Here is a 115,343-nt window from a genome sequence, read left to right as displayed (position 1 = left end):
TGGTATCGGCGGCGGCGTTTTCCACGGCTACTTCGATTTTTACCGGGTTCACCAGCAGATCGCCGGTCAGTTTGCGGATGTCGGCGGAAAAAGTCGCCGAAAACAACAGGTTCTGCCGTTTTTTCGGCAGCAGCGCCAGAATTTTCCGGATGTCTTTGATAAAGCCCATGTCCAGCATGCGGTCGGCTTCGTCCAGTACCAACATCTCCACCTTATCCAGCTTTACGGCGTTTTGACTGACCAGGTCCAATAAACGTCCCGGTGTGGCCGTGAGAATATCCACGCCGCCGCGTAAACGCATCATCTGCGGATTGATTTTTACGCCGCCGAAAACCACTTCGGATTTTAAACGCGGCTGTTGATGCGCACCGTATTTGGCGACGGATTCCGCGACTTGTGCGGCCAGCTCGCGAGTGGGAGTCAGGATCAGTGCGCGCACCGGGCGATTGCGCCCCTGGCTGGTCTGCGCCAAACGGTGCAAAATCGGTAAGGTAAAACCGGCGGTTTTGCCGGTGCCGGTTTGGGCGGCGGCTAATAAATCGCGTCCGGTCAACACTGCCGGGATGGCTTTATGTTGGATCGGCGTTGGCGTGGTGTAGCCGGAATCGGCAATAGCTTTTAATAAAGCCTCGGATAAACCGAGATTGGAAAATGGCATTAAGGGTCTCGATGGGAAAAAATGCGGGAGTAGCACACTACCGAAAATGCGATTGGTGCGGCTATCCGGGAGCTTGGGGAATTACATAGTGACTATGAACGTTCGAGACATAGTCTATCACGCCGGCGCGCCGGGACGTCAGAAATACTCGAATAAAGCGGATTGTCTGCGGATTGGTTAATGTCTTAGCCTAGCGCTAACTCATGTTCGTCCAGCAATAACTGCCCGCGGTCCAAGTTGCAGCCGGGTTTGGTTTTATGGAATGCGTCGTTTTTGCCCGACAAAAATTGTTGCATTTCGACCGGAAGTACTAATTCAAGGTGCAGTTCTTCATCGTCGATAGCGGTGGCCGCAAAGCCGGAAACGGCCTGTTGTTTAATCCAGGTTAGCATAACGATACCTTCGGTTAACTCTAAAATGTGTAGCCAGTTTAGAGTGCGTAGATGACAGAAACATGACAAAGCCGTGCGCGTTTCGTTTGCCGAATCCTATAGCCGGCCATTGAAAAACAACGCATTTAACCCTATGTTACGGTTTGCATCAGGAGCACCCGGCTCTCGTGCCAACCGCATATGGAGCCTCCACTCAAGCAATCTATTTCAGGTGAGTCATTATGCAGATCGAACCTAAACGCAATCTATCAGATCCTTTTATTAAACGAGTCGTCGCGCTTGGTGCGGTAGTCGGCGCTTTGATGTTGCTTTGGAAGGCCTTGCCATGGCTTGAGTCTTGGAATTCGCCGAGTGCGCCGCAGATAAGAACAGTCACCGCGCGCGGCGATTTGGCAGCCGACGAAAAGAACACCATCGAATTGTTCGAAAAATCCCGAGATTCCGTGGTCTATATCAGCACGGCTGCCCTGGTTCGCGATGCCTGGACCCGCAACGTGTTTTCGGTGCCCAAGGGGACCGGTTCCGGCTTCATCTGGGACGAAGCCGGGCATGTGGTTACCAACTTTCATGTGATCGCGGGTGCGAATGCCGCGACCGTTAAGCTTGCCGACGGCCGCGACTACAAAGCCGCACTGGTGGGGGCGAGTCGAGAACATGATATTGCGGTTCTGAAAATAGGCGTGGGTTTCAAGCGGCCACCGCCGGTGCCGGTCGGTACCAGTCACGATTTGAAGGTCGGGCAAAAGGTTTATGCCATCGGCAACCCGTTTGGCTTGGACTGGACCTTGACGAACGGCATCGTTTCCGCGCTTGACCGTTCGTTGGCCGGCGAGGACGGGCCTTCCGTCGAACATTTGATTCAGACTGACGCGGCAATCAATCCCGGCAACTCCGGCGGCCCGTTGCTGGATTCGGCCGGGCGTTTGATCGGTATCAATACCGCTATCTACAGTCCCAGCGGCGCGTCGGCCGGGATTGGCTTCGCGGTGCCGGTGGATACGGTAATGAGAGTGGTGCCGGAGTTAATCAAAAACGGCAAATATATCCGCCCGGCCCTGGGTATCGAAATAGACCAACAGGTCAACGAACGCTTAACCGAGCTGACCGGTACTGCTGGCGTTGCGGTATTGCGGGTGCAGCCGGGTTCCGCGGCGGAAAAGGCTGGCTTGGTTGGGGTGAGCATATCCGAGGAGGGAATTACGGCGGGCGATATTATCGTGGCGCTGAATGGAAAAGAAGTGGATTCCTTGCAGCAGTTGTTTGCGCGTTTGGACGACCAGGAAGTCGGCGATGTGGTGAAGTTAAAAGTGGTAAGAGACGGCCGGCAGCGGGAAGTGGAGATTAGTTTGCAGCCGGGAAATTGAGCCGAGAAATTGGGCGTAATGGCAGTGTGCGCTGGTCGGAATCAAACTCACGGGACGCGCTAACGGTTTTTTCTTGGTTAAGGGCTTTGATGCGGAACGCCTGTGTTTAACGGTTCGAGCGAAGACGACAACCGGCGTCCCGACAGCCCTTAGCGCCCATCAGGCCGCCAAGGCGCAGGCGGTGACTGGCAAACCGAGCGTACAGACTATCGAATAGCGGCGCAAGCCAGGGCCAGCGCATGGGTGCGACCAGCCATTCCAAACCTACGGCACTATAAGCGGCGCAGAACACTTCCACGCCCTTGATCAGTCGGCCATCGGCATACACGCCGTGAATCTCCGCCATCAACTCGTCCAACGATTTGCCGTATAAAGCAGGGTCGAATTCAGCCTGATGAATGTCTTGCAGAACCAGTTTGCCCTGTTTATTTCGCGAAGCCAGCCACGCCACTTCGCGTCGGCAAATCGGGCAATGGCCGTCGTAAAATAAAATAAACTCGTGTGCCAGGCTCATTTGCCGCTGTCTGCGATGGAAATTAATTTGTCCGCCGCCGTGTTTTGGCAGACCTTCAGCAAAGTGTGCATTGCCTTGCCAGTCGTTATCTGAAGGCGGTGAATTGTTATATGACGCCATGGCAACCCTCGACTGCATATAAGGTAAAAAAAGTTCCCTCGCAACTGTGGCTTTATCGAAACCGTTAGCTATGCACAGTGCAAGGGAACCTGGGCTAAACATCACCCATTCGAGGGTGGAACGTTTATAAAGGACCAACTTAGCTGCACCCGGAATTTACCAGTAGATCCGGCATAAGCAAGGCGGCGTGCATTAGGCGGAGTCCATGAGGAATTGTTGGGCTGCAGGTTTAAACTGCCCCGGCCGCCATGCTGCCTAAAAAAGGCTGGTCCGCATCAATGCAGAATGCCGGCACCTTGCAAGGCTTGCCGCGTCAGCTCCTGGCGTAGCGGCAGATTAGCATTGTTGCCGATATCCAGATTCGTCGCGAAAAACCAAACATCTTCTTCCGTTTCGACATAACCTACATACCAGCCGATTTGCTGAGTCGATCCGGCCCAGCCGGTTTTAGCCCGCAGCGTGTAAGTGGGGGTGTTTTCCACCAGCATGATTTCCCTTAGCGTGTCATAGTTCGCCGAACTAAAGGGTAGCGTGCGCCTATAGACTTTTTTCAAGAATGCTATTTGCTCTTGCGCACTAATCGTCAACGCCCCGTCCAGCCAAAAGGTGGTCAGAGCAAACGGTTCTGTTAACTCGCCGTAGCCGGCATCGCGAATATATTGGCGGTATTTGTCCGCGCCAACCCGCCGTGCCAATTCCTGGTAGCACCAGACGCAGGACACTTTAAAGGCACTGGCCAAGGTCTGATCGTGGTTCCAATCGGCATAGCCCTCGTGGATCTTGCCATCCCATACGATCAGATCGTCTTTTCCCAGTATCGCCCGCTCTTGCAGCGAGATAAGCGTATTGAATATCTTGAATGTCGAGGCGCTGGAAAAGCGTTGGGCGGCGCGGCTATCGTTATGCGTAAAAGTCCGTCCGGTGCGCAAGGATTCGATCACCATGGTGCCGGTCACGCCCGCCCGCGCAAACAATAGTGCAATCGACTGGTCCTCCGCCGTAACTTGGCGCGAGAACAATAGGCAAGCAAGGCATAACAAGAGCTTCATACGATGAGCTTCCGCAGAGTGAATTGAATAAGATAAGACGCTGAACGGGCGCCATCTCAAACCGCTACTGTAACGCAAGCCATAAAAAAAGCATCAACCGAACGGTTCGGTTGATGCTTTATTCGCGAAGGCGAGATGCCAAGCAAGCTTGTCGGATGTGCTACCGGACGCGGCGTTCCAGCGCCTCGGACTAATCAGACAAGCGCACGGATTATTCGCGAACCCGAATCAAATCGTGGCAGCTTTTGCAAGACGCGCCGACTTTGCCGAATTGGGCTTTAATCTCGGCTACATCGCCGTTGGCCGCCACTTTTTGCAATTCGTTGGCTTCCTTGATGAATGTCGCTTCGATTTCTTTTACTTCATCCTGTTTCTCGAAAAATTCGGGTTTCAGGCGGGTCGCTTTCCAGCCGGTGCCTTTGTCGGTGCCTGGGCCGTAAAGGCTGAGCAGACCGGAGTTGGCGGTGGCAGCAACGGCATTGGCGGCTGCGATTACCTGGTCCTTATTAAAGGTTTCCGGATGGTCGGCTGCCTGTGCTTTGATTTTCGCGGTATTCCAGCCCAGGAACGAATAGGCGGATTGGCGGAAGCGGATCTGGTCTTCCACTTCGCCGGCCACGGCCGCCGATGTGACAGCGCCCAGCGCCAGTGCGATTATCAGTTTCAATTTCATGGGGTTAACTCCTTGTGGTGTTGTAGAAAAAGTAACGTTTAGGATTTAGGATTGGCCGAAGCCGATTGGAAGCTGGCTAACGGCGCCAGATAATTCGCAAAACCGCCGCTCCATACCCCCCAGACCACCGATACCGCGATCAATAGCGTAATCGCGAAACGGATCGGACCGACCGGTTTGATCGGGGAGGGCGCCAAGGATCTGGGCAATTGTTTTTTGCCGGTCAGCATTGCCCCGACCAGATTGGTTTTTTTCAGGCGTTGGTAAAGAACAATGGCGGTGACATGCACCGCTACCAAGCCCAGCAGGATATTCACCGCAAAAATATGCCAGCCGCTCAATTTGTCGCTGAGCTCTTTATCGATGGCATGAAACAATGGGCCTTCGAAGGCAATATCGTCGTTGGCGAATAAACCGGTGACGGCCAGAAAGCTCAATACCGCCAGTAAGGCGATAATCGCTATCGCGCCGGCCGGATTATGGCCAACGCCTTGCCATTCGCCTTTGACGTATTCCGCTAGCCGGGAAAAGGTCGGAAAGAAATTGGCAAAACGGGCGTGGGTGGTACCGATAAAGCCCCAGATCAATCTGAATACCAATAGGCCCAGAATCAAACTGCCGAAGCGGGCATGCCAGTCGGTCAGATTGCCGCCCAGTTTGCCGGTGGCGTAAGCGCCGACCACGGCTACTACCAGCAACCAGTGAAACAGTCGTAATGGCCAATCCCAAATATGCACTTCCACTTTCATTGAAATCCTCCCGGCGGTTTAGCTGTCGCGCAGATAAGCGTTGAAGAAACTGATGGTTCTGTCCCAGGCCAGTTTGGCGGTGGCGGCGTCGTAGCGCGGAGTGGTGTCGTTGTTAAAACCGTGCTGTACGCCTGGGTAGGTGTGGGCTTCGTAATTGACGCCGGCTTTTTGCAATGCGGCTTCATAAGCCGGCCAGCCGGCATTGATGCGGTCGTCGACCCCGGCGTAATGGATCAGCAATGGTGCTTTGATTTTTGCGGCCTGATCGGCGGCGGGTTGTGCGCCGTAGAACGGCACGCCAGTCGCCAGATCGGGCAGACGGGTCGCCAGGAAGTTGACGATGCCGCCGCCGTAGCAAAAGCCTACCGCGCCGAGCTTGCCGTTACTCTGCGGCAATTTTTTAATGGCTTGGGCTGCCGCCAGGAAATCGGCCTGGGTTTTCTCTTTGTCCAGTTTTTGGAACAATTCACGGGCTTTGTCTTCATCGCCCGGATAACCGCCCAAGGTAAACAGGGCATCCGGTGCGAAGGCGATGAAATTATCCAAGGCCAGACGACGGGCAATATCCTGAATATGTGGATTCAAACCCCGGTTTTCGTGGATCACCAGCACCACGGGCAGTTTGCCGGCCGCTTTGGCCGGTTGCACCAAGTAACCGCGAATCTTGCCGTTACCGTGGGGCGAGGGGTATTCGACGTAAGTAGCCTTGATGCGCGGATCGTTGTCGGCGATTTGCTGCGCTTCGGCGAAGCGCGGGTTCAACGCTTCCAGCAAGGCTTCCGCGGTTAGACCGAATAAGGCGTATTTGGGTACCGACGATAAAAAATCCCGACGGGAAATATCGCCGTGTACATATTTATCAAAAGCTTGTAAGGCTTCCGGATGAAAGTCTTGAGCGGTTTTGCGCGCCATCTTGGCTGTCTCCTGAAAAAGTGTATGTGTAAACGCAAACAAAACCCGGACGCGAAATCTCCGCATCCTTGGTTTTGCCGCATTGTGTTATTCCGGTTGAGCTTGTACCGCAGTGCATGGCGCCACGGTGGTCTAGCCGGGCAACGCTGTTACCCGGCTAGACCAAGGTTTATTGCGGTACTGTCAGAACCGACAACTTGGTCACGCCGGCTCGTTCGATGGATGACATCACCTTGGCGACGATGCCGTATTGCACCGCGTCGTCCGCGTTCAAATTCAGCGCGAACTCCGGATTGGCTGCCAGGCGGTTTTTCAACTCGCCTTCGATAATTTCCAACGGAAACTCTTGTTTATCGATATAGATTTTGCCCTGGGCATCGACACTCAAGTAAGAGGCCGCTTTGTCGTCCGGCGGCGCGGTTTCCGCGGTTTTCGGCAGATTGACGTGTACGGCCTGGGTTAACAAGGGGGCGGTGACGATAAACACCACCAGCAGCACCAACATCACGTCCACTAGGGGCGTAACGTTGATTTCGCCCATTACGTCATCGCCGCCGTCGTCTTTAGTATTGAATGCCATTATGCATGCGCCTCTTTCGCGATTAATTCTTCATGGGTGTCTTTGATGCTGGATTTTTTGCCGCCGCTGACATCGGTCAAACGTGCGGAAGCTGCCGCCGCTGCCGGTTTGCTGCCTGCACGTTCGATGATGAACGAGCTTTTCAGGGCCAAGTGCACGAAATCGATGGCAAAGTCGTCCAGGAATGCCCAAACCACTTTATTGCGGCGGATGAAAAAGTTGTAACCCACTACCGCCGGTACCGCGACTGCAATACCCACTGCCGTAGCAATCAACGCTTCACCAATAGGACCGGCGACCACTTCCAAACTGGCCGAACCGGTTTTGCTGATATTGGTCAAGGCACCCATGATGCCCCACACGGTACCGAACAGACCGACGAATGGGGAAATACTGCCGATGGTCGCCAACACCGCCAAACCGCTTTCAAGCGAGCCGCGTTCTTTTTGCATTTGTTGACGCAAACGTCTGTCCAGCAATTCCTGTCTGTCCCAGGTGTGCTCCAAGTCGTGAGTAGAGGCGCCGCCGTCGGTTTCGATTAATGTCGAAAAACCGATGCCGGCTACCCTGGCGGCCGGGCCGTCCTGATTCTCCAGATGAGCCGCCGCCTGGATATTGGGCGCGCTCCAAAACTCCTTGTTGTAGCGGCGGTTGTGATACGAAATGCGAATGTGTTGCACGCCTTTAATCAGGATTAAGCCCCAGGTCACGACCGAAGCGGCGATTAAGGTGTTCAGAGTGCCATCGACGATGACGTTGGTTGCGATATCAGACATTTTTGATCCTCAAAAAATAATTACAATTTAAAAGTGAATGGAACCGTGGTGTAGCGGGCAATCGGCGTATCGCCGCGTTTGGCCGGTACGAAGGACCACTTAAGAACGGCTTTGACGGCAGCATCGTCCAGGACTTTCTGGCCGCTGGATTTGCTGACGGTAACGCTATCGGTGGTGCCGTCGGGCAGAACGTGTACCTTCATCACCACTTTGCCTTCCCAGCCGCGTTCCTGAGCCATCTCCGGATATTCGGGCAGCGGGTTGTGCAGGTAAGCTGCATCGGCGACCGGTTCGGTGATTTTTTCTTCAACGACCGGTGCAGGGGGCGCGGGTGGAGCCGGTGGCGCGTTTTCGACCACGGGTCCGGCGACCGGCGCCGGCGCTTCCTCCACGACTTTTGGCACGGGCTGGATTTTGGGCGGCTTTAACGGCACGACCTTGGGTTTGGGCGGTTGCGGTTTAACTTGTGGCGGTGGCGGCGGAACCGGCTTCGGTTGCGGCCGAGTTAGCGTGATTTGGATTTTGGTCTCCGGTTTGATCGGTTCGGCGATTTCCTGATTAAAAGCCGCCCCGCTAAAATGATCGATCACCGTGTTGTGGATAAAGATCGTCAATACCCCAATCAATAGATAATCGACCAGTTTGTGATCGCGTGTTTCGCTGACGTATTTAAAATCTCCCAACGCGACCGCTAGACGCGACGGTGTGGCGGCCTCGGGCAGAATGCCGGCGGACGGTTTCAGCGAAACGACGTCAGCCGGCTCCCAGTCCGCGGGAGCGCCCGCCGGTGCAAATTTATTAAAAGTGGCTAAAGGACTGCTCATTACGATGTTCCCCATTTCATAAGTAAAAACGCCGTATTCCTTGCTGTTCCGCGCCAAGTAGGCGGGCGTTTATTGCTGTAAATCGGCTTTGGTTAATGCTGCTGCGTTCTAGCGTTGCACGAGCCGTGCCAGATTTGCCGCAGGCTTGACAATGGCGGATGCGCGGGGCCGGTTAATTCTCTAAGGCCTTTATTCGTAAATGGTTTTTCGGGGTGAAGTCCGGTCTATGGCTTAGCGGACAGCTATGAATTTCAGCAGGCGAATAACAGTGCATTGCTTGCTGAGCACCAGTTTCCGGAAGCTTTTGTTTCCTTGGTGTTTGCAGGGCAGCAGCCGGGGCTGATCAGGTTGAACGGCAATAAGCGCTGCAAGGCGAAGTTGACATAGGGCGCTGCTGGTAACGGTAAAGTTGATCGTAGTGCGATTTAGCCCTTAATCGCGATGGTTTCAGTACTTGGGCGCGCATGTTTATCGATTTGGACGGGTTCAAAGCAGTCAACCACCATTTGAGGCACAAGCCCTCAAACAATTTTTGCAGGGCAAGGTACATCAAGTCGATTTACGCAATGACGTGTTTTTGGATGCCTTTGCCGACGCTGGAGAAACCGAGGCGATGGTGCTTTACAAGCAACTGTCGGCAGACAAATGATTGATCGATGACCGGCGAGGCCGCAAAGTGGCAAAGATCAACCAAATCGACGTCATCGGCTCGCTGGGCATCTTGCTTGCCGCCAAAGCCAAAGGCTTAGTCCCGGACGTTGCACCATTGTTCGGACAAATCGAGCAATCGGATGTTTACCTCAGCCCTGATTTAAGCGCCACCGTTCTAAAATTGGCTGGTGAAAAATGATCCGTAGCGGGTTGAGGAACAGGTTCTTAACTTACGAGCGCAATAAGATGCGCATCCATGGGTTGTGCCGAGCCAGCGAAGAGGAGCAACAGTCGCGAACGATGCCCCAACGGCAGCATCCTATTGGTCACCGGGATTTAGCGCACGTTATCGCGTTTGGCACATAGTGATAATGACCGCCGCGCGCGGTCAAGCCCAGGGTTCCAACGCGGCGCGTGGGAACGAGATAAACTCCTTATTTGGTCATTATGGATAGTTTTTAGCTGGTTTACAGCCATTGAAACAAATTCACGATCAACCCGTCATGGCCGAACTTGCTCTGTCAGAATTGAAGGAGTAAAACCGACCCTGAGCAGACGTATAAGCACTTATCTTGAAAGTCTGGTTGCAATATCATAGCGGACTTTAATTTAAGTCTTGGCTAATTGAATCTATTCTTTAAGTGGTTTCCAATTTAGTCTCGAATATCGGTAAAAAATATGTCTAGTACACGGAAAATCATTCGCGCATTTCTGGCGTCGCCAGGCGATCTCCAGGACGAGCGGAAAGCTATTCGAGAAGTGGTGAACTAATTTAACGAGTCGTGGGCGGATGTACTTGGTTATCAGGTTGAGTTAATAGGGTGGGAAGAAACAGTCGCGGCGTTCGGTCGGCCGCAACACCTTATAAATCAGGATCTTGATCGATGTGATTTATTTATTGGAATGATCTGGAAACGATGGGGAACCCCGCCAGACCGCAATGGAACATACTCCTCTGGATTCGAAGAAGAATTCGAACGGTCAATGTTAAGACGCGAAAAGACTGGTAGTCCAGATATTTCCCTTTTCTTTAAGCAGGTTTCAGAAGATTTATTGAGGGATCCAGGCGATGATCTGAAGAAGGTCCTAGCTTTTAAAAAGAAGATCATTGCCGACAAGAAGAATCTATTTCAGAATTTTTCGACGACAGGGGATATAGAAACGCTAAGCAGGAAATCCGTTACCGCGTATGTAAACCGCGTCCGGGCCGAAGATGAATCATCCGAGCCTGACGAGTTGCGGGCAAAACGTGCTCAATTGAGTTCTGGGGAGACTATTAAGGAAGATAATAAGTATGAATTGTCTCCACTGTTCGCTGAAGGTTTTGGATTTCTTGAGAGCCTAGTGGAAAGAATTGGGAAGCCGGATTCTCTCGATTCGCTTAGTGCAACCGATGTTGCTCGGTTTAGATTGCTAGCAAACTCAATATCAAAGTCGGGCAACGATGAGATGAATCTGGGAGTCCATGATCTTAATATCCTCTTCACGGCACATACGGAAGGAATGAAACTGAGTAGAAGAGAAACAAGTTATTTAGCTCGTTTAGGATTTCAGCATCTTTCCAACGAGAATGTCCCTTTGTGGTGTTGGTATTCGGCAATTGCAGGTTCACGATTAAATCCTGCTGTAGTTTCATCGTTCGTAGGCGTTAACGAGAACGAGAAGGCTGGAGCGATTTCCGTATTAACCTTACTGGCTCATGATCTTCCTGCAGATGATGACAAGATTAATCGAGACTTGATTATCGCCAATTGGTTCTCAGATGACTCGCCAGCCAGAGTGAGGACAGCGGCTCTAGGTTATCTCGCCAAACGCGGCACTGCTGGGGATTTGGAGATCGCTAGAAAAGAGTACGCTCGAAGCGACTACAGCACATCTCGCAGCGCGCTTGAGTGTATGGTCGCAATTCTGCTTCGAACGGGCCAGACTAGAGCAGCCCAAGAGTTAGTTTTGGAAACCCAATTCCAGATGCTAAACGCCAAATTGTTGCGATCCGTATTGGTTGGTTTTGAGGGACTAGAAACTCGTGCTCTGCTTCTTGGACTTGAGCATAGTAATCATCAAGTTGATCTTGCCCGGATTTGACGGACACTCAACTAAGCGACTTTTTTAGCTTCAAAATTTTCCGGGCTGATATAGCCTAATTTGGAGTGAAGCCTTTTTCGATTGTAATACACTTCGATATATTCAAACACTTGGTACTTGGCGGCTGATCGGGTTAAAAACCGTTCGCCATGAATCGCCTCGACTTTAAAACTGTGGTTCCAGCTTTCCATGGCGGCGTTGTCATAGCAATCGCCTTTCTTGCTCATGCTGCAAATCAATTGGTGTTTGGTGAAAAGCTTCTGGTAGGCGGCAGAGCAATACTGGCTGCCTCGATCCGAATGGACAATGACGCCTTTAGGCATTCGGTGACGCCATAACGCCATGATCAGGGCATCACAAACCAACGTTGCCGTCATCCGTTCGGAAATGGCCCAACCGATCACTCGACGTGAATAAAGCTCAAGTACCACCGCTAAATACAGCCAACCTTCTTCCGTCCAAATATAGGTGATATCCGATACCCATTTTTGATCGGGGCCGTCTGCCGTGAAGTTTTGTTCCAACCGATTCGGGGCGACCGGTAACGAGTGGTTGCTGTTCGTTGTGGCTTTGTATTTCTTAGCCGCCTTCGCTCTCCAGCCATGGCTTCGCATGATCCTGGCTACCCGGTGTCGGCCTGCTGATTTTCCTTCGTCTTGTAGTCGCTGTGTAATTCTGGGTGAACCAGGACGGCCTTTCTCATCCTCAAAAATACGTTTAATCTCATTGGCTAGCCATTTATTCGCTTCGCCTCTATCGGAAAGTGGCCTGCACTTCCAGTCGTAGTAGCCACTCCGTGAGACCGTTAACAGGCGGCACATGAGTCCCACAGGGAATTGATCTTCATTAGCTTTGATCATGGCGTACTTCACTTGGGCTGTTTGGCAAAGTACGCTGCCGCCTTTTTTAAAAAGGCGACTTCCTCTTCCAGGCGGGTGTTTTCTCGTTTAAGCCGCGCCATTTCGGCCTGCTGTAGCTTTTGATCTTCGAAGGGCTGTCCTGTTTGGCGACGCTTGGCTCGCCAGTTGTACAGCATCGATTCGGCGAGCCCTAAATCTTTGGCCGCCTTTGGGATGCCATCCTTGTCGGCACGCTCCAGGGCTTGTTCTTTAAACTGCGCGGTATATTTGTTGCGGACAACGGGGATCTTTGATTCGTTTTGGGCTTTCATGATTTTCCTCGGGGTTAGAGATTACTCTCTTAGCCGAGTGTCCGATAGATCAGGGCAAGATCAATATTAAAGAGACTCTCTGAGGCGGAACTGGAGAAAAAGGTCGAAGCGAGCTCAATATACGATGATGCAGCTTACTTTGCACTAATGGAAAGTTATTTTAGGAATAGAGTGGAAGAGCTTCGCCGCAATGTAGACGATAAGTTTAGTGGGTATTTCGAAGAACGAATTCGGCGAATGGAGCTTAAATTTGGTGGTAACTCTGCTGGTCAGGATATTATCAAGAAGACGCGAGATCTAGAGAATTTCTTGCGCAAAGAACTTACCAGAAAAGGGTTAAATTTGCTTTGTGCTGCCCTAAAGCCCGAGGATTTGTCGAGGATAAGAACTAACCTCCTAGGCGGCTACGCAGGGGCATCTAAGCTGGACGCAAAATATTTGGGAAAACATGGAGAGTGGATGGATATCACTGTGCTTGCCAACGCCAATGGACCAAGGATCGGTTCCACACTGCTAACGATTTCGCATGATGAGGAGTTTCAGGTCGAAGTCGCTAGGGCCATAATCTCAATCGGTAAGAAGCACTCCGTATCAGATCTTCTTTCTCTTGATATGCCAGCTGCCATCTTGAAGAAGACAATCGAACTCTGCTCAGAATCACGTTTTGAAAAATTATCCCGAGATGCTTTGTTAGCCCTCTTTAACCATGATTCAGATGAAGTACGGAAAGCCGCCGCTGTCCTGGCTGTCCGTGCGCTTCCCTCTAAGCGAATCAAGTCAATTCTTCGCGATTACGTCGGCAGCGAAAAATATCGTTACTACAACGTCATCCACTGGCTGGATCTCGGGGCTTCAATGAGCCGTGAAGTTGCAAGATCAGTTGCATGTGCGCAGCAAATAGACTAAATCAACGCTCCTTGTAAAGTATGGGAATGCATATCCACAAATTTACCGTTATCTAATCTTCCGGTTAAAAAGTAGAGTGACAATATTTTAAGCAAAAGACGACATTCAAGAGGTTTAGGCTAACAGACCGCTTTTGGCCGAAACCGAGAATTCACCGTTCTCGATAAGTTAGTCTCGATAACTGCCATTTAAAGGTCGATGGCTTTGGAAAAATCAAGCTCAGCTCTTGGCCGGTCGCCATCTATTCCAGTCATTTTCCGCATAGACCGAGCTTTTTTCTTGGCCGTTGCGCAAAATAACGCCAGCGTTTTAAGTCGGCGCTCGAATAATGAGGCTCTGAGGCGGAATGATTTAGAAAATAGCCCGAAGGATCGAGTTCGGAGCATCAACATTCAAGAGAAATTTCTTGATCGTTGCAGCTCGGAACTCGAGCGTTGGACAAAATAACTCCAATGTTCCTGTTTGGAACTGAAACGTTGGAGAAAATTTCTCGGTGATTCGAGCTCTAAGCTTGAACGGTCAAGAAAATTTCTTGGCCGTTGCAGCTTGAAGCTCGAGCATTGGACAAAATAACTCCGATGCTCCCGGTTGCAGCTGAAAACATAGGAGAAAATTTCTCGGGCATTCGAGCTCTAAGCTTGATCGGTCAAGAAAATTTCTTGATCGTTGCAGCTCGGAGCTCAAACATTGGACAAAATAACGCCAATGTTCCGGGTTGGAACTTAACCTGCGTAAGACGGAAGCCAATAGGCGTTCCGTCAGATGTGAAACGGCCACTTGATATCATCCGGATGTGTTTGGCCGGCTGGTGTTTTGGGATATTTTTTGGCGGATCACCCTGCGGGCATCCGCCCTACGCGGGCTCCAATGTTCCGGGTTGGCACTTAAAACTTGGAGAAAACTTCTCGGTCAACCAAGGGCCGTAGATGATGAACGCGTGAAGCGCATCGTTCGTGACAACAAAGAGGCCCGGTATCCCTGATAAATCGGCTTGGCTTGGCAACAGGATGGATCGATGCCGGAACCGTTTAAGGGCATATTTAAGATTTACGCCGAAAAATGCGCCGCCAAAAAATACCCTCAAAAACAATGCCGGCAATCATAAACGCCACCAGACCCGATATGCTGCCGACGATGTAAGAAGCGAAGGCGGCAATTATGCTCAATAGTGTGATGAGGTATTTCATCGGGTCGGCTCCTGGATCTTCAGTGTTAAATTTGAAATCTTTTAGTCGATAGTTAACTGCATCATTCCGCCAGCGGCAAAATCAAATAATCCGTCCATTTCCGCTCGCCGTCGGCTTCGTCTTCCGTCGGCACCAAGGTTTCGTTCCAGCCGCCCCCCAGAGCTTTGACCAGCAACACCGAGGCAGACAAACGCTGCCCCAGCAATTGCACTGCCGTCTGTTGATTGGACAGCGCGGTAGTCTGCGCGGTCATCACGTTGATATAGCTGACGGTGCCCGCCTGATACTGATTGTTGGTCAGAGCCAGCGCCTGTTTCGCAGCGGAGACGGCTTTGTCTTGCACTTGGGTTTCCGCATCCAGGATGCGCAGTGCGGCCAGATTGTCTTCCACCTCTTGAAACCCGGTGAGAACGGTTTGCCGGTAGCCGGCCACGCTGGCGTCGTAGGCGTCTATTGCTTGTTTGTATTGGGCATTCTTGGCGCCGCCGTCGAACAAAGTCAAGGCCAAGCCGGCAGGCCCTAAAGACCAGTAGCGGCGGGCCATCGTGAATAAGCTGTCGGCGGTCGGCGACTGAAAGCCGTTGGTGGAGGCCAGGTTCAACGTAGGGTAGTAAGCGGCTTTAGCGACGCCAATCTGTGCATTCGCGGCGGCAATTTTACGTTCGGCGGCGGCAATATCCGGACGGCGCTCCAGCAGTTCCGACGGTAAGCTGACCGGAATCCCTGGGGGTTGCGTATCCAATGGCGACGGTGCCAACGCCAGTTCCGCCGGCGTTTTGCCTATCAGTACGGCGATGGCATGTTCCAGCTTGGCGCGCTGCACGCCCAGATCGATAGACTGGGCGCGGACGGTTTCCAGTTGGGTTTCCGCTTGCACGACGTCAGCCTTGGCCACCACACCCACCGCATAGCGGTTTTTGGTGATCTCCAGGGTTTTGGCGAAAGCCGTCACCGTTTCGTCCAATAAGGCTTTCTGGGCGTCCAGGGTTTTCAACTGAAAATAATTGTCCGCCAGTGCCGATTGGCTGGACAGTATCAAGGCATGTAAGGTCGCGGCGCTGGCCTGGGCGTTGCTGGTATTGGTTTCCACCTGACGGCGCACACTGCCCCATAAATCGGGTTCCCAGGCCACGCCGACCGCCTGGCCGAACAGGTTGCGCACCCCGCCCACCGCGACGTTCTGACCGGTGGCGGCGCGGAAGCGGTTGAAGGTACCGGTCAGCGTCGCCACCGGCAGCAAGGACGATTGTACCGATTGCACCAGATGCTGCGCTTGCCGGTATTGGGCTTCGGCCTGGATGATGGACTGGTTGGCGGCGGCCACCTGTTCTTCCAGTTCGTTCAACTTGGGATCGTTAAAAATCTCCCACCATTTGCCGGGCAAACCGGTATCGCGCGGCTGGGCCTGTTTCCAGCCTTTCACTTCTTTAAATTCCTCGGACACATTGGCTTGCGGACGGACATAATCCGGGCCTACCGTGCAGGCAGCCAAGGGCAAGGTTAGTAGGGAAGCAATCAACGGTGGGCTTATTCTTAAACGCATGACAATCGGGGCTTAGAGGGATTGTGGCGCCGGACTGGCGGCGCGGTTGGAAAAACGGGCGTGCAACCACAGCCGGAAACGGTCGAGGTACAAATAAACGACCGGCGTGGTGTATAAGGTTAATAACTGGCTGAAAACCAGGCCGCCGACGATGGAAATCCCCAGCGGTTGGCGCAGTTCCGCGCCGTAACCGCTGCCCAAAGCAAGCGGCAAGGCGCCGAACAGCGCGGCCAGCGTAGTCATCAGAATCGGGCGGAAGCGCAACATGCAGGCCTGGAAAATGGCCTCGCGCGAATTCAAACCGCGCTCGCGCTCGGCCAGCAATGCAAAATCTATCATCATGATGGCATTTTTCTTGACGATGCCGATCAGCAAAATCACGCCGATCAGGGCGATGATACTGAACTCCTTATCGCAAGCCATCAAGGCCAGCAAGGCGCCGACACCGGCCGAGGGCAGGGTGGACAGAATCGTCAGCGGATGCACCAGGCTTTCGTAAAGCACGCCCAGCACAATATAGATCGTGATTAGTGCCGCTAAAACCAGCCAGGGTTGGCTGCGCAAGGCTTCCTGAAACGCCTTGCCGGAACCTTGAAAGCTGCCGGTAATGGCGGCCGGCAAGCCGATGTCGCGCAAGGCTTGGCTAATAGCAACATCGGCCGTGGACATAGACACGCCGGGCTTTAAATTAAACGACAATTCGGTGACCGCAAACTGGCCTTGATGATGCACCGACAATGGCGCATTACTCGGCGCGAAGCCGGCCAGCGCCGACAGCGGCACTTGCTTGGGCTGTGCCGGCAGACCGTCAGCGCCGGCCCGGCCGGGGGCGCTGATATACAGTTGTTTCAGACTATCCGGCGATTGCCAGTACTGCGGCGCCAGTTCCATCACCACCCGGTATTGATTCAACGGGTTGTAAATCACCGATACCTGGCGCTGACCGAAGGCGCTGTTCAAGCTGTTGTCGATCAAGGCTTGGCTGACGCCGTAACGCGCGGCCAGATCGCGGTTGACGGTCAGGCCGATTTGTTCGCCCTTGTCTTGTTGGCTGGTGCTGACGTCGCTCAATTCCGGCAGCCGGGCCAAAGCGGCCTGGACCTTCGGGGTCCATTCCCGCAACAAATCCAAATCGTCGGCCTGCAAGGTGTAATCCAGTAAACCGAAGGACATGCGTCCGCCTATTCGCAGTTCCTGGGCCGGAAACATGTGCAAATTGGCGCCGGGAATCCGGCCCGCCGCCTTGCGCAAGCGTTCCATCACCACTTCGACGCCGTCGCGCTGTTCGTGCGGAACCAAAGTGACGAAAATCCGCGCGCTGTTACTGCTTTGCGAACTGCCGGCAAAGCCGGCGACATTGGCGACCGCCGGGTCTTTTTGCAAAATGTCCGAGATTTGCGCGAATTGCTTTTGCAGGGTTTGGAACGAGGTGTTTTGATCGGTCTGAATCTCGCCGAGCAAGCGGCCGCCGTCTTGGGTCGGGAAAAAGCCTTTATCGATAGCGCCGTACAAATAAATGTTTAAAGCGATGGTCGCCAGCAACAAAGTCAGCATGATGCGGCCATGGCGTAAGGCCCAGCTCAGGCTGACCCGGTAGATGTCCTGTATCCAATCGAAAGCCGCGCCGATGCCGTGATAGACGGCGCCATGTTCTTTGGATTCCTTACCCAGCCAGCGCGCGCACAGCATCGGGGTGGTGGTCAACGAGATCACCAGCGACACCAGCACCGCCGCCGACAACGTCACCGCGAATTCCCGAAACAGCCGGCCCGGTACGCCGCCCATCAATAAAATCGGCAGGAACACCGCTACTAGCGACACGCTCATCGCCAATACGGTGAAGCCCACTTCCTTGGCGGCCATTAGCGCCGCGCGGAATGGCGCCACGCCTTCCTCGATATGCCGGTTGGTGTTTTCCACCACCACAATTGCATCGTCCACCACAAAGCCGGTGGCGATGGTCAAGGCCATCAAGGTTAGGTTGTTGATACTAAAGCCGCACAGATAAATCACGGCGCAAGATCCCAGCAAGGAAGCCGGCACGGCGACGATGGGCACTGCCGCCGAACGCGGATTGCGCAGGAACACCAACACCACCAGAATCACCAGCAACACCGCGACGAACAAGCCGTGCTCGACTTCGCGGATCGATGCCCGGATCGACAAGGATCTATCCACCACCACCGAGAGCTCGATATTGCTGGGCAAAGCCGCCCGTAAAGCCGGCATCACCGCCAGCACTTGATCGACGGTCTGAATGACGTTGGCTAAGGGTTGTTTGCGGATGATCAACAGTACCGACGGCTTGCCGTTGTTGGAACCGGTATTGCGCAAATCCTCCACGGAATCGACCGCTTCGCCCAGATCGGCAATCGTTACCGGCGCGCCGTTGCGATACGCAACAATCAACGGCAGATATTCCTCGGCTTTGCGGGCCTGGTCGTTGGCTTGAATCTGCCAACGGGTGTTGGCGCTTTCCAATATGCCTTTGGGCCGGGTGACGTTGGTTTGGGCGATGGTGTTGCGCACGTCTTCCAGGCCAATGCCGTATTTGCTCAGGGCGTTGGGATTCAGTTCCACGCGCACCGCCGGCAATGCCGCGCCGCCAATTTGTACCTGGCCGATGCCGGGGATTTGCGAGATTTTTTGCAGCAAAATCGTCGAGGCGGAATCGTACATCTGGCCGCGCGTAAAACTGTCCGAGGTCAGCGCCAGAATCAGAATCGGCGAGTCCGAAGGGTTGTCGCGCCGGTAGCTGGGCCGATTGGGCATATTACTGGGCAACATGCTGGCGGCGGCGTTGATCGCAGCCTGCACGTCGCGGCAGGCACCGTCTATGTCCCGGTTTAAATCGAATTGCAGCGTAATCTGCGTTGAGCCTTGTGAGCTATTGGAGGTCATCTCCGTGACGCCGGCGATACGGCCCAATGCCCGTTCCAGCGGCGTCGCCACGGTGGCGGCCATCGTCTCGGCGCTGGCGCCGGGTACTTGCGCCTGCACCGACACGGTGGGGAAGTCCACTTGCGGCAGCGAAGAGATGGGTAGATTTAAAAACGCCAGTACGCCGCACAAGGCAATAGCGATGGTCAATAAAGTGGTGGCGACCGGGCGGCGGATGAATAATTCGGAAAGGTTCATGGCTGGCTCGGGTCCTGTTCCACCGGTTCGATTTGATTCAGCTCCAGGCCGGCGTTAACCCGGCGCGCCAATCTGTCCATGGCCAGATAAATCACCGGCGTGGTGTAAAGCGTCAATAATTGGCTAAGCAGCAAGCCGCCGACCATCGTAATACCCAGCGGATGGCGCAGCTCGGAGCCGACGCCGTTGCCCAGCATCAACGGCAGCGCACCCAATAGCGCGGCCAAGGTGGTCATCAAAATCGGCCGGAAGCGCAACAGGCAAGCCTGAAAAATAGCTTGCTCGGGCGGCAGATGTTGCTTGCGTTCGGCTTCCAGCGCAAAGTCGATCATCATGATCGCGTTCTTCTTGACGATGCCGATCAACAAAATAATGCCGATGATGCCGATGATGCCCAGGTCGCCGCCGGAGACTTGCAGTGCCAACAAGGCGCCGACGCCGGCCGAGGGCAGGGTGGACAGGATCGTGATCGGATGGATATAGCTTTCGTACAGCACACCCAGCACGATATAGACCGTGACGATGGCGGCCAGAATCAGCCACAGCGTATTGCCCAGCGAGGCCTTAAAGGCTTGCGCGGCGCCCTGGTATTCGCTGCGGATGGCTAGCGGCAATTCGATCTCGCTTTTGGCGGCATCGACAGCGGCGACCGCGTCGCCCAGCGCATAACCGGGTGCCAGATTGAAGGACACAGTCGTCACCGGGAATTGATCCAGATGGCTGATCGCCAATGTGGTCGGCCGCTCCGAGAGTTCGGCGATGGCCGATAAGGGTACTTGGGTGCCGTTGGTGGAGGGTATGCGCAATTCGTTCAAGGCTTGCGGACCGGTCTGCTCGGCCGGATCGACTTCCAATACCACCCGGTACTGATTGGCCTGAGTAAAGATGGTCGATACCAGACGCTGGCCGTAGGCGCTATATAAGGCGTTATCAATTGCCGCCGTGCTGACGCCCAGGCGGCTGGCGGTAGCGCGGTCGATCTTGACGAACACCTGGCGGCCCTGATCCTGCACGTCGCTGACTACATCGGCAAATTCCGGCCGGCCTTCCAAGGCGTTTACCAGCTTGCCGGTCCAGCGGTTCAAATCGTCGATGTCGGCGCCTTCCAGGGTAAATTGGTATTGGGTGCGGCTGACCCGGTTTTCCATCGTTAAATCCTGCACCGGTTGCAGGTATAACACGCTGCCGGGCGATTCCGCCAAACGGGTTTTCAAGCGGGCGATAATCGCGTTAGCCGGCGGCCTTTGCTCGTGCGGTTTTAAATTGATCAAAAACCGGCCGCTATTGGGTGTGGCGTTGATGCCATCGACACCGATAAACGACGACAGGCTTTCCACGGCCGGATCTTCCAGTATCAGCTTAGCCAGCTTTTGCTGTTGCTCGGCCATGGCGGCAAACGACACATTTTGCGGCGCTTCGGAAAAGCCCTGGATGATGCCTGTGTCCTGGCTGGGGAAAAAGCCTTTCGGTATCCAGATATACATCGCCGCGGTCAACGCCACGGTGACGAAAAATACCAGCAAGGTCGCGGCTTGCCGTTGCATCACCCAACTCAGGCTGCGGCTGTAGGCCTTGATTAAGCGGCCGAACCAATCGTTGCCGATTTCGTCTTCTTTATGCCCGACACCGGGCCGTAGCAGCTTTGCGCACATCATCGGCGTCAGGGTCAATGACACCACCGCAGAAATCAAGATAGCCACCGCCAGCGTAATCGCAAATTCCCGAAACAGCCGGCCCACCACATCCGACATGAACAACAGTGGAATCAATACCGCGACCAGCGAAAAAGTCAGCGAAATAATGGTAAAGCCAATCTGCGCCGAACCTTTCAATGCGGCTTGCAACGGCGCTTCGCCGCGTTCGATATAGCGGGAAATGTTTTCGATGACGACGATGGCATCGTCCACCACGAAGCCGGTGGCGATGGTCAACGCCATCAGGGTTAAATTGTTGATGCTGAAATCGGCCAGATACATCGCCGCAAACGTGCCCACTAAAGACAGGGGCACCGCAACCCCTGGAATAATGGTGGCCGGGATATTGCGCAGGAACAGGAAGATCACCATCACCACCAGCGCCACGGCCAGCAGCAGCTCGAATTGCACATCGTGCACCGAGGCGCGGATCGTCACGGTGCGGTCGGTCAGCGGCGTGACTTCTATGCCGGGCGGCAGCGAGGCTTGCAATTTGGGCAGCAATTCCTGAATCCGATCCACCACCTCGATCACATTGGCGCCTGGTTGGCGCTGGATGTTGACGACGACCGCCGCCTTGTCGTTAGCCCAGGCGGCTAGGCGCACGTTTTCGGCGCCGTCTACGACTTCGGCAACGTCCGCCAGTTTGACCGGCGCGGCGTTTTTGTAAGCCACCACCAGTTCGCGGTATTCGGCCGGCGAACGCAATTGATCGTTGCTGTCTATTGTCGCGGCGCGGGTGGGGCCGTTGATTGAGCCTTTGGGTTGATTGACGTTGGCCGCGGCAATCGCGCTGCGCACGTCTTCCAGGCTGATGCCGTAGGCAGCCAGCGCTTTGTGGTTGGCTTGAATGCGCACCGCCGGCCGTTGGCCGCCGCTGATGCTGACCATGCCGACGCCGGGCAATTGGGCGATTTTTTGCGCCAATCGGGTATCGACCAAATCTTCTACCTTAAATAAAGGCAGCGATTTGGCGCTGACCGCCAGCGTCATGATCGGTGTATCGGCCGGGTTGACCTTGCTGTAAATCGGCGCTTGCGGCAAATCGTCGGGCAAAAAGTTGGCGGCGGCGTTGATCGCTGCTTGCACGGTTTGCTCGGCAACGTCCAGGTCCAAATGCAAGTTAAACTGCAAGGTAATCACCGACGCACCGCCGGAGCTGGTGGAGCTCATTTGCGTCAAGCCGGGCATTTGCCCGAACTGCCGTTCCAGCGGCGCGGTGACGATGGAGGTCATCACTTCCGGGCTGGCGCCGGGATACAGGGTGGTGACCTGGATGGTCGGATAATCGACCTGCGGCAGGGCCGAGACCGGTAGCAGCCGATAAGCCAGGATGCCTACCAATAACAAAGCCACCATCAACAAGGAGGTGGCTACCGGCCGCAGGATGAATAGACGCGAAGGATTGAAGCCGGCCTTGCCCGGATCGCTAAGACTCATGATTTATCCGCGCCGCCGGCGTTTGCCGGATTCGTCTCCCGGCTTGGGTTGCAATTCCGGTTTGGCGGCGACTGCTTGCCCGTCTTTCTCGGCCACATCCACCACCGCGCCGTCCTTGACCCGGTCTATGCCGGTGAGGATGAGTTGTTCGCCGGGTGCCAGATTATTTTCGATAGCCACTTTTTCGCCTTCGCTGGGACCGGGTTCGACGCGGCGCAAATGGGCAATATTTTCGGCATCGACCACGTACACAAACGCGCCCTGGGTATCGTGCTGCAAGGCGGCGCTGGGTATCTGGGTGACGCCGTGCAAGGTATCCAGGTGCATACGCACATTAACGAATTGATTGGCGAACAGGGTTTGCTCCAGATTGTCGAATTGCGCTTTCAGTTTGATGGTGCCGGTGGTCGGGTCGATTTGATTGTCCAGCGCGGTAAGCTTACCTTCGGCCAGTTTCAACTTGCCGCCTCTGTCGTAGGCTTCCACTGTAATATTTTGGCCGTTGCGATAGCGTTTAACCACTTCCGGCAATTGGTCTTCCGCCAAGGTGAACACCACGCTGATCGGCTGCAACTGGGTGATTACTACCAGACCGTTGGCGTCGTTGGCGTGCACGATGTTGCCCTGGTCGATCTGCCGCAGGCCGGCCCGGCCGGAAATCGGTGCGGTCAACTTGGCGTAGCCGAGTTGCAGCTTGGCGCTATCGACCATGGCTTGATCCATTTCCACGTTGCCTTGATATTGCTTGACTTGCGACGCCTGGGTAACGGTTTGCTGGGCGGCGATGGAATCCTGAGCCAGCAGGGTTTCATAGCGGGCATGATCCAGTTCGGCGTTTTTCAACAAGGCTTGATCCCTGGTTAACTGGCCTTGGGCCTGTTGCAATTGCACCTGGAACGGCCGTGGGTCGATTTCGGCCAGCAAATCGCCGGCCTTGACCATCTGTCCCTCGCTGAACGCCACTTTTACCAATTCGCCGTCTACCCGGGGTTTGACGGTGACGGTGCGCAACGCGGTGACGGTGCCGAGCGCATTCAGATAAACCGGAAAATCGCCGCTGCCGGCAGACTGAATGGCGACGACGGCGGGGGCGTCTTGTTGCTCGAAAAAACGCCGGCCCTTGCCGCCGCCGCGTTCGGCCTTAGTATCCGGCGCGGCTTCGCTATGGTGAAAATAGAGTCCGGCGCCGGCCAGACTCACGGCGAGGATGGCGCCGGTCCATAGCCAGGGCCGGCGCTTGCTCGACGAGGATAAATCGGAGTTTTGTTGATTCATGCTTGGATGCGTTTAGGTAAAGTTTGCGAACGGATGGCGCGGATGCCGGCCAGCGAAAAGTCCACCACATGCTCGGCAAAAGCACCGACGTCACTCAGATCGCTGGCAAGGGCGCGCTGCGGCCGGGCATGTTGCATCTGTTTCAGACGCAGCAATTGAAAACATTGGCCCATGATACTGGCGTGACAATATTGCAATTGTTGTTCGCTGGCGTCCTGGCCCAGGCACTCGCGTAGCAAGCCGAACATTTGCTGACGTTGCGGGTTGATTTCCTTTTCCAGAATGTCGGCCAGCAAGCGTGTCGGCTGCGCCATTTCCTTGTGAATGATGGCAAACGAATACGAGTTGTCATCCGCCACCCGGCGGATCATCGATTTGATGCGTCCGGCCAGACGTTGCTCGGCGGACGCTTGCCGCGATACGCCGCCGTCGGGAGGGTGCTGGCCAAGCTCATGATTGAACGCGTGCCGCCAAGCTTCCAGATACAGGGTTTGCTTGTCGCCGAAATGATAGTTTACCGCGGCGATATTGGCCTGGGCCTGCTCGCAAATCTCGGCGATGGTCGCGTCTTGATAGCCTTTCTCGGCAAAAATACGGCTGGCGGCGGTCAACAGCCGGGCGCGAGTTTTCTCCGACTTGGTTTTAAGGTCAGGCATGCGTTTGGCTTGAATGGTGTGATTTGGAAATTGAAATTGACGATTCAAATACGCATTTGACTCAGCAATCGACATGCCAGATTTTATAGTATTGTTTTTCAAGAGGATTGGATACGAGCGGTGCATTATATTGCTTGTAATTCAGCAGCGGGTGGTTTCGGAGTGTTGCGTTCTGGACAGTGATTGTTTCGTTTGGTTTCCAGCTTAACCATTTTTTACACTGATTCTACCCCGCCGCAATACGCCGGTGCTTGGGTTATGAGCGCAATAACTCGCAATCGACAATTAGCAGCGATACGTCGTCCCGGGCTTTGTCGGCATCGACAAAGTCGATAAACGCTTTATAGATGTCGGCCGATTTATCCCGGTTTTTGACCTGATTTTTAAACAGTTCCAGCACGCGTCTTTGTCCAAAAATTTCGCCGTCGGCATTTTGCGCATCGGTCAAACCATCGGAGTATGAAAACAGGCGTTGGGGATATTGAGCATCCCATTGCCATTCCCGCGTGTTTGCATTGAAATCGTCCGGCGGCACGACGCCTAAAGCCGGATGCTCGCCGCCGACCTGCGTCGCATTGGCGGATTCAGCAGTAAATAATGCGATGGGCGGCATGCCGCCGTTCCAGATTTCGATGCTTCGATGATTCGGGTTTATGCGCAAGATGGTGGCGGAAACGAAGCGGCCGCGCGGCATTCTTTCGAACAGCATCCGGTTTAGATTGGCGGCGATAGCTCCTACCATGTGGCCGGAACGCGCCAAAGCGTAAAACAGATCTCCCAGCGGCAATAGCGGCAAGGCGGCGACCAGCCCGTGGCCCATCGAGTCGGCGTGCAACACGTAAGTGTGCCCGTAACAGGAGGCATGAAGTAATAAATCGCCGGAGAAATAGCGTTTGCCGGGCAAGTTTTCGCCGCGCCAGATAGTCAGGCCGGATTTGTCGGTTTTCTCGGCTTTCCAAAGGCGCTGCAACAGATCGCTGGCCAGCTTTTGTTCGAAATCGTAGGCGGCCTCGGCTTGCTTGCGCTGGGTAATGTCGCGGATTATGCCGGTGAATATATGCTCGCCGTCGACTTCCATTTCGCTGATGGTCAATTCAACCGGAAATATCGAACCGTCCTTGCGCTTGCCAGCGGCCTCCCGGCCGATGCCGATCACTTTTTTCACGCCTGTTCTCAGATAATTATTGATATGCGCATCGTGCTGCTCGGCATGGGGGGCGGGCATCAACATCCCGATGTTCTTGCCCATTACCTCGATAGGCATATAGCCGAACAGCGTCACCGCCGCCGGGTTAAATGCCTGAATCAAGCCTTTTGCATTAATCAGCACCGCGCCATCGACAATGGTCTCGAACAATGCGCGAAACCGGTTGTCTTTGCTCAGCAAATCGGCGGCTTTACGCTCGGAAATATCCCGGATGATTTTCGCCGCGCCGATAATATTACCTTGCGGACACCTTATCGGCGAGACGCTGATAGAGGCCGGAAACTCGTCTGCATTCTTCCGCAGCCGAGTCGTCTCGTAGTGTTGAATTTGATCGCCCTGCAGAATTCTGGCAAGAATCATCTTTTCCTCGCTAAGCCGGTGTTTGGGGATTAGCTTGGTAATCGGCTGGCCCAGGATTTCTTGTTCGGTATAGCTGAACATCCGCTCGGCCGCCGGGTTCCAACTGGCGACCATGCCGTTCAAATCCTTGCCGATAATGGCATCGTCGGAGGATTCGATCACCGCTCGATACCAGTTTTCAATGTTTTGCCGCGCGGCATTGGCTTGGCCGCTATTTGGCGCGCCGTTTTCCATGAATACGACCTCTAGTTTCCAATTCTTGAGACTATGTTCCGAGGAACATGCGGATTTTAAAAAGAAGCTTCTGATGAGCTAAGGTGTAAGGTTAGACGGTATTGCCATAAACGTCCCTCATTACGAATGCCATTTTTACGATGCGCATTTTTCCACGCCGGTCTGAGTTATTTGTCATGGAACCGTGGCCGCTCGAATTTTCGAATTTTTAAGGTAATACTCCACAGACAACTATCGAGCGGCGCCTGCGGACTGCCACCGGTCCGTTGTGACGAGCAACATTTCTAAAGCAAGCTTTTAAAACTTAAATTAAGATGCCGCGACCATTTAACCGGGGATAAATATGAATAAAACCGAGGCTGTATTGAGTAAGGGCCAGCCGCTGTTCGAAGACAATGCCTATATATTGCTGTGGACGAAATTTTTGGGGCTGAGCCTGCTGGCTTTGACCTCTTATTATGTTTACGTCAAACAAAAGCAGCGATTGATTAAACTCAATAGCAAAGAAAAAACCTATCTGATGAGCATCAGCTACTACCTGACTCACGACTATGGGCTTAGCCCGCGGGCGGTATTGGACGGTACCAGCCTGTTTAGGGATTTCTCGGCGGTTATCGCCGATAGGGGCGGCGAATCCTGGAAAAACTTTTTCGCGGAAAGTGCCAAGGATAAAGCGAGAACTTATGCCTTGCGCGGATCGCGCAAGGATAAAAAAGCCAAAGTTTGAAGCCGGCGAAGTCCGATTAACGTCGCGTAATCGGACTTCGAGGCTATGATCCAAGATACTGCTTGGCGTATTTGTCCTTGGTCGTCGCCAGCGCTTAAAGCCATTCGGAACCGGCATAAGCCATGCCGATCACAAAACTATTGTGGCGTTGCGAGTTTTGATGGTAAAGATGTCGAAACTATCTACCGAGTTTGAGGCCGGCTTAACGCCAACTTCTTAGCCCGTATTCTGGCAAAATCCTATAGACAGTGCTTGTCGCACTGAATACGACGGTTCGCGAAAGCCTGTAACCCCGGCCTTGCGTAATAGAGACAGCTTTTACATTCTAACCAGCCTGGAGGGCTCTGCTATGTGGAACGAAAACTCGCCTTGGCCGAGCGATATGCTTGGTTATTACAAGAAAATCAAACTGAAGGCGGCGGGAACTCCGGTGACGATTTCGGTGAACCGCTACCGCAACAATGATCCCTCATCGCATCCTTCGGCCGAACAGGCCGGCACGCAGGATGCGATAAAGCTTAAGGATGCGCTGCTGAGCCTGAACATGAGCAATGTGTTGAGCCGTGCCGGCGGCGCTAACAATTACGTCAACGTGTTTACCGGCAAGGGCTCGCCCGAAGCCATTGGCGCTGTGCTGTCGACTCTGGCCGACTACGAAGAAAAATTCGTGAAAAAGTTCGGCGGCTTGAGTTACGAGAATAACTATGCCCTAAAGCTGACGGCAGACCTGCTTGGAGACTCTTCCCTAAGTTGGCAGGACACCTTGCAGGCAATCTGCGACGAGTTCATCGGCCTCGATTGCAACGGCTTCGTCGGCAATTGGCTGCTGAAATGCGATTCCAGCCTTAAGCTGAACGAACAAAGCGGGCCGGGCACGGTAAGGGGAAAAGGGAAAGTTAAGCGGATGCACCTTAAAGACATTGAAGAATGGGATGTCGCGATCTGGCCGGGTAATATCCACATCGCCGCCATCGAGCGGCCGGGTTCGTCCGATTCGAAATTCTGGATGTGCCAGTCCGCGGGCGACGGACCGTCGAATCAGGAATATGTATTGACGGAATCGGCGCCCGGCATTTTCACCAAAACCGGCGGTGCTAATCCCAAGTCCGAAGTCGGCGGCAATGTCGAGATCTATTCGCTGTGGTAATACATTCATCAAAGTAAATCGGCGTTTAGCAGGCGGATGAAAAAACCGGACATATTTTCTTATCCTCGGCTGCGGTGATATTTTGTTGAAATCGATCTTGAAAATCGAGTTTCAACGGTTTTATTTCTGCTTCAAAGCCATTATCCGTCTGAAGCCGTCCCGGACGGTGTTCGGGTGCACGTCATCCTGGGTGGGCGAACTCCGCGCCGGTTTTGGCATGAACACCGGTAAGTTGAGCAACCGCGTTAGGTTGTACTCTAATACGCCTTAAACGACTGGCTTAAGAAACGCGCACTCAACAACACCTCCGGTGGTGCGCATTAATCGTACTTTGTGCCGGCAGCGAATGGTAGCTTTTGACGTGGCGAATTGTTGCAATTAGCCGGTCCAAGGTCTTCAAAATCTGGCTGGGTTTTGATCGGAATACACACCTCCCAAAAAAACGGCATTGATATGTTCCCGGTTTCGTGCTGTCGGGAATGACTGTATTTGTGTCATCTCCGTGATCATTATTCTTAATAAAATAGGGAAAACCTATTATTCCATAGAAAATCGATATTTTTCTAATCCCATAAATAGGTGTTTTATATGCACACCCCTTATAGAGCCATTTGATTAGCCTATGAAATTAGCAAAATTAATTGGGGTGGATCCTGAGTCGACCGGTTTGGAGTCATTGAATAGCGCAATATCGAAAAGTATGCGCCGACAGTTGTCGAAAACCTGACCGGTAAAACACGTTTCGTAGCATCTTTAACCCATTCAACTAACTATGTTTTGATTTTGTAATTAACCATTCTCGTACTTCACGAACCAGTCTTTACAACGATAAAACAAACTCTGTCAATTCGGCAGATTACCTGGAGGTACCCTATGAATAAGCCTAAAAAAAACTGGCTGCTCGCGTCGACTGTTGCTGCAATTATTGCGGCGCCCACTGTAACTAGGGCTAACAGCGAACTAGAAATGCTCCAAAAAAACCCTGGCAACTGGGCATCTTGGGGTGGCGATTACTCCGGCACACGCTATAGCAAACTTTCTCAAATCAATACTTCAAACGTTAAAGACCTGCAACCAGCTTGGTCTTTTTCCACCGGCGTTTTGCGTGGTCATGAAGGCGGCCCTTTAGTTATTAACGGCGTGGTGTATATTCATACGCCGTTCCCAAACACCGTTTACGCCATCGATCAAAAAACAAAGGCCATTATATGGGAGTTCACCCCAAGCCAAGACGCCGACGCTACCGTTCCGGTTATGTGCTGCGATACCGTCAACCGTGGTTTGGCTTATGGCGACGGCAAAATTTTCCTGCAACAAGCCGATACTGTTCTGACTGCATTGGATGCCAAAACCGGTAAAAGAGTATGGAGCGTGCAAAACGGCGATCCAAGATTAGGCATGACCAGCACCAATGCACCTTTAGTGGTTAAAGACAAAGTTATAACCGGTATCGGCGGTGGTGAATTTGGGGTGCGCGGTTTTCTGGCTGCTTACAATATCCGCACCGGCCAATTGGAGTGGAAAGGATACAGTATGGGTCCGGACAAAGACACCTTGTTGAAACCCGGTAAATCCACCACCTGGCAAGATGGTAAAGTCACTCCCGTTGGCCCTGATTCAGGCACCAGCACCTGGAAAGGCGACCAATGGAAAATCGGCGGCGGCACCACCTGGGGCTGGTACTCTTATGATCCAAAATTGAACCTGGTCTATTACGGTTCAGGCAACCCATCTACTTGGAACCCGTTACAGCGTCCGGGCGACAACAAATGGTCCATGTCATTGTGGGCTCGCAACGCCGACACCGGTGAAGTTAAATGGGTTTACCAAGTAACTCCCCACGATGAGTGGGACTACGACAGCATCAACGAATCCGTTCTGGTTGACCAAGAAATTAACGGAAAAATGCGTAAAACCATGGTTCACTTCGACCGCAACGGTTTCGGCTATACGCTGGACCGTGAAAGCGGTGAATTACTGGTTGCCGAAAAATTCGACAAAGCCGTGAACTGGGCTTCCCACGTGGACATGAAATCCGGCCGTCCTATTGTTGTTCCTGAGTTCAGCCCTGAATTCCATGGTGAGGACGTTACCACTGTCGGTATTTGCCCCGCAGTATTAGGCGTGAAAAATCAACAACCTGTTTCTTATTCGCCAGAAACCGGTCTGTTCTACATCTCAGGCAACCACATTTGCATGAACTATGAACCATTTGAAGTTTCTTACACCGCAGGTCAACCCTATGTTGGCTCCACCGTGAGTATGATGCCTCCTGGCGTCGACGTTCTGACCGGTAAAAAGGACGATTCCACAAACTTGGGCCAATTTACCGCTTTTGACGCCAAAACCGGCAAAATCGCTTGGTCTAACAAAGAGCAATTCTCTGTTTGGTCAGGTTCGGTTGCTACCGCCGGCGGCGTCGTATTCTACGGCACACTGGAAGGTTACCTGAAAGCGGTTGATGCCAAAACCGGTAAAGAATTGTACAAATTCAAAACCCCGTCAGGCATCATCGGTAACGTTAATACCTGGGAATATGAAGGTAAACAGTATGTTGGCGTTCTGTCGGGTATAGGCGGCTGGGCCGGTATCGGTATCGCAGCCGGTCTGGATGACGGTACATCCGCTACCAATTCGGAAGGTCTGGGTGCGGTTGGCGCATACAGAAGCCTAAGCTCCTACACCAAATTGGGCGGGGCTTTTACTGTGTTTGCTCTGCCTAATTAAGGCTTTGCCGGCACCCCGCGATAGTAGCCGGATATTTGAGCAGACCGAAAACATGATGAGTTTTCCTGACGCCCATTCTCCGAAAGATGCCATCCTTTACGCCGTTTACGTTTAGTTTCGTCACGGCGTATTTTACCGGGGTCTTGAAGATATTTTGGAAGAGCGCGGCGTCGAGATCGACCGCTCCACACTCAATCGTTAGGTCATTCGGTAGTCATCAATGAATGCCGAGGCCGCAATGAAAAAGAAACAGCCAACGCCGGGATCCTGACGGATGGATGCACCTAAAGGTCAATGGCTATATCTTTACCGTGCCATTGATAAATTTGGCGATACGATTGATTTCATGCTGTCAGAACACCGGGATGACGAGACGGCCTCCTGGTTTTTCAAGCAAGCCTTCGACAACAATGGCTTGTCGAATCGTGTAGTCATCGACCAGGGCGGTTCCAGCGAAGCGGGGCTAAATAAATGAGTATTTTGTTGCTTCTGGAGGGCCGGGGCTATCTTATCGAAACTCCGCAGATCAAATATTTGATCTGCGGATCGAACAGGGACTTCGGCTCATCAAGATGTTTGCTCAGTCCGATGCTCTGATTCCAAGCATTTTATTCGGCTGAAGCAACCTTGGCGGGCATCGAAAGGGTGTACATGGTCCGTAAAGCACGCCTGCCACAAGCAAGAATTCCGGCTTACATGCAATTTATGGCGTTAGCCGGATGACTGTGCCCGGCAGAAGGCCTGCTTTTGGGGTCTTGAAAATTTGCGACAGACACCCACACCTCCCGGTATGAATGCGTATCGATTTTGGACATGGCCTTTAGTCGGTTAGCAAAAGGCCATTGTTAGCACTTCGGCTGTCGGTATGCACACCCAAACACACCTGCCAAGCGAATCAAAAAAATCCCAGCGGATTAATGTTGTAACTCACTAGCATGTTTTTGGTTTGCTGATAGTGATCCAGCATCATTTTGTGGTTTTCACGGCCGACACCGGATTTTTTATAGCCGCCGAACGCCGCATGGGCTGGATAGTGGTGATAACAATTTACCCAGACGCGTCCGGCTTGTATGCCTCGGCCCATGCGATATGCGCGGTTGTTATCGCGGGTCCAGACGCCTGCGCCCAAGCCAAAATCCGTATCGTTGGCAATCGCCAGGGCTTCGGCTTCATCTTTAAAGGTGGTGACCGAAATCACGGGACCGAAAATTTCTTCTTGAAAAATGCGCATGGAGTTATTGCCCTTCAATATGGTCGGCTCAATATAAAACCCTTCGGCGTATCCGCCGCCAACCTCAGCAATTTCACCGCCGATCAAGATTTCCGCGCCCTCTGCCCGGCCTATTTGCACATAGCTTAAGATTTTATCTAATTGCTGTTTAGAGGCTTGCGCGCCCACCATGGTCTCCGTGTCGAGCGGGTTGCCACGTTTGATTTGTTTGGTCCGCTCAATGATTTTGGCGATGAATTTTTCGTAGATGGATTCCTGTATCAACAGCCGCGAGGGGCAACTGCAGACTTCGCCCTGATTGAAAAACGCCAAAATGGCCCCTTCTATACATTTGCTGATATACGCATCTTCTTGATCCAAAATATCCTCAAAAAAGATGTTAGGCGACTTGCCGCCCAATTCCACGGTGGAAGGAATGATGTTTTCCGCCGCGCATTTTAAAATATGCGAACCCACCGGTGTTGAACCGGTGAAGGCGATCTTGGCGATGCGGGTGCTGGTGGCTAACGCCTCGCCGGCTTCTCTGCCATAACCGTTGACGATGTTGATCACGCCTGCCGGCAATAAATCGCCGATAATTTCCATCAGCACCAGAATGGATGCCGGCGTTTGTTCGGCGGGTTTCATCACTACGCAGTTACCGGTTGCTAAGGCCGGGGCTAATTTCCAGCAAGCCATTAACAGCGGGAAATTCCAGGGAATAATTTGCCCAACCACGCCGAGCGGTTCATGGAAGTGATAAGCCACCGTGTGTTCGTCAATCTCGCCTATAGTCCCTTCCTGGGCGCGGATACAGCCGGCAAAATAGCGAAAATGATCAACAGCCAACGGTACGTCCGCCGCCAAGGTCTCCCGAACCGCTTTGCCATTGTCCCAGGCTTCGGCAATAGCCAATTTTTCCAGATGGGTTTCGATACGGTCGGCGATTTTTAATAAGATATTAGAACGCGTCATCACTGAGGTCTTACCCCAGGCATCTTTGGCCGCATGAGCGGCATCCAGCGCCAACTCTACGTCTTCGGCGCTTGAGCGGGGAATTTCACAAAATACCTTGCCGTTGACCGGGCTTACATTTTCAAAATATTGACCTTTAACCGGCGCCAGCCATTGTCCACCGATGTAATTACCATAACGCGTTTTAAAGTTAACGTGACTACCTGTTTGATTGGGTTCGATATACAGCATGTTGTTTTCCTATTTTATTGTTATCCTAATTCTAGGTGGTGTAACCCACTTCGTTTGAATTGCTCGGGTCGATAACTACACGATTCGGCAAGCCAATGTTGTCGATTGCTTGTTTGAAAAACCGGCTGGCCGTCTCGTCATCCCGATATTCTGACAGCATGAAATCAATCGTATCGCCAAACTTATCAATGGCACGGTAAAGATATAGCCCTGGAATAGAGGTCTCATCCAGCCGTCAGGATCCCGCCGTTGGCCGTTTCTTTGGTCTTCATGGAAACTGATCATGCTTTCGGTTTGCTCAAATTCCGGGTGTTGTCGCGGGAGGTAGGCAAAGTCTGCGACAAAACTAAAAAACTCCGGCTCATCCTCATCGATTTACCGGAGTGTGAGTTATGTTAGTCTTAACAAGGTCGGCAACCGTAACAAAATCCGTTGTTACTGATTCCGGAAAGAGCATAGGCCAAAGAGGCAGCCTATCTATAACTTCTGCGATCCAACGCTGAAATCAAAATGAGTAGGGAGCCTTTAAGGTTCGGCGTGGCGTTTTTCAAAAGTTTCCAAATTGGTCGGATTAGGATTCAGTGCAATTGATTTTGTCGATTTCATAGGTTTCTCAAATATTTCTATTAGGGAGTGTGCATATAAAATACCTATTTATAGTGATAGTAAAATATCGATTTTCTATGAAATAATAGGTTTTTCCTATCTAATTAAGATGGCTGTCATCGACATGCAACAAATGCGGGAATTTCCGGTGGCGTGAAATCGGAAGCATATCGATGCCGTATTTTGGATTTCTGTCGGTTGCGGCTGGGCAATGTCGGAAAAGCTAGCCGTACCTTGCAATCACCCCCAAATCAGCAATCAGCGCAATTCTCAACCGGAATTAAATGCAATTGACGGTCGTTGCAAACGGCATTTTTACAACTGAACCGCAATCGTTGCCTTACGTTGTCATATACCGTCCCGGCGCACTTGGCGCAAACTTCATCTGGCGATTGATGGAAGCCATCAAGTTTTGGCATGTGAACTCGCTACGCCGGAAGTGGACGGGTTTATCGGAATCACCACCGTTTCGTACCCGGATAGTGGATAGGTTTCAAAACGGAAGCAGTAGGCTATTATTCGCGCGGCATCCGCAGCCAAATGCTGCCGAATATGACGAGAGAGCAGATGATCACCTTGCACCAGTTTCCCCGAGCCTGGAATATTCCCAACCCCAGCCAGTTTTGCGCCAAGCTGGAAACCTATCTGCGCATGGCCGGCATCGAATATCGGATTGTTGAAACCTTGCCGATTTCCGCGCCCTTCGGCAAGTTGCCTTTCATAGAACACAATGGTCAAAAGCTTGCCGATAGCCGGGTAATTATTCGCTATCTGCAACAGCATTACGGCGATAGCCTGGATGGGTATTTGTCGGCCGAGCAAAACGCCCAGGCTCTGGCTTGGCAACGTTTGTTGGAAGAACATTTGTATTGGGTGTGCATGTATAGCCGCTGGCAATACGGAGCGGAGAATTGGCGAATCAATAAGCAGGCGATTTTTCAAGGTCTGCCGCAACCCTTGGCGGATATGGTGGCCGGCATCTATCGGCTGCGGATTCGCGGGCAAATGCGCGGTCACGGCATTGGCAGGCTACCTGCCGCGGACATTTTCGAATTGGGCCGGCGCGATGTGGCGGCGCTGTCCGCCGCGCTTCGCGGTCAGGCTTTTTTCTTGGGCGAGCGGCCCAGCAGCGTCGATGCGTCGGCCTACGGTGTCTTGATCAATTTATTGGCCTGTCCGGTTAGCTCGCCGGTCAAGGATTATGCGTTAACCCAATCCGAGCTGGTCGAATACTGCCGGCGCATCCAACTGCGCTACTTTCCCGAACTGGGTGAACCGACGTTTGGCGCTTAATGGTCCAGAGCAGCGCAGGCGGTGCGGATTTCAGCACGTAGCCAGCAATTGGCGGGATCCTGGTCTTGTAGCGGATGCCAGACCATGACCGTGTCGTAATGCGGTAAATCCAGCGGCAAGGGCACCAATTGCAAGGGTAGGGTTTGAGCGAATTGCTCGGCGGTACGCTTGGGAAAGGCCATGACCATATCCGTTTGCGCCACGATCAGCGATGCTGACAGAAAATGCGAAACAGTCAGTGCCACGCGCCGCTCGCGGCCGTGTTCCGCCAACCAGCTGTCAACTTGCCCGGTACTGGCGCCGGTTCTGGACACCAGAATATGCGGTAGGTCTATATAGTCTTCCAGCGTCAAAGCCGCATTCACCCGCGGGTGGCCGATGCGCGCCACGCAGACCATGTAATCGTCGAATAAGCTTTCGCAGTGTAAATGCTTGGGTGGATTCAACATCACTTCAAAACCCAGTATCAGATCTATCTCGCCTTGCTCCAGCGCGTTAAGCGGAAAACGGCTACTGGTACGTTTGAAATGAATGTCCACGCCCGGCGCCTGTTGGGCAATACGCGGCGCCAATATCGGCAGGAGCAGAGCTTCCACGTAATCCGTCGCCGCAATGCTAAAAGAGCGCCGACAAGTGGCGGGATCGAACGGCGCCGGCGCCCGAATCAAGCCTTCCACATCTTTGAGTACCGCCGCTACCGGCGCCACCAACGACAGCGCGCGTAGCGTCGGCGTCATACCCGCCGGGGTTTTCACCAGCAACGGATCTTCCAATTGATGCCGCAAGCGTTGCAGCACGTGACTCATTGCCGATTGGCTAATGAACATTTTTTCCGCCGCCCTCGACACGTTGCGTTCCTTCATCAGCAGATCGAAGGCGATCAATAGATTCAAATCAAACGTTCTTAAGTCGGCCATAGCTGGGATTCCGGAATGTAAACGCGGGCTATGTTACCGAAATGCCGGGGGCGTTTGGCATCAATTATTTTCATAGGCGCATGAATACAAAGCATTTTACCGTTTCCCGTCTCGGGCATAAATTTATCGCCGACGCAGCCGCCGACGCTTAGTTTCCCCCCAAGGAATTTGCAGCTCAGCGCGGTGGCGCGTCACCTCACTCTCAATCATGCATCAAGCCTCAGTTTTTGGCGGAGACCTGATTGAGTAAAACAAGGTGATTAATAGGATCACCAAAACATACTCATATACCAGGAGAATCATCATGCCTTTGTGGAAAGTCTATCATCCCAGCGGAGCCTTCAGCGCGGAAGACAAACAGGAACTGGCCGAACAAATCACTAACGTTTATGCGGGCGTACCCATCCCAAGATTTTACGCCGTCGTCATTTTCGAAGAAGTGGCTAAAGGTAATTGTTTTGTCGGTGGCGTACGTAATGACAAGTTTGTTCGTTTCAAAATCGACCAAATCGCCCGGACATTGCCGGGCCCCGTCATACGCGAATGGTGGATGCGAACGCTTGACGAAGTCATTGCGCCTTTTGTGAAAGAGCGCGGATTCGATTGGGAAATTTCAATTGACGAAACCCCATTTGATCTTTGGTCGCTACAAGGCGAATTGCCCCCACCCTTCGAATCGATAGCCGAAAAACGTTGGGTTGCGGAAAACAAGGCTAGTCCTTACACCTACCAAGAAAAACTACCCGCAGGTCACTTTTTACTGACTCCAGGCGTAACGGGTTAGTTAATAAGAGTGCCCCGTTCATGGTGAACCGGGCACCTTTTCCACAATCGTCGATATTCGTTAGTGATCGCGCTATCGGTGGGGCTTTATGCATCTTAGCAAGGCGGTATCGACTAAAAAGAGATAGAAATATGGCTTATCAATCCATCAATCCTTCATCCGGCGAATTACTAGCTTCTTATCCTGAACTATCCGATTCGGATCTTGAGCTTGCCATTGCGAAAGCCGATCATGCCTATCGGAAGGAGTGGCGCAATTGTTCGGTCGATGAACGCGCTAAGATTATGACGAAAGCAGCATCTATTCTGCTGGAAAGGAAAGAAGAGTACGCTCAATACTTGACGTTAGAAATGGGTAAGCTCATTGGCGAAGCGTACGCAGAAGTAGACATTACCGCAGGGATACTCCAGTACTACGCCAAAAATGCGAAAGAGTATCTTGCACCGAAAACCTTGCCTGAAGCGCCGACCGCCCATGTATCGATTGAACCGCTAGGCGCGATTCTGGGCATAGAACCCTGGAATTTCCCTTATTATCAAGTTGCGCGCGTTGCTGGCCCGCAATTGATGGCCGGCAACGTATTATTGCTGAAACATGCGGAAAACGTCCCGCGGTCGGCACTGGCCTTAGCCAGGCTATTCGAAGACGCCGGCGCACCGGCCGGTGTGTACACTAATTTATTCGCGACTATAGAACAAATCGGCCGCGTTATCGACGATCCGCGGGTGCGCGGCGTCACGATCACCGGCAGCGAAACCGCCGGCGCCGCAGTTGCAGGACGTGCCGGCCGGGCGCTGAAAAAAGTCGTGGCGGAAATGGGTGGGAGTGACCCGCTGTTGGTACTGGAAGATGCACCGCTCGAATCCACTCTGGATAGCGCTTTGTTCGGCCGCATGTTCAACTGCGGCCAATGTTGCGTCGGCTCGAAACGCCTTATCGTGGTGGGCCGGGCACGCGGTCAGGCGTTTTTGGAGGGTTTTGTCGAACGCATGTCGTCTTTGCGCGCCGGCGATCCGCTGAATCCGGCAACGACCCTGGCGCCGCTATCCTCGGAAAAAGCGTTGAAGCGGCTGCTCGAGCAGATTGCTCAAGCCCAAGCAGGCGGTGGCAAAATCGTATCAGGAGGTCAAAGAATCGATAGGCCCGGCTACTTTCTGGAGCCTACTGTCATCACCGAAATAGACGCAAATAATCCGATCTATCAACAAGAATTGTTTGGCCCGGTCGCCGCTTTATATGTGGTCGACAGCGAGGCGCAAGCGATTGCCTTGGCCAACGCCACATCGTACGGCCTTGGCGCTTCTATTTTTACCGCCGACGTCGAGCGCGGCCGCGCGCTTGCGGCGCAAATTGAAAGCGGTATGGTTTTTATCAATCAGCCGGCCTGGACCGCCCCGGAACTGCCGTTTGGCGGTATTAAAAACTCAGGCTTTGGCCGCGAGTTATCGGAGCGTGGTTTTTACGAATTTGTAAACGAAAAATTAATTAATATTGCACCGCCCGGCGCGGCGCCCTGGGGCCCGGTCGCTCTCGGCTAGGGAAAAAGCGGCGGCGCTTGGTTTAGCAGTATTTTACGCAGCTTTGCGACCGGCGAACCTCTGCCGGTCAGGGTAAGCGGCCAAATATTTGAACCGACGATTTAAATCGATTTTTCCGGCTTGGCCGCTTGCTGTTTCAATACGGACAGCGCAAATTCATAAGCTTCGGGAAAATCGATTAAGGCCGCGGTATTGTTTTTTTGGATTTGCTCATACAAACCAAACTGGGTTTTATATTTCAAATTGCCGATAGCCATCGGGCCTATGCTCAAAAAACGGGTGCCGGATACTTCAGCGACAACGCCAAGGTCGTTAAGCCCGATACCGGCCACTCCGCTAGGTGGCACCGCATTGGTATCGGCGGCAAGGATCAGGTTGGCGGCATGCTCCAAGGAATTCTCCAAAATGCGCACCCCGGCTCTTACTGCACTAATAATGATTTCGGCTTCCCGGACCACTACGTCTTTTTCGTCGTTAGTCTGTGCGGACACCCATTCGACTTGAGCGTTGTAGCGTTCGCAAAAGCGTTGCGCCGATCTTTCGTCGTCGTCGGCAACCAGTTGGCACAGTTTTACCTTCGCCCCCTGTTGCGTCGCCAAGATAGCCGTGCAAAGACCGACCGGCCCGGTGCCGAATATGGCCACTTTCTTTCCCGACAAGCCTTGGCCGGTCTTGTCGTTAAGAACCTGCTCGATTAAGGCGACAATACTTGCGGACGTGGTGTAAGCACCATTCGGATCGGCGAATACGCCGACTTTGAAAGGCCCCACCATCGCGTTTTTGGCGTTCTGAAACATGTCGGTCGCCATATGCACATCGCGTCCGCCGATGAAAATGCCGGTGTCGTTAAAGCGATTGGGCGGGCGGCAAAAAATGGCATCTTGAACCATAGCCGAGACTTGCTTAGGTTCGACTTTGGTAAACGGCACCACCATATCGAAGCCGGCATCGGCGGCAATGGTGACATCGAATGGACTGATGTTTTCGCTTGGTGTTAAAAAATACAGGATTCTTTTGGTCATGGTCGATTAGTCCGGGTTAATTTTAAAGGCCGTTTTAATATAGTAGAAAGCGGACTATTTACTGCGTGCTCTTAAAAAACTTGTTATGCGCGTCAAGTAAGCCGCCAACCAAATTAGGGCTGCCGGCGGTTCTGTGAGCGTCATCCGCTGCCTTGGCTCGGCGTCTCGGTAATTGACGCGATTGCTTATGTGCCGGGGATTGCGGCTTGGATTGCGATTAGTCCATCATATCGGCACAATAGCGCTTAAACAATTTACTAACGGCATAGAAAACGGAGGCCGGATGAGAATTTATTTGATAGCTTTAATAATTGTATCCTGCGCAAATTCTGTATTAGCTCAGGATAAGATCGATCGTATGCGTGCCCAGACCATGGAATCGTTTACGCCGGATACGGTTAAGTGGGCTGCCGAACCGATACTTCCCAAGGGTGCTCAAAGCGTGGTTTTGGTGGGGGACCCGAATAAGGCGGGAGTGTTTATCGCTTGGCTGAAATTTCCACCCAATTATCCAATTCCACCACACATACATCCTTTCACAGAGGTTATTACCGTCCTGCGCGGCAAGCTGGGAAATGGCATCGGGGAGACCTTTGACACCAAGAAGGGGGAGATACTTAAAACAGGTTCCAGCTTTGCGTTACCCGCCGGCCACACGCATTATGTCTGGACCACCGACGAGGAAACAATCGTCGAGCTCATTGCTACCGGACCATGGGGTATTACTTATACCAATCCCGCCGATGATCCACGCAGGCAGAAATAGCGCTTGAGTAATTGGCGAGATAATGGATACCGCCGAGTGCGATTATCGGCTGTTTTGTGCAAAAACCCCAACATCGCGCATTCCTATCCGCCGCTCTCGATAGCTTATTAAAGATCATATCCGCTATCGCCTCCCAACATAGCCTTCCGAATCATCGGAATCGGCGGCGCGCCATAGGACAGAAAGCTATCGTGGAAGGATTTCCAGGCCGCCCTGCCGCCACGGCTGGCGCTCCAGTCGTCCCGCAGTTTGCGGATCATTAGTTTACCCAAGGTGTAATTCAGATAGCCCGGATCGAAGGTGCCGCGCGCGGCTTGTTGCTTGGCGGTACCCTGGTCGCGAAACGCCTGTTCCCGGAACATTTTTTCCGACGCTTCCACGGTCATGCCTTGGGTGTGCAAACCAATTGCCGACAGGAAACGCACGTCGCGGAGCAGGGCATTCAACAATTGGCCGATATGGGTTTGCGCGTCGCCCGCGTTCAAACCGGCATCCCACATCAGCTCCTCGGCATAATGCGCCCAGCCTTCGGAGAACGCGTAACTGCTGAACAATTGCCCCAGTTTTGACGCAGTGCGGTCGGCGTGCAAATGCTGCAGGAAATGCCCAGGCCACACTTCATGAGCGGAGATAAATAGCAGATTGGCCTTGCTGGGCACATAGGCGGCCTGCTCGGCCGCGCTCCAGGCCGGATCGGGCGGTGCCACATAATAGATGGACGGCAGTGCATGTTCGTAAGGACCGGGGATGTCGATGTAAGCGGAATTCCAGCGTTTGAACGGCGGCGTTTCGGCTACCGCCGCTTCCTCCTGGCCTGGAATCGACAGCAGGTTTTTTTCGGTTAAAAACGCCTTCAACAGCACCAGTTGCCGACCCGCTTCGGCGACCGCGCCATCTGCGGGTTTTTGCGCTTCCACTTTGGCGACGCAGTCTGGCAGCGACGCTTCCGGGGCATACTGGTTACATGCTTCTTTCAGCGCGGCCAGATTGCGCTCCAGATCGGCGCGGCCCATTTTCTCGAGAGTCTCCAGCGGCACATCGACGCCTTCGCTGACCTTAAGCATGGTTTGGAAACCGGCGGCGCCCAGCGCAAAATCGTCGTTGGCGCTGCCGCGCTGCTGTTCCAACCAGTCGGCTAGCTCGCGCATCGCTTTGGCTGCGGCCGGCGCTACTGTATTGAGTTGCTGTTGCAGTTGCGGATTGTCTACCGCGGCAAACGTCGCCTTGGCATCGGTTTCGTAAAAGGTCGCTAGACCGGTGAATATAGTCTTGCCGACGTCGATAAAGCTGCGCGGCAAAGGCGGTTTTAAATTGGCGCGGATTTGCGCGGTGGCCTTGGGGATGCTCGCGGCGTAGTTTATGAAGGCTTGCAGGCGCTGTGCGAGCGGTGCATAAGGGCGCGTCAGATAAAAATTGGGATCCAGGGCCTGCGAATAAAACAGTGGATTTTTCGCGGGCGACTTGGCCGATTGCAGCCAGAATAATTCTTCGTCGATTACCGCCAACAGTTGCTTTTGCTCGAAGCGTTCCGATTCTTTCAGCGATGTATCGCGATAGCGGGCGGCTAATTCGCGCTGCGATTTTAGCCATTGGCTTTGCCGGGCTAAACCGGCCGCACTCCAATCCGGTAGCTTGCCGTCGAATTCATGCCGGCCGGCGTTGGCGGCGAAGCTGGGATGGAGTTCAAAGTAATGTTCGACGAACTGGCCGACGAATCCATCCCAGTTTGGTACCGCCTTGGTGGCGGCAAGTGCTTGCTCGAAACACAGCAACAGTATGACGATTGAGAGGATGGCCCTTGAGCCGTGGAAATCTGTGGTGCGTAGCATGGTAGCCCCTTTTTCCGCATGATGACGCTTCATCATATAGCAAGGTAATGGTCAGTCAATCAGTAGGATTAGCTTGGTCTCCGATGCGCGCAAAAACCATTCGGGCGAGCCTCTGAGCCGTGCGTTGGTAAATCCCAATCCTTCAGAGGTGCTGGCGAAGCGTTCAGCGGCGTTCACGGGTGCTAGTACCTTATCGCTGAACCGTATATGGATGCCCCAGCGGCAATGCGGGGCACGGTGAAACGGTGTGGCGGTGTCTCCAATTGTTTGGCCGCTGCGTGCATGCTGCTTGGGAATATCACCGGGCGTTTTTTGGGCGCGGATAAATCGGGATCGAGGCATAAGCATTGCGCTACTGCCTCGATCCTTATGCCTTATCGAGAAGCCTTGGTAATGCCGATTGCGTTCCGCAAATCAGCCAATGTCACCACACCCGGACCATGTAATGCTGCGATTTGTCCAACATCCAGTTTCAGCTTCTGAATGTTTTCGTATAAGTTCAGCGAATAAGGATTGACTGTCTTTGGCGCCGGCGCATTGGCTGCCAGCGGCGTGTAAGCATCGGCTTCGACCAGGATTTTTTCTTTTGGCAAATACACCGCGACAAAGGCGTCGTTGTGGCTGTTACCGCTCAAGGCATGAATCTCGATGTTGCGTTTACCGTCGGATAACACCTGTTTGCCGGCAAAGCTGGTGAAGCTGGCGGCTTTTTTGGATTTCTCCAACCGATCGGGATTGATGCTATGTGGATTGGCCCAGATTTTTTCGTAATACGCCTGATTCGGTTGATGGGTGACGATGGTGGCGCCGGCATCGACAAAGGTGCGCAAGCCGCCGCTATGGTCGAAGTGGGCGTGAGTATTGATTAAATATTTGATCGGTTTGTTGGGAATGATTTCCTGCAATTTGGCGATCAAGGCCTGCGAGCGCTCTTCGTTCAATGGCGCTTCGACCAGTACGATATGGTTCACTTGCTCGATAGCCACGCTATGGTGGGTGCCGCCGGTCAGGTAATAAACGCCGTCCGCCAGTTTGTTGGCAGCAACCGTCACCGCTGCCGGTTTTAGCGCTTCGGCGGGCGCGGCAATCTCCACGGCCGGATTGGCTTTTACCGCCGTGACATTCAAATCCAGCACCGGAAAACCGCCTTGCGTGCGCACGATATGTCCGGGAAACTGACCGCCATCGAAGGCTTTGTAATCGCTATAGCGGGTTTCGACCAAGGTGTCGCCTAGTACCGGATTGTCTATCCAGGTTTTTACCGATTCCAGCTGATGTTTGGCATTGATGGTGCCGACATAGCGGTACTTGCTACCGACATTAAACGATACTTCGCTGCCGTTGGCGATGTCCTTGGTTTCGGCATGATTGGCCAATGCTGCCTTGAAAAAGCCGTGCGGGGTGGCCCAGATTTCGGCGGCGCGTTCTTCCACTGCGGCCGGTTGCGCGGTCGCCGCCGCATTACCGGTAGTGGCCACATTCCAGGCGTTATTGCCGCTGATGTATTGATCGACTTTTTGTTCGACCGGTGCCGGGCGGTTGCGGCCGGGTTCCACCACTTGCAAACGGGCGATTTGCACCCTGGCGCTGGCGGTGTCGTAATTAATGTCGGCGGTATAGGCTTTGACGTCAAACGGCGGCCAGGGTAGATCGGGATTGGGCGCTTGGCCGAACTGGTACCAGCGGCCGATGCCGGTGAATTCCAGGGATTTGATATTGGCCGCACCGGCGGCGTCGCTGGCCTGCTGCAAGCCGTTCTGATGCAGGGAACTGCAGCCCGCGCCGGTCAACGCTATGGCTAAAGCAAGCGTGTTGGGTATCGATCTACGCATGAAACCTCCTGGGGTTATGTAGAGGGTTAATATAAAAAGTATGTAATGAGTTCTGTGTTCAGCAAGACACATACCAGACCGGTTAAGGGCGGCTGAAATAGCTGGAAGTACCGTCGCTGCTGGCCTGCCGGAGATTCTGGCTTACTGCCGTTCGAGTTGAGGTAAGGGGTATGCTGGATACTCAGCAATGGCTGTTGCTGGGATGCCTCCCAATAGCCACTTGTTGCGGATCATGCGCAATCAATCGGTGGCGCTTATTTCGGTGCGGTATCGAAGCGTTAAAAAGCCTTCCTTGGCCTTGGATGCCCAAATCCGTGTGGGCATGGTTGGTGACTAAATCGGAAACGCTTAGACGTTGTTGGTTGCAAACGGATGTTTGGCGTCTTTTTTCGCGGCGATTACTTCTTGAGCCGTTGGGAAACCCGCTACCGCGCGCGCAATCGCCTCCTTAGTGGCTTTGTAGTTGTATTCTTCGATTTTGGCGTCGTCTTCCGCCAGCCAGTGGATGAATACGCCTACGGAAATAAACAAATCGTCGGCTTCGTCGGCGGGGATGATGCCTTCTTCCACCGATTCCGCTACCGCAATGGCTACCGCGCGTTGCGCCGGTCCAAAAATTTGCACGGCTTGTTTTGAGCCTTTGATGGTAACTTTATTGAATAAAATCGTTGCGGGTTTAACCAGCAAATTAGGCGCTACCACCGCCAATAAGGTGGAAAAGCCGTCTTTGTTATTAGTTAACGCATTCGCAAAAGCGGTTTCCGCCGCTGAGCCGCGCGGTCCAATGATTAAATCGATATGCGCGATTTCATTGCCTTCGCCGACTAAAGATTCGCCAACCCGCAAATTGGTAATTTTTGCCATTTTATATAGTCCCTTTTCTACAAAATAATAATGAATGTTTGTGTTAAAACGTTAGATAACGAATATCTGTAACCGGTCATTCCGACTCTTATCCAAAATGACCGATTAGGTATGTTCCGATTATGCTGTATCGCGTTGCCGGATTTTAAATATTACCTGCCTTGAAGTGGCCTACGGCTTCTTCGGCGTGTTTGGTAGCGACTTCGGCATGGTTTTGTTTGCCGTGCGCGATGGTTTCTTCCAGAGATTTTTTGCCGGCTACAATGTGCGCTTTAGCCTCGCCGGAGGCTGCGCTTTCGGCTTTGTCGACGTGGGCCAGGGCTTTTTCCGCGTGTTCCACCAATTGATCTGCATGGCCGGCCTTGCCGTGCGTAACCGCATGTTCGGCGTGTTTTAGAGATTCCGCCGCATGTTCCTCGGCAAAGGCGCCGCTGCTTGCAAGTAATAAGGCGCTGGCAATGATCGCTACAGTATGTTTCATAATATTCCCCCGGGAAAAAATTGATTTGCTTAAAAAAGTCCTAATTTAAAACCGAATACTGTAAACCCTGCATTAATTAGGTTTTATAGTATTTAAAATCCTGCATAAACTAAGGTTTTAGCCGGTTTTAACAATACATGGATATTCCGTAATATCGCCTGTATCGCTTTATTAAGCAGTCAATTTATATGCCAGATTTCAACTCCTTGTTTGAAAAGAAAAATATAAATTCAATGGCGATTTTTCTGTTGCTTAGTCAGCAGGAGTTGTTGGTTTGCTGTTGATTTATCAGCTGCATTGGCAATATTGCTTGTTAATTTGGATTACGGTTAGCGATTTACTTTTTTTTGCGTTGTGGCTTGGTGGGTAAATGGCTTGATATTCAGTTGTTTACAATAGATTGAAACATAAAATGGATGCCGGACTTGTTCGGTGCGGATATTGCTTAACGATGATTTGCTGCGAGCAATTACAACCACTAATACATAGATTCTCATGAGCCAATACATAATCAATATCAACGGAACGCAAAAGACCGTGGATGTTAATCCCGACACGCCCTTGTTGTGGGTGCTGCGCGATCATCTCAATCTGGTTGGTACCAAATTCGGCTGCGGGATAGGGCAGTGCGGTGCCTGTACCGTGCATATCGACGGCCAGCCTACCCGGGCTTGTCTGACGCCGATTGCCAAGGTCGGCTCCAGTCAGGTCACCACTATAGAAGGCCTGCATCCCAGCGGCGAACATCCCTTGCAAAAAGTCTGGCAGGAACTGGATGTGCCGCAATGCGGGTATTGCCAGGCCGGGCAGATCATGACTGCCGCCGCGCTGCTGAAAAAAAATCCCCGCCCGACAGACGCCGAGATCGATGCCGAGCTGGCCGGCAATCTGTGCCGTTGCGGGACTTATTTAAGGATACGCGCGGGCATACACCGCGCCGCTGAACTTGCTATCAAGGAGCCGATATGAACGAATACCTGTTGGAAAATGCCAGCCGCCGCGATTTTTTGCGCAAGTCCACGCTGGCCGGCGGCGGCTTGGTGCTGGGTTTTTATCTGAATGTGGCCGATAGTGCGGCAAAGCGGATTGCCAAGCCCGCCACCATTGCGGAAAGCAGCGTCTTTAAACCCAATGCTTTTATCCACATCGCGCAGACCGGCAAGGTGACCTTGATCAGCAAGCAGCCGGAGATAGGCCAGGGCATCAAAACTTCGCTGCCGATGGTGATCGCCGAAGAGTTGGAGGTGAATTGGCTGGATGTGCAAATCGTGCAGGGCGATCTGGACCCGATTTACGGTAGCCAAAGTGCCGGCGGTTCGCGCTCAACGCCGACCAACTACCAGGAGTTTCATAAGCTCGGTGCCACGGCCAGAACCATGCTGATCCTGGCGGCTGCCGAACTCCTGCGGGTACCCTCCGCAGAACTGCTTGCCAAGGATAGCGCGGTGCATCATCCGGCCAGCGGTAAACAGCTTAGCTATGGGCAACTGGTGGAAAAGGCGGTGTCGATCCCTGTGCCCGCGCCGGAATCGGTGAAGCTGAAAGATCCCAAGGACTACAAATTGCTGGGTACGCGGATCGGCGGCGTGGACAACCCCAGTGTCGTCACCGGCAAGCCACTGTTTGGTATCGATGTGCAACTACCGGGCATGTTATATGCGACTTATCAAAAATGTCCGGCTTTTGGCGGCAGGGTGGTCAGTGCGAATCTGGATAAAATCAAAACGCTGCCCGGCGTAAAACACGCGTTTATCGTCGAGGGCGGCACCAGCTTAAAAGGCTTGTTGCCTGGCGTGGCGATAGTCGCCGATTCCACTTGGGCGGCGTTCACCGCCCGCAAGCAACTGGAAGTGGTGTGGGACGAAGGCCCGGCGGCGGCGCAAAGCTGGGCCGGCTTTACAGCCAAAGCCAAGGAATTATCCGAGCAAGCCGGCAGCGAAGTGCTGCGTAATGACGGGGATGCTAAGAAAGCGCTGGACGATGCGGACAAAACTGTCGAGGCGGCCTACAGCTATCCCTTCATTTCCCATGCCAGCATCGAGCCGCAAAATTGCACGGCCTGGTTCAAAGACGGCGGCATCGAGATTTGGGCGCCGACCCAAAACCCGGAAGCCGGGCAGAAGATCGTTACGGACACTTTAGGGATTCCTAAAGAGAAAATCACGCTGCATATCACCCGCAGCGGCGGCGGTTTTGGCCGGCGTCTGATTCCGGATTACATCATCGAATCGGCGGCGATTGCCAAGCACATTGGTGTGCCGGTCAAGCTGACCTGGACCCGCGCAGACGATTTGCAACACGATCAATTTCGCGCCGGCGGCTTTCACTTTTTAAAAGGTGGTCTGGACGATAAAGGCAAGCTGATTGCCTGGCATAACCATTTCGTCACTTTTGCGCATAAACTGGTGAAGGACGGCAAGGAAACCCTGGAACTGGGCAGCGGCGCCAATCTGTCCGGCGACGAATTTCCTGGCCGTTGGGTAGAAAACTGCCTGCTGGAACAAACCCCGCTCGAGTGCAATATCCCCATGGGGCCTTGGCGAGCGCCGCGCAGCAACGTGTTGGCCTGGGTGTTTCATAGCTTCATCGACGAACTGGCGCATGCCGTCGGTCGCGATCCGTTGGCGTTTCGATTAGAAATTTTGGGCGACAAAGGCTTTATTCCCGGCACCGGCCAGCAAGGCATTCCTTACGATGTGAATCGGATGAAGCATGTGTTGCAGCACGTGGCGGAAAAAGCCGACTGGGGCAAGAAAGCTTTCCCGCGCGGCCAAGGGCAGGGCATCGCTTTTCATTTCAGCCATCTGGGTTACATTGCTCAGGTCGCGGAAGTCACTGTATCCAAGGACGGTAAGCTCAAGGTTGATAGAGTGGTCGTTGCCACCGACATCGGCGCGCAAATCGTCAATCTCAGCGGCGCGGAAAATCAGGTGCAGGGCTCGGTGATCGATGGTCTGGGCGCCTTGATGTTTCAGGAATTGAACATCGAAAAAGGCCGCATCGTGCAGAGCAATTTTGGCGATTATCCGATGATCCGCATCGCCGATGCGCCCACCCGGGTGGAGGTGCATTTTCTGAAAACCGACTATCCGGTCACCGGTCTAGGTGAGCCGGCGTTGCCGCCATTGGCGCCGGCGGTATGCAATGCGATATTCGCCGCCACTGGTGTGCGGGTAAGGCAATTGCCGCTATTGCGCACCGATTTGAGCTGGAGTTGATATGGCTAGTACAATCGCCGGCATACCCGCAAGCGAGTAAACCATGGCCAATAACCTCAATCATCTGCTCGGCGCCTATCGGCAACTGCAACGCGATAAGCAAGACAGCGTGCTGGCGACCATTATCGAAACTTTTGGCTCCACTTACCAAAAGGCTGGCGCGCGGATGTTGATTACCCAAACCGGCGAGTTGGTCGGTTTGCTGGGCGGTGGCTGCTTTGAAAGGGATCTGGTAGAGCAGGCCGCTTCGGTGTTCGCAACCGGCCATGCCAAAACGCTGTTTTACGATATGCGTTCCGGGGAAGACGCGATATGGGGCTTGGGCTTGGGTTGTAATGGCGCGGTTAGGGTGTTGCTACAGTTGTTATCAGCCGAGCAGGATTTCAGTCCGTTGAATTTGCTGGTCGAGGCCGCCGAAACCCAGTCTCATGGGGTATTGGTGACGGTGTTCGATTCCACGAACGCGGATTTCCCTGCCGGGCGCAGTCAGCTTTTGCAGGCCGCCCTTGTCGACGAGCAGCCGATCTTGCCCAGCGCGCCGTTTCCGTTTGCCACGGCGGCACTGCAAACCGCCTTGCAACAAAAACCACGCATCGAAACCCATCTGCTCGACGGCCAGGACATCAAAGCCTTTTACGACCCAGTGCAACCGCCTTGGCAGTTGCTGATATTCGGCGCCGGCGCCGACGCGATACCGCTGGTCAATTGCGCCAAATCCCTGGGGTGGCGCGTCACCTTGGTCGATCACCGGCCCGCGCATATCAAGCCCGAGCGTTTTCCATTGGCTGATCAATTATTGCATTTGACCCCGGAACAGGTCGCGGCGCAACTGGATTTGAATCGCTTCAACGCCATCATGATGATGACCCACAACGTCGAATACGACCAACGCTACCTGCAAGCCATCGTGCATTGCCGCGTGCCGTTTGTCGGCTTGCTGGGGCCGGCCCATCGCAAACAGCGGCTGTTGCAAAGCCTGGGTGACGATGCCGAGTTGATCAGCGAGCGAGTGTTCGGCCCGGTGGGGCTGGACATCGGCGCGCAAACCCCGGAAGAAATTGCGTTGTCTATCGTGGCCGGTATCAACGCCCAGCTCAACGGCCGTAGCGGCTTGCAATTAGGCAATGACGTGGTCTCCTTACAGCATGCATGCAGCCATTGATAATGTCTATGCTGTCATCCTGGCGGCCGGTGCGTCCAGCCGGATGGGTAGCCCTAAACAACTGCTAATTTGGCAAGACCGCCCGTTGTTGGCGCATGCAATTGGCAGTGCGCGGTCTGTTTTGGCGGAGCGAATCGTGGTGGTGTTGGGTGCTAATGCCGAGGCGATAAAAGCCGCTATCGATCTGGACGGCATAAGTATGGCGCTGAATCCGGACTGGGCGGACGGCATGGCCGGTTCGATTCGGGCAGGTATTGAAGTATTGCCGGCCACGGCCAGCGCTGTGTTATTGATGCTGTGCGATCAACCCCTGATTAACGCCGCGCATCTGCAAAACTTGGTGCAGGCTTGGCGACACGCGCCGGAGCGCATCGTGGTGAGTCAATACGCAGAGTCGTTCGGCGTGCCGGCCGTGTTTCCGGCCGCGTTTTTTGCGCAGCTAGCCGGTTTACCAGGCGATCGCGGAGCAAAGCCCTTGTTGATGCAGTTTGAAGAAATGCTGGTAAAAGTGTCGTTACAGGAAGCGGAACTGGATATCGATACGCAAGGCGATTACCAGCGCTTGCATACCCACAAAACAGATGCAGCCGATGATCGCGGAACCGCTTGACGATTACTTGCCAAGAATTCGCAGGATATTTGTCGAGTTGGATATTCCAGAAGGTCTGCCGACAGCCAGAGGCTTGGAATTATGCCGAGAGCCCGCCGAATTGGTCGTCGCGGAAACCACTCAGCAGGGTAGAGAATTTCGTCTCACGGCGGAAGCCGCAGCCGCTTGGCAAGTACTTAAACTGGCCGCCGCCGAGGACGGTATTGTGTTGCTGATGGTTTCGGCCTTTCGCAGCGTGGATTATCAAGCAGATATTATTCGGCGTAAGCTCAGTAAAGGTCAAAGTATCGACGGGATTCTGCGGGTCTTAGCGCCGCCCGGCTACAGCGAACACCGTAGCGGTCGTGCTATCGATATTGGCAGCTACGAATGCCCGGAGCTGGGCGAACAGTTCGAAACTACCCGCGCATTTCGTTGGCTAGCAAGCAACGCGCAACGGTTTCAATTCCCGCATGATCCGGCGCGTTTTAAAGCGGCCGACGGCAAGACCTTGTTTTTGCAAGTGGTCCGCTACACGGCGCGAACCAAAGCACTGCTTGTTAGTGGTAAAAATCTGCCGCACGCTATCGACAAGCTTCTGATCCTGAAGGCTTTTGTCATGGTCTGCCGGACTATTGCACCCATCATAGTAAGCACTTGTACTTACCTGCATCACTCGACACAGTACGGTCACTGGATACGTCTTCTGTTGCGCCCGAATATCCACAGGGCACAAGTAAATCCGTACTTTACTTGTGCCCTGTGGATATTCGGCTTCTTTCGCAAAGAAGACGGCGGCCTTTTTTAATATCTCGCGCTCCATCCGCAGTTGTTCGTTTTCCTTGCGCAGTCGGATCAATTCGTCATGATCCCCCAGAGTCAGGTTACCGCCGATTCGTTGACCGAAGGCTTGCGTTGCGCTCGAACCAAGCGTCCCAGCCCGCTTTGCGAGATACCCAAATGATCTGCCGCTTGCTGCTGGCTGTAGCCTTTTTCCAAAACCAGCTTCGTAGCATTTTGCTTGAACTCCAGGCTGTATATGGGTCGATTGTGTTTTTTGTCGTTACTCATGATCACCTCTGCTGGCAGTATAAATTCTGCCTTTAGACGTGTCCGGGGTTATTAGACCATTTCAACTCTACACTACAAAGACGTCGATTACGGCGGCGGACTTGCTTAACGACAGGGTGTTACCGTTCTTCGCCGAACAGGATTTGCCGATGTTACGCATCCAGACCGATCGAGGCAGTGAATACTGCGGCCGGGCGGAAACGCATAATTATCAGCTGTATCTGGCAATTAACGACATCGAACATACCAAGACCGAGGTCAAATCGCCGCAAACCAACGGTATTTGCGAGCGGTTCTAAAAGATCATTCTGCAGGAGTTTTACCAGGTGGCACTACGAAAAAACCCGTATGAGGACTTGGCATCGCTACAACGTGATTTGGACAACTGGATCATTGAGTACAATAATGATCGAACCCATCAGGGCAAGATGTGCTGTGGGCGTACACCCATGGCTACTTTGATCGATGGCAAACAGGTCTGGAAAGAGAAAAACTTCTAGGCTGAATTTAAACTGACAGACACTTCTAAAAATCCAGTAACTGTTAGATTAGGTTTGAAGTTCTACACATTAATTTTTCTGTTCCCAACATCAAGCTTTCATAGACGAGCCAGCGATAACGTCAATTTGCTCGCCGAATACCGGACAGTCAAGTGGGTCACTGGTTGCTTTAACTAACGAAATTGGAAAGTTACCCCGACCGACCGTTAATGGCCCATTTCGTGGAAAAAGCCGCCGACAGCCTGGGAAAATCGGTGCCCAGCGTGCCACCGGCGCTGTTTCAGTGGTTGCATAACTATGCGTTCCCCTGCAATATCCACGAACTGGGAGGCATGGCATTCGATGCGGTGGCCCGCAGTCAGGGCGCGGTGCTGCCTTTGTAGAGCTTCAAGGAGGCCATAATGGACGATCTGCAGGCTTATATGATGGCGCCGAGGCAACAAACGGTCGACTGCTCCAGGTGGCTTTCCGGAACGCCTGCCGACTTTAAAGGAAGCCGAGGAAGCGCTGATTGCCGAAGCCTTGCTGCGCGCCCAAGGCAATCAGGGGTGGCGGCAGGCTAGCTGGGTATTCAGCCGGCTAGCACTCAATAAACGGTTGATCCGCCGCGACGCGGATTGACATGGGGTTGGACTGTTAGAAGGCCAAGGCTCCAATTCAAAATCAATCAGGCTTGCCAGGTTAGGTTGCGAAAGGCGATGAAGAGGTTTTCGCGGCCGATTTAGGCGGGAGTCGTTGCCAGCCGATCATTTGGCAATGCTAAAATGCCGCCAAGAGCGGCGCTACGGTAAAACGCCGGTATTGATAAGTCAGCAAACAGTGGATTCAAGCATGTCGGGATTTTTTTCCAAACAACATAGCATTGCGCAGCCCGGCTATAGCCGTTGGCTGGTGCCGCCGGCGGCTCTGTCGGTGCACCTGTGTATCGGCCAGGCCTACGCATTTAGCGTGTTTAACGACCCTTTGACGCGAGTGATAGGCGTCGGCAGTTCCGCGCCCGACGATTGGAAGCTGACTACCCTGGGTTGGATCTTCAGTTTGGCGATTGTATTTTTAGGTTTGTCGGCGGCGTTTGGCGGTAAATGGCTGGAAAAAGTAGGGCCTAGGTTGACGATGTTCGTCGCGGCTTGTTGTTTCGGCGGCGGTTTTTTGATTTCCGCGTTGGGCGTACACCTGCACGAAATCTGGCTGGTGTATCTCGGTTACGGGGTAATAGGCGGGATTGGCTTAGGCCTGGGCTATGTGTCGCCGGTATCGACGTTGATCAAATGGTTTCCCGACAGGCGCGGCATGGCGACTGGCATGGCCATCATGGGGTTCGGCGGCGGAGCGATGATAGGCGCGCCCTTGTCGGTGTTACTGATGGATCATTTTAAATCGGCGGAATCGGTAGGTGTTGTGCAAACCTTTCTGGTGATGGGTGGCTTGTATTTCTGTTCGATGATGATAGGTGCATTGACTATCCGCATTCCGCCACCGGAATGGCAACCCGCGGGATGGACACCGCCGGCGGTGCAAAACAAGATGATCACCGACAAGCATGTGCATATCGATCAAGCCTTGAAAACGCCGCAGTTTTATTTGCTGTGGCTGGTGTTGTGCCTGAACGTAACCGCCGGTATCGGCGTGCTCGGTCAGGCATCGGTGATGATCCAGGAGATGTTCAAAGGCTCGGTGACACCGGCTTCCGCAGCCGGCTTCGTCGGTTTGCTGAGTTTGTTTAATATGGGGGGGCGGTTTTTTTGGTCGTCGGCTTCGGATTATCTCGGACGAAAAAACACCTACTTTATTTTCTTTGTGGTTGGTGCGGGCTTGTACGCCACCATCCCCAGTATGGGCATGGCCGGCAATATGGCCTTATTCGTGTTGCTGTATGCCTTGATCATGAGCATGTACGGCGGCGGTTTCTCGACGATTCCGGCTTATTTGGCGGATATTTTCGGCACCCGTTTCGTCGGCGGCATCCATGGCCGCTTGTTGACGGCCTGGTCCACCGCTGGGGTGTTGGGGCCGGTGTTGGTCAATTACATCCGCGAATATCAAATAGGGCAGGGCGTGGCGAAGGCTGATGCGTACAATGTAACCATGTACATCATGGCCGGATTACTGGTGGTGGGCTTTATCGCCAATCTATCGATTCGGCCTGTTCACGAGAAACATCACATGAAACACGGCGACTTTGATGAGCTGGATGGCATTTATCCTGCCGACGAAGGGGAACATTAAGCAATGAAGGGGCAATCCATGAACAACTCCGAATCAAGTAAATCTTCCAGTCCCTGGCTGTTAGTCGTATTTTGGCTTTATGTGTTGGTTCCGTTGAGTTGGGGCGTGTGGTCCACGCTGAAAAAGGCTTTGGCCCTGTTCGGCTAAAGAGGCGTCGTTTCTGCCTATTTTTTGTTAAATTCATAGGCTCCCACATCCTGCGGCCCCTGAGGCGAGCGCCTTTCGCTGCCGCGCGGATGCAGGTAGACAAATTCCGGATCTAGCTGAAAACCGTTGGCGGCTGTTCCGGGGGCGACGCCTTGGTCGATTGCCTGGGTGTCTGACTTCAGGCGGTAATCATAATTGGCCGGATCAATTAACACATCGGCCGCAGCCCTTAGATCGTGGTTTTCTAGATTGGAACCGATCAGCTCGGTGGCTTCGCCTATCAACAGATTGTTGATTAACATCGCTGTCGCAATACTGTGATTATTCAGAAACGAGCCGCCGGGGTGGTCGTTGACGAAAGTGTTATTTACCAGATACAGCTGTTGGTTGGGTTGAGTTTGATTGTGCTCGGCGGCAAACGCCAGCATCGCTGCGTTTTCGGTATTTGCGCCTTGATGAAACAGATTGCCGATCAGATAACCGGCGCCGCCGTCGGGCAAGTCCACCAAGTAGCTGGAGCCGTTACGCTCGTCTGTAATGCGATTGTAAAGAATATAGTTTTCCCTGGCCCGCGATTTGACGTTATGGCCGGTATTGGCATCGTGCACATAGGAATTTCGCAGGGTAAAACGCCGGATATTGCCGATGTAAATGTTATGGCCCAGTTTGCCGTAGCGGGGATAATCGACGGTATTGTCGTTAAACTCCGAATTTTCGATCAGGATGTCGCTGTCGGGATTGACGCCGGTCAATATGCCCATTTGATTATGATGAAAATGGCAGTTTTTCAGGGTCAGATTAGTCCCTTCGAAACGGATGCCGGCACCGTTTAGAGCCGGCGCGGTGGCGCCAGACAGTTCGATATTTTCGACGACGATGTCCTTGCCTTTTAATACCCAGATCGCTTTGTCTTCCGCTGCTTTGCCCAGTGCGTCCAGACGGGCGCCGTTGCCCAGTCCGCGTATGGTCAGCCGATGTTGCGGCCAACTGGCGACATCGCCCTGATATAGGCCGGCATCAATGCTGATTACATCGCCATCTCGCGCCAACCCGACTGCCGCGCTCGGTAGTTTCAACAAGCGTTGTGGACCCACCTGCCAGTCTGTGGCTTGTACCGATAAGGTCAAAGTTAAGCTAAAAACCATAGTCAAACAGGGCAATAAATATAAACGATGCATGCGGGCTCCTGGTACATCAGTTGGTAAAAGCAGCGATACAACTTGGTGCATCCCGGAGGCTCAGGGGAGCACTGGGCTAAATTTGTAATATTTAAAGAAAAACTCGCCCCGGATAAGAGTATTATCGTGCTATCGGGCATATTTGCCAGATCTACGACTTGATTAAAAGAACAGTTAGATTCTACCGGAGGATATATGGCTTCACTTGATATGCAAGGGGCTTACGATTTGAGCAATGCCAAAATTAACGAACTTATCACGGAAAGCGCCGAGGGTAATTATGCCTTGGGCATCATCAACCAGAAGACCAATAAATTCGTGGTGAAATACGTCGGCCGTTCGGAAACCGATCTAAATGCCCGGCTAAAGCAACACGTCGGCCGGTATCCCAAGTTTAAGTTCAGCTACGCGGAATCGCCTAAGGCTGCATTTGAGAAAGTCTGTCGCAATTACCACGATTTCGGCGGCTCCAAGAAACTGATCAATCACGTCCATCCGGTGCGTCCGGCCGATGTCGACTGGAAGTGTCCTTGTTGCGATATTTTCGATTGATACCTTGAGTGTAAGTATTTCCTAATACGTCGAGGCGTGGTTAAAAAAAGCGAAACAGGCTTTCAAGCCATTAGTGGATTCCGGCGATAGGAACTCGCTGAACTTGACCCCATAGTGGTGCTCGCCATCGATGTTTTTATGCCAGACGATTTTACAATCCAGTTCTAGCGGTAATTGAGCTTCGTATTGCTCGATATTGTCGGAGGGAATGCGCAGCTGGATGCAGATAGAACTGTTGACTTGGCAGGGGAGCGGTAAAGGCAGGCGCAGGCAGGCGCCGGTCATGCTGAAGTCGGCGGTGACGCCGTCCAGTACGTAGTCATCTATTTCGATATGGGCTAGCAGATAGTGGCTGGAGCGCGGAAACTTGCGATTCTCGTTGGCAGCGGGCGTGGCTTTCCATTGCGCATTGAAGCTGAAATGCTCCAGCATGGTCCGCATTTTTTCGGTAACCACATATAAATCGTCGCTGATGGTACGGGTGATATGTACCTTCGATTCGTTCTGGCCCAGCGCTTCGAATAGCGCTTCCACGCGGGTCTGCAATTGCGTGACGTTATCCAGTTGACATTGGGTGGCCTGGGAAATTTGTTGTGCGGTGCCCGCGTTTTCTTCTATCTGCCCGACTATTTCGTTAATTACGACGCTGGTGATCTCGGCTTTTTCCATGCCTTGTTTCGTGGTCTGGATGATGGAGCCCATCGCATAGGTGTTTTCTTCGATAATTTTGGTTAACTCTGAAATAATGTTGGCGATTTCCGCCGTCGCGCCGGACGCGTTTTGCGCCAGTTTCCGCACCTCGTCAGCCACCACGGCAAAGCCTCTGCCGTATTCACCGGCCCTGGCCGCTTCGATGGCGGCGTTTAAAGCCAATAAATTAGTTTGTTCGGTGATATTACGAATGGTGGTGGTTATATCCTGAATCTGCCGGTTGGCTTGCCGTAAGGCTTGGGTTTTGGCTTCCGCGCTCTCAACTTCTTTGACCACTCTGCGCATTTCATCGAGATTCTCGTTAACGGCGACGATGCCCTTCTGCGCGGAATTCTGTGTTTGCAGGGTGCGCTCTCGGATGGTGCCGGAATAACGTTCGACTTCCTCGGTGGTGTCGCGTAGCTGTTCGGTAGCCAGCTTGACTTCCGAAGACCGGGCCTGCTCGGAACGATTGGCGTTGGAAATGCCGCCGGAAATGTTGGATATCTGATACGAGGATTGGCCGATTTGCTTACTGACCACGTTGATCTCGCGCATATGGCTGGCAAGTTCCCGCCCCATCAGTTTCATTATCGCCAGTAAGCTGTTGGTGTCGTCCTTAGCGGTGACTACGTCGACATCCAACTGACCCCGGGCGATGCTGCCGGCAATTTTCGAGGCATAGCTGGGTTCTCCGCCCAACACGCTGAAGAGTTTTCGGGTTAACCACAGGTTGGCAAACACGATTAGCAACAAAGCCAAGCCTGCCACCGTGGCGCTGACGGTAAACATTTGGCCTTGCATAGTATTTTGTTGTTCGGAGGCTGCTCTGACCTGTTGTTCCAACTTGCCGGCAAGTTGATTGAGTGTCGTTGCCAGGGTTTCCGAGGCTGCATCGAAACCGTCTTGCGGCGCTTTCATGATCAGATTGCCGGCGTCGCGGCCCTGGTGAAAATAGGCATTCGCCATGCGTTCGCCGGTGGCATAAAGGGTGTCTACCGACTTATCGGCTTCGCGAAGCTCTGTCTTTAATTCCGGCGTGATCGCTAATAAGCTGGCTAGTTCGTTATGGGCGGCGTTTTTTTCCGTCAGCGCTTCGCTGTAATCGTCTTCGCCGACTGCCGACGCATCGGTGAGGAATTGTTGAATTTGCACCACATGATAACGGACGTTTTTAAAAGCTAGGGACGCGTTCAGCAAACGCTGTTTTTCGGCTTCCGCCGATTGCAGTTCACCGTGACTGATCCATACGAAGGCATTGCCGATAATCAGCAGTAGTGCCACTGCGCTTGTCAGTAAAGTCAATAGCTTACGCAAAGAGAATTCCTGGGGGCGTAATTGATTGCCATTGGTTTGCAGCATAACGGTGTCCATTTTCAAAAAGCGTCAATTTGGTGGTCGTACAAGTTTAGCTTGATATTGGGCAGGCATGGTTATTTCAGGGAATAGCCGGATTATCGACAGAGCTGGAACGTATTCGCCTGCGTACACCACCGTCTGATTTGGCGAACGCCATTCGAATACATGTTTTGCTACCCGGGACTAAGGGACGGCTGTAATTTGTCCGCGAATAATATAACTAGCTACCTTGGGGGATTTTTATAATAATCCCATTTACAGAAGCGAACCGGCCGTTGTTAAGGCCGGCCGTATGTCTGTCGATGAAAATAATAACAGGAGGTACACCATGCTAGCCAAAATAGCAGTAGTCGATTACATGTCGACCAAACTTGTTACCGTTACCCCCGATACCGAGATTTCGCATGCGGTTAAGATCTTGCTGGATCACAAAGTGACCAGTGTGCCGGTCGTGGATGAACTCGGAAAACTGGTAGGGATTTTTTCGGAAAAGGATGGTATGAAGGTGTTCGTGGAATCCGCTTACAACCAGAGTATGCTTGGAAAAGTCGGAGAGTTTATGACCAAGGATCCGCAAATGGTCAATGCCGACGCCAGTCTGGTGGACGTAGCCACTAAATTTCAGGAAACGCCGACCAGAAGTTTTCCGGTTTTTCAAAACGGCGAGTTTGTCGGCATGATCAGCCGGATCGACGTATTAAGGGCTTTGTTGGCCATTCGCTAGTTTTCCACGCTTTTAAACCCAGACGCCATTTTGCCCGATGCGCTGTCTGGGTGGCATATCCGGCTTTATTGCTTTACGCCGGCTGACACATAAGTGCCCATGATACTGTCGCTGCAAGTTGCCGTAATCCTTCCGCCGTTAGCCGCTACGGTGCCGGTGCAACTGCCTTTCGATATCCAACCGTTTTGATATTGCGCGGTATAGCTGTAGGTCAGCGTTTGGGCAAGCAGATTGCCGCTACCTTGTAATTCGTAGCCTACACCTTGCGGTAACATCCCCCAGCCATTGAATTGAAAGCTGTCGTTTTGCTGTTCGATATGCGTGCCGCCGGCGCTCGGTAGGGCCGGATTATACCAATCGCCGCTGATATCGATTACCGGAGCTTGCGTTGCGGCGACTGGTTTTTCCTTGTCTATGGGCGGCGCAACTTGCTGGCTGATTGGCGAAACCGCAGAAGGCTGGCGCCCAGTCAATTTATCCCAATTGCTTATAATCGCCACGCAGATCGAGCCTATTACGCCAATGACCGCGGCAATGATGGTGGGATTGTGATTGGATTCGGCCATGATGTCCTCTATGCCTAAACAAAAAGCTGGATAAGGCCCTGGTCGGTCCTCGCTATGAATTTAGCGCAGTTGCTGGTTATTCGGCAACGTAAAAGATCTCTGGTTTGTTGATTACTATCGACAACTGTCGGCGATAAGATCCGGTCGAGTCAGCTTATGTAATGGAATAACGCTGATGTTCGGCAGTTAAGTGTTGAAGGGGGCGCGGGAAGGGGGGATGTGACGGGAAGTATTTTGGAGCTTAAATGCGGCGATATAGACGTCCGCATTTAAGCCGAAGCGTAATTAAAAACTACTTATCGCATTTATGCGCGGAACCGCAGCAATCGGCCATCGCGCCGCCGTGCTTTTTACAATGATCCGCACTGCAATCATGCGCGGCACCGCCTTGGTGATGGGCGCAATGATGGCTGCTGCAATTGGCGGCAGCGGCGGCTTCGTGATGCGCACAATGCTCGGTGCCGCATTGGTGGGCGCTGGCATTGGCATCTTGTGCGCAATGTTGGGCGCAGACTTTATCCTTAGCACCTGGGTGATCGGCGCAATGTTTCGCGCAATCGTGTTCGGCCGCAGCTTTATCGGCGCAGTGTTTCAGACAAGCTTTGCCTTTTTTACCTTTGTGTTTGGCACAATGCTCGACGCAGTTATGCGCTGCGGCATCGGCTTTATGTTTAGCGCAATGTTCCGGCGCCATGGCGGGTGCCGCTGGCTCGGACTCGGCGGGCGCGGCGGTTTCAGCCGGTGCGGCGGTCGCTGGCGCCACTACCGCAGGCTCAGCAGTTGCTTCGACCGGTTTTGCCGATTCGCAGCCCGTCAGGGTCAGCAAAGTTGGCAAGGTTAAGGCGATTAGCAAATGTTGAATTTTCATATGAATTTCTCGTTTGGTGATTAAGGTGGGGCAATTGTAGGGGGATGGCGCGTGTTAGGCAAATATAATTGTGTTATTTAACACAGTTTAATTGGTCGGTAAGGGAATAGGTTTTACCGTTGTTGATTCAATTGTGGCTGTGGCCTGACTGCTTGCCGGAATCCACGGGTTGACGACGTATTACTTTTCCTGACAACGTAAGGTAAATGTCACTGGTCCATCGTTGATCAATGCCACTTTCATGTCGGCCCCGAATTCGCCGAACTGGCTGGATGGGTAAGCCTCAAGCGCGCGTTTTTGCAGATAAGCGAATAACTCGCGGCCCATTTCCGGCGGTGCCGCTGCAGCAAAGCTGGGCCGGTTGCCGGTCTCGGTGTTGGCCGCCAACGTAAATTGTGGCACCAGCAGCAAGCCGCCCTGAATATCGCGCAAGCTGAGATTCATTTTGTCGTCGGTATCCGCAAAAATTCGGTAATTCAGAATCCGCTCCAGCAAACGGTCGGCTTGTTTAGCCGTATCGGCTTTTTCGACCGCCACCAAAGCCATAATGCCGGTACCGATCACGCCGATGTCGCTGCCGTTTACCGAGACTTTGGCTTGGGTGACGCGCTGGATGATGCTGATCATGAGTTTTCCTGCAAATAATTGAGATAGTCGCCTTCGTGGATGCGCGTTAGTCCGTCCGCCGGCCGGTTGTATAGATAGACCCAGGCGGAAACGGTTTGCCCGTCCGGCAAACTTATCGGCAGTTCGCGGCGAACGTATTCATGCGGCTGCGGAAAATGCGCGGCGCATTCTTCGTAATTATCTAGTGCCGAAAACGTTCGTTCGGGATTTTGCATCACGTACAGTTCGCCTTTGATCAGCCCCATTCCGCCGGCGATAGCGCCCGGATAGGCATCGATTTCGTATAGTTCTCCGTGCATAAAGCCGTCGCCGAGGTAATCGCAAGCATCAAGGAATGGGTGTCGGATTTTATCGTGGAGGTCTCGGCGTAGCGTGCCGTAAACAAACAGGTATTGCGTTTGCTTCATGAATAAATACGGTCAACCAAGTCCTTGAACCAGCGTGGGCGAAAGGTCACGATATAAAGCAGGGTCAGACCCATCAGCGGAACCGGGCCGATTTCGACAATGGTCAACAATAGTATGATGACAAACCATTTGAACCTGGCGAATGCAGCTTGCTTGCTCATCTCAATTCAATAGCGAATTGCGGTAATGTAATAACGCGTTTCTTGCTCGGCATGGCGAATGGCGACTTCGTCATCCAGCGACTTTTTCAATAATGCCTTGGCGAGAGGGGAATCCAGGCTGATCAAGCCGCCCGTGGTATCGATTTCGTCGGCACCGACTATGCGATAAGTGATTTCCTCGCCGTCCATGGTTTCCAGCGTCACCCAGGCGCCGAAAAACACCTGATCACGGTTGCTTGGCTTTTCGGAAACCACGGTCAGTGCTGGCAGGCGCTTTTGCAGATAATGAATGCGCCGGTCAATTTCCCGCAATTCTTTCTTCCGGTATATGTACTCGGCGTTCTCAGAGCGATCGCCTTCCGCCGCTGCCGCTGACAAGGCTATGGTGACATCCTTGCGCCGTTCCCAAAGCTGTTTCAGCTCGGTTTCCAGGGTGCGGTAGCCTTCGGCGGTGATGTACGGCGAAGATTTAGGGCGGGGCGGTCGCCAGCGTGACATGTTTTTTCGGGGAAAAGGTTATATGATGTCGGCTTTTTTTCATCCAGCGAAGACGCTTATGCAAATCACAGACAAAACGGCTGTTTCCATCCATTATACCTTAACCAACCAAGACGGTGAGCAGCTGGATAGTTCCAGAGGCGAAGAGCCCTTGTTGTATTTGCATGGCGCGGGCAACATTATTGCGGGTTTGGAAGCGGCTTTACACGGTAAGCAAGCCGGCGATAAATTCAACGTCACCATAGCCGCCGATCAGGCTTACGGCGAAGTGTCCGAAGAAATGATCCAGGTTGTCTCAAAAAAAATGTTCGACGGTATGGATATCGATATTGGTATGCAGTTTCATGCCGACGTGAGCCACGGCCCGGGTATCATCACCATCGTCGAAATCGACGGCGACGATGTCACCATCGACGGCAACCATCCCTTGGCCGGCGAAGACTTGACTTTTGACGTGGAAGTTATCGATGTCAGACCTGCGACAGCCGATGAAGTCGCGCATGGTCATATCCATGGCTCTGGTTGCCACCACTAGCATTTATCGCTTAGCTCAAAGGCAGTAAGCGATAAATGCGTTGCTTTTATCGCTTACCTATCCGATACATTTCGCACGACTGTCACTATCAGATCTACTGAGCGGTAGTGTTAAGACCCAAATCCACTCGGCTATGCCCCAACAACGTACCTGTAGCGAAGGCCAGGTCTATCATCGACACCTGATAATCGCCGATGGCGCGCACTTCGCGTAGTTGCGCCTCGCCAAGCCGGGTCAAGGTTTCCAGCACTTCTGTCATCGTCCGCTGGCCTTCTTTAAATTGTTTGAGTTCGGCATCGTAATTCAAGCCGGCCAGCACCACGTTTTGCCGGGTGGCTAAAATCCGTTGCCAGTTTTGGCTCATTTGATCCAACGCGTCGTAGATTTCCCGCCGCACGCTTAATTCGCGCAGTTGTTGCGTGGTCAGGCGCTGCATGCGTTCCTGCACGGCGCGGTCCAGGCGCGCGCGGCGCAGTTCGTTGCTCAGCGGGATTTCCACGCGTAAGCCCACCGACCAATCCGAATAATTGCCGCTTATGGTCTGATCGAAAGCACCGCCATAGGACGAAGTATCACGGCCCAACGCGGCATAGTTGTAATCCAGCATGAACATCGGCAGGGTTTGATTACTGAGATAATCGATCTTGGTCAAATCGGCGGCCAGCTTTAATTCCAGTTCCAGCAACTCCAAGCGTCCATCCAAGGCGCGTTGCGCCAGTTGTTCGCGGTCGAGATTAAATTCCAGCAGGGTCGGCGAGGTATCGGGGATCAGCAGGGTTTGTGAGTCCAAATCCAGACCCGGCGCATTCAATAACAATTTCAGTTGGCGCTGGCGGGTTTTTAAGCTGGTTTCGGCGATGATCAGCGACTCCAGGCGTTCGGCCACGCCAATTTCGGCACGGTTGATTTCCACGCTGGCGGTCAAACCTTCCGCTACCCGTTTTCTCACCATGCTCAGGTTGTTAGAGGCGTTTTCGTATTGCTGGCGGCGTACGTCTAATTCCCCCCAAGCGACATACAAGCTCCAATAAGCACGCTCGACCGTCGCCAACACTCGAATTGCTTGCAGACGAGTTTTCACGTCTACCGCTTGTTGTTCGTAGCGGGCGATGCGAATCCCTGCCACGTTGTTGGAGATACCCGCATCGCGCAGCAAGGGCTGGCTGATGGAGAAGCGCAGCGCATTTTGATACTGGTCGGACGCGACGCCACGAAACTGACGCTTGCCGTCGAACGGCGAACTGACGGTCACTTTTGCCCCGGTACGTAAGGGAATGACGATACCGGCTTCCATATCCAGCACTTCGGTTTCCTGCGGTACGGCGGTGAGTTTATCGACTTCGTTTTTTAACGCCGAATTGGGATCGACCGGGGTGAAACTGACAACATCCAGATTTTGCGCCGGGGTATTTTTTTTGCCGTATTTGGCCTTGGCAAAGATCAGATCATCGAATTTGGCTTCTTCTTCGCCGACCGCCGTGGCGGCAATTTTTGGGTCGGCCTGGGCGATTTTCAGATCCAGATTGTTTTCCAAAGCCATGCTGCGCACCGCCGAGATGGATAACTGCTTGCTGGCTTCCGGCGCAGCTTTGGGCAATTCCGGTTTCGCCGCGCTGGGCGGGGGCAGGATGGTCGCCGATTTTGGCCGGCCTTCCTTAAACTTGGGCAAGGCCTGTTCCACGGTTTGCGGCGGCAGCTGCGAGATGGCCGGTAGCGGCAAACCCTCATCGGGTTTCAGACGTTCTTCCACCCGCTTGACCAGTTTACGGTCGGGGCTGGTATCCAGATATTGTCCGCAACCGACCAACAAGGGTATAAGTGTCAACGCGACTATACGCTGCCCGCAGAATTGCCAGTACCTTGACGGAGCTAATGTATTGCGTTGACGGGGTGCAAAACGTTTCATATGCGATTATTTCAATTTTTGCCGGACAATATCGGTGGCCGGCATTTCCGTAGTCATTTGCGGCGGAAACGCATTCAGTTGGCGCCACAGTTCGTAAGCCATCGTCACCCTGTTCAACAATATCCAGCCTTTCACCCGCACGCCTTGGCGCGCGAAGCGTTCGGCCGGCCAAGGCCGGTCTTTGGGATCGGGCACGATCAGCACCCGGAATTTACCCTTGCCGTCGTCGGTAGAATCCACAAAAGCGACCAAACCGCCGAAGGTGCCCACGGCCACTTCCGGCCAGCCGGCGAATTGTAAGGCCGGCCAGCCCTCGAATTGCAGACGCGCATGCCGGCCGGGGGTGATCAATACCGCATCGTTGCCGTCCACCCACAGTTCCACCGCTTTCACATCCATGTCAGGCACCAATACCAGCAGCGGATCGCCTTGTCTGACGATGTCGCTCTGCGGGTTGGCCAGCAGCCTGAGAATGCTGCCGTCACGCGGCGCTTTGATTTGTTGGGATTGTTGCCGGGAGACATCGACTTCGCTTTTTAGCAAACTGCTCCGGCTGTCTTCCAGTTCGCTTTGAGTTTTATTGGCCGACGCGGTCGCCGAGTCGATACGGGCCTGGGCGTCGGCGCGAATCCGGCCGATTTCCGCTTCGGCGGCGCGCTGCTCGGCCAGGGCGCCTTCCAGACTGGCTTGGGCGCTGTTTAAGCTACGCTGCGCTACGATACCATCGCGTTGTGCGACTTCGTAATCGCGTTGCGATACCAGGCCGTCGCCGATCAAGCGTTGCAGACGCTGAGTTTGCACACTGGCGGTTTCCAGCGTGGCGCGTGCGGAGGCGATGGCTTCGCTGGCCGAGCGCGCTCTTTGTCGGGCCACATCCAGACGGTATTGCGCGGTGGCCACTTGTAAATCGCGGGTGGCGATTAAGTTGTCGATTTGCAGACGGTAAGCCCGCAATTCTTCTTCCTTGGCAGCCAATTTTGCGGCGGCGGCAGCGCGTTGTTGTTGCAAGCGATCCAGCAAGTCTGGATCGACATCGGTGATTTCCATCAACAAATCGCCGGCTTTAACCTTTGTGCCTTCCTTAGCCTGCCAGCTGACGATGCGACCAGAAACCGGCGCTTCCACGGTTTGTTGGCGTTCAAGCGGCGCGAATGCGGACACTCGACCGCTGCCGTTGATGTTTTGCTGCCAGGGTGTCAATAGCAGGGCTGGCGGGGTCAACAGAAATAACCAGACGCAAGCGCGCGCTAAACTGCTGACCAGGCGCGGGGTGTGCGCCGCCGATAATGCTGAGAGCTTAATTTGTAAATCAGTCATGGACTACTCCCGGCAAATGAATCATGCGTTGGCAAGTAGCGGCCAATTCTTTTGATCCGGTCAGCAGCACTAGCGTCCAGGGCGCGTCTGCCACCATTAGGGCCGGAACCAGTTGCTGCAGCAATGCGGTATCCAGCCCATCGAGTAAACCATCGACGATCAGCAGGCTTGGCTGGGAAGCCATGGCTCTAGCCAATATGACTTGTATTGCCTGACTATGTGAAAGCGGTGAGCCGCCGGGACTGAGTACTGTATCCAAGGCTATGCCCGCCAAACCGATCTTGGCTAGGGCCCGTTCAACTTCGGTCACGCTCACATCCGTATCGCCCAACCTGACATTTTCCAGCACGCTGTCGTGAAAAATCTCTAGTCGGCTGACCACCGCAATGTTTTGCCGCAAGGTACTCAGGCGCAGATCATCCAGAGCCTGACCGTTGATTTGTATCTGCCCGGCTTGGGCTGCACGCATGCCGCCAAGCAGTGAAGCCAAGGCCGTTTTACCGCTGCCAGGTCCGCCCAAAATTGCGACTTTTTCACCCGGCTGCACCTGCACGGAAAAACCGGAAAACAATGGCCGCTGCGCACTGAAGCCAAATTTCAGATCGTTGATCGTTAAAGACGCCGGACCATTAAATTCTGCATCCAGCTCTGCGGAATCCTCCAATGGCAAATCCAATAAGTGGCCGATTTTATCGGTGCCGGCCATCAGATCGTAAAAGCCTTCCAGATGCTTGCCAAATTTGATCAACGCCAGTAGCGCTGACGACACGATCAATTCCGCCGCCACTAATTGTCCCAAGGTTAAATGGCCGTCTATGACCAAATAACCGCCAATGGCCAGCAAGGACGTGCTGGCGATGGCATATAAGGCCACTGAGCCGATCACTTGGCCTAACAGCACCCGGTAATGCCGGCGTTTGGCTGTTAAATAATCCAGCGCCAGTTGGTCGGTACGGCTGGCGGCCATGGCCGCGCCGTTGCCGAATTTGAAAGTCTGAATATTCCCGGCGACGTTTTCCAGCCAGGCTACCAGGGCATATTTGCTGATCGATTCCTGAATCGCGGTGCTGACTGCGCCGCGTCCCAATAAAAATACTATCGCCGTGATAGCCAACAGCAAAACGACATCGAACGCCAGCAGGAAAGGATGATAGAAGGCCAGCATGATCAGGCCGACGCCGGTTTGCACTACGGTGCTCAAACCGTCCAACAATAACGAAGAACCGGCTTTCTGCAAGGTTAATACGTCGAAAAAACGATTGACCAGTTCCGCGCCATGTTGGCCGTCATAGGCATCGCTGCGCACCCTGGGCAAGCGATAGGCCAAGTCGGCGGCCAGGCGCACGAAAATCCGCCGCTGCACAATTTCCACCAGATAGGATTCCAGCACATAGACCGCGCCGGCGAAACTCAGAAAGAAAAACAGGATGGTCGCCAACACTATTAACGGCTGGCCCATGCCGCCCATCGCCACGGTATTGACCAGTGCTTGCACCGCCACCGGCGAAGCCAGCGCCAGTAATCCGGAGCCCAGAGCCAAGCCCAACAATAACCAGAGATCGTGGCGATCGGCGCGTAACAGTTCCAGCAAGCGGCGGAAAGGCGGCATGTGCGCGTGATGGTCTTGGCTGACGGCATTCTCCAGCGGCGCCTGAGCTTGCACTAACAGCCATTCGTGAATAGCGGCATCGGATCGGCCGAGTAATTTGCCGATTTCAGCAGGTTTGACGAGGCGTTCTTCGATGACCTCGCCTTGGGCCAAAGCCACTCTGACTTTGCCGCTGCGAAATCCGTACAGGACTATCCAGCCGTAACCGTCGGACAGGCTCGTTAGTAATGGGGTTTGCGGGGCAGAGGCATTTGCGGCAGCCGTAGGTGTGAGCAGCACACTCTCCATGTTCAAGCCAAAATGGTCGCCGATAGCGATTAGCGCGGCCTGATTGTCGTTGCCGTATGATTCCAGCAAGTGCTCCGCAATTCCCTGAGCTGGGCCGCGCATTTCCAGCAGGCCGAATAAGAACTCCAGCAGGGTCTGCGTCGATTGTTTTTGGTGTGGGCGTTCCTTAAATCCAGTTGCGGTGCTCATACGTGCGAAATCCTATCGGTTTAAACGAATAACAGCATGGTCTTACCGAGTAGGCTCAGCAAGAAAGCCAGTTTTAAGGTGGTAACTAATTTGGCGGACCCGGCTTTTGCGCACCAAGTTTGCGTGGCTGATGCGCAAGCTTGGGCGATGGCTCGGTAAGCTTTAGATGCTAGGCGCCACACTAGGGTGCCGGCTACGGTTATACCGGTCCAGAACACGATGAATTCAGCCTGACGCGGCGTAACACCGAACACGTGCTCCAGAAAATGCTCAGCCATCATCTCTATGACTTCAATCGCGAGATGCAAGAGGTGCCAGAAAAACGGCAGCAGCGTGTCCCCGAAAACAAGCAAAATAAGGGCCGAAACGACCGCGATGCCCGGCTTGTTTTTCGATAGCCGAGACCAGGTTTTGCCGACGCCGAATCTTAACCAATTCGGCAATGCGAAAGCTTTTTGCATAGTTCCGCTCCCTTTATAAGAGTTTGGTGAAAAAGCTCCTTCCGCTTTGTGGCGAAAGGGCGCAGTCGTAATTTTTTACAGCAACTTAATAAACGCCGGTAGACCCGTTCCTGCTTAGCCTGCCTGTTCCGGGGTTAAGTGTTAGCCGGTATTGCGCATGCCCGCGGCAATTGCATTGATACTGCGCAATAAGGGTTTCATCCACGGACTTTCCGCCGTATTCTCCGCATTCATTTCCCGTAGCCGCCGGATCAAAAACACTTGCAGGTAATTCAGCGGACCCAGATAAGCGTCGCGGCGTTGCAAGGACGCAGCCAACGCTGGATTTTCCGCGAGCAGGCGGTCGGCCTCGGCTATCTCCAATATCCATTCCACGCAGCGCTGATGTTCGCCGGCTATCAGATTGTAAACGCGTTTGCCGGCTTCCGGATCGCTACATAATTGCGCGTATTCACGGGCGATGTTCATATCGGATTTACTCAGCGCCATTTGCGCGTTACTGAGCAGATTGCGGAAAAACGGCCAATCGCGATACATCCCACGCAGTGCTTCCAGCCGCTCCGGTTTGCCGGCGCACCAGCTGGCCAGGCTGAAACCGATGCCGTACCAAGCCGGAAACGTCTGCCGCGATTGCGCCCAGGCGAACACCCAGGCAATGGCGCGCACCGAGTTTTTCGAGCGATCCAGTTTTTTGCGATGCGAAGGCCGCGAACCGATGTTCAAGCCGCCGATTTCGCCGACCGGGGTGGCTTCGTAGAAATAATCCAAAAAGCCGGGTGTGCGTTCGGTCAGTTCGCGGTAGCTTTGTTCGCCGATTCGCGCCAATTCGTCCATCACCGCCAAGTCCTCCGCTCTATCCTTCGGTACAGCCTGCACCAGACTGACGCTGGCTTTTAGCAAGCCGGTAACGCCCATGGTCAATTCGTAGACCGCCGTTTCCATATTGTTATACCGATAAAACAGCACTTCGCCTTGTTCGGTAAATTTGATTTGGCCGCGCACGGTATCGGGCGGTTGGGCCAGAATTGCTTCGTGAGTCGGGCCGCCGCCGCGACCGACCGTGCCGCCACGGCCGTGAAATAAGCGGCATTTCAGACCGTAGCGCTCGCTGATGGCGATGATTTGCCGTTGCGCGCGCGACAAGCCCCAGGCCGATGCCAGGATGCCGCCGTCTTTGCATGAATCGGAATAACCCAGCATGATTTCCTGGCGGTCGCCGCTGACTCGCAACAGTTCCCGATAGCAGTCGGTATCGAACAGTTGGGTGAGCACATCGGAAACGCGGTTTAAATCGTCTATGGTTTCGAACAGAGGGCTGACGCCGATATGGCAATGCCAATGCCCGCCAATTTTGCCGACCAAACCGGCTTGGGCTGCCAGCAACAACACTTCCAGCACATGGCTGGCGGAGTGAGTCATGGATATCACGTATTTGCCGAAACAGTTCGGGCCAATTTCGCGGCGCATTTTCGCCATCACCGTAAACAGCTCCAGTGTTTCGCGGTTGGCTGGTGTAAGCGCGGCGGCGTCAAACATCAGGCCGCCTGGCGCGGCGATAGCCTCGACTAATAATGTGATGCGCTGGGCTTCGTCTAGCGCGAGATAGTCAATGTTCAGAGCCGCCGCCAGACTTTCCGCGACTGCTTCGCTGTGACGAGTCGATTCCTGCCTGACATCGAGTTGCATCAGGTGAAAGTCGAACACGTCGGCCAGCCGGATCAGATCGGCCAGTTCCAGATCGGCAATGTTGGCGTCGCCGTGACCCCGCAGGGATGAATCTATCAAACGCAGGTCGTGTAAAAACTCGGCAACGCTAGCATAAGCGTGGCGATTGGCTTGTTCCGGTTTGCCTTGCAATTGTTGTTGAACCCGTTGCAATGTAGATTGCATGCGGTATTTCATCAATATCAGCTTGTGCCGGTAAGGCTCTTGCAAGTACGGCTTTTCCAAGTCCGCTACAGCTGCGCCAAGCATGCTGCGATCCACGTGTAGGCTGTCAATAAATTCGGGTGCCAATTCACACAGGCCGTAGGAATGCGATAATTGGCCGCGCAATTGATCCAGGCGTACCAGATATTCCTGCATGATGGTTTGCGCCTGCATGCGCAAGGCCAGCTCGGTGGTTTCCGGCTTTACATTCGGATTGCCGTCGCGGTCGCCGCCTATCCATGAACCAAAGCGCAGAAAACTGGGGATGCGGATTTGACTGGCAACGTCGGCGCCGAACACATCGCTAAGTGAACGTTGTAAATTCCGGTAGACCAGGGTAGTGGCCTGAAACAGCGACAAGGAAAAGTAAAACAGGCCGGCGTCGATTTCGTCGGCCACGCCCAGTTTGCGGGCGCGCACTTCGTCGGTTTTCAACAGTAGTTGAATCTGCGCTTGCAATTTGTCCAGGGCTTCACCGCGTTGTTGGCTGCGCAGACGCGGATCGTCCAAAGCTTCCTGGCTGAGGAACACGTTGCGCAAGGCACTTTTCACGGTACGGCGTTTGGCTTCGGTGGGGTGGGCGGTCATCACCGGCAAATACAGCATCTCATCCAGCAAAATCTGTAATTTGTCGGCGCTGACGCCACTGTCGCGCAATTTGATCAACGTGTCGTGAAACGAGCCGGGCCAGAAGCGGCCGGTCTGGTTTTGCCGGCGTAAATTCAGATTGTGCGCTTCTTCGGCGATATTGATCAGGCTGAAATAGCCGTTAAATACCCGAACCACTTCGCCTATTTCTTCCGGACCCAGATCTTCCAGAATCTCGATGAATTGGCGGCGGCGATTGGCGCTGCCTTCCCTTATCAAGCCGGCAAACTTGCGCTGCAATTGCGTCACGGCGGAGGCGACCTCCGGTTTGGCCTGCGCGGCGAGGATTTTAGTCAATATCGAGCCCAGCAAGCGAATCGAACTACGCAATTCTTTGTCGTCGCCGTGAGTATCGGATAAACGATCGCTGAGGATTTGGCTGGCGTTGGGGATATCCAGTTCGAACGCTGACTTGTCATGCTCCGCCAAGTCAGGTCCTGTACTAGGAATAGAGTCATTGTCGTGTAGCTCGTTTGATTTTGCCACGTTAAGTTCCCAAGGTGATTTACGGTCGCCTGATAGACTAACGCGGGATTTAAATATTGTTAAATAGGATGTTTAGAATAAAATCATCGAAAAAATCTATGTATTGATCACTAGTGGAACGTATCAACTATCAGCATTTGTTTTATTTCTGGAATGTCGTGCGCGAAGAAAGCATTAGCCGTGCCTGCGAGAAACTGCATTTGGCGCAACCCACCATTAGCGGTCAGTTAGCGGTACTGGAACAGCAGATCGGCGAAAAACTGTTTTATAAACAAGGCCGTAAATTGGCGTTAACCGATACCGGCCGGGTGGTGTTTCATTATGCGGAAGAAATTTTTTCCTTGGGTAGGGAATTGACGAATACGCTCAAGGGCCGGCCGACCGGAAGGGCGTTGCGTCTGGTGGTTGGCGTCGCGGATGCCTTGCCGAAAATGGTGGTTTACCGCTTAATAGAGCCGGCGTTCCTGTTGCCGGAGCCGGTACAGATTCTTTGCTACGAGGATAAAACCGAGCGGCTGTTGAGCGATATGGCGGTGCAAGGCATGGATTTAGTGCTTTCCGATGCGCCGCTGACGCCGACCAGCGGCGCCAAGGCGTTTAATCATTTACTCGGAGAGTGCGGGGTTACCGTGTTCGGCGCGCCGGCATTGGCCGCGACCTATAGTCAAAACTTTCCGCGTTCCTTAAGTGGCGCGCCGTTTTTGCTGCCGACCGCCAATACTTCGCTGCGGCGCTCGCTGGATCAATGGTTCGATGCGCAAAGCATTAGTCCGGTCATTCAGGCCGAGATTGAAGACAGCGCGTTGATCAAAACCTTCGGTAGCGGCGGTGCGGGTTTGTTTGTCGCCCCGAGCAATGTCGAAGCCGAAATCCAAAGCCAGTACGGCGTGGAAGCCATCGGCCGTATCGAATCGGTGCATGAACGTTTTTATGCGATCACCATGCGCCGCAAACTCAAGCATCCGGCCGTGACTGCGATTTTAGAAAATGCGCGGGATAAGTTGTTTCCGAAATAACGGGTGGCGATATCCGTTTTTTTAGGCGTAATTCTGCGTATTTAGACTGCGTCACTCATCCGATTGGTTATTGCTGATCTAGCTACCGCAGTGTTAGATCAGCCAATGTGTTAACCTGAACCAATAGTTGCCGGTTTTCGGCTAACTCCGCGAGTGCCTTTTCGGCCTGCATGCCTCTTTTCAGTAAGCGTTGTGCCCTTCGATCAGAACATTTTCCTGATGCACAACCCTGCCGCTGTAACCCTCAATGTCTGATTATCGTGTCAAATTCGAAACGGTCACCGTTGCCGGTATCGATTATGTCATTCGTTCTTTAGCCGATTTGCAGCAATACGCCGACCCGCTCGGCGAGGCGGAATTGGCCGGGATTTCCTCCGCCAGCTGGTCGCTGTTCGGTAAGGTGTGGCCGTCCGCTCGGGTGTTGGCCTTGGCGATGCATAGTTTCGATTTGGTGGGGAAGCGCATCCTGGAAATTGGTGCCGGTTTGGGGCTGGCAAGTCTGGTGATTCACCGCCGGGCCGGCGATATTACAGTCAGCGACTGGCATCCCTTGAGCGAGGCTTTCCTGAACGAAAATTTGTTGCTAAATAAATTGGGACCATTGCAATATAGAACAGGCAATTGGGCGACCGGTAATCCGGGCTTGGGCCGCTTCGATCTGATCATCGGCAGCGACGTGCTTTACGAACGCCAACAGCCCGAGCAACTGGCTAACTTCATTGCCTTGCATGCGGCGGCGCACGCGCAAATCATTATCGTCGATCCCGATCGCGGCAACCGGGTGGGGTTTTGCCGGGAGATGACCGGTTTGGGCTATAGCTGTTCCAGCCGGATCGCAGAACGCGCGACTGAAAACGGTGAGCCTTATAAAGGCCGCTTTTTGACCTTCAGTCGAACGCCGGCGGCGGATTCGGCGTGACAGACTGCCAATTTCAAACGGTCTGTGACGATTGCCGGAGCCGCCATGCCGAACTAAATTTCACGAAGCGGCGCGCGTAGCTAGCGAATTTGTCCTTCCGATGTAACCATGATAAAAATAAGGACATAATCGTGCAGATAATGACTTATGAAATTTGAAAACCATCTCGAACAGTTACGAAAGAAGTTTACACTGGATCTTTCGTCGCGATTCGAACAGATTCGGACGCTTTACCGGCAATATAGCCAGGATGGTCGGGATAGGGACGAACTGAGACAAGGACTGCATCGATTGGCGGGACTGGCGGGTACGTTTAAAGCCAGCCGCATCAGTGAATTGGCCCGTAATCTCGAAATCCATCTCGCCCAGCACTTTGCCGACGGTTTGGAGGAAGAAGACAAAATCATCGATATTCTGTTCGGGCAGTTCGAGAAAGCGGTTGATGCCTATCTGACACAATCCGCGGATAGTGAGCATGAAGCTCGCAGTAAGTTGGTGTTGCCGCGTTCCGATAAAACCATCTGCCTGGTCGAAGACGATCCGCTGCAAGCGGAACAGATCGCACTGGTATTGCAGGAAGCCGGTTATCAGGTTGTCATCTATCATGCCTTACCCCCATTTTCCGAATTTTTGACTGGTGCGCGGCCCTTGCCGTCGCTGATTATGATGGATATGGTATTTTCCGACAGCGTCGAGAGCGGCGCTAGCGTGATTCGCCAGTTACGTGAGCAGGTAGCGGATTTCCCGCCGGTGATTTTTATTTCGGTGTGGGCGGATATCGTCTCGCGCGTCAATGCAATTCGGGCAGGGGCCAGCGAATATCTGGTTAAACCGGTGAGTAGTCAGGCACTGGTGGAAACCGTAGACAAATACCTGAGTAAGGCGACGACATACAAAATTCTGATCGTCGATGACGATGCCATTTCCTCGGAGTATGTGGCTACGATTATTCAGCAGGCAGGGATGCAGGCCCGAACCTTACTGGATCCCTTGCGGATATTTGAAACGATGGAGGATTTCCAGCCGGATTTGCTTATCCTGGATATTTATATGCCGGTCTGCAGCGGAATCGAGCTGGCGCAGGTTATACGGCAATGTTGCTGTTATAGCCTGATACCGATTATTTTTTTGACGACCAACACCACATTGGATCAGGAATTGGCGGCCTTGAGTAGCGGTGGCGACGAATTTGTCCGCAAATCGGATTCCGACACTTATTTGATGCGAAAACTGGAGTCGCGTTTGCGGAGACTCGGCCAGATTCGCGACTTGAACCAGCAACTACAGAAAGCGCAGCGGCGTTCCGAACAATTACGAAAACTGCAAAGCGACTTTCTGTCGTACGTGGTGCATGAACTGAAATCGCCCTTACACCTGATTTTGGGCTATAGCGATCTGTTGCGAGCGGAAGCCGGGTTGAGCGCCGAGCAAATCGACATGCTCGATGTAATTGTCCGCGGCGGTCAGCATCAGTTGGAGATGATCAACGAATTGTCCGAGCGGGCTAAAATCGTGGCTGGCAAGCTCAAACTCAATCCGGAATCATTCGACTTGCTCCAGTTGCTGGGGGAATTGATCAATGACGCGGAAGTATTGGCACACCAGCATCGGATTACGCTAATCAGCGCCTTCGAAGGTAGCTCGGCGCAGCTCATAAAGGCCGATCGGCGTCGGGTATGGCAAGTGATTGCCAACCTGCTTTCCAACGCCATTAAGTACAATAAGCCCGGAGGCAGTGTTTGGGTATCCGTACAAAAACGCAGCAATGGTTTGCTACGCGTCACAATTCGCGACAATGGCATGGGTATACCGGCGGAAAATCTCGATAATGTGTTCGATGCGTTCGAGCGGCTCGGTGCGCAGAACAGCAGCGTTGAAGGCATCGGTATTGGGCTTTCGATATGCAGTCAGCTGGTGCAATTGATGGGTGGAAACATTGGAGTGGAGAGCGAGATCGATCTTGGCTCCAGTTTCTGGGTCGAATTGCCGATAAACGTATAGCAGTGGAGCTATCATGGACCAATCAGCCCTTATCGCTGAATTGCGGGAACAGATTAGAGACTCGGAGGTTAGGCATCGCACCCTGCTGAACACCTTAAGCGATGCCTTGATTACTATCGATAGGGCCGGTTACGTCAAAACCTTCAATCAGGCGGCTGAAATCATGTTCGGATATGGCGCCACCGAAGTGATCGGCCAAAAAATCAATATGCTGATGCCGGAGCCGCACCATACCGAGCACGATAAATACATGAATCGCTACATCAACACCGGGCGCAAACGCATAGTCGGTACCGATCGGGAAGTGATGGCGCAACGGCGGGATGGCTCCTTATTTCCCATCGAATTGGCGGTCAGCGAAATGTGGCAAGACGGTGAAATACAGTTTACCGGCTTGATCAAGGACATTACCGAACGCAAGAAAATGGAGCGTTTGAAAAACGAATTCATTTCAACGGTCAGCCACGAGTTGCGCACGCCTTTGACCTCGATCCGCGGGGCTTTGGGGCTGATCAATAGCGGTATGTGCGGTACGCTCCCGGAAAAAATGGCCGGTCTGTTGAGTATTGCCACCAATAACACCGAGCGTTTGCTGTTGCTGATTAACGATATTCTGGATATCGAAAAAATCGAATCGGGCAATTTGCGTTTCGATTTTAAGCGTATCGAACTCGGCGAGGTGATTGCCAAAGCCATTGCCGATTGCAGTGCTTACGCGGCCGAGCATGGTATCCAATATCGTTTTACTCGCAATGAACAGGCCTTGATGGTCAGCGCGGATGTCGATCGCATTTTTCAGGTTATCAATAACTTGCTGTCCAATGCCGCCAAGTTTTCGCCGGAAAATGGGTGGGTCGATGTCTCGCTCAGCGAGCATCAAGGTTTTGCAAGAATCGGCGTCCATGACCATGGACCTGGGATTCCAAAAAGCTTTCTGCCTCGATTATTTGATAAGTTCTCCCAGGTAGACGGCAGCGATAAGCGCCATACCGGCGGTACCGGTTTAGGTTTGAGCATCGCCAAGGCCATTATCGAAAAGCATCAAGGTAAGATCAGCGTCGAAACCGAGGAAAATGCCGGCACTACGTTTTATGTCGATCTGCCGCAACAGAGCGTCAACGACCTCGGCACTCAGTTGCACGGCAACTTGAACGACGGAGCGATGGTATTGATCGTGGAAGATGATCCCGATATTGCCCATTTGATCAAACGCATTCTCGAAGAAGCCGGATTTGCCACGGAAATTGCCTACGATACCGTGCAGGCCAAGCAACTCCTGAAAAAAAACTGCTACCACGCCATTACCCTGGACATTATTTTACCCGGCCAATCCGGCCTGGCTTTCCTGGAAGAGCTTTACAGCAACGGAGCCGGCGGCTTGGAACTGCCGGTGGTAGTGATTTCGGTAAATGATGAAAAGAAATACTCCGAGGCCGATTATGTTGGCCGCAATATTGTCGACTGGCTACAAAAACCCATCGATAGCCAAAAATTGATCTCTGCCATTAAAAGCGTGGGCCGACCCGGTGGGCGGCAGCGGCCGATGATTTTACAGGTGGAAGACGATGCCGATGTGCGGCAGATAGTGGAATTGATTTTGACCGACACCGCCGATGTGATTGCCGCCTGCAATCTGGAAGAAGCCCGCGGTTGGCTGGCGAAACAACACTTCGATTTGATATTGCTGGACGTGGGCTTGCCGGACGGCAGCGGCTTAAGTTTGCTGCCGGAAATAAAGCATCGCCATCCAGGCACCGAAGTGGTAATTTTCTCGGCGCAGGATGTGGGGATGGATGTTGCCAGCCAAGTCAGTGCGGCGTTGGTTAAATCCGCCACCAGCAATATCAAACTGATTCAAACCATCAAGGCGGCGATTAAATAATGTTGCCCAGAATCCAGCAGCGTTATCCCTGCGTCGGTATCGATTTGATGTATTCGCCGTTGCAGGAAGATTACATCGAAGGCATGGGCGCGAAAATCTACCAAGCCGTCTGTCACGATATGAGCTTTTCCGGTTTATCGTTTGACGTGATTCACGCCATGCAACCCGGCGAACGGATTGTGATCATCGTGGAAAACCAATTTCAGCCCAGCGAACGACTGAGCGCCGAAGTGCGTTGGTGCAAAGCCATTTCGGCGGACGTATTTCGCATCGGTGTAAAAATTTTACTGGAGGAGGGCGATGATTTTTCCGATTGTATTCAGGAATTGGAAGATATCGCCGCGCACGATTTGGCCATGCCCAGCGGCGCGGAATTGCGGTGTCCCTTATGCCTCGAACGTTCGGTATTTTCCCTGATCGACAATCAGCAAGGTCACTGGAAGCAGGGTGTACTGCCCTTATATAGCTGTTCGATTTGCACCACTACCCGTACCATTCCCAATATTCTGGAATTTAACCGCCGTTACTATCTGAACGAGTTAAAGAACTGCCGCCACGTCTTTTCTGCCAGCGACCATCAATCGACGTCGCCTGGCCGCCCGCGTAAGCTCAGCAAAATTTTATACGTGGAAGACGATCCGGATATTCAAACCGTTGCGAAAATGGCGATGGAAATGGTTGGCGGGTTTGTACTGGAAGTGTGTGGCGATGGCTACGAAGCCTTGCATAAAGCCGAAGCCTTTCAACCGGACTTATTGCTGTTGGATATGATGATGCCCGGCATGACCGGTATCCATACCTTGGAGCAAATACGCGCCCGGCCCAGCCTCCATCAGGTGCCGGCGATTTTTATGACCGCGAAAATCCAAAATCACGAAATCGAGACCTATAAACGCCAAGGCGTGTTGGGGGTGATAGCCAAGCCTTTCGATCCGATGGTGCTATCGAACGACATTAACCGCATTTGGCAGACGCAGTTCGTAACATAATAATTCATCTTCCCCCCACCAGTTCCGAAACGCAGCGTGACATAAGAGCCACGGGTGCGTGGCTTTGCAATATATCCTAATAATTCGAGTATTCATCGTGCTGCGAACATCGACGGCGTCGTTCATGAACGCGCAAAAAGATCGCATAGCCGCGTCATCATCCGTAAAATCGCCGATTGCCAGTGCCGGATTTGCAATTGTCCAAGAATTTGCTCGTATGCCGGCAAGGATTTACATCCGTTTCAACCTTATCGGTTTGCCGATCGATTGAGCGGGTACTGCTTGTAGAACCTCAGTATAAAGCTATGAAATTAAAAAGTTATTTATTCATTTTTTTTCAATTTGCGGCATTGGAGTCCGGCGTGAGTGCACAAGAAACAAACGAAAACGTTGAAGCTCAGGTCCGAGCCTTATTGGCGCAGATGAGCCTGGAAGAAAAAGTCGGGCAGATGACGCAGATCGATTTTAGCGTCATTTCTGTCGCAAACGGCGAGATTGTCGATCATCCTATCGACCTTGCCAAACTGGAAGACGCCGTATTGAATCGGCACATCGGCTCCATTTTAAACACGCCGACTACGCCCAATAATCAAACCCAGCCCATCGAAAAATGGCGGCAAATCACCCAGGTGATACGTGACGTGGCGGCGAAAAGCCGGCTCAAAATTCCGGTGATTTACGGGATTGATGCGATACACGGCGCAACGTATACCGAGAACGCGGTGTTATTTCCGCAAGCCATCAGTATGGCTGCGACGTTTAATCCCGACTTGGCCTTCAAGGAAGGCGAGATTACCGCCCGCGAAGTCAAAGCTTCCGGTTTGGACTGGAATTTCATGCCGGTGATGGACATCGGCCGGCAACCGCTATGGCCGCGCTTATGGGAAACCTATGGCGAGGATGTGCATTTGGCCGTGACCATGGGCAGTGCCTACATTAAAGGCCACCAGGGCGACGATATGGCCGATATCGACAAAGCGCCGACATGCTTGAAGCATTATGTCGGCTATAGCTATCCTCTAAATGGTAAAGACCGGACCCCTGCCTGGATAGGTGAGCGCGCATTGCGCGAGTATTTTCTGCCAAGTTTCGAGGCTGGTGTGAAAGCCGGCGCGCCGACGGTCATGGTCAATTCCGCGGAGGTGGACGGCATCCCCGGACATGCTAATTATCATTACCTGAACACCATTTTGCGCGGCGAGATGGGGTTTAAGGGATTCACCGTGTCCGACTGGGCCGACATCAACCGTTTATACACTCGCGATAAGGTGGCGGCATCGCCGCGCGAAGCGGTGAAGATGGCGGTAATGGCCGGCATCGATATGAGCATGGTGCCGTTCGATTACTCGTTTTACGACTTGCTGCTGGATTTAGCCAAAACCGGCGAGGTGCCGATGACCCGCATCGACGAAGCGGTGTCACGTATTTTGCGGGTGAAATATCAAAGCGGCTTGTTCGACAGACGGGAGCCGGCGTTGGCCGTAAAAGGCAACTTCGTTACGGAGGAAGCAGTTGCTGCAAATCGCCAAGCGGCGCGGGAAGCGATTGTTTTGGCGAAAAACGACCAGCATATTTTGCCTTTGAGCAAACAGGCCAGTATCTTGGTCGCCGGGCCGGCAGCAAATTTGCTGAGCGTGATGAATGGCGGCTGGACCATCACCTGGCAGGGTTCTTCAGAACATTTGTATCCGCGAGACAAACCGACCTTGTTAAACGCCATCCAGCAAAAGACTAACGGTAAACTGACTTACGTGGGCGGGAAAAATTTTAGCGACGAAATCAATATCGAACAGGCGGTGGCCCAGGCTCGGCAACACGATGTGGTGATTTTAGCGCTGGGCGAAAAAACCTATACCGAAACCGAGGGCAATATCGACTCCTTGCATCTCGATCCGGTGCAGTTGCAACTCGCTAGAGCGATATTCGAAATCGGCAAGCCGGTGATTCTAGTTACGTTCGGAGGGCGGCCGCGCATCATCACCGAAATTGCCAACAAGGCGCAGGCCGTGGTGTTAGGCTTTTTGCCGGGTATGGAAGGCGGGGCGGCGATGGCCGATATTTTATTCGGCGATACTAATCCCAGCGGTAAGTTGCCGATTTCTTATCCGCGCGATACTAACGATATAGTGATGTACGATCACAAGCCGATAGAGGCATTCGAGAGCAATCAGTATCGGCCGTTGTATCCTTTCGGCCACGGTTTGAGTTACACCACATTTCAAACCAGCGGACTGCGCTTGAGCAAAGATAATATCGCGATGGGCGAGAACATCGATGTAATGGTTGAAGTGAAGAATACCGGTGCGCTGACCGGTAAGGAAACCGTGATGGTTTACCTACATGATGTTGCGGCTTCGGTGTCGCGGCCGGTCAAACAGTTGAAAGCGTTTAAAAAGGTCGAGTTGAAACCCGGCGCGGAGCAGACTTTGCAATTCAGTTTAACGCCGCAGGATATGTCGTTTATCGGTGCGGATATGCGGCGCATCGTCGAGCCGGGCGAGTTTGAGGTGATGGTCGGTAGCGAAACCGCTCGTTTCCAAGTCGTCAAACCCTAAATCAATTTGCGGGATTAATTCATGCCGGATCAACAAACCCTCGGTAGCTCATCGTATGCGGGCTCGCTAACTATTCTGACCTCGCTGTTTTTTATTTGGGGCTTTATCACCTGTCTTAACGACATCCTGATTCCGCATTTAAAAGCGGTGTTTACGTTGAGCTATACCCAGGCGATGCTGATCCAGTTTTGTTTCTTTACCGCTTATTTTCTGATGTCGGTGCCGAGCGGTTATCTCGTGGAAAAAATCGATTACAAGGGTGGCATCATCGTGGGCTTGGCCATTGCCGGTTGCGGTTGCTTGCTGTTTTACCCGGCTGCGGGTTTGCATTCCTATCCTTTGTTTTTGGGGGCGTTTTTTGTGCTGGCGTCCGGGATTACCCTGTTGCAGGTTTCCGCGAATCCTTACGTAACGGTGTTGGGCGATCCGCACACGGCTTCCAGTCGCTTGACCTTGACTCAGGCGTTCAACTCCTTGGGCACGACGCTGGCGCCGTATTTTGGCGCGTTGTTTATTCTGTCGAATGCGGTTAAAAGTGCCGAGGAGATAAAGCTGTTCGATGCCGAGCAATTGTCGGCTTATCAGGCGGCGGAAGCGGCGGCGGTGCAGAATCCTTATTTATTGCTAGCCACGGTATTGTTTTTGATGGCTGCGATATTTGCGCTGCTGAAGTTGCCGAAGATTAACGAACCGGGCCGGCAAGTGGAACTTAGCGACACTTTTGAAGAGCTTGGCAGCGCTTGGCAATATTCGCATCTGGTATTGGGTGCCGTGGCGATTTTTGTGTACGTGGGTGGGGAAGTGTCGATCGGCAGTTTTCTGGTTAATTTTCTGGGTGAGCCGGATATCGCCGGATTGGCTGAGCAAGATGCCGGCAAATATGTATCGTTTTATTGGGGCGGGGCAATGGTTGGCCGTTTTATCGGTTCGGCGGTGATGCAGAAAATTCATCCCGGCAGGGTACTGGCATTTAATGCCTTGGCGGCGGCCGGGCTGGTATCGGCGACGATGCTTGGCAGCGGAACGCTGGCGATGATTACTATTCTGGCCGTGGGTTTGTGCAATTCCATCATGTTTCCCACCATTTTCTCGCTGGCTTTGACCGGCTTGGGCAGCCATACCGGTCAAGGCTCCGGCATTCTCTGCGCCGCCATTGTCGGCGGCGCGGTTTTACCGTTATTGCAAGGCGCTTTTGCCGATCATATCGGGATTCAGCATGCGTTTTTTATACCGTTAACGTGCTATCTGTATATCGCCTACTACGGCTATCGCTGCTTTCGGCTGTAATATCCAAAACTCAGCCTTTCAAGAATTTCACGCGGTTGGGCGATTGCGTAATCAAATTCGGTATGGCGGATAGCGGCAGTTCGCCATCGGTTCCGCCCAATTTGACCGCTTCTTTCGGCATGCCGTAGACCACGCAGCTGGCTTCGTCTTGGGCCACGCACAGTGCTCCGGTATCGTGTAATTCTTTCATGCCGTGCGCGCCGTCGTCGCCCATGCCGGTCATGATAATGCCCAGTACGTTTTTACCGGCGGCTTGAGCAGCGGAGCGGAACAGTACGTCCACGGATGGGCGGTGGCGGCTGACCAACGGGCCATCCTTGATTTCCACCCGGTATTGGGCGCCGCTACGACGCAGCAGCATATGCTTGCCGCCCGGCGCGATCAAAGCCAGACCGGGAATGACCCGGTCGTTTTGTTCGGCTTCCTTGACGGTGATCTGGCATAGGCCGTCCAGACGTTTGGCGAATGCGGCGGTAAAGGCTTCAGGCATGTGCTGGACGATGACGATACCGGGTGTGGTGCGAGGCAGTCGAGTCAATACGTATTCCAAGGCCTGGGTGCCGCCGGTCGATGTACCGATCGCTACCACGCGGTCGGTGGTTTCCGTCATGGCGATGAGGTTGGTGGGGGCTAGTACCGCATCGGCAGTTAACTTTGGGCTGCCTTCCACGGGTTTACCCGCTGGCGCTGCCGATTTTTTCAGTCTGGCATGCGAGGCACCTTTGATCGCATCGGCCAATAGCGTTTTGGAATCTTGCAGAAATCCCTTTAGGTTGACGGTGGGTTTGGTGATGATATCCACCGCGCCGGCGCTCATGGCCTGCATGGTCACTTCCGCGCCTTTAGCCGTCAAGGTCGAGCAGATCACTACCGGCGTCGGATGTTCATGCATGAGTTTCTTCAGGAAAGTTATGCCGTCCATGCGCGGCATTTCAATGTCCAGGATGATGACATCGGGCCAATCTTTTTCCATGCGGGTCATCGCGAAAATCGGGTCCGGCGCGGCGCCGATTACTTTGATACCGGGTAGGCTATCGAGCAATCCGGTTAAGACCTGCCTGACCACGGCGGAGTCGTCGACAATAAATACTTTTGTGTCTGTCATAGAACCTTTGAATGTGCCAGTTTACTTAGAGTTTGTTTACCAGAATTCGGCGCTGCTTCTCGATTTTTCATGTTCGTCGATATTTTTCTTCCAATAGCGGCGCTCTTCGCTTTCGATCAATTTTTGCTGGTCGTGATCGATTTTTTTGATAAAAACCGAATAATCGCTACCGACAAAATGTACGTTTCTGCCGATATTGCCGCCAAGACAAGCACTAAGCATAGGAATGTTTTCCTTTTTTAGAAACTCTTTTATAAATAAAACATTCAAATCGCCTACCGTTTCCTTACGATTTCGATCTTCCCGTAGCTTCAGTACATTGCCGCCACCGAAACATTTGGCTTTCAAGTTAAGGCGGTTTGCGCCAAGTTTCATCATGTCGTTGATTAGCAATTCCATCGCATAGATGCCGTAACGGCCTTCTTCGGACTCGATGATAGGTATGTTGTGAGCGTGGGAGCGATAGGCCAGCAGGAAATGGTTCATGCCGAAAATCCGGTTGATCGGATCGTATAGGCAGGCGGCTACGCAAGAGCCCAATAAGGTGGAAATGACTTCGGACTCCCGTGATGCATAGAATTCACCCGGGTCGAGAATGATGCGGCGTGTCTCTTTAAATGGCAGGGCTTTCATGGTTTCCGATATATAGATGGTTTGATCATCTTTAACTGTTCAGTGACCCTATGCAGGCTTTCCGAATGGCTGATAATGAAATATCCGCCGGGTTTCAGCGCGGCGGCGAGCCGTTCCACGACTTGTTTCTTGGTGTCCTGATCAAAATATATTAGGACGTTACGCAGAAAAACGACATCGAATTTGCCCAAGTATGGCGGGAGAATCTGCATAAGATTAACCTGTTCGAAACTGACCCGGCTACGCAGTTTGGCGTCCACCCGAAAATGACCTTCATGACTGCGAACGCCTTTTAAACAGTATTTTTCCAACAAGCGCTTGTCCATGTGCTCCAGTCTATCCAGCGGATAAATGCCTTGCCGGGCGATCTCCAACACTCTGGTGCTTAAATCGGAGCCGAAAATCTCCCAATTACGCGTGCCCAGGTTCTCCGCCAGCACCATGGCCAAAGTATAGGCTTCCTCACCGGTTGAACTCGCGGCGCTCCACACCCGAAACAGATCGCCGTGCCAGGACTTGAGGATGTTTTCCTGCATAAATTCGAAATGTTTGGGTTCCCGGAAAAAATATGTTTCGTTGGTCGTCAGAATATTGACCAAGGTTTGAAATTCGTTCGGATAGTTAGTACCGACGGCCAATTCATAATATTCGCCGTAACTGTGCAACTGATAGTAATCCAGCCGTTTGGCTAGCCGGCTGGCTACCATGACTTGTTTATCCGGCGTCAGGGCGATACCGGCATGATCGTAAATTAAGCACCTGAAACGTTCGAATTCGTTAGGTGTTATAGGGGCGATGGTAATAAGAAGTCCTCTGCTACTAGGATATTCCGTTTAATTATGTCAGCAAATAATTGCGCGAAATGCTTAGAACTTAACAATAACGAGAAACCGAAGATGTTAGTGGGTTGAATGCAAGTATAAAACTCTCTACTATCCTTGACATACCTGAACCTCAAACGGAATTCCCATGCTTCGTAAACCTGATCCTGTAGCCAAAAGCCCCGGCCCCCTCGGTTTTTATGCGTTAACGGTCGGTTTGGGGGTGTTGGGCGGTCTGCTGGCGTGTGTGCAAACCGGTTTTAGTCTGATCAGTTTAGGCGCAACCGTTATGCTGGGTTTTGCCGGTATTCTGGTTGGGTCTACACTTTATAACAAACAGCAATCCATGCTAAACGAGGTAAACAACGCCTGGCGTGGCGATGAAGATGTCAAGCTAAAAGACGTCGAAGGTTATGCGATAGAATTGGAGCGTTTGTTTTTGCAGGTAGTGCCGATACTTTTGCGGCAGGTACAAACGTCTAGGACTCACACCGAACAGGAAATTACGGTGTTGACCAATCGGTTTGCGGCCATGGTCAGCCAATTGGAAAGACTGATTTCCGGCGGTGAACAGGGGCGTCAAGGCCGAAGCGTCGATGTGTTGTTCAACGAAAGCCGAGATGCTTTGACCGCCGTTTTGAAGGTTTTAAGTCAAATTCAAGATGTTGAACATGCGGTAGTCGACGAAGTGCGCAAGCTTTCCGCGCACACAGGACAATTGGATATGATGGCGCAGGAAGTACGCAAGGTGGCGGAACAGATCAATTTGTTGGCGTTAAATGCTGCGATTGAGGCCGCTCGTGCCGGTGAAAACGGCAGAGGCTTTGCGGTGGTTGCCGACGAAGTGCGTAAGCTCGCGGGTTTTTCGTCTTCTACTGGCGAAAAGATCAGCCATGCGATAGAAGATATCAATAAGGCTATGGCTTCGACATTGAAAATGTCTGAAGCATCCGGTTCTTCTGATGACAAGTCGATACGGGATGCCGAGCACGCCATTCGAACGGCATTGGACGATTTACGGGTAGCCTTGGACATGTTCAGAAACGATGCAGACCAGCTGCGCGGCAATAGCGCGCAAATCCGAGATGAAATTTTCTCGGTTTTGACGGCATTCCAGTTTCAGGATCGCGTTAGTCAAATGTTGTCCCATGTCGAACATAACTTAAATAGTCTGCAGAGCGCGGTCGATGCTACGCGCAACAGCGGCGAGCGGCAGGCCAACAGTCTTGACGTCAGCGCGACTTTGTCGAGAATGGAGCTGAGCTACACCATGCCGGAAGAGTTGCTTAATCACTCTTCGTCTTCGGCGGTGAGCCATCAGAACACATCGAGTAACGACGATATTACATTTTTCTAAATTTGACGAAGGGTTAAGTAATGGCTAAAACGATCATGATAGTTGATGATTCGGCATCTATCCGGCAAGTTGTCAGTATTGCTTTAAAGGGTGCCGGCTACGATGTTATTGAAGCTTGTGACGGCAAAGATGCGTTAAATAAATTAACCGGACAAAAAATCAATCTGATCATCACCGATGTCAATATGCCGAATATGGATGGCATCACATTCGTGCAGGAAGCTAAGAAATTGCCGGCCTACAAATTTACGCCGATGATGATGCTGACTACCGAAGCCGCCGACGATAAAAAACAGGCAGGTAAGGCGGCCGGTGCGAAAGCCTGGCTGACCAAACCGTTTCAGGCTCCGACTTTACTCGACGCGGTGTCCAAATTAGTTCTGCCTTAAATAAATCCCACTGCACAAGGGGAATACCTTGGCTATTGAAGTTAAACAACAAAAAAAAGGTGTTATCCATTTAGCCATTCAGGATGAAATGACGATCTATTCCGTGCTGGAGCACAAGGGACAATTGTCGAATTATCTGAAGTCCGCCAAGGAAATGCATATCGATCTGGCGCAGGTTACCGAAATAGATAGTGCCGGTTTGCAGTTATTGCTGTTTCTCAAGCAGGAAGCAGTGAGTCGGGGGATTGCTCTCAGCTTGACGCAACACAGTGAAGCAGTGGTTGAAGTGTTGGAATTGCTCAATCTCAGCAAACATTTCGGTGATCCCATTGTGATCTCCGCCGACTGGAAATCATCATGAGCGAATTAGATGCCGCTTTAACCGTTTTCGCGCAAGAAGCCGAAGAGCTCTTGACGGACATGGAAGATGCTTTATTGTCCCTGGAGACCAAGCCGGACGACAGCGAAACCATTAACAGTCTGTTCAGAGCCATGCATACCATCAAAGGCTCCTCCGGTTTATTCGCGTTTAACCCGATTGTGGCGTTTACCCATGAGGCGGAATCGGTATTAGACAAGGTGCGTCATGGTGAGCGGGCTATTGATCCGGAGTTGATCTCAATACTATTGGAGAGTAAGGACCATACTTCCAAACTAATCGAACATTGTTTGACTCAGCAAAACGCCCCGTTACCCGCTAATTTGGTGGCAGTCGGCGCGCGGCTGATCGAAGCATTAAGCGGTCGACAGTTCACCGGTATGCAGGCGGCCGAGGATAATGTTCAATTGGAAAGCGAAGGCGGCGGCGAAATATCGGTTGACGACAATTGGCTTATCTCATTGGAATTTCAACGCGATGCGTTTCGCAACGGCATGGATCCGCTTTCGTTTATCCGTTATCTTAGGACCTTGGGAGAAATCAAACAGATCCTGACTGTTGCCCCGGATATGCCGACAGGCGACGAGATGGATCCGGAAAATTGTTACTTGCATTTCAAAATAGCTTTTCGAAGCGGGGCTAATAAACAAACCATAGAAGCTGTCTTCGAGTTTGCCGCGGACGATTGTGATATTAAAATTTTGCCACCCAACTCCAAGTTGGAAGAGTATGTGAAGCTGCTGAATGCTCAGGATGAGACTCATGTTAGGCGCTTGGGTGACATGTTGGTGCAAGTGGGCGCCTTGACGCAGAACGATGTCAATCATGCCTTGCAGAGCCAACAGGTTGCGTCCGAGACGGAAGATAATGCGCAGGCTAAACCCTTAGGTGAGATTTTAGTCGAGCAACATGTGGTGCAACAGCCTTTGGTCGATCAAGCCTTAAAAAAACAGGAACAGACCAAGCAAAAGTTAGCGAGCGAAGCCAATTACATTCGGGTGGATGCGACCAAGCTGGGACATTTGATCGATTTGGTAGGCGAGCTGGTGATTTCCAGCGCGGCGATGAATCTGATCGTTGAGCGGCACGGTCTTAGCGATGCCGGCGACGTGGCGGCCACCATGAACACTTTGGTCAGCAGTATCCGCGATACCGCCCTGGAACTGCGCATGGTACAGATTGGCGAAACCTTTTCCCGGTTTAGGCGGGTGGTGAGGGATGTTAGTAAAGAGTTGGACAAGGAAATCGAGCTTTACATCAGCGGCGGCGAAACTGAACTGGATAAAACCGTTGTCGAAAAAATTAACGATCCGTTGACTCATTTAATACGCAACGCGCTTGATCATGGTATCGAAAGTCCGGAACAGCGTCTCGCAGCCGGTAAGCCGGCTCAGGGTACGGTGCAGCTAAATGCCTATCATGAATCGGGTCACATAGTAATTCAAATTGCCGACGACGGTGCCGGCCTGAACAGCGATAAAATTCTCGCCAAGGCCGTCGCCAGCGGTTTGATAAAGCCGGATCACGAGTTATCGCAATCTGAAATACACAATCTCATTTTTGCCGCCGGACTTAGTACCAAGGATCAAGCCACTAATTTATCCGGGCGCGGCGTCGGCATGGATGTTGTGAAAAAAAATATCGAAGCGTTACGCGGTTCTGTGGAGATCGATAGCATAGAAGGACAGGGCACCACTATATCCATTCGCTTGCCCCTGACCCTGGCGATTATCGACGGTTTTATGGTCGGTACAGGTCAGGATCGCTACATCATTCCGTTGAGCATGGTTGACGAATGCATAGAGATGAATCCTAATGAGTGCGAGATCGATGACATACAGCATTACATCAATTTGCGCGGTCAGGTACTGCCGTATTTACGCCTGGGTGATTATTTCCATAACCGGATTGCCGATACCAATCGCAAACGCGAAAGCGTGGTGGTGGTCAAATCCGGGCAAACCAAAGCCGGGTTTGTTGTTGATGAATTACACGGTGAGCATCAAACCGTGATCAAGCCGCTCGGTAAGGTTTTCGAAAGACTGATAGGCATTACCGGTGCCACGGTATTGGGCGACGGCAATGTGGCGTTGATTTTAGACGTACAAGGTTTAATTCAAGCGGCTATCAAAAATACAAATCGACCTGTCGCGTTCATAACGTCGCAGCGAATACAGTAAGTCAACGTTTGCTCACAGTTACAAATTCCGATTAGAGGGAACAGCACATGAACATTAACGACCTTAAAATAAAAGCAAAAATCCTGACGGGAGCGATGTTGCTTGTGACCATAACCATTGGCTTTGGCTTGCTGTCAAAGATATACATCGGCGACGTTTCCAGCGCTCTATTCGGTATTACCGATAATAACGGCAAATCGGTGGAATATGCCACAGGGGTGGAAAGATCGGCGCTCAATACGATATTGGCACAACGGAACTACCGAATTTCAGGGAAAGATGAAGATTCTGAAAAAGTCATCGAGAACATAAAAAGCGTATTGGCCTATCTCGACAAAGTGGATCAGGTGGCCAAACAGCATAACAATACCGAGTTACTTAACCAGTCTAAAGCGGCACGAGAAGCGACCGCAAAATTTAGCGAAAAATTTCGTGCGGTAGATGCTGCGGTTAAGGCAAACAAGTTAGCAGTCAAACAAATGGTGGAAAATGGCAACGATGTGGCCAATGCCGCCAGCGATTTTTTGGACCGCCAAGTGAAGTTGTATCAAGAGGCTATCAAAAAGGGTGCTAGCGGCCAAGAGTTGGATGCTTATGTTCAGCGTTACATCGGCGCGACCAACATCTATATCAAGGCTATGGAAATTATGCGGGCCGAGAAGGAAGAGGTGAATTATAGGAATAGGGTGGCGTGGAAAAAAATGGAAGTTTGGTTGCCTGAATTGATGACAGCTTATGACAATCTGCAAAAAATCGTTAACAGCGAAGAAGCGCTAAAGTTGATTGATACGGCACGTAGCAATACCCGGGAATATCAACAAGCCGCCAAAACCTGGATTGATAATGACGACCAATTGAATGCGGTTCGCAAGGAGATGCTGGAAGAGGGTGATAATGTTATTAAGCTGGCGCAAGCGGCCGAAGAAGCCGGTTATGCACAGCTTGGCGTAGCTCGGGACGAGGCGAAAGAGTTGGTAGACGAGGCCAATAAAATTATTATCGGTACCATCGTTGTGGCCTTGATTTTGGGTGTCATCATTGCAATATTTCTCGCCAATCTGATTACCGTGCCGATTACTATCGGCGTTAAATTTGCTAAATCCCTGTCCGAAGGGGATTTGACCGCGAAACTGGAAGTTAACGGCAAGGACGAAATCGGCCAGTTGGCTCAAGCCTTGCGTGATATGCGCGATCAGCTCAGCCAAGTGGTGGCGCAAGTGCGTTCCAATTCCGATACCTTGGCCAGCGCTTCTCAACAAGTCAGCGCGACAGCTCAGTCCATGAGCCAGATGGCGACTGAGCAAGCCGCTAGCGTCGAGGAAACCACTTCTTCGATCGAACAACTTAATTCTTCGGTACAGCAAAACACCGAAAATGCTCACATCACCGAACAAATGGCGACCAAATCGGCGGGCGAAGCCAGAGATGGCGGCGACGCAGTGAATGAAACGGTTTTGGCCATGAAAAACATTGCCAAAAAAATCGGTCTTATCGAGGATATTGCCTACAAAACCAATTTGCTATCGTTAAATGCCGCGATTGAGGCGGCCTCCGCCGGCGAACACGGGAAAGGCTTTGCGGTTGTGGCTGCGGAAGTGAGAAAGCTGGCGGAAAGTAGCCGGGTGACTGCGGAAGAAATCAACGAATTGGCCACCAATAGCGTGGCGATTGCAGAAAAAGCCGGAAATCTGATTAGCGCGGTCGTGCCGAATATTGTGAAAACCGCCGATTTGGTGCAGGAAATCAATGCGGCATCCATGGAGCAATCCAGTGGTATCAATCAGATCAACGACGCGATGCGCCAGCTGGACAAGGCAACACAACAGAATGCCGCTAGTGCCGAAGAGTTGGCGGCTACCTCCGAGGAATTAAACGGTCAGGCGACCCAATTACAACAAGCGGTAGCGTTTTTCAAACTGGATGCGAGCAGCGCAAAATCGCCGGTCTCCGCTAAGAAGCCACCGGCGGCGCCAAATCGCCCATCTCGTAGCGGTCCCGCGAAAACGCATTCTAATAAACCGATTGCCTTTAATAGCGTTTCCGATGCGTCTTTGGATTTTAACGACCAAGATTTTGAACGCTTTTAGTTGCCGGAGACCGGGCCATGAGTAATCTGATTCGAAGAGAAACCGCCAGTAATATTGCGGCTCAGGAACAGGTAGGTCAATACCTGACTTTTTTGGTTGGCACAGAAAGTTTTGCAGTCAGCATTCTCGATATTAAGGAAATTATCGAGATTGCCAATGTAACGCGAGTGCCTTTGACGCCGGACTATATACACGGTGTGATCAATTTGCGCGGTAGTGTTGTGCCGGTAATCGATTTATCGGCGCGTTTGAACCGTCGTCGCTCCGAGGTGAGCAAACGCAGCTGTATCGTATTGGTAGCAGTTGAGATGAGCGAAGGTATGCAACTGATAGGCATGCTGGTGGACGAAGTGCGGGAAATTCTAGAAATCCCGCCCGCGAATATACAACCCGCGCCTGATTTCGGTACCGATATTCGTACCGATTTTATTCAAGCCATGGCCCGGGTCGAGGATGTGTTTATTATCCTGCTGGCAATTAATCGCGTGTTGTCACTGGATGAGCTGTCGCTATTAAACGATTTGGCACAGTCTCAAGAGCATTTGCTCGCCGCAACTGCCGACTAGAAAACCTCTCTTCGTTGGAACCCGCCCCGCCCCGCATTGAATTGCGGGACTCTGCAACCGCATTAAGCATTTAGTCCCTGACGAGATTTTAAATAGTCTCCCAGCAATTTGTCTTCTTCAAGTATATGCACCAGCACCCAGTTGCTGATAAATATTCTAATGTTGGCCGAATGCCATTGTCGATCTGCTATGGTTTGGGTGATTTCGTTCAATCTGTCCAGCATCCGGTTATGAGTTGCAACATGCGCGGTATAATCCGGATATTCGTATGTTTTCATTAGTTGTTCTTCGGCTGCGAAATGTTCGCGAATATGCTGATAAAACAGCATGAATAAATGCGTTAATGTATCGCTACTGTCAGCTTCGACGATTTTATTAGCCAGATCGAATAAATGTTGATGCTGCGCATCTACTGTAGGGTGACCTATTTTGTAGTCGTCTTGCCAGATAAATTCGCTCATGATCAGGCCTCTGTGTTTACGGCGATGGTCGGGTTATCCGGTTATGATGGGTGGCCGGATTAGATTTATTTGTTGGTTTGGAAATAGTCGATAATGACCGCATCCTCTTCAACGATATGGGTAATCCACTCGCGCATGAATAGCAGCACGTCTTGCAGTTGCCACTGTTGTTGCTGGATTTTCTCGCTAACATCGACAAGTTTTTCCAACATCAAATTGTGCGTGTTTATATGAGTTTCAAAATCTGGATAAGCGTGAAGTTTCATGAAAGCCTCTTCTGCTTGAAAGTGTTCCCTAACATGTTGGTAAAGCCGCATCATATTTTTGATTAGAGTGTCCTGGTTTTTCGATGCCACCAATTCGTTAGCCAGCTCGAACAATTGTCTGTGCTGTTGATCTACTTTCTCGTTGCCCAATCGATAATAGCTTTGCCAAACGAATTCGCTCATCACGTTTTCCTGTTGTATTTGTTTTGTTTTATTGCATTTTGAAAAAACCCACTTCCCGCATTAATGTCCGGCTTTGATCGTTTAGCTCTTCCGCCGTAGCGGCTAATTGTTCGGACGCGGCCGCATTGTGCTGAATGGCGGTATCCAATTGCCCTACTGCTTGGCTGATCTGGCGGACGCCGACAGCTTGCTCGTCCGATGCCGTGGCTATTTCCTGTACAAGCGTAGCGGTTTTTTGAATGCTGGGTAGCATTTCTGTGAAGATACGGCCGGCATTTTGGGCAATGGTCAAGCCGTTGCCGGCCAGTTCGCCGATTTCGTTAGCCGTGTCCTGGCTACGGGTTGCCAACTTTCTGACTTCGGTTGCCACCACCGAGAAGCCCGCACCGTGTTCGCCCGCTTTGGCGGCGACTATCGAGGCGTTTAACGATAACAAATTGGTTTGATAGGCAATGGCCTCGATCAAGCCGATTTTTTCGGCGATTTTGTGCATCGCCTCTACGGTGTCTCTGATTGCTTGTTCGCCGCTTTGAGCCGATTTGGCGGCAGTAAGCGCTATTTTTTCCGTGGATTGCGCATTCTCGTGGTTGTGTTCGACCGAACCGGTCAACTGTTCCAGCGCGGCACTGGTTTGTTCGATACTGGCTGCTTGTTCGCAGCTGCTTTGGCTCAGCGTTTGCGCGGCATTATTCACTTCGTCGGATGCTTGAGCGATTTGCTCAGAACAACCGTGGATTGTGCCTATGACATCAGCTAGACGCTTTTGCATGGTCAGCATCGCTGCAAAAATGCCTACATGTTGCTCGGCCTGCGGCATGCCGCGCCGTTCCAATTTGCCGGCAGCGATATTGACCGCCAGATTATTAACCTGTAACGGTTCGCCGCCCAACTGGTCGGCGATATCCTTGCGCAGTATCCAAAATAACAAAAAGGATAAACCGGCCACCATCACGATAAAAATACCGTTGAACAATAATTGACGGCTGGCATTTTTTTCAATCGCCTTGGATGAGTCTATCGTGTCCTTGGCGATATAGTTTTCCACATCCTTCAGCAGATTGATCTTACCGGTTTGCATCGTAAACCAGTGGGCAGGGTCTACGCCAAAGCCGCCTTTATCGGCATGGCGCAGAGCCTTGCTGCGCATTGCTGCGGTTTCGTCTATAAATTGTCCGCGCAGAGTGTGTTGTAGAAAATCCAGGTATTGTTGGGGGGCGACCGAGGCGAAAATGTCCAGATAAGTATTCTGAACGGCGATCAGCGTCACCAGTTTTTCATACATACCTGGGCCGAAAGCATCCTTGGCAAAGGTGTTGGCCAATACTGCCCGCTCGACGCCGGCTTGTTCCTTGCCCTTCAGGAAATTGGCGTAGGCATCCAATTTGTGATTGATTTGCACGTTGGTGCTCAATTGCGGCAATTGGGCGATGATGACCAGATAGGCGGCATTCAGATTGGAATAGTAATCTATCGTGGCTTCGCCGCTGGCGCGCAAGGCTGTGACAGACTGGCGCATCTCGTTGAGTTTGTCGATTTGCCTGTCCACCGTCGCCAGACCGGTTGTCAGATTGGCTGCGGTGGTCTCGGTATCGAATGTTGTGAGGAAATTATTCAGTTGTTTCAGTTTGCCGTCGGTGGCTAAGCGTTGTTGTTCCAGGTCTTGTTTGAATTTCTGGCCGCCGCTGCCCAAATGCCCGACCGACAGTCCCCGTTCTTTCTGTAATTCATGTACCAGATCGCTTGCGTTCACCGAAAAGTCCGCTAGAGAGATTATTCTTGCGGCTGACTGCATCTCCTGAATGTGGGCGTAAATCACGAAGGAGGACATGAGCAATAACCCGGCTAAGGGTATCAGCGATAGCGCGGCTATCTTATGGCTGAATTTAATGTTACGCAGGTCAAGCATGTCTACTCCCGGCGAGTGTTTATGCTCTTCAAGCATAGTCTACGGTGCTTATACCTGCTACGCGTTCAGTAGAGGAGAGTCGGCCGATTGGCGCTGTAAGAAGCGGAAACAATCGGCCTGAAGGGCTTATCGACGTTTAGAACAAACCGCTAATTATGCCGTCGTCGCTAATATCGATGCGTTCCGCAGCCGGGACTTTCGGTAAACCCGGCATCGTCATCATGTCACCGGCAATCGCCACGATAAAGCCGGCGCCGTTAGCCAGACGTACTTCATTGATTTCCACGGTATGGTCCGACGGTGCACCCTTGGCGTTGGGGTTGGTGGAGAACGACATTTGCGTTTTGGCCATACAGACCGGGAAATGGCCGTAGTTGGCTTGCAACGCTTTCAGCTCGGCAACGATTTTCGGGCTGGCGCTGATTTTTGCGGCGCCGTACAGCTTGGTGGCGATGGCTTCGATTTTATTCCACAGCGGTAATTCGCTGTCATAGACGTAGCTAAAGCCGGGCTCGCGGTGATCGACGATGCTCAGTATCTCCTGAGCCAGTTGGTCCGCCCCGGTCCCGCCTTGCGCCCAGTGTTTGGCGAGCACGCATTTAACCCCCAACGATTCGCATTTCTGCTGCAGCAAGGCGATTTCGGCGTCCGTGTCGAAAGTAAAATGATTGATGCTGACAACACAGGGCAGGCCGTAATGTTGGGTGATGTTATGCAGATGGCGTTCCAGATTGGCAAAGCCTTTTTCCAGCGCCGCCAGGTTTTCCTGGTTCAAGTCGTCTTTGGCCACGCCGCCGTGGAATTTCAACGCCCGCACCGTGGCGACCAATACCACGGCCGACGGCTTTAAGCCGGACATGCGGCATTTGATGTCCAGAAATTTTTCCGCACCCAAGTCGGCACCAAAACCGGCTTCGGTCACGGCATAATCGGCCAGTTTCAAGGCGGTTTTGGTGGCGGTGACAGTGTTGCAGCCGTGGGCGATATTCGCAAACGGGCCGCCATGGATGATCGCCAGATTGTTTTCCAGGGTTTGTACCAGGTTGGGTTTGATCGCGTCTTTTAATATGGCGGCCATTGCCCCATGTGCTTTCAAGTCGCTGGCGTAAACCGGCGTGACTTTATCGGATTTGTAGCCTATGACAATCCGACCCAAGCGTTCTTTTAAGTCGGCGCGGCTGGTAGCCAGACATAGAATTGCCATCACTTCCGACGCCACAACAATGTCGAAACCGTCTTCGCGCAAATAGCCGTTAGCCGGTCCGCCCTGACCGATAGTTATCTTGCGCAATGCCCGGTCGTTCATGTCGATCACGCGCTTCCATTGGATGCGGCGCGGGTCGATGTCCAGTTTGTTGCCGTGATTGATATGGTTGTCGATCAGCGCCGACAATAAATTGTGCGCCACGCCGACGGCATGAAAGTCGCCGGTGAAATGTAGGTTGATGTCTTCCATCGGCACTACTTGCGCATAGCCGCCGCCGGCGGCGCCGCCCTTTACACCGAAGCAGGGGCCAAGTGATGGTTCGCGCAGGCAGATAATGGTTTTCTTACCCAAACGGTTTAAGGCATCGCCCAGACCTACCGTGGTGGTGGTTTTGCCTTCGCCGGCCGGAGTAGGACTGATCGCGGTCACTAAAATCAGTTTACCGTCGGTTTTATCGGTCAGGCTGTTGACATATTCCAGGGAAATTTTGGCTTTGTAATGACCGTAAGGGTCCAGATGTTCGGCGGGGATGCCGAATTTTTCGCCGGCCAAATCGATAATCGGGCGCATGCTTGCCTGTTGGGCAATTTCAATGTCAGACATGGTAGTTCCTAAAATACTCTGAGAAGTGTTGCAATAAAGCGGAGCAGCCGGCGGCTGCGATGGGCGGATATTGTAGAGTTCAAGGGCTTGGGCAGCCAGAAATTTAATGGGGAAAAGCCGGAAGCGCGTAATAGTCGAGGGCGCTTCCGGTATTTAAGGTTGTCGCGACGGACTACCCCCGCAATGGCTGGTGGTGCTTATTAGTAAGTGATAACTTCGCTACCTTTACCCACTAACACCACATCCGCGGCCCGGATCGCGAACAGACCGTTGGTAATCACGCCGGGGATATTGTTGATGGTTTTTTCCAACTCGACAGGATCCAGAATGCTTAAATTATGCACATCCAGAATCTCGCAGCCGTTGTCGGTGATATAGCTGGCGCCGGTGTCCTTGTTCATGCGTAATTCGGGTTGGCCACCAAATTTTGCCAATTGGCGGGCCACGAAGCTGCGCGATAACGGCAGCACTTCAACGGGTAACGGGAATTTGCCCATCACGTCCACGCATTTGCTTTCGTCGACGATACAGACAAATTTTTTGCTGGCGCCAGCTATGATTTTCTCGCGGGTCAACGCGCCGCCACCGCCTTTCAGCATTTTTTTATGCGGAGTGACTTCGTCGGCGCCGTCTACGTAAATATCTAGATCGCCGGATTGATTCAGTTCGATGACGCGAATGCCGATGGATTGCAAATGTTCGGTAGTTTTAGCCGAGCTGGATACCGCGCCTTCGATGTCTCGTTTGAAATCGCAGTCGGCCAGCAGATTAATCAAATGTGTAACCGTGGAGCCGGTACCCATGCCAATGATGGGTACGTTTTTTAAATATTGCAGGGCAGCCTGAGCGACTTGTTTTTTTAATTCGTCTTGAGTCATGGTGATGGTCCTGATGGATTGCTCTTATAAATCTGACACGGCGTTTAACCCGTCATTGTATGGGATAATAACCGATTAAGGCTGATCTCTCAGCAGTTTTTACGCCGACGCGGCTTCAGGCGGCATCGCTTGCACAGCCCAGGTATCAACGCATGGACGGCATATGCGTCTGCAGTTGCCGAGGACAATAATGCAAAAATACATAGAAAAAATATTGCGGGCAAAAGTCTACGATGTTGCCGAGGAAACCCCATTGGATTTTGCCGCGACGCTGTCGGAGAAAATCAACAACAAGGTCTATTTAAAACGCGAAGATTTACAGCCGGTGTTCTCGTTTAAATTGCGCGGCGCCTATAACAAGATCGCTTCCCTGACGCCCGAGCAAACTAGTTACGGCGTCATCGCCGCTTCCGCCGGCAATCATGCGCAAGGCGTGGCACTGGCGGCCAAGAAATTGGGGATTAAAGCCCTAATTGTGATGCCGAAAACTACGCCGGAAATCAAGATCAAATCGGTCAAGGCGCGCGGCGCTAAAATCGTGCTGCACGGCGATTCCTACGACGACGCTTATGCACACGCCATGGAATTGGTCGCCGAGAAAGGCATGACCTTCATCCATCCTTACGACGACCCGGAAGTAATCGCCGGACAGGGCACAGTGGGTATGGAAATCCTGCGGCAGCATAACGGCGATATCCACGCGATATTCGTGCCGGTTGGCGGCGGCGGGCTAGTGGCCGGTATCGCCGCCTACGTCAAATTCGTGCGCCCCGCAATTAAAGTCGTCGCGGTGGAGCCGGACGACGCCGATTGTTTGAATCAGGCTTTGAAAGCCGGCCAGCGCGTGGTGCTGGAACAAGTGGGGCTATTCGCCGACGGGGTGGCGGTAAAGCAGATAGGTGAAGAGCCCTTCCGCATTGCCCGGCAGTATGTCGATCAGGTGATTACCGTCAGTACCGACGAGATTTGCGCGGCCATCAAAGACATCTTCGACGATACCCGCTCGGTGGCCGAGCCGGCCGGTGCATTGGCGGTCGCGGGATTAAAAAAATACGCGGAACAGCAACACCTGCTGCAACATACGCTAATCGCCATCGACAGCGGCGCCAATATCAATTTCGACCGCTTGCGTTATGTTGCTGAGCGCACACTGGTCGGCGAGCATCGGGAAATTTTGCTAGCGGTAGAAATACCCGAGGTGCCGGGCAGTTTCTTGAGATTTTGCAAAATGATAGGCAAGCGCAGCATCACCGAATTCAATTACCGCTATTTCGACGCGCGCATGGCGCAGGTGTTTGTCGGTATCAGCAGCAGCGGCGCGGAAAACGACCGGCAGCATCTGATTGAGCAGTTGGCCGAAGACGGTTTTCCGGTTACCGATATGACCGGCAACGAACTGGCCAAGGATCATATTCGTTACATGGTCGGCGGTCATGCGCCATTCGAGTTGAAGGAGAGTGTCTACAGCATCCAGTTTCCCGAGCGCCCTGGCGCACTGCTGAAGTTTCTGCTGGCCCTCGGCAGTCAATGGAATATCAGCTTGTTTCATTACCGCAATCACGGTGCGGCCTTCGGTAAGGTGTTGATTGGTCTACAGATTAGCGCAGAGCAACGCCGCAGTTTTGAACAATGTCTCGGCGCGTTGGGTTTGGCCTATCATGAAGAGACCGGCAATCCGGCTTATCGTTTGTTTGTCGGCGGTAACGAGATTGACTAAGCGATGGGATAGGGCTTATGTCATGGCAATGTGAGCCCAGATAGCCTCGCTAGAAGAATACGGCGAAAAAACCGTGGCCTTGTTAACGATATTAAAGATTAGGAAATATTCAATTTAAATATCGGGAAAAATTCCCTGCCATTCGCTGGGGCGTTTCCTGACAATAACGCGGAACAATTCCATCGTTATTTTTTGTCAGGAGACTTATGAAACATACCGCTAATTCTATTCGCCGGGCCATCTATTCGCTAGGTGTTTGCGCCGGTTTGACGCTGGCGCAACCCGCTGCGGCTGCCAGTCTGGATTTGAATTTTAACTATCGTTTAACGCCAGCCGTTGGCGATTTGGGTATCACCATCGCCACCGCGCATTTTAAGGATATCGTTTCCGGTAATGGTTATTCCGGCATTGATCTGGTATTGACCAATGTCGCCTCCAATGCCCTGCCTGGCCAAGGGGCTACTAGTTACATCTCGGGTTTACTGCTGGCGTTCGATTACGACGATGCGGACTTGCCTAGCATTTTGGTCGAACAATTTACCGACGATACAGCGCAATCCGATCGTTGGGAACCCCAAGAAGACGTAGCCACGGTCGATGGTTTCACTTTTACCAGCGAATTGGGTTTTCCCCGTTCCGAAACATCGAGCACTCTCGGAGCCAGATTGGGCGTCGGCGAAAAAGCACATATCCAATTCTGGAATGATGGCGGTTCCTTGCCGACCGCTCTTTCCGTCGCTTCCTTGGTTGAAGCGATTCGCGGCTCTGCCGCCAATCCGAGCGTGCCGGATATCTTTGCCGCGGTCAAAGTGCGTAGTGCGCCGAATTTGAGCGGCAGTGGTAACTTCGAAGTGATCGAATCGGTACCGACGGTGGTAATCGGCGGAGTGTTACCGGTCACCGCGCCAGTTCCGGTGCCGGCAGCCCTGCCATTGTTCTTGTCGGCCCTGGCGGGTTTCGGCCTTCTGCAACGCCGTCGTACAGCCTAACGTCTCCCTAAAACCCCTGTGCGGAATCGCCGCGGCCGCATCCGGCCGGCCGGCGGTGACACGCCTTTAGTTGGGTTTAGCCAATCCACTAAAATCAATATATGGAAACCACTATGAGCAAAGTTTTAACGTCTCTGGCTTTTACCAGTGCGCTGCTGGCTAGCGTCTCCGACGTTGCCGCTAGTAGCAGTACCCTAAGTTTCAATTACATCGCCAATAATTTATACGGCAATGCCGGTGTGGCTTCAGTCGCCACTTTGACTGTAACCGACTTGGCCGATTTAGGATTGAACGGTGAAGGTTACGGCGGCGTGCGTTTGCAACTTACTGCCGGGAATTTAAATCAATTTTCATCCGGTGCGGCCGGCAGCAAAATCTGGATATCGTCCTTTGAATTAAATTTTCCGGGTACATCCCCGGATAACGGTTATGACTTCAACAATCAGCACTGGTCGCATGTTAGTGGTGTCAATCTGGCGCCCGTAACATCCGGTGGGTTGAGCGGCGGTATTGAATGGCAGGAAGACGGTGCGACTAACGGTTGGGGCGCGACGGCGGGGGACCCGGCATTTGGGCAGGAATACAATTTCACTGCGGAAACCCTGCTGCAAGGGTTGAGCAGCACCATAGACATATACAATTCGGCGGGCTTCGGTGGCATCAGCGTGGCGAATTTGCTGAATCCCGCCAACTATGTGGAGAACGCCGCCGCGTCGACTCAGCCGCTGGCTTTAGGTTGGATCAAACTCCGTGGCACCGGCAACGCCAATCCCAGCTTACGCGGCATAGCCAGCTCCGGTTTTTGGGGTAATTCGGCGACAGGGGGCAATCCGCAACAGAACCGGCTGGATGTGTTGGCTACCGCTCCGGTACCGTTACCCGCCGCACTGCCTTTGTTTCTGAGCGCTTTGGCTGGCATGGGCGCGTTAGGGCGTCTTAAAAAACGCAGTTAAAACTCAGTTCCTCGCTCCCTTTGGCTGGGCCACATCGATTGCTCGGTATGCCCAGCTTTTTTTAGACAGTCTGTTTGATATGAAACAAGTACAAAAACTGGGTCAAGTGTCGGCGTTATCGTTAGTGGTTGCATTTGCCGGCCGGATATCGCCGGCATTGGCTGAAAGTACGGAGGATGACGCACTGGACGCGGTGGAAGTGGTCTCGGTTACGCCGTTACACGGTATAGGACTGCCGAAGGATAAAATCCCGTCAAATGTGCAGACAGCGACCAGTGCCGATCTCGATCGCAGCGAGGTGCTGGATTTGACTAGTTATATGAATAGGAACTTGGGTAGCGTAACGATCAACGCCGCGCAGAACAATCCCTTACAGCCGGACTTCAACTTTCGCGGTTTCACGGCATCCCCGTTGCTGGGCTTGGCCCAGGGCTTGACGGTGTATGTCAACGGCGTACGCTTTAATGATCCTTTTGGCGATACGGTCAACTGGGATATGTTGCCGGAATCGATGATACATAGCGTCAATTTGTTCAGCGGCGCCAATCCCTTGTTCGGCTTGAATACCCTGGGCGGTGCAATTTCTATCGAAACCAAAAACGGCTTTAATTCTCCCGGTCACGAGCTGGAAGTTTACGGTGGCGCATTTGGGCGCAATGTGGTGTCGGCGGAAACTGGCGGCAATAACGGCAGTTTGGGTTATTTCATCAATGTTCGTCATTTTGGCGAAGACGGCTGGCGCGATGCATCCCCGTCCGAGGCCTTGAATGTGAATGGCTCCTTGGGATGGCGCGGCGAGCGTTCTACATTGGATTTGCATGTTTTGTACGGCGACAGTAATCTGGTCGGTAACGGTGCTATTCCGGTGGAGTTGCTGGGGCAGAATCGGGAGGCGATTTTCACGTCGCCCGACATTACCCGGAACGACATGAAGTCGTTTACCTTGGAAGGTACGCATTGGCTGAACGACAAAATGCAATTTTCCGCTAACGGCTTTTATAGGGACACCGTTACGCATGCGTTCAATGGTGACGGCAGTATTTATCTGGACGGTTCGGGCGCGCCCGACGATGGCGTACCGTTGGGCAGTTTCGGCGTATTCGATGCCGGGTTGGGTGAAGTGGGCCCGGCGTATGCTTTGTTCCCGAGCAATAATGAGTTTTTCAGTACCTTGGCTCATGCCGGCGTTACTCTGGAATCGCCAACGCCGGGCGAGCCCTGGATGTACGCTAATAATCAGATTGATTCTGCGGTCAACCCGGCAACCGGCAATTTAATCAAGGATGATTATGTGTTGCGGGATCAAAACGGCAATGCGGTTGGCTACGATGATCCCAGCCGGCCTTTGAATGCAGTAAACAACATCAGCAAACGCGGCCAGAAAACCTTTGGCGGCACGGCGCAAACCACAATTCAACACAAGTTGTTCGGCTTGAACAACCAGTTGATTTTGGGTGCCGCGTATCAGCGCGGTTTGGTTAATTTTACTTCCGAAGTGGAAATCGCGCGTTTGCTGCCCAACCGTAGTACGCAGGGTACTGGTTTATTCATTCCTGCCGATGCAACCGGAATGGGCGGCGTCACTAGCACCACCTCGGGCTTCGTGCACGATACATTGGATTTGACCGATACGCTGAGCTTAACTGCCGGCGGTCGCTACAATTACACCAATGTGCAGATCCGCGATATGTTAGGTAATGGACCGGAATTGAATGGCGACCATTACTTCCAGCGCTTCAACCCCTCCGCCGGTTTGACCTGGAAAATCAGCGATAAGGTCACTGCTTACGGGGGGTATAGCGAATCGGCGCGGGCGCCGACCATTGTCGAACTGGCCTGCGCCGATCGCGAAGCGGATTGTCGCTTGCCCAACGCTTTTCTGGCCGATCCTCCATTGGATCAGGTAGTGGCGGAAAGCTTCGAAGCCGGTTTGCGCGGTGCGTTTGGCAAGACCTTGGCCTGGAATCTAGGCATATTTCATACTATTAACCGTAAGGACATCATTTTTCAGGCGACGGGTGGGGCCACGTCGAATATCGGTTTTTTCGACAATATTGGCGACACCCGGCGCATGGGGCTCGAGGCCGGTTTGTCGGGATTAGTGTTTGATGACTGGCGCTGGTTTTTGCGTTATAGCCTGGTCGATGCCACTTTCCGAAACAATTTCTTTGTTAGCAGTCCAACCCATCCTAATAAGATTGAAACTTGGGATGCTACCGATTACACCTATAGCGCGGTCATTCCAGTGGAGAAGGGAGATCATATCCCCGGTATCGCCAAGCACTCCTTGAAAGTAGGCTTGGACGTGCCGGTGACCAGGGATTTGGCGGTGGGTGCGGACGGTGTGTTCAACACAGGCCAATATTTGCGTGGCGACGAAGGTAATTTTCTGGACCAGACCAAGCCGTATTTTGTGTTGAACATTCATGCTAATTATCGGATTACCGATCATCTCAGCGCTTTCATGATGATGGAAAATGCGTTGAATAGTAATTATCAAACCTTCGGTATTTTGGGCGAACCCAACGAAATCCCCGGCTTCGAGAACTTTCATAATCCCCGGTTCCAAGGCCCGGCGCCGCCATTTGGGGCTTGGGTGGGATTTCGTTACAAAATGTAGCGGTAAGTCGTATAACAAACAAGAGTTAACTCGACGGGTTCTGCATGCTCCGCAAGGCATTGCATAAGAGAGGCTTATGGGCAGTTTCTTGTATTAATGAGAAAAATTATTAACCACGGTTTGAAATAATTCTTTGCTGCGAAATGCCCTGTCTTAAGTAAAGTGTGCTTATGCCGTCTTAATCAAATGGAGACATCAGGTCATGGGGGCTGGCATTACTTCGTGACAACCGTTTCGGACGGAAACAAGCTTTTTTGGCTGGGGGTAGGCGTATCGGGGGGGGGGGTTAAGTAGCATTTGTTGAGTCGTGACTGTCGATCTTTCTTACAGTTTGGAGGGTGAGAAAGTGTGGAATTTTTTCAAGTAGTTGAAAAAAATAGAAATATTGTTTTGGTATGAGTATTGCTTTAACATGGATAAGCAGTTTTTCTGCTAGAACTGATTTCCATGGGAGAATTTCATATGAGTCACTCTAAGACCGTTAGATTAGTTACAGCCATAATCTTCAATTACTTGGCAATCTTGTTGTTCGTACCTTTGCAAGCGCAGGCATCTTTGTTGAGTGATTCCGTCAACGTTAGCTTTCCAACCGACTCAAGCAACGACATCGTCACCGTCGTGACCGGGCCGGAGTTCACGCACGGCGATTCCAGCAGTATCGGAAACAACCTTTTATTGGATGGGGAGTATATTGATATCCTCGAAAGTGCCGTTGTCTATCACATTCGGGGTAACGGTGGCATCGTAAACATTGAGGGTGTCGACTACATCAGTCCAGGTTTCGCAAGCGGGCATCAATTCGTTTTTTCCGATCTCGATTTCTCGGGTATACCCAATGCCATTCTGACAGGGGTTACCGTTGCTCTGACCGATGTGATTAATGTCGAGTTAGGTACCGACGTGTTTTTTAATGCAGACTCAGTCACTCTGAATCTTGGTCGCATTCTAGTCAAGTACAACAATGACATTAATCCGAGCTTCGGTACTATCACCATGAATTTGCAGTTTGCCACGGCACCTGTGCCGCTGCCTGGCAGTGTGATTTTTTTGGTATCCGGCTTGGCCATATTGTCGCGCGGCTTCTTAACGCGGCATAAAAAGCTGGATATTGTTTGATTTTAAGGGAGATTTTGGTGTTGTAAAACAGCCTGGTTGAACCAAATTTTCCGGCGTTTCAGCGTGCGTTTATCTTAATTATTTTAATTCGGCAAGTAATTGGTTAATCATATTGATGGCTTGCGACAAATAGCCGCTACCGAATAAATTGAGGTGATTGAGAATATGGTAAAGGTTGTAAAGGGTTTTTCGGATTTTGTAGCCGTTATTTAGCGGATATTCGGCTTGATAGGCCGCATAAAAATCCCTGCCGAAACCGCCGAACAACTCGGTCATTGCTAGGTCCGCTTCGCGGTCTCCGTAATAACAGGCCGGGTCGAATATTATCGGTTGTCCTTGGCTGTCCGCGGCAGCGTTGCCGCCCCATAAATCGCCGTGCAGTAGTGATGGGTGAGGGCGGTAATCGCTGAAAAAATCGCCAATTCTTGCCAGTAATTTTTCCCCTTGAGATTGCAGTGAGCTGCCGTAACCGTTTGTGGCGGCGAGCTGCAATTGTTTGCTTAGACGTTGTTGCCGCCAAAAACCTACCCAGTCGTCTTTCCTATCGTTGTGTTGTGGAGTTGAGCCTATAGTATTGTCTATAGGCCAACCGAAATAGGCTTGCCGTTGGCTATGTAATTGAGCGAGCTGTTGTCCGAACAGGCTGGCGCTATTGCCGTTTAACGATCTAAGTTCAATAAACTCCAATACCAGATAAGCGTATTGTTGAAAGTCGCCAAAACAAATTACATCTGGCACACGCACCGCGCCCATGCCGGCGAATTCGCGTAAACCGGCTGCTTCGGCAACGAACATGCTCGCCAAGTCTGCGCGGTTCAGTTTGATAAACCAGTCGATGTTTTCGGTCTTCAGACGATAGGCACTGTTGATGTCGCCGCCGCCAATGCTTCTCAAACTTGAGTTCTGTAAGGATTGCCCCGTTTGCGTTTCAAGGTGGCGGATTAAGGCTTGCATGTGAGAGTTTATTTGCCCCAACTGTCGCGTAATGTCACGGTGCGGTTAAACACCAGTTTCCCTGGTGTGCTGTCGGCGTAGTCCAAGCAAAAATAGCCGGTCCGCTCGAATTGATAGCGAGTATCCGCCGAGGCATTAACAAGGCTGGCTTCCACTCGGCAATCGATTAATACTTCCAGTGAGTTAGGATTAATACCATCCAGGAAATTATCTAAGGTGTCGGGGTTGGGGTGGCTGAACAATCGATCATATAAGCGCAATTCGGCTGGCAGGGCGTGTTTTTCGGATACCCAGTGAATTACGCCTTTCACTTTGCGGCCTTCCGGATTTTTGCCTAAGGTAGCGGGGTCGTAGCTGCAGCGTAATTCGACGATGTTACCGGCAGCGTCTTTAATTACATCCTCGCATTTGATGACATAGGAGCCGCGTAGCCTAACTTCGCCGCCCGATACCAAACGTTTGAAGTCCTTTGGCGGATTTTCCATGAAATCGTCTTGTTCGATCAGGATGGTTTTGGAAAAACTGACTTCGCGGCTGCCCATTTCCGGTTTTTGCGGATGATTGGCTATTTGGTAGGTTTCGGTTTTGCCTTCTTCCCAGTTGGTTATAACCACTTTTAACGGTCTTAATACTGCCATCGCTCGCGGAGCGCGTTCGTTCAAGTCCTCGCGAATGCAGTTTTCCAGCACACCCATTTCGATCCAGGAATCGTTTTTGGTGACGCCGATGCGCTCGCAAAAATCCCTAATCGCTTCCGGCGTAAAGCCGGCCCGGCGCAGGCCGGAAATAGTCGGCATGCGCGGGTCGTCCCAGCCATTGACGTGTTTTTCGGTGACCAATTGCAGCAATTTTCGCTTGCTGACGATGGTGTATTCCAACTGTAGGCGGGCGAACTCGATTTGTTGCGGATGGCAGGGAGTTTGTAATTTGTCCAACACCCAGTCATACAGCGGCCGGTGATCTTCGAACTCCAAGGTGCAGATCGAGTGGGTGATGCCTTCCAACGCGTCGGAAATGCAATGGGTGTAGTCGTACATCGGATATAAGCACCAAGCATCACCGGTACGTTGATGATGCACGCGGCGGATGCGGTAGATGGTGGGGTCACGCATATTAATATTAGGCGATGCCATGTCGATTTTGGCCCGCAATACGTACTGACCGTCAGCGAATTCGCCGGTGCGCATGCGGGTAAATAAATCCAGGTTTTCCTCAATGGAGCGACTGCGGTCCGCACTTTCCTTGCCTGGTTCGGTTAATGTGCCACGGTCTGTGCGCATTTGCTCCGGGCTAGAGCTATCGATATAGGCATCGCCTTGTTTAATCAACTGCACCGCATAATCGTAAAGCTGTTCGAAATAGTCGGACGCGTGATATTTGCCGGCCCATTTGAAACCCAGCCATTGCACGTCGCGTTCGATGGCTTCCATATATTCGACGCTTTCTTTTTCCGGATTGGTGTCGTCGAAACGCAAGTTGCAGGTACCGTTGTTTTCGGCCGCCAGTGTGAAGTTCAGGCAAATGGATTTGGCGTGCCCTATGTGTAGATAGCCGTTGGGTTCGGGAGGAAAACGGGTAGCGACTTTGCCGTTATTTTTGTTAGCGGCCAGATCTGCGGCGATGATTTGTCTAATAAAGTTGGATGAAACTGGGCTATCGGTAGCGGACATGTGCGGGTAACAGGCTATGGGGTTAGGTGGTTTTGCGAAGATACATGGCAAATATTAGTTTGGCTGCCATTTTAACGACTTTGGCCGGAATTCGTAAAGGCGGCGAATTAGCTGGCGATATATCTAAGTCGAGAGAAAATTCATTGTAACTATATGAAAATAAACATTTTTACTAAATTATTAGCACTCTTGTTAATCGAGTGCTAGAATTCGGTCATCGTTAATTTATTCCACCGGAAACGAGGGTGATATGAACAACAGCTTGGCTTTACCGATCAATTTATCGGTTGGGACGTTTGATTCTTATTTGAGCTTGGTAGCTCAAATGCCAAAACTCAGCGTAGAGCAAGAGCAGGAATTGGCTTTGCGTTATCGGGATGAAGGCGATCTGAATGCCGCACGCGAGCTGGTGATGTCCAATCTACGTTTTGTCGCGCATGTGGCCAGAGGCTACGCAGGATACGGCTTGCCATTGGCGGATATCGTGCAGGAGGGCAATATCGGCTTGATGAAAGCGGTAAAGCGTTTCGATCCCGACATGGGCGTACGCTTGGTATCGTTTGCCGTGCATTGGATTAAAGCGGAAATTCACGAATATGTGATAAAAAACTGGCGCATCGTTAAAGTCGCGACGACCAAAGCGCAGCGCAAGCTGTTTTTTAATCTGCGTAAATTTAAAAAGGACTTGAATTACCTATCGCAAGATGATGCGGAAGCGATCGCGGAAAATCTGGATGTTGATGTAAAGGCCGTTTACGAAATGGAACGGCGTTTAGACGGTCGCGACATCGGGCTGGAGCCGAGTACTGATGACAGTGAAGAGCACGCGCAGGCGCCGATTGCATATTTGGAGCAACACGGTGCGGATCCTGCCCTGTTGTTGGAAAACAGCGACTGGGAGGACCGTAAGGAAGAATTGTTGATGGATGCAATGGCCGGTCTCGACGACAGAAGCCGCGATATTCTGGCTAGCCGTTGGCTGGTAGAAGAAAAAGCCACGTTGCACGAATTGGCGGACCGTTACCAGGTATCGGCCGAACGTATCAGACAGCTTGAACAAAACGCTATGAAAAAGCTGAAAGCCGCTGTAACGTTAGCCGCGTAAAAATAGGTTGGCAATTCTAAAAAACTGAGTATAATATCCCTTTCTTTGCCGGGGTGGTGAAACTGGTAGACGCGCCGGATTCAAAATCCGGTTCCTTCGGGAGTGTCGGTTCGATTCCGACCCTCGGTACCATCTACTCTTTTAGAGTAGTCCAAAGAAAACTAAAAACCTGCAAGCCGTCTGGCTTAGCGGGTTTTTTATTGTCCAGGATTGTACAAGGAGTACTAAGGACATACACGCAAAAGCGTGTCAATTATCGTAGCAATTCGAAGTGTGACAATAAAATTGACACACGAGTTGACACACCCAAGGAGGGGTAAAGCAATGGCGATAAATCTAAATAAAGATACTGTCTATCGTTCAGCCAAGGCTGAAAATAAAAACCGCATGATCAACGACGGCGGTGGGCTCTATCTGCAAATCACAACCCGTGACCACAAGCGTTGGTATTTCGTATACACGTTTGATGGTAAGCGCAAAAAATTGTCGATAGGCGTCTATCCTTCTGTAACTTTGGAAGTTGCAAGGGAGAGGGCTAGGGAGGCGCGGGAATCGGTAGCCACTGGGCTCGACCCCGCCGAACGGAAAGCACAGGCCAAGAAGTCCAAGAAACAGGCGGTAGTCAATGAAAAACTGCTTGAGGCTGGTTTGCCTATTGTCGACAGTTTTGAACATGTGTGTCGGCAATGGTTAGCTGACACCGCACACACGGTAAGGGATATAACTCAACAAAAGAAAGTTCGGCGGTTTGAACTGTATGTATTCCCTGAGATTGGTCGAAAATCTATAGACGGCGTTAAATCTCCGGATGTTTTCGCCATAGTCCGCCCTTTGATTCTGAAAAACCAACTGGAAACCGCGCACCGGGTAAGGTCGGACATTAGTGCCGCCTTTGCTTATGCCATTGCCCATGGCTTCACCGATTACGATCCAGCGCAAGCTGTTGGCGCCCAGATTCCCGCGCAAAAGGTGAAACATAATGCGGCCATAACCGAACCCAAGGAAGTCGCGCAATTATTAAGGGATATTGTCCAGTATCAAGGCACCTTTGTTGTCCAATGTGCGCTCAGGCTTTCACCAATGTTATTTCAGCGGCCGGGCGAAATTCGCCAGATGGAATGGCAAGACGTCGATCTTGAGGCTAAGGAGTGGCGCTACTTTGTCACTAAAACGGAAGTGCAACACATAGTTCCGTTATCTCGACAGGCTGTTGAAATATTGGAACGAATCAAGCTGCTAACCGGTGCCGGGCGCTATGTTTTTCCGTCTAGTCGGGGAGATGGTCGGCCTATGTCAGATGGAACCATTCGCACGGCGTTGAAAACACTAGGCTATGAAAAGGAAGTGATGAGTGCCCACGGTTTCAGAACCACGGCGTCTACGTTGCTCAATGAACAAGGCTGGTCACCGGATGCGATCGAGCGGCAACTGTGCCATATGCCCAAGGATCAGGTGAGGGCGGCTTATAACCGGGCGCAATATTTGGATGAGCGCCGCCGCATGATGCAAAGCTGGGCGGATTACCTGGACGGCTTGAAGGCCGGGGCGACTGTGCTGCAGTTTAGGAAAAGCAGTTGAGAGATTTTTTTAACTTCTTTTCGTGGTTTTCAACGTTCTGCCCTATACGGGATAGTCACCCTTAGTTACAGTGGCTCTGGGGAGACATCCCCAGACCATTGACTATTTAGGAGTTACACCATGAAAGGATCTCAAGAACAGCTTATCCGGCTAGCTACAGTTTTAAACCTGACAGGGTTGCCGAAATCATCCCTCTACCATCAAATCAAAAATGGCAGCTTTCCAAAACCAGTGAAACTCTCAGAACGATCAGTTGCCTGGAAAGTTTCTGAAATCGAAGCTTGGGTCGAATCGAGACAGGTTGCAGCGTGAATAAAACAAATGACCACCTAACGGATGTAGGCGGCCACTCTTTAACCCGGAAAAAGGACTTTCCAGATGCCAATATTAACACCCTTGGGCTTTGCGCCCGAAAATATTCCACGGGAACTTAGGGATCAACCACGCTGGGCTTGTTACAAACTAGAACCGAACCCAGACGGCGGCAAAGATAAGAAGGTTCCGAACAATCCCTCTACAGGCCGACACGCTAAAATCAATGAGCCTGCCACTTTTGGGACGTTCGATGCGGCTTTGGCGGGCGTAACCTCTGGCCGATTTGACGGGATCAACTACGCGTTCGGGTATGACACGTTCGTGGGTATTGATCTAGACACGGTTGTACACCCGGAAACCGGCGAATTTTTAGACGCGGACGCCGCCGAAATTGTTAGACGGTTTTCTGAGGCCGGGGCCTATGTAGAACGGTCCCCAAGCAGTGCAGGTATTCGAATCATTTGCAAAGGGCTATTGCCCGGTTTTGGCAAGGGCCGAACGGGGTTCAACCATTTTGAAGTTTATGGCAAAGGCCCGAAAGGTTTGCATTTCTTAAGTCTAACTGGGAACGCGATCAACCCCGTTGAAACTGTGCCGTTTTGCGTCGACTTGTGCCTAGAATTTTCCAGGGAGTACATACAACGGCCGGAGACACTGCCAAGGCCTATAGAAGTCGTCGGCGAATCCCCGGAATTGTCGGACGAGGAAATTATTAGGCTTGTGAGGGGCGCAAAAAACGGGGTTGAGTTTTCCACACTGTTTGATAACGGTAGCACAGGCGACCACAGTTCGGATGATCTGCGGTTATGCTCGATGCTCGGGTTCTATACACAAAACCCTGACCAGATAGACCAGATATTCCGCGAATCGGCGTTATACAGAGCTAAGTGGGATCGAGCCGACTACCGGGAATCGACGATTCGAAAAGCCCTTGAAGGCCTGACAGCTACTTATCAACGTCGGGGGCCTGAAATCCGTTACGGCACAACTGAATCGGAGGCGGCCCGGCGACTTGTCGAAAGCGACGAGGGCTCAAGTTTTCGAGTATTGCGGCAAGCGCGACGGCCCGACGTCTACCGGTACGATGGCGGCGTTTGGCGGATTGACCATCACAGAGCCGCTTTGTTGAATGCGGTTCGGGGAGTTGCTAAACAACTCCGTACTGAAATGGTCGAGGAAGCAAACGCCCAACGCCGCGACAAACTCTACAGTTTGGCGAAGAAGCTCGAGACGCGGCGAGGTTTGGACGACGTCACGACCCTGGCAACTTACATGCTTGCAGAGTTTGACCCGCATTTGTCGGATCAGCAAGATGGTTTGCTGCTTGTCGCAAACGGCCAGTTGATATTAGCTACCGGTGAACTTATTCCGCACGACCCATTGAACCAATGGACGCGCCAAAGCTTTATTGTTTTCGATCCAAGGGCGAAGTGTCCGACATTCACAAAACTCATTTACGAGTTTTGCTGCGGAGATGAAGCGTTAGCGCGGTTTTTGCAACTCTGGTTCGGGTATTGCTGTTCTGGTTATACCGTTGAGCACAAAGCCGCGATATTTTTTGGATTTGGACAAAACGGAAAATCGGTTCTGCTGGAAACTATCAAACACATCTTAAGTCAATTTGCGACCACCACCCCCACGGATACGCTATTACAACGGCGATCAGATCAGACCAATGATATTGCCGCGCTAGAAGGCGTTCGGTTTGTCTCGGCAATCGAGACGGACGAAGGGCAGGCATTGGCCGAAGGTCGTGTAAAGTCTTTGACCGGAGGGGATGAAATCGTTTGTCGGAAGTTGTTCGAGGAATTCAGAACCTTTACACCGAAGTTCAAGCTGAACTTGGCAACTAATGCAAAGCCTAGGGTTTCCGGTACAGATAATGGAATATGGCGCCGGTTGCTGTTAATCCCTTGCCGCGCGGAGGTATCAAACCCCGACCGGCAATTGTTCGAAAAATTGAAAGCAGAGGCATCGGGGATTCTGAATTGGTTGGTCGAAGGCTTTCGAGCTTGGCAGGCAGAAGGCTTAGTTATTCCAGACTGCATCAAACAAGCCACGGCAGACTATCGGCAGGAGTCGGACATTGTCGGGCGGTTCCTGGAAGATAACCCGCCACCGTTTGACCCGGTTAAATCATCAATCATTTACAAGCAGTTCGCTTTGTGGGCTGATGAACAAGGACATAAGGCTTTTTCGCAGATGCGGTTTTCTCAAAAACTTACCGAAAAAGGGTTCTCGATCAGCAAACGTCAGGACGGAAATTACATTCGCCGGCCGAAATAGGGCGGCAAAAATATGGAAGCATGGAGGCTGTGGAGGCTGTGTCACTACTGTAAGTCACAAAGGAATTTGTGATTCTTATAGGGTGGATTCGCTTCCAGGCCTCCATAGCCTCCATGCCATTTTTGAAACAATGCACATCGGAGGTGCGGTTTGTCATTAAAAATCAAGGAATTATCGCCAAGGCAGCGGCGCGTATTGCAAAAACTAGCTGAGGGCTTGCCACCAGCAACGGTTGCAAAAGAGTTGGGCTATCGGCCGGAACATGTTTCCCGGCTCCAGTGTTCGGAGTTAGGGCGTTTTGAGCTGGAAAGATTGCGTGCCGAAGCTGAGGCAACTTTAGCCTCTGCCTTGCCGAAACTGGTTGTCGATTCCGTGGCTGTTCTGGAAAAACAGCTTCAAAGCCCCATCTTGGAGGTTCGAACACAGGCCGCTCACTTCGTTCTACGGTGGCTTGCCCCGAAACAAATCAAAGGCACTGCCAAAAACATTGGTCAAGTATTTGAGGTGGTACCAGACCCCGTCAGCAAGGACGCTGACAAAGAATTTTCAATAACCCAGCTCAAGGACGAGGTGACTTATGACAAACTCAGCGGACAAATTTATAAATGATCTAATCGACGAAATCAGCCGATTTTCAAACGCCCCCGATAATATCTTGTTAATCGACTCGGAGCAGGGCTACGATATGTTAGAAAGCATATATGAAGTTTCCTACGAAGCAAACCTGAGGCTTACACCTCTACCGAATTCTCAAGTAAAGCGTGGCGAGCCTTATTACAACACCTTTCAGCGCCAACTCTGGAAGCTCTTGTACTTGTACGCTGATCGGTTCACTTGTGTCGGATTCCGGCGCCTTATGATGGCGATTGCTTCTTGTGAGGTGGCTAAATTTGAAACTTGAGATTTGAAAAATCCGGGCGGCGTCGGTCTGAGTCGCCCGGGTATCTTCTATAAATAGGCAACGAATGCTTGAAGCCCCCAAGTTTTTAAAAGTTGACTGACAAATAAAGTCAGCCATGACCTTTCCAGGCTGCTACTTCCGCATCAATCTTCTTTAACATCAATTTCAGCAACTCACGCAAACTATCCGCCATTGTGGTGCGCATGGCCTGCTCAATCGTGGTGACCTGTGAGCCGGTATATTCTTTATCCGCATCAGTAACTACCATCTCAAACTTCTGGTCAGTCAGAACATTGCCATTTTGCTCGAAGGTGATGTGCAATGACGTAATCCCCGCCACACGAGCAACTAAAAAGCCTGCCGTTTGAGCACAGAATGCATTGATGTCAGTCTTCATCAGCACATCATCGGGACTCGTCGATATTGTCACCACCTTTACGAACATTCCAGAAGTTTCCAGCTCCTTAAGCAGTCTCTCCCGGATTACTTGCGGGGCGTTGGTGGCCCAGAAGGGATCTGTTGAGCAACCAGTCCATTTCGTACCGGCAACGTGCTCGTCGTAATGCTGTGAGCGTTGATCTATCGGAGTGGCCACAACGAGCACGTGAGGATAAGGGGTTGATTTGGTAGAAAAGCCAGTAGGTGTTTTGGGAAAAGGCGAAGAAGCGCCTGGAATGCGAAGTGCCGAACGGTTGCAACCGCAAACCACAATAAACAGAGCTACCGAAAATGTAGCCCAAACCAATCTTGGTTTCATCATATACAGCTTTCGTTATTTTCTAAAAAGTTCGATCAGTAAGGGTCTGATTTTGTTTTTGGTTTGACCTATTGCCGATGGCCCTAACGCCGCAGTATATGAAGCCATGCCAATTTGATGGCTGTCTTTTGTAACTGAAAATTCCGCCATTGATAAATAGACGCTAAATGTCCAGAACCAATCCCATGACCATTGCGCGTCATAACTCAAGATGTAATCACAAGACACCTCAGGCTTAAAAAGCTCGGTTCTAATATTATGTTCTTCAATTTGGCTGCGCACCTCCGGTAAGAAGTCGTCTGAAAATACTTTTTCGTTTTCCTTAATGCAAAGGTGGGAGATAGTTTCAGCGGCTGGGACGGGCTCAATTCGGGTAACGGGTGACGCACACGCACTAAGAAAGCAAATTGGAAGCATGGTGGCGAATTTTTTCATCGTGTGTCCTTTTCAATTGAGAAATGTTTGTCTTAGGATGGACCCCACACCTTTGGTGTGTAGTAGTGCCGGCAATTTTCGGTAAATAATTACAAGCAAACAAGAAAAATTGACTCTCGTTTTCGGGAGGCATAGCCAAGAGCAAGTCGTTAGCGTCGCGTGGTTTTAAATTTTCAAAATTTTACGGGCAGCAGGTACCGCCAAGCTCGAGCCCCTGGCCTAGAAGTTGATGGCCGGGGTTAAGTCACAAAGTCCCTGAAACTAGCTTTACAGTTCGTAAAACTCAGGTAATCTGATTCACACCGAAGGCGACAAAGTTCATGCCGCACTTACCGGAGACAAAGGCTTGTCTCAGCAATGAGCGAAAAGCCAACAGCGACAGCACACGCCGCTGGCGGCCCCTTGAGCAAGGGCCTTTTTACAAAGCTTCAAGCAGCACCTTGAAGTCACACTAAACCGAATGAACATTGGTGACTTTAAGTCGTGCAACAAATTTTTATCTTTAGTAGAACCCCTCATGGTCGTTGTTGATCACAGAGGCGGTGTTTTAACGCGAGACTTAGTCAAGCATGGGAACGTGTATTACCTACTCGAAGGGTTGGCTTTCAGGGGGGGTCGCAGTTTGGACAGGGAAAGCTTGAAAAGTACGGCCCTGATAACTTCAGGGCCGTTTTTGCCTAGTAGCTACGACCTCTAAAACCGCCATGAGCCTCGATCAATTCAAGCATGTAGTCTTTTTGGACTTCAGTTATACCGAACTCGATTGAATAACGGTTGTAAATATCCCATCGACCAATGTAGTTTTTTCTAACTACGATAAAAGGGTCGAAAGGCTTAGGAAGCTTGAACTCCTGACGAGTTTTCTTTATTAGTTGTTTTAGGGTAATGCCTTTTTTATTGAGCATAGGTATCTCCAAAAGATTAGTTAAATACCTTGCCTTGCCTCGATATGTCGCGACTTAATAAAGCGTCACACACCTTAAAATAGTACATGTCCAACATCGAATTGGCAACGTTTGTAGTTAGGTGTTTAAAACCGTAGGCAATGGAGCCAGGGATGAGGGAAAAAGTAAATTGCCAGCAGTTTAACGGCCGGAGACAGCCCGCCCGCCTGCTTAATGACAGGCAAAAACCGAAACTGACAGCACACGGTTTCGGCGCCCCTTGGGCAAGGGCAATTTTAGTTGCAAGGCCTTTGATGTGTTGCCCTGCTGTGGCGGGGTGGTTTTGGTTGGCTCTTTAACAAGCTGGACAGGGAG

Annotated in this window: 102 protein-coding genes, 1 tRNA gene and 3 pseudogenes (1 of these 106 only partly in view); 51 read left to right on the top strand and 55 right to left on the bottom strand. The window is 52.2% G+C overall.

From position 1 onward, the window contains the following. Nucleotides 1–658, bottom strand: partial view of a DEAD/DEAH box helicase gene (locus tag ACH50O_RS11485; RefSeq protein WP_446807931.1) — the 5' portion only. Its footprint begins 482 nt before the window's first position; 658 of the gene's 1,140 nt are visible here — the first part of the coding sequence; the start codon lies at nt 656–658; its stop codon lies beyond the left edge, outside the window. 185 nt (nt 659–843) lie between these two features. Further along, nucleotides 844–1,050 (bottom strand): hypothetical protein, encoded by a 207-nt coding sequence (locus ACH50O_RS11480; protein WP_446807930.1) that lies wholly within the window; start codon nt 1,048–1,050, stop codon nt 844–846. Between the two features lie 221 nt (nt 1,051–1,271). On the opposite strand from ACH50O_RS11480, the gene ACH50O_RS11475 reads away from it, so the two are divergent. Next, on the top strand, nt 1,272–2,414 hold the full coding sequence (locus ACH50O_RS11475; RefSeq protein ID WP_446807929.1) for a S1C family serine protease: 1,143 nt from the start codon (nt 1,272–1,274) through the stop codon (nt 2,412–2,414). Nucleotides 2,415–2,520: 106 nt separating this feature from the next. Here the strand turns inward: ACH50O_RS11475 and ACH50O_RS11470 are convergent, their stop codons facing one another. From ACH50O_RS11470 to ACH50O_RS11435, 8 genes are all read right to left on the bottom strand, one after another. Beyond that, entirely contained in the window at nt 2,521–3,048 is a 528-nt protein-coding gene (locus ACH50O_RS11470; RefSeq protein WP_446807928.1) for a thiol-disulfide oxidoreductase DCC family protein, read from the bottom strand. Nucleotides 3,049–3,323: 275 nt separating this feature from the next. Next, nucleotides 3,324–4,097 (bottom strand): class D beta-lactamase, encoded by a 774-nt coding sequence (gene blaOXA, locus ACH50O_RS11465; RefSeq protein WP_446807927.1) that lies wholly within the window; start codon nt 4,095–4,097, stop codon nt 3,324–3,326. A 211-nt stretch (nt 4,098–4,308) separates the two neighbouring features. Further along, nucleotides 4,309–4,770, bottom strand: a complete 462-nt coding sequence (locus tag ACH50O_RS11460; RefSeq protein WP_446807926.1) for a c-type cytochrome — start codon at nt 4,768–4,770, stop codon at nt 4,309–4,311. Between the two features lie 38 nt (nt 4,771–4,808). Beyond that, nucleotides 4,809–5,519 carry a cytochrome b/b6 domain-containing protein gene (locus ACH50O_RS11455; RefSeq protein WP_446807925.1) on the bottom strand — a complete coding sequence of 237 codons (711 nt, stop codon included), beginning with the start codon at nt 5,517–5,519 and terminating at the stop codon, nt 4,809–4,811. 18 nt (nt 5,520–5,537) lie between these two features. Beyond that, complete coding sequence (locus ACH50O_RS11450) at nt 5,538–6,431, bottom strand: dienelactone hydrolase family protein (protein WP_446807924.1); 894 nt, start codon at nt 6,429–6,431, stop codon at nt 5,538–5,540. Between the two features lie 169 nt (nt 6,432–6,600). Then, nucleotides 6,601–7,011, bottom strand: a complete 411-nt coding sequence (locus ACH50O_RS11445) for an ExbD/TolR family protein (RefSeq protein ID WP_020481617.1) — start codon at nt 7,009–7,011, stop codon at nt 6,601–6,603. Further along, nucleotides 7,011–7,787, bottom strand: a complete 777-nt coding sequence (locus ACH50O_RS11440) for a MotA/TolQ/ExbB proton channel family protein (RefSeq protein WP_446807923.1) — start codon at nt 7,785–7,787, stop codon at nt 7,011–7,013. The genes ACH50O_RS11445 and ACH50O_RS11440 overlap by 1 nt, the downstream gene beginning before the upstream one ends. 20 nt (nt 7,788–7,807) lie before the next feature. Beyond that, nucleotides 7,808–8,611 (bottom strand): energy transducer TonB, encoded by an 804-nt coding sequence (locus ACH50O_RS11435; RefSeq protein ID WP_446807922.1) that lies wholly within the window; start codon nt 8,609–8,611, stop codon nt 7,808–7,810. 454 nt (nt 8,612–9,065) lie between these two features. On the opposite strand from ACH50O_RS11435, the gene ACH50O_RS11430 reads away from it, so the two are divergent. The 4 genes and pseudogenes from ACH50O_RS11430 (at nt 9,066) to ACH50O_RS11415 (ending at nt 11,347) form a co-directional block, all read left to right on the top strand. Next, complete coding sequence (locus tag ACH50O_RS11430) at nt 9,066–9,260, top strand: hypothetical protein (RefSeq protein ID WP_446807921.1); 195 nt, start codon at nt 9,066–9,068, stop codon at nt 9,258–9,260. Between the two features lie 27 nt (nt 9,261–9,287). After that, entirely contained in the window at nt 9,288–9,461 is a 174-nt protein-coding gene (locus tag ACH50O_RS11425; protein WP_446807920.1) for a DUF3368 domain-containing protein, read from the top strand. Nucleotides 9,462–10,078: 617 nt separating this feature from the next. Then, a pseudogene (locus ACH50O_RS11420) lies at nt 10,079–10,183 on the top strand (hypothetical protein); the annotation flags it as partial. Between the two features lie 63 nt (nt 10,184–10,246). Beyond that, nucleotides 10,247–11,347: a hypothetical protein gene (locus ACH50O_RS11415; protein ID WP_446807919.1), complete on the top strand. Its 1,101-nt coding sequence runs from the start codon at nt 10,247–10,249 to the stop codon at nt 11,345–11,347. 11 nt (nt 11,348–11,358) lie between these two features. On the opposite strand, the gene ACH50O_RS11410 is transcribed toward ACH50O_RS11415, so the two are convergent. After that, nucleotides 11,359–12,518, bottom strand: a protein-coding gene (locus tag ACH50O_RS11410; RefSeq protein WP_446807918.1) for an IS3 family transposase whose coding sequence is annotated in 2 segments (ribosomal slippage) — nt 11,359–12,245 and nt 12,245–12,518 — 1,161 coding nt in all. Because the reading frame shifts where the segments join, the coding sequence is not laid out codon by codon here. A gap of 171 nt (nt 12,519–12,689) precedes the next feature. Here ACH50O_RS11410 and ACH50O_RS11405 point away from each other — a divergent pair. After that, nucleotides 12,690–13,424: a hypothetical protein gene (locus tag ACH50O_RS11405; RefSeq protein WP_446807917.1), complete on the top strand. Its 735-nt coding sequence runs from the start codon at nt 12,690–12,692 to the stop codon at nt 13,422–13,424. Between the two features lie 1,040 nt (nt 13,425–14,464). On the opposite strand, the gene ACH50O_RS11400 is transcribed toward ACH50O_RS11405, so the two are convergent. From ACH50O_RS11400 to ACH50O_RS11370, 7 genes are all read right to left on the bottom strand, one after another. Next, nucleotides 14,465–14,611, bottom strand: coding sequence for a hypothetical protein (locus tag ACH50O_RS11400; RefSeq protein WP_446807916.1), 147 nt, complete (start codon nt 14,609–14,611; stop codon nt 14,465–14,467). Nucleotides 14,612–14,672: 61 nt separating this feature from the next. After that, entirely contained in the window at nt 14,673–16,154 is a 1,482-nt protein-coding gene (locus ACH50O_RS11395; RefSeq protein WP_446807915.1) for an efflux transporter outer membrane subunit, read from the bottom strand. A gap of 12 nt (nt 16,155–16,166) precedes the next feature. Further along, on the bottom strand, nt 16,167–19,292 hold the full coding sequence (locus ACH50O_RS11390) for an efflux RND transporter permease subunit (RefSeq protein WP_446807914.1): 3,126 nt from the start codon (nt 19,290–19,292) through the stop codon (nt 16,167–16,169). Further along, complete coding sequence (locus ACH50O_RS11385) at nt 19,289–22,426, bottom strand: MdtB/MuxB family multidrug efflux RND transporter permease subunit (protein ID WP_446807913.1); 3,138 nt, start codon at nt 22,424–22,426, stop codon at nt 19,289–19,291. The genes ACH50O_RS11390 and ACH50O_RS11385 overlap by 4 nt, the downstream gene beginning before the upstream one ends. Nucleotides 22,427–22,429: 3 nt before the next feature. Next, nucleotides 22,430–23,701: an MdtA/MuxA family multidrug efflux RND transporter periplasmic adaptor subunit gene (locus tag ACH50O_RS11380; protein WP_446807912.1), complete on the bottom strand. Its 1,272-nt coding sequence runs from the start codon at nt 23,699–23,701 to the stop codon at nt 22,430–22,432. Further along, complete coding sequence (locus ACH50O_RS11375; protein ID WP_446807911.1) at nt 23,698–24,357, bottom strand: CerR family C-terminal domain-containing protein; 660 nt, start codon at nt 24,355–24,357, stop codon at nt 23,698–23,700. The genes ACH50O_RS11380 and ACH50O_RS11375 overlap by 4 nt, the downstream gene beginning before the upstream one ends. A gap of 256 nt (nt 24,358–24,613) precedes the next feature. Further along, nucleotides 24,614–26,158 (bottom strand): PAS domain S-box protein, encoded by a 1,545-nt coding sequence (locus tag ACH50O_RS11370; RefSeq protein ID WP_446807910.1) that lies wholly within the window; start codon nt 26,156–26,158, stop codon nt 24,614–24,616. Between the two features lie 343 nt (nt 26,159–26,501). On the opposite strand from ACH50O_RS11370, the gene ACH50O_RS11365 reads away from it, so the two are divergent. The 4 genes from ACH50O_RS11365 (at nt 26,502) to ACH50O_RS11350 (ending at nt 31,234) form a co-directional block, all read left to right on the top strand. Further along, complete coding sequence (locus ACH50O_RS11365; protein ID WP_446807909.1) at nt 26,502–26,885, top strand: hypothetical protein; 384 nt, start codon at nt 26,502–26,504, stop codon at nt 26,883–26,885. Nucleotides 26,886–27,234: 349 nt separating this feature from the next. Next, nucleotides 27,235–28,032, top strand: a complete 798-nt coding sequence (locus ACH50O_RS11360; protein WP_446807908.1) for a hypothetical protein — start codon at nt 27,235–27,237, stop codon at nt 28,030–28,032. Between the two features lie 873 nt (nt 28,033–28,905). Beyond that, nucleotides 28,906–30,759 (top strand): methanol/ethanol family PQQ-dependent dehydrogenase, encoded by a 1,854-nt coding sequence (locus ACH50O_RS11355; RefSeq protein ID WP_446807907.1) that lies wholly within the window; start codon nt 28,906–28,908, stop codon nt 30,757–30,759. A gap of 274 nt (nt 30,760–31,033) precedes the next feature. Then, complete coding sequence (locus ACH50O_RS11350; RefSeq protein ID WP_446807906.1) at nt 31,034–31,234, top strand: DDE-type integrase/transposase/recombinase; 201 nt, start codon at nt 31,034–31,036, stop codon at nt 31,232–31,234. A 420-nt stretch (nt 31,235–31,654) separates the two neighbouring features. Here the strand turns inward: ACH50O_RS11350 and exaC are convergent, their stop codons facing one another. Continuing rightward, nucleotides 31,655–33,175: an acetaldehyde dehydrogenase ExaC gene (gene exaC / locus ACH50O_RS11345; RefSeq protein WP_446807905.1), complete on the bottom strand. Its 1,521-nt coding sequence runs from the start codon at nt 33,173–33,175 to the stop codon at nt 31,655–31,657. Nucleotides 33,176–33,206: 31 nt separating this feature from the next. Next, nucleotides 33,207–33,335, bottom strand: coding sequence for a hypothetical protein (locus tag ACH50O_RS11340; protein WP_446807904.1), 129 nt, complete (start codon nt 33,333–33,335; stop codon nt 33,207–33,209). A gap of 1,013 nt (nt 33,336–34,348) precedes the next feature. On the opposite strand from ACH50O_RS11340, the gene ACH50O_RS11335 reads away from it, so the two are divergent. After that, nucleotides 34,349–35,074 carry a glutathione S-transferase family protein gene (locus ACH50O_RS11335; protein WP_446807903.1) on the top strand — a complete coding sequence of 242 codons (726 nt, stop codon included), beginning with the start codon at nt 34,349–34,351 and terminating at the stop codon, nt 35,072–35,074. On the opposite strand, the gene ACH50O_RS11330 is transcribed toward ACH50O_RS11335, so the two are convergent. Next, complete coding sequence (locus tag ACH50O_RS11330) at nt 35,071–35,991, bottom strand: LysR family transcriptional regulator (protein ID WP_446807902.1); 921 nt, start codon at nt 35,989–35,991, stop codon at nt 35,071–35,073. The genes ACH50O_RS11335 and ACH50O_RS11330 overlap by 4 nt on opposite strands. A 304-nt stretch (nt 35,992–36,295) precedes the next feature. Here ACH50O_RS11330 and ACH50O_RS11325 point away from each other — a divergent pair, with 304 nt between their 5' ends. Continuing rightward, nucleotides 36,296–36,775, top strand: coding sequence for a tautomerase family protein (locus ACH50O_RS11325; protein ID WP_446807901.1), 480 nt, complete (start codon nt 36,296–36,298; stop codon nt 36,773–36,775). A 131-nt stretch (nt 36,776–36,906) separates the two neighbouring features. Further along, nucleotides 36,907–38,313 carry an NAD-dependent succinate-semialdehyde dehydrogenase gene (locus tag ACH50O_RS11320; RefSeq protein WP_446807900.1) on the top strand — a complete coding sequence of 469 codons (1,407 nt, stop codon included), beginning with the start codon at nt 36,907–36,909 and terminating at the stop codon, nt 38,311–38,313. A 101-nt stretch (nt 38,314–38,414) separates the two neighbouring features. Here ACH50O_RS11320 and ACH50O_RS11315 read toward each other — a convergent pair whose 3' ends face one another. Then, entirely contained in the window at nt 38,415–39,335 is a 921-nt protein-coding gene (locus tag ACH50O_RS11315) for an NAD(P)-dependent methylenetetrahydromethanopterin dehydrogenase (RefSeq protein WP_446807899.1), read from the bottom strand. Between the two features lie 283 nt (nt 39,336–39,618). Here ACH50O_RS11315 and ACH50O_RS11310 point away from each other — a divergent pair, with 283 nt between their 5' ends. Beyond that, entirely contained in the window at nt 39,619–40,101 is a 483-nt protein-coding gene (locus ACH50O_RS11310) for a cupin domain-containing protein (RefSeq protein WP_446807898.1), read from the top strand. 107 nt (nt 40,102–40,208) lie between these two features. Here ACH50O_RS11310 and ACH50O_RS11305 read toward each other — a convergent pair whose 3' ends face one another. Together ACH50O_RS11305 and ACH50O_RS11300 are read right to left on the bottom strand one after the other, a co-directional pair. Next, nucleotides 40,209–41,930 carry a DUF885 domain-containing protein gene (locus ACH50O_RS11305; protein WP_446807897.1) on the bottom strand — a complete coding sequence of 574 codons (1,722 nt, stop codon included), beginning with the start codon at nt 41,928–41,930 and terminating at the stop codon, nt 40,209–40,211. A 374-nt stretch (nt 41,931–42,304) separates the two neighbouring features. Further along, entirely contained in the window at nt 42,305–43,762 is a 1,458-nt protein-coding gene (locus tag ACH50O_RS11300) for an MBL fold metallo-hydrolase (protein ID WP_446807896.1), read from the bottom strand. A gap of 187 nt (nt 43,763–43,949) precedes the next feature. Here ACH50O_RS11300 and ACH50O_RS11295 point away from each other — a divergent pair, with 187 nt between their 5' ends. Beyond that, entirely contained in the window at nt 43,950–44,099 is a 150-nt protein-coding gene (locus ACH50O_RS11295; protein ID WP_446807895.1) for a hypothetical protein, read from the top strand. Nucleotides 44,100–44,110: 11 nt separating this feature from the next. Here ACH50O_RS11295 and fae read toward each other — a convergent pair whose 3' ends face one another. Together fae and smbP are read right to left on the bottom strand one after the other, a co-directional pair. Beyond that, nucleotides 44,111–44,626, bottom strand: coding sequence for a formaldehyde-activating enzyme (gene fae, locus ACH50O_RS11290; RefSeq protein WP_036277122.1), 516 nt, complete (start codon nt 44,624–44,626; stop codon nt 44,111–44,113). Between the two features lie 145 nt (nt 44,627–44,771). Beyond that, the gene (gene smbP, locus ACH50O_RS11285) at nt 44,772–45,107 is read right to left on the bottom strand and encodes a small metal-binding protein SmbP (RefSeq protein WP_446807894.1); all 336 of its coding nucleotides are present in this window, start codon (nt 45,105–45,107) and stop codon (nt 44,772–44,774) included. A 495-nt stretch (nt 45,108–45,602) separates the two neighbouring features. On the opposite strand from smbP, the gene ACH50O_RS11280 reads away from it, so the two are divergent. From ACH50O_RS11280 to ACH50O_RS11260, 5 genes and pseudogenes are all read left to right on the top strand, one after another. Next, the gene (locus ACH50O_RS11280; RefSeq protein WP_446807893.1) at nt 45,603–46,076 is read left to right on the top strand and encodes a (2Fe-2S)-binding protein; all 474 of its coding nucleotides are present in this window, start codon (nt 45,603–45,605) and stop codon (nt 46,074–46,076) included. Further along, on the top strand, nt 46,073–48,325 hold the full coding sequence (locus ACH50O_RS11275) for a molybdopterin cofactor-binding domain-containing protein (protein WP_446807892.1): 2,253 nt from the start codon (nt 46,073–46,075) through the stop codon (nt 48,323–48,325). Before ACH50O_RS11280 ends, ACH50O_RS11275 begins: the two co-directional genes overlap by 4 nt. Before the next feature lie 43 nt (nt 48,326–48,368). Further along, nucleotides 48,369–49,487, top strand: a complete 1,119-nt coding sequence (locus ACH50O_RS11270) for an XdhC family protein (protein ID WP_446807891.1) — start codon at nt 48,369–48,371, stop codon at nt 49,485–49,487. Then, nucleotides 49,450–50,097 (top strand): nucleotidyltransferase family protein, encoded by a 648-nt coding sequence (locus tag ACH50O_RS11265; RefSeq protein ID WP_446807890.1) that lies wholly within the window; start codon nt 49,450–49,452, stop codon nt 50,095–50,097. The genes ACH50O_RS11270 and ACH50O_RS11265 overlap by 38 nt, the downstream gene beginning before the upstream one ends. Next, a pseudogene (locus tag ACH50O_RS11260) lies at nt 50,069–50,485 on the top strand (M15 family metallopeptidase); the annotation flags it as partial. The gene ACH50O_RS11265 and the pseudogene ACH50O_RS11260, both read left to right, overlap by 29 nt. Before the next feature lie 30 nt (nt 50,486–50,515). On the opposite strand, the gene ACH50O_RS11255 reads toward ACH50O_RS11260, so the two are convergent. After that, a complete protein-coding gene (locus ACH50O_RS11255) occupies nt 50,516–50,749 on the bottom strand; it encodes an IS3 family transposase (RefSeq protein ID WP_446812141.1) in 234 nt (77 codons plus the stop codon). A 206-nt stretch (nt 50,750–50,955) separates the two neighbouring features. Continuing rightward, complete coding sequence (locus tag ACH50O_RS11250; protein WP_446807889.1) at nt 50,956–51,147, bottom strand: transposase; 192 nt, start codon at nt 51,145–51,147, stop codon at nt 50,956–50,958. Between the two features lie 62 nt (nt 51,148–51,209). On the opposite strand from ACH50O_RS11250, the pseudogene ACH50O_RS11245 reads away from it, so the two are divergent. The 4 genes and pseudogenes from ACH50O_RS11245 to ACH50O_RS11230 form a co-directional block, all read left to right on the top strand. Continuing rightward, nucleotides 51,210–51,647, top strand: a pseudogene (locus ACH50O_RS11245) (integrase core domain-containing protein); the annotation flags it as partial. 209 nt (nt 51,648–51,856) lie between these two features. After that, nucleotides 51,857–52,030, top strand: coding sequence for a hypothetical protein (locus ACH50O_RS11240; protein ID WP_446807888.1), 174 nt, complete (start codon nt 51,857–51,859; stop codon nt 52,028–52,030). Between the two features lie 448 nt (nt 52,031–52,478). Next, nucleotides 52,479–53,873 carry an L-lactate MFS transporter gene (locus ACH50O_RS11235; protein WP_446807887.1) on the top strand — a complete coding sequence of 465 codons (1,395 nt, stop codon included), beginning with the start codon at nt 52,479–52,481 and terminating at the stop codon, nt 53,871–53,873. An 18-nt stretch (nt 53,874–53,891) separates the two neighbouring features. Continuing rightward, complete coding sequence (locus ACH50O_RS11230) at nt 53,892–54,020, top strand: MFS transporter small subunit (protein WP_446807886.1); 129 nt, start codon at nt 53,892–53,894, stop codon at nt 54,018–54,020. A 17-nt stretch (nt 54,021–54,037) separates the two neighbouring features. On the opposite strand, the gene ACH50O_RS11225 is transcribed toward ACH50O_RS11230, so the two are convergent. Further along, the gene (locus ACH50O_RS11225; RefSeq protein WP_446807885.1) at nt 54,038–55,198 is read right to left on the bottom strand and encodes a right-handed parallel beta-helix repeat-containing protein; all 1,161 of its coding nucleotides are present in this window, start codon (nt 55,196–55,198) and stop codon (nt 54,038–54,040) included. Nucleotides 55,199–55,393: 195 nt separating this feature from the next. Here ACH50O_RS11225 and ACH50O_RS11220 point away from each other — a divergent pair, with 195 nt between their 5' ends. Further along, nucleotides 55,394–55,750, top strand: a complete 357-nt coding sequence (locus ACH50O_RS11220; RefSeq protein ID WP_446807884.1) for a hypothetical protein — start codon at nt 55,394–55,396, stop codon at nt 55,748–55,750. 21 nt (nt 55,751–55,771) lie between these two features. Here ACH50O_RS11220 and ACH50O_RS11215 read toward each other — a convergent pair whose 3' ends face one another. Continuing rightward, nucleotides 55,772–57,802, bottom strand: coding sequence for a methyl-accepting chemotaxis protein (locus ACH50O_RS11215; protein ID WP_446807883.1), 2,031 nt, complete (start codon nt 57,800–57,802; stop codon nt 55,772–55,774). A gap of 325 nt (nt 57,803–58,127) precedes the next feature. Between ACH50O_RS11215 and ACH50O_RS11210 the strand changes: the two genes are divergently transcribed. After that, on the top strand, nt 58,128–58,523 hold the full coding sequence (locus ACH50O_RS11210; RefSeq protein ID WP_446807882.1) for a CBS domain-containing protein: 396 nt from the start codon (nt 58,128–58,130) through the stop codon (nt 58,521–58,523). 65 nt (nt 58,524–58,588) lie between these two features. Here ACH50O_RS11210 and ACH50O_RS11205 read toward each other — a convergent pair whose 3' ends face one another. From ACH50O_RS11205 to greB, 6 genes are all read right to left on the bottom strand, one after another. Next, nucleotides 58,589–59,089, bottom strand: a complete 501-nt coding sequence (locus ACH50O_RS11205) for a hypothetical protein (protein WP_446807881.1) — start codon at nt 59,087–59,089, stop codon at nt 58,589–58,591. Nucleotides 59,090–59,381: 292 nt separating this feature from the next. Next, nucleotides 59,382–59,957 (bottom strand): hypothetical protein, encoded by a 576-nt coding sequence (locus tag ACH50O_RS11200; protein WP_446807880.1) that lies wholly within the window; start codon nt 59,955–59,957, stop codon nt 59,382–59,384. 180 nt (nt 59,958–60,137) lie between these two features. Further along, complete coding sequence (gene dtd, locus ACH50O_RS11195) at nt 60,138–60,584, bottom strand: D-aminoacyl-tRNA deacylase (RefSeq protein WP_446812090.1); 447 nt, start codon at nt 60,582–60,584, stop codon at nt 60,138–60,140. After that, nucleotides 60,581–60,991 carry a gamma-glutamylcyclotransferase family protein gene (locus tag ACH50O_RS11190; protein ID WP_446812089.1) on the bottom strand — a complete coding sequence of 137 codons (411 nt, stop codon included), beginning with the start codon at nt 60,989–60,991 and terminating at the stop codon, nt 60,581–60,583. The genes dtd and ACH50O_RS11190 overlap by 4 nt, the downstream gene beginning before the upstream one ends. After that, a complete protein-coding gene (locus tag ACH50O_RS11185; RefSeq protein ID WP_446812088.1) occupies nt 60,988–61,152 on the bottom strand; it encodes a hypothetical protein in 165 nt (54 codons plus the stop codon). The genes ACH50O_RS11190 and ACH50O_RS11185 overlap by 4 nt, the downstream gene beginning before the upstream one ends. Before the next feature lie 6 nt (nt 61,153–61,158). Next, nucleotides 61,159–61,650 (bottom strand): transcription elongation factor GreB, encoded by a 492-nt coding sequence (greB, locus tag ACH50O_RS11180; RefSeq protein WP_446812087.1) that lies wholly within the window; start codon nt 61,648–61,650, stop codon nt 61,159–61,161. A 58-nt stretch (nt 61,651–61,708) separates the two neighbouring features. Here greB and ACH50O_RS11175 point away from each other — a divergent pair, with 58 nt between their 5' ends. Then, nucleotides 61,709–62,185, top strand: coding sequence for an FKBP-type peptidyl-prolyl cis-trans isomerase (locus ACH50O_RS11175; RefSeq protein ID WP_036274250.1), 477 nt, complete (start codon nt 61,709–61,711; stop codon nt 62,183–62,185). A 94-nt stretch (nt 62,186–62,279) separates the two neighbouring features. Here the strand turns inward: ACH50O_RS11175 and ACH50O_RS11170 are convergent, their stop codons facing one another. The 5 genes from ACH50O_RS11170 to ppc all read right to left on the bottom strand — a co-directional run bounded on the left by ACH50O_RS11170 (nt 62,280) and on the right by ppc (nt 71,018). Further along, complete coding sequence (locus ACH50O_RS11170) at nt 62,280–64,010, bottom strand: TolC family protein (RefSeq protein ID WP_446812086.1); 1,731 nt, start codon at nt 64,008–64,010, stop codon at nt 62,280–62,282. Between the two features lie 87 nt (nt 64,011–64,097). Next, nucleotides 64,098–65,408 (bottom strand): HlyD family secretion protein, encoded by a 1,311-nt coding sequence (locus ACH50O_RS11165; RefSeq protein ID WP_446812085.1) that lies wholly within the window; start codon nt 65,406–65,408, stop codon nt 64,098–64,100. Beyond that, on the bottom strand, nt 65,401–67,494 hold the full coding sequence (locus tag ACH50O_RS11160; protein WP_446812084.1) for a peptidase domain-containing ABC transporter: 2,094 nt from the start codon (nt 67,492–67,494) through the stop codon (nt 65,401–65,403). Before ACH50O_RS11160 ends, ACH50O_RS11165 begins: the two co-directional genes overlap by 8 nt. Nucleotides 67,495–67,514: 20 nt before the next feature. Then, the gene (locus ACH50O_RS11155; RefSeq protein ID WP_446812083.1) at nt 67,515–67,955 is read right to left on the bottom strand and encodes a hypothetical protein; all 441 of its coding nucleotides are present in this window, start codon (nt 67,953–67,955) and stop codon (nt 67,515–67,517) included. Nucleotides 67,956–68,096: 141 nt separating this feature from the next. After that, nucleotides 68,097–71,018 (bottom strand): phosphoenolpyruvate carboxylase, encoded by a 2,922-nt coding sequence (gene ppc / locus ACH50O_RS11150; RefSeq protein WP_446812082.1) that lies wholly within the window; start codon nt 71,016–71,018, stop codon nt 68,097–68,099. 113 nt (nt 71,019–71,131) lie between these two features. Here ppc and nhaR point away from each other — a divergent pair, with 113 nt between their 5' ends. The 7 genes from nhaR to fucP all read left to right on the top strand — a co-directional run bounded on the left by nhaR (nt 71,132) and on the right by fucP (nt 81,667). Next, on the top strand, nt 71,132–72,034 hold the full coding sequence (nhaR, locus tag ACH50O_RS11145; RefSeq protein ID WP_446812081.1) for a transcriptional activator NhaR: 903 nt from the start codon (nt 71,132–71,134) through the stop codon (nt 72,032–72,034). A 247-nt stretch (nt 72,035–72,281) separates the two neighbouring features. Beyond that, nucleotides 72,282–72,953: a class I SAM-dependent methyltransferase gene (locus ACH50O_RS11140; RefSeq protein ID WP_446812080.1), complete on the top strand. Its 672-nt coding sequence runs from the start codon at nt 72,282–72,284 to the stop codon at nt 72,951–72,953. 147 nt (nt 72,954–73,100) lie between these two features. Beyond that, a complete protein-coding gene (locus ACH50O_RS11135) occupies nt 73,101–74,954 on the top strand; it encodes a response regulator (protein ID WP_446812079.1) in 1,854 nt (617 codons plus the stop codon). A 13-nt stretch (nt 74,955–74,967) separates the two neighbouring features. Continuing rightward, nucleotides 74,968–76,836: a response regulator gene (locus ACH50O_RS11130; RefSeq protein ID WP_446812078.1), complete on the top strand. Its 1,869-nt coding sequence runs from the start codon at nt 74,968–74,970 to the stop codon at nt 76,834–76,836. Beyond that, nucleotides 76,836–77,825 carry a response regulator gene (locus ACH50O_RS11125; RefSeq protein ID WP_446812077.1) on the top strand — a complete coding sequence of 330 codons (990 nt, stop codon included), beginning with the start codon at nt 76,836–76,838 and terminating at the stop codon, nt 77,823–77,825. Before ACH50O_RS11130 ends, ACH50O_RS11125 begins: the two co-directional genes overlap by 1 nt. A 362-nt stretch (nt 77,826–78,187) precedes the next feature. Then, nucleotides 78,188–80,380 carry a glycoside hydrolase family 3 N-terminal domain-containing protein gene (locus ACH50O_RS11120; protein ID WP_446812076.1) on the top strand — a complete coding sequence of 731 codons (2,193 nt, stop codon included), beginning with the start codon at nt 78,188–78,190 and terminating at the stop codon, nt 80,378–80,380. 21 nt (nt 80,381–80,401) lie between these two features. Then, nucleotides 80,402–81,667, top strand: coding sequence for an L-fucose:H+ symporter permease (gene fucP / locus ACH50O_RS11115; protein ID WP_446812075.1), 1,266 nt, complete (start codon nt 80,402–80,404; stop codon nt 81,665–81,667). 10 nt (nt 81,668–81,677) lie between these two features. Here the strand turns inward: fucP and ACH50O_RS11110 are convergent, their stop codons facing one another. From ACH50O_RS11110 to ACH50O_RS11100, 3 genes are read right to left on the bottom strand one after another with little or no spacing between them, the layout of a single operon-like run. Beyond that, nucleotides 81,678–82,772: a protein-glutamate methylesterase/protein-glutamine glutaminase gene (locus ACH50O_RS11110; protein WP_446812074.1), complete on the bottom strand. Its 1,095-nt coding sequence runs from the start codon at nt 82,770–82,772 to the stop codon at nt 81,678–81,680. 36 nt (nt 82,773–82,808) lie between these two features. Beyond that, entirely contained in the window at nt 82,809–83,405 is a 597-nt protein-coding gene (locus ACH50O_RS11105) for a chemotaxis protein CheD (protein ID WP_446812073.1), read from the bottom strand. Then, nucleotides 83,402–84,133 (bottom strand): CheR family methyltransferase, encoded by a 732-nt coding sequence (locus ACH50O_RS11100; protein WP_446812140.1) that lies wholly within the window; start codon nt 84,131–84,133, stop codon nt 83,402–83,404. Before ACH50O_RS11100 ends, ACH50O_RS11105 begins: the two co-directional genes overlap by 4 nt. Nucleotides 84,134–84,374: 241 nt before the next feature. Between ACH50O_RS11100 and ACH50O_RS11095 the strand changes: the two genes are divergently transcribed. From ACH50O_RS11095 to ACH50O_RS11070, 6 genes are read left to right on the top strand one after another with little or no spacing between them, the layout of a single operon-like run. Beyond that, nucleotides 84,375–85,583 carry a methyl-accepting chemotaxis protein gene (locus ACH50O_RS11095; protein ID WP_446812072.1) on the top strand — a complete coding sequence of 403 codons (1,209 nt, stop codon included), beginning with the start codon at nt 84,375–84,377 and terminating at the stop codon, nt 85,581–85,583. Between the two features lie 20 nt (nt 85,584–85,603). Further along, nucleotides 85,604–85,972 carry a response regulator gene (locus tag ACH50O_RS11090; RefSeq protein WP_446812071.1) on the top strand — a complete coding sequence of 123 codons (369 nt, stop codon included), beginning with the start codon at nt 85,604–85,606 and terminating at the stop codon, nt 85,970–85,972. Nucleotides 85,973–86,000: 28 nt separating this feature from the next. Beyond that, on the top strand, nt 86,001–86,333 hold the full coding sequence (locus ACH50O_RS11085; RefSeq protein WP_446812070.1) for an STAS domain-containing protein: 333 nt from the start codon (nt 86,001–86,003) through the stop codon (nt 86,331–86,333). Then, nucleotides 86,330–88,531, top strand: a complete 2,202-nt coding sequence (locus tag ACH50O_RS11080; RefSeq protein ID WP_446812069.1) for a chemotaxis protein CheA — start codon at nt 86,330–86,332, stop codon at nt 88,529–88,531. The genes ACH50O_RS11085 and ACH50O_RS11080 overlap by 4 nt, the downstream gene beginning before the upstream one ends. 47 nt (nt 88,532–88,578) lie before the next feature. After that, on the top strand, nt 88,579–90,618 hold the full coding sequence (locus tag ACH50O_RS11075; protein ID WP_446812068.1) for a methyl-accepting chemotaxis protein: 2,040 nt from the start codon (nt 88,579–88,581) through the stop codon (nt 90,616–90,618). Between the two features lie 17 nt (nt 90,619–90,635). Beyond that, a complete protein-coding gene (locus ACH50O_RS11070; RefSeq protein WP_446812067.1) occupies nt 90,636–91,184 on the top strand; it encodes a chemotaxis protein CheW in 549 nt (182 codons plus the stop codon). Between the two features lie 62 nt (nt 91,185–91,246). Here the strand turns inward: ACH50O_RS11070 and ACH50O_RS11065 are convergent, their stop codons facing one another. The 5 genes from ACH50O_RS11065 to rpiA all read right to left on the bottom strand — a co-directional run bounded on the left by ACH50O_RS11065 (nt 91,247) and on the right by rpiA (nt 96,688). After that, nucleotides 91,247–91,645 (bottom strand): bacteriohemerythrin, encoded by a 399-nt coding sequence (locus tag ACH50O_RS11065; protein WP_446812066.1) that lies wholly within the window; start codon nt 91,643–91,645, stop codon nt 91,247–91,249. Nucleotides 91,646–91,710: 65 nt separating this feature from the next. Beyond that, nucleotides 91,711–92,094, bottom strand: a complete 384-nt coding sequence (locus ACH50O_RS11060; protein WP_446812065.1) for a bacteriohemerythrin — start codon at nt 92,092–92,094, stop codon at nt 91,711–91,713. Nucleotides 92,095–92,122: 28 nt separating this feature from the next. Further along, nucleotides 92,123–94,000 carry a methyl-accepting chemotaxis protein gene (locus tag ACH50O_RS11055; protein ID WP_446812064.1) on the bottom strand — a complete coding sequence of 626 codons (1,878 nt, stop codon included), beginning with the start codon at nt 93,998–94,000 and terminating at the stop codon, nt 92,123–92,125. Nucleotides 94,001–94,136: 136 nt separating this feature from the next. Next, nucleotides 94,137–95,810, bottom strand: coding sequence for a formate--tetrahydrofolate ligase (locus ACH50O_RS11050; protein ID WP_446812063.1), 1,674 nt, complete (start codon nt 95,808–95,810; stop codon nt 94,137–94,139). A gap of 200 nt (nt 95,811–96,010) precedes the next feature. Further along, nucleotides 96,011–96,688: a ribose-5-phosphate isomerase RpiA gene (gene rpiA, locus ACH50O_RS11045; protein ID WP_446812062.1), complete on the bottom strand. Its 678-nt coding sequence runs from the start codon at nt 96,686–96,688 to the stop codon at nt 96,011–96,013. Between the two features lie 190 nt (nt 96,689–96,878). Here rpiA and ilvA point away from each other — a divergent pair, with 190 nt between their 5' ends. The 5 genes from ilvA (at nt 96,879) to ACH50O_RS11020 (ending at nt 104,083) form a co-directional block, all read left to right on the top strand. Further along, nucleotides 96,879–98,405 carry a threonine ammonia-lyase, biosynthetic gene (gene ilvA / locus ACH50O_RS11040; RefSeq protein ID WP_446812061.1) on the top strand — a complete coding sequence of 509 codons (1,527 nt, stop codon included), beginning with the start codon at nt 96,879–96,881 and terminating at the stop codon, nt 98,403–98,405. A gap of 206 nt (nt 98,406–98,611) precedes the next feature. Continuing rightward, nucleotides 98,612–99,394 carry a VPLPA-CTERM sorting domain-containing protein gene (locus ACH50O_RS11035; RefSeq protein ID WP_446812060.1) on the top strand — a complete coding sequence of 261 codons (783 nt, stop codon included), beginning with the start codon at nt 98,612–98,614 and terminating at the stop codon, nt 99,392–99,394. Between the two features lie 113 nt (nt 99,395–99,507). Then, entirely contained in the window at nt 99,508–100,347 is an 840-nt protein-coding gene (locus tag ACH50O_RS11030; RefSeq protein ID WP_446812059.1) for a VPLPA-CTERM sorting domain-containing protein, read from the top strand. A 79-nt stretch (nt 100,348–100,426) separates the two neighbouring features. Further along, on the top strand, nt 100,427–102,967 hold the full coding sequence (locus ACH50O_RS11025; protein WP_446812058.1) for a TonB-dependent receptor: 2,541 nt from the start codon (nt 100,427–100,429) through the stop codon (nt 102,965–102,967). Nucleotides 102,968–103,429: 462 nt separating this feature from the next. Beyond that, on the top strand, nt 103,430–104,083 hold the full coding sequence (locus ACH50O_RS11020) for a hypothetical protein (protein WP_446812057.1): 654 nt from the start codon (nt 103,430–103,432) through the stop codon (nt 104,081–104,083). A gap of 78 nt (nt 104,084–104,161) precedes the next feature. On the opposite strand, the gene ACH50O_RS11015 is transcribed toward ACH50O_RS11020, so the two are convergent. Beyond that, nucleotides 104,162–105,037: a fructosamine kinase family protein gene (locus ACH50O_RS11015; protein ID WP_446812056.1), complete on the bottom strand. Its 876-nt coding sequence runs from the start codon at nt 105,035–105,037 to the stop codon at nt 104,162–104,164. Between the two features lie 8 nt (nt 105,038–105,045). Next, nucleotides 105,046–106,707 carry a glutamine--tRNA ligase/YqeY domain fusion protein gene (locus tag ACH50O_RS11010; protein WP_446812055.1) on the bottom strand — a complete coding sequence of 554 codons (1,662 nt, stop codon included), beginning with the start codon at nt 106,705–106,707 and terminating at the stop codon, nt 105,046–105,048. A 250-nt stretch (nt 106,708–106,957) separates the two neighbouring features. Between ACH50O_RS11010 and rpoH the strand changes: the two genes are divergently transcribed. From rpoH to ACH50O_RS10980, 6 genes are all read left to right on the top strand, one after another. Then, nucleotides 106,958–107,812, top strand: a complete 855-nt coding sequence (gene rpoH, locus ACH50O_RS11005; protein WP_446812054.1) for an RNA polymerase sigma factor RpoH — start codon at nt 106,958–106,960, stop codon at nt 107,810–107,812. Between the two features lie 47 nt (nt 107,813–107,859). Beyond that, a tRNA-Leu gene (locus tag ACH50O_RS11000) sits at nt 107,860–107,944 on the top strand. A 192-nt stretch (nt 107,945–108,136) separates the two neighbouring features. Then, entirely contained in the window at nt 108,137–109,390 is a 1,254-nt protein-coding gene (locus ACH50O_RS10995) for a tyrosine-type recombinase/integrase (protein WP_446812053.1), read from the top strand. Between the two features lie 120 nt (nt 109,391–109,510). Next, entirely contained in the window at nt 109,511–109,702 is a 192-nt protein-coding gene (locus ACH50O_RS10990) for a helix-turn-helix transcriptional regulator (RefSeq protein ID WP_446812052.1), read from the top strand. A 66-nt stretch (nt 109,703–109,768) separates the two neighbouring features. Then, nucleotides 109,769–111,991 carry a phage/plasmid primase, P4 family gene (locus ACH50O_RS10985; protein WP_446812051.1) on the top strand — a complete coding sequence of 741 codons (2,223 nt, stop codon included), beginning with the start codon at nt 109,769–109,771 and terminating at the stop codon, nt 111,989–111,991. Between the two features lie 150 nt (nt 111,992–112,141). After that, nucleotides 112,142–112,600 carry a hypothetical protein gene (locus ACH50O_RS10980; protein WP_446812050.1) on the top strand — a complete coding sequence of 153 codons (459 nt, stop codon included), beginning with the start codon at nt 112,142–112,144 and terminating at the stop codon, nt 112,598–112,600. A 130-nt stretch (nt 112,601–112,730) separates the two neighbouring features. On the opposite strand, the gene ACH50O_RS10975 is transcribed toward ACH50O_RS10980, so the two are convergent. From ACH50O_RS10975 to ACH50O_RS10960, 4 genes are all read right to left on the bottom strand, one after another. Then, on the bottom strand, nt 112,731–113,009 hold the full coding sequence (locus ACH50O_RS10975; RefSeq protein ID WP_446812049.1) for a hypothetical protein: 279 nt from the start codon (nt 113,007–113,009) through the stop codon (nt 112,731–112,733). Beyond that, on the bottom strand, nt 113,002–113,652 hold the full coding sequence (locus ACH50O_RS10970; RefSeq protein ID WP_446812048.1) for a hypothetical protein: 651 nt from the start codon (nt 113,650–113,652) through the stop codon (nt 113,002–113,004). The genes ACH50O_RS10975 and ACH50O_RS10970 overlap by 8 nt, the downstream gene beginning before the upstream one ends. Nucleotides 113,653–113,664: 12 nt before the next feature. Then, nucleotides 113,665–114,084, bottom strand: coding sequence for a hypothetical protein (locus ACH50O_RS10965; RefSeq protein WP_446812047.1), 420 nt, complete (start codon nt 114,082–114,084; stop codon nt 113,665–113,667). Nucleotides 114,085–114,761: 677 nt separating this feature from the next. Further along, nucleotides 114,762–114,989 (bottom strand): hypothetical protein, encoded by a 228-nt coding sequence (locus tag ACH50O_RS10960; RefSeq protein ID WP_446812046.1) that lies wholly within the window; start codon nt 114,987–114,989, stop codon nt 114,762–114,764. Nucleotides 114,990–115,343 lie beyond the last annotated feature (354 nt).

The organism is Methylomonas sp. 2BW1-5-20, from assembly GCF_052474515.1.
The sequence above is the reverse complement of the archived record's forward strand: the minus strand, read 5'-3'. Positions and strand labels throughout refer to the sequence as shown.

Coding starts and splice junctions, on each gene's coding strand:
- ACH50O_RS11480 (WP_446807930.1), bottom strand. CDS start 1,050: ATGCTAACCTGGATTAAACAACAGGCCGTTTCCGGCTTTGCGGCCACC.
- ACH50O_RS11475 (WP_446807929.1), top strand. CDS start 1,272: ATGCAGATCGAACCTAAACGCAATCTATCAGATCCTTTTATTAAACGA.
- ACH50O_RS11470 (WP_446807928.1), bottom strand. CDS start 3,048: ATGGCGTCATATAACAATTCACCGCCTTCAGATAACGACTGGCAAGGC.
- blaOXA (WP_446807927.1), bottom strand. CDS start 4,097: ATGAAGCTCTTGTTATGCCTTGCTTGCCTATTGTTCTCGCGCCAAGTT.
- ACH50O_RS11460 (WP_446807926.1), bottom strand. CDS start 4,770: ATGAAATTGAAACTGATAATCGCACTGGCGCTGGGCGCTGTCACATCG.
- ACH50O_RS11455 (WP_446807925.1), bottom strand. CDS start 5,519: ATGAAAGTGGAAGTGCATATTTGGGATTGGCCATTACGACTGTTTCAC.
- ACH50O_RS11450 (WP_446807924.1), bottom strand. CDS start 6,431: ATGGCGCGCAAAACCGCTCAAGACTTTCATCCGGAAGCCTTACAAGCT.
- ACH50O_RS11445 (WP_020481617.1), bottom strand. CDS start 7,011: ATGGCATTCAATACTAAAGACGACGGCGGCGATGACGTAATGGGCGAA.
- ACH50O_RS11440 (WP_446807923.1), bottom strand. CDS start 7,787: ATGTCTGATATCGCAACCAACGTCATCGTCGATGGCACTCTGAACACC.
- ACH50O_RS11435 (WP_446807922.1), bottom strand. CDS start 8,611: ATGAGCAGTCCTTTAGCCACTTTTAATAAATTTGCACCGGCGGGCGCT.
- ACH50O_RS11415 (WP_446807919.1), top strand. CDS start 10,247: ATGTTAAGACGCGAAAAGACTGGTAGTCCAGATATTTCCCTTTTCTTT.
- ACH50O_RS11400 (WP_446807916.1), bottom strand. CDS start 14,611: ATGAAATACCTCATCACACTATTGAGCATAATTGCCGCCTTCGCTTCT.
- ACH50O_RS11395 (WP_446807915.1), bottom strand. CDS start 16,154: ATGCGTTTAAGAATAAGCCCACCGTTGATTGCTTCCCTACTAACCTTG.
- ACH50O_RS11390 (WP_446807914.1), bottom strand. CDS start 19,292: ATGAACCTTTCCGAATTATTCATCCGCCGCCCGGTCGCCACCACTTTA.
- ACH50O_RS11385 (WP_446807913.1), bottom strand. CDS start 22,426: ATGAGTCTTAGCGATCCGGGCAAGGCCGGCTTCAATCCTTCGCGTCTA.
- ACH50O_RS11380 (WP_446807912.1), bottom strand. CDS start 23,701: ATGAATCAACAAAACTCCGATTTATCCTCGTCGAGCAAGCGCCGGCCC.
- ACH50O_RS11375 (WP_446807911.1), bottom strand. CDS start 24,357: ATGCCTGACCTTAAAACCAAGTCGGAGAAAACTCGCGCCCGGCTGTTG.
- ACH50O_RS11370 (WP_446807910.1), bottom strand. CDS start 26,158: ATGGAAAACGGCGCGCCAAATAGCGGCCAAGCCAATGCCGCGCGGCAA.
- ACH50O_RS11365 (WP_446807909.1), top strand. CDS start 26,502: ATGAATAAAACCGAGGCTGTATTGAGTAAGGGCCAGCCGCTGTTCGAA.
- ACH50O_RS11360 (WP_446807908.1), top strand. CDS start 27,235: ATGTGGAACGAAAACTCGCCTTGGCCGAGCGATATGCTTGGTTATTAC.
- ACH50O_RS11355 (WP_446807907.1), top strand. CDS start 28,906: ATGAATAAGCCTAAAAAAAACTGGCTGCTCGCGTCGACTGTTGCTGCA.
- ACH50O_RS11350 (WP_446807906.1), top strand. CDS start 31,034: ATGGATGCACCTAAAGGTCAATGGCTATATCTTTACCGTGCCATTGAT.
- exaC (WP_446807905.1), bottom strand. CDS start 33,175: ATGCTGTATATCGAACCCAATCAAACAGGTAGTCACGTTAACTTTAAA.
- ACH50O_RS11340 (WP_446807904.1), bottom strand. CDS start 33,335: ATGCTGTCAGAATATCGGGATGACGAGACGGCCAGCCGGTTTTTCAAA.
- ACH50O_RS11335 (WP_446807903.1), top strand. CDS start 34,349: ATGATCACCTTGCACCAGTTTCCCCGAGCCTGGAATATTCCCAACCCC.
- ACH50O_RS11330 (WP_446807902.1), bottom strand. CDS start 35,991: ATGGCCGACTTAAGAACGTTTGATTTGAATCTATTGATCGCCTTCGAT.
- ACH50O_RS11325 (WP_446807901.1), top strand. CDS start 36,296: ATGCCTTTGTGGAAAGTCTATCATCCCAGCGGAGCCTTCAGCGCGGAA.
- ACH50O_RS11320 (WP_446807900.1), top strand. CDS start 36,907: ATGGCTTATCAATCCATCAATCCTTCATCCGGCGAATTACTAGCTTCT.
- ACH50O_RS11315 (WP_446807899.1), bottom strand. CDS start 39,335: ATGACCAAAAGAATCCTGTATTTTTTAACACCAAGCGAAAACATCAGT.
- ACH50O_RS11310 (WP_446807898.1), top strand. CDS start 39,619: ATGAGAATTTATTTGATAGCTTTAATAATTGTATCCTGCGCAAATTCT.
- ACH50O_RS11305 (WP_446807897.1), bottom strand. CDS start 41,930: ATGCTACGCACCACAGATTTCCACGGCTCAAGGGCCATCCTCTCAATC.
- ACH50O_RS11300 (WP_446807896.1), bottom strand. CDS start 43,762: ATGCGTAGATCGATACCCAACACGCTTGCTTTAGCCATAGCGTTGACC.
- ACH50O_RS11295 (WP_446807895.1), top strand. CDS start 43,950: ATGGCTGTTGCTGGGATGCCTCCCAATAGCCACTTGTTGCGGATCATG.
- fae (WP_036277122.1), bottom strand. CDS start 44,626: ATGGCAAAAATTACCAATTTGCGGGTTGGCGAATCTTTAGTCGGCGAA.
- smbP (WP_446807894.1), bottom strand. CDS start 45,107: ATGAAACATACTGTAGCGATCATTGCCAGCGCCTTATTACTTGCAAGC.
- ACH50O_RS11280 (WP_446807893.1), top strand. CDS start 45,603: ATGAGCCAATACATAATCAATATCAACGGAACGCAAAAGACCGTGGAT.
- ACH50O_RS11275 (WP_446807892.1), top strand. CDS start 46,073: ATGAACGAATACCTGTTGGAAAATGCCAGCCGCCGCGATTTTTTGCGC.
- ACH50O_RS11270 (WP_446807891.1), top strand. CDS start 48,369: ATGGCCAATAACCTCAATCATCTGCTCGGCGCCTATCGGCAACTGCAA.
- ACH50O_RS11265 (WP_446807890.1), top strand. CDS start 49,450: ATGACGTGGTCTCCTTACAGCATGCATGCAGCCATTGATAATGTCTAT.
- ACH50O_RS11255 (WP_446812141.1), bottom strand. CDS start 50,749: ATGCAGGTAAGTACAAGTGCTTACTATGATGGGTGCAATAGTCCGGCA.
- ACH50O_RS11250 (WP_446807889.1), bottom strand. CDS start 51,147: ATGAGTAACGACAAAAAACACAATCGACCCATATACAGCCTGGAGTTC.
- ACH50O_RS11240 (WP_446807888.1), top strand. CDS start 51,857: ATGGCCCATTTCGTGGAAAAAGCCGCCGACAGCCTGGGAAAATCGGTG.
- ACH50O_RS11235 (WP_446807887.1), top strand. CDS start 52,479: ATGTCGGGATTTTTTTCCAAACAACATAGCATTGCGCAGCCCGGCTAT.
- ACH50O_RS11230 (WP_446807886.1), top strand. CDS start 53,892: ATGAACAACTCCGAATCAAGTAAATCTTCCAGTCCCTGGCTGTTAGTC.
- ACH50O_RS11225 (WP_446807885.1), bottom strand. CDS start 55,198: ATGCATCGTTTATATTTATTGCCCTGTTTGACTATGGTTTTTAGCTTA.
- ACH50O_RS11220 (WP_446807884.1), top strand. CDS start 55,394: ATGGCTTCACTTGATATGCAAGGGGCTTACGATTTGAGCAATGCCAAA.
- ACH50O_RS11215 (WP_446807883.1), bottom strand. CDS start 57,802: ATGCTGCAAACCAATGGCAATCAATTACGCCCCCAGGAATTCTCTTTG.
- ACH50O_RS11210 (WP_446807882.1), top strand. CDS start 58,128: ATGCTAGCCAAAATAGCAGTAGTCGATTACATGTCGACCAAACTTGTT.
- ACH50O_RS11205 (WP_446807881.1), bottom strand. CDS start 59,089: ATGGCCGAATCCAATCACAATCCCACCATCATTGCCGCGGTCATTGGC.
- ACH50O_RS11200 (WP_446807880.1), bottom strand. CDS start 59,957: ATGAAAATTCAACATTTGCTAATCGCCTTAACCTTGCCAACTTTGCTG.
- dtd (WP_446812090.1), bottom strand. CDS start 60,584: ATGATCAGCATCATCCAGCGCGTCACCCAAGCCAAAGTCTCGGTAAAC.
- ACH50O_RS11190 (WP_446812089.1), bottom strand. CDS start 60,991: ATGAAGCAAACGCAATACCTGTTTGTTTACGGCACGCTACGCCGAGAC.
- ACH50O_RS11185 (WP_446812088.1), bottom strand. CDS start 61,152: ATGAGCAAGCAAGCTGCATTCGCCAGGTTCAAATGGTTTGTCATCATA.
- greB (WP_446812087.1), bottom strand. CDS start 61,650: ATGTCACGCTGGCGACCGCCCCGCCCTAAATCTTCGCCGTACATCACC.
- ACH50O_RS11175 (WP_036274250.1), top strand. CDS start 61,709: ATGCAAATCACAGACAAAACGGCTGTTTCCATCCATTATACCTTAACC.
- ACH50O_RS11165 (WP_446812085.1), bottom strand. CDS start 65,408: ATGACTGATTTACAAATTAAGCTCTCAGCATTATCGGCGGCGCACACC.
- ACH50O_RS11160 (WP_446812084.1), bottom strand. CDS start 67,494: ATGAGCACCGCAACTGGATTTAAGGAACGCCCACACCAAAAACAATCG.
- ACH50O_RS11155 (WP_446812083.1), bottom strand. CDS start 67,955: ATGCAAAAAGCTTTCGCATTGCCGAATTGGTTAAGATTCGGCGTCGGC.
- ACH50O_RS11140 (WP_446812080.1), top strand. CDS start 72,282: ATGTCTGATTATCGTGTCAAATTCGAAACGGTCACCGTTGCCGGTATC.
- ACH50O_RS11135 (WP_446812079.1), top strand. CDS start 73,101: ATGAAATTTGAAAACCATCTCGAACAGTTACGAAAGAAGTTTACACTG.
- ACH50O_RS11130 (WP_446812078.1), top strand. CDS start 74,968: ATGGACCAATCAGCCCTTATCGCTGAATTGCGGGAACAGATTAGAGAC.
- ACH50O_RS11125 (WP_446812077.1), top strand. CDS start 76,836: ATGTTGCCCAGAATCCAGCAGCGTTATCCCTGCGTCGGTATCGATTTG.
- fucP (WP_446812075.1), top strand. CDS start 80,402: ATGCCGGATCAACAAACCCTCGGTAGCTCATCGTATGCGGGCTCGCTA.
- ACH50O_RS11110 (WP_446812074.1), bottom strand. CDS start 82,772: ATGACAGACACAAAAGTATTTATTGTCGACGACTCCGCCGTGGTCAGG.
- ACH50O_RS11105 (WP_446812073.1), bottom strand. CDS start 83,405: ATGAAAGCCCTGCCATTTAAAGAGACACGCCGCATCATTCTCGACCCG.
- ACH50O_RS11095 (WP_446812072.1), top strand. CDS start 84,375: ATGCTTCGTAAACCTGATCCTGTAGCCAAAAGCCCCGGCCCCCTCGGT.
- ACH50O_RS11090 (WP_446812071.1), top strand. CDS start 85,604: ATGGCTAAAACGATCATGATAGTTGATGATTCGGCATCTATCCGGCAA.
- ACH50O_RS11080 (WP_446812069.1), top strand. CDS start 86,330: ATGAGCGAATTAGATGCCGCTTTAACCGTTTTCGCGCAAGAAGCCGAA.
- ACH50O_RS11075 (WP_446812068.1), top strand. CDS start 88,579: ATGAACATTAACGACCTTAAAATAAAAGCAAAAATCCTGACGGGAGCG.
- ACH50O_RS11070 (WP_446812067.1), top strand. CDS start 90,636: ATGAGTAATCTGATTCGAAGAGAAACCGCCAGTAATATTGCGGCTCAG.
- ACH50O_RS11065 (WP_446812066.1), bottom strand. CDS start 91,645: ATGAGCGAATTTATCTGGCAAGACGACTACAAAATAGGTCACCCTACA.
- ACH50O_RS11060 (WP_446812065.1), bottom strand. CDS start 92,094: ATGAGCGAATTCGTTTGGCAAAGCTATTATCGATTGGGCAACGAGAAA.
- ACH50O_RS11055 (WP_446812064.1), bottom strand. CDS start 94,000: ATGCTTGACCTGCGTAACATTAAATTCAGCCATAAGATAGCCGCGCTA.
- ACH50O_RS11050 (WP_446812063.1), bottom strand. CDS start 95,810: ATGTCTGACATTGAAATTGCCCAACAGGCAAGCATGCGCCCGATTATC.
- rpiA (WP_446812062.1), bottom strand. CDS start 96,688: ATGACTCAAGACGAATTAAAAAAACAAGTCGCTCAGGCTGCCCTGCAA.
- ilvA (WP_446812061.1), top strand. CDS start 96,879: ATGCAAAAATACATAGAAAAAATATTGCGGGCAAAAGTCTACGATGTT.
- ACH50O_RS11035 (WP_446812060.1), top strand. CDS start 98,612: ATGAAACATACCGCTAATTCTATTCGCCGGGCCATCTATTCGCTAGGT.
- ACH50O_RS11030 (WP_446812059.1), top strand. CDS start 99,508: ATGAGCAAAGTTTTAACGTCTCTGGCTTTTACCAGTGCGCTGCTGGCT.
- ACH50O_RS11025 (WP_446812058.1), top strand. CDS start 100,427: ATGAAACAAGTACAAAAACTGGGTCAAGTGTCGGCGTTATCGTTAGTG.
- ACH50O_RS11020 (WP_446812057.1), top strand. CDS start 103,430: ATGAGTCACTCTAAGACCGTTAGATTAGTTACAGCCATAATCTTCAAT.
- ACH50O_RS11015 (WP_446812056.1), bottom strand. CDS start 105,037: ATGCAAGCCTTAATCCGCCACCTTGAAACGCAAACGGGGCAATCCTTA.
- ACH50O_RS11010 (WP_446812055.1), bottom strand. CDS start 106,707: ATGTCCGCTACCGATAGCCCAGTTTCATCCAACTTTATTAGACAAATC.
- rpoH (WP_446812054.1), top strand. CDS start 106,958: ATGAACAACAGCTTGGCTTTACCGATCAATTTATCGGTTGGGACGTTT.
- ACH50O_RS10995 (WP_446812053.1), top strand. CDS start 108,137: ATGGCGATAAATCTAAATAAAGATACTGTCTATCGTTCAGCCAAGGCT.
- ACH50O_RS10990 (WP_446812052.1), top strand. CDS start 109,511: ATGAAAGGATCTCAAGAACAGCTTATCCGGCTAGCTACAGTTTTAAAC.
- ACH50O_RS10985 (WP_446812051.1), top strand. CDS start 109,769: ATGCCAATATTAACACCCTTGGGCTTTGCGCCCGAAAATATTCCACGG.
- ACH50O_RS10975 (WP_446812049.1), bottom strand. CDS start 113,009: ATGGCTGACTTTATTTGTCAGTCAACTTTTAAAAACTTGGGGGCTTCA.
- ACH50O_RS10970 (WP_446812048.1), bottom strand. CDS start 113,652: ATGATGAAACCAAGATTGGTTTGGGCTACATTTTCGGTAGCTCTGTTT.
- ACH50O_RS10965 (WP_446812047.1), bottom strand. CDS start 114,084: ATGAAAAAATTCGCCACCATGCTTCCAATTTGCTTTCTTAGTGCGTGT.
- ACH50O_RS10960 (WP_446812046.1), bottom strand. CDS start 114,989: ATGCTCAATAAAAAAGGCATTACCCTAAAACAACTAATAAAGAAAACT.